The organism is Gluconobacter kondonii (assembly GCF_002723995.1).
GTDB classification, from domain to species: Bacteria; Pseudomonadota; Alphaproteobacteria; order Acetobacterales; family Acetobacteraceae; genus Gluconobacter; species Gluconobacter kondonii.
In genome coordinates this window covers 169,900-284,614 of record NZ_BEWP01000003.1, presented here as the reverse complement: position 1 = coordinate 284,614, position 114,715 = coordinate 169,900, and the positions used below count along the sequence as shown (strand labels likewise).

Genomic DNA, 114,715 nt, shown 5'->3' with positions numbered 1-114,715 from the left:
CCTGCTCTTCGACGGGCAGCGGGGACGTCTCGGGCTGCTTCAGCAGTTCGACGAGGCGCGCACCACGATCGAGCTGCTTGCGGGTTGCGGCATCCAGATCGGAAGCAAACTGCGAGAACGCAGCCATTTCACGATACTGCGCCAGCTCCAGCTTGATCTTGCCGGCAACCTGCTTCATCGCCTTGATCTGGGCTGCGGAACCCACGCGGGACACGGAGCCACCGACGTTCACGGCCGGACGGATGCCCTTGTAGAACAGGTCCGTCTCAAGGAAGATCTGACCGTCAGTGATGGAGATCACGTTGGTCGGGATGTAGGCAGCCGTATCACCAGCCTGCGTCTCGATAACCGGCAGGGCCGTCAGGGAGCCGCCGCCATTGGCGTCGGACATCTTGGCCGCACGCTCCAGAAGACGGGAGTGCAGGTAGAACACGTCACCCGGGAACGCTTCACGTGCCGGCGGACGACGCAGCAGCAGGGACATCTGACGGTAAGCCACAGCCTGCTTGGACAGATCGTCGTAGCAGACGAGAGCGTGCATGCCGTTGTCACGGAAGTACTCACCCATGGCGCAGGCCGTGTACGGTGCAAGATACTGCATCGGAGCCGCATCGGAGGCCGTAGCGGCCACAACGATTGAATATTCCATCGCGCCATGCTCGGTCAGCGTGCGGACCAGGTTGGCCACCGTGGAGCGCTTCTGGCCGATGGCGACGTAGATGCAGTACAGGGATTTCTTCGGATCACCTTCGGCATTGACCGGCTTCTGGGCGACAATGGTGTCGATCAGGATCGCGGTCTTGCCCGTCTGGCGGTCACCGATGATCAGCTCACGCTGGCCACGTCCGATGGGGACGAGCGCATCGATCGCCTTGATGCCGGTCTGCATCGGCTCGCTGACCGACTGGCGCGGCATGATGCCCGGAGCTTTCACTTCGGCGCGGCGGTATTCAACGTCTGTCAGCGGACCACGGCCGTCGATCGGGTTGCCCAGACCGTCAACCACGCGTCCGAGCAGGCCCTTGCCGACCGGAACTTCAACCACGGACTTCGTACGCAGGACTGTGTCGCCCTCGCGGATGCCATCGCCGTCGCCGAACAGAACCACACCGACATTGTCGGCTTCGAGGTTCAGGGCCATGCCCTTGAGGCCGGTTCCTTCGAACTCGACCATTTCACCGGCCATGACGTTGTTCAGGCCGTAGACGCGGGCGATGCCGTCACCGATGGACAGGACCGTGCCTGTCTCTGAAACGGTCTCGACCTGGTCGAAAGACGCGATCTGCTGCTTGAGGATGTCCGAAATCTCGGCGGGACGGATATCCATCACGCGGCTCCCTTCATGGCGTTCTGCAGGCGGGTCAGGCGCCCGGCGATCGAAGTGTCAAAGAGTGTGGAACCGATCCGTACGGTCATGCCACCAAGGAGGGCAGCGTCCGTATGTTCGGTCATGGACACGCGGCTGTAGCCGGCTTCGGCCAGTCGGGCCTGAAGCTGGCTGCGCTGCGTGTCGTTAAGAGGCTGTGCGGAGCGGACTTCGGCCACGACTTCGCCACGCAGGGCGGAATCAAGCGCCAGAACACCGTCCAGAATGGATGCAAGATCGGGCAGACGGCGATTATCGGCGATAACGCCGACAAACCGACGCAGGACGTCTCCAAAGCCGAGCTTCGACATCAGGACATTCGAAACCGTCTGACCCTGTCGGATGTCCAACCGGGCGTCAGCCAGGAATTTCCGCAGGTCGTCGCTTTCGGAAATGGCGGTACGCAGCGCCTTCACTTCACCCAGAACGTCGGGAAGAGTTCCCTGCTCCGAAGCAAGATCATAAAGCGCACGGGCGTAGCGCTGGGCCAAGCCCCCTGTCTGTCCAACCTGCGGCACCTGTGTCACCGTCACACGCGTGTTCCGTCTCACTAAATCCGCCGCAGAGTGCGGCCGGAACCGGCTTATCCGGTCCCTTGCATCAAAACTGTCCGGACCGGGCATAGACGTCCCTGCGCAGGATTCGTCTGAAACCCGGTCCTCCACTTGGCGCCGCCTCTAGCACGCTGTCCCAGCCCTGCGCAACCAAGAGGATCGCAAATAGGACCCTCAGACTGAAGGATCGTGACGCGGGTTTGCGTTTTATGCTGCCGAACTGGCATGACGGGCGTTTCACAGCGGCTTTCCGGCAGATTTTCTTCTGCCCCGTCACGCCCTCCCCAACAAAAAACATATGGAGATTCGATGTCTATCCAGAAGCGCCTTTTTCTCCTGCTCGGCGCCCTGTCCGTCCCCGTACTGGGTACAGCAGCTTATGCGACCCCCATCGAGGACAAACCCTCCTTCCCCACCATCTCCTACTGGGACAACTGGACCGATCCGCAGGGAACCACGCACCTGACCAAATGCAAGATGTCGACCTTCCATGAAGATTCTCTCACGCCCGATGGCGACAAAATCATGCTCAGCAGCCCCCATGACGGACCGGCAACCGTAACGCTGCGCGTTCAGCCTCCGCACTGGAAGGGAGGATGGAGCGAAAGTCATCGGGTGCAGTGGATCGTGCCGCTTTCGGGAATCTATTTCGTCAAGGCCATGGACGGGACCAGCGTCGAACTGAATCCGGGAGATATCCTGCTCAGCGAGGACGTGGCGCCGGTTGCTCACGGCTCAGACCCCAAGGGCCATCTGTCCGGAAATGTCGGCGATGCGGCCGTAGCACTTCAGGTTCTCCAGTTCGGAGACGCAACACCATCGCATACTCCCTGCCAATGGCAGTGAGAACAGGAACTGAATTTTCTGGAAATCTGGAGCGGGCGAAGGGAATCGAACCCTCCTAAGAAGCTTGGAAGGCTACTGCATTACCACTATGCTACGCCCGCTCGGATTGGGAGTGTCCTTACTCCACCTAGCGTCGAACCCGCAAGGGGGAAAATCCAAAATGGAAATTCCACAACAAAGATGTTTGGGGCACTTGACTTTTACTCCTGAACATTCTCTTTTGCGGCCACTGTCGCTGGCATGACGTTGCAAAACGCCCTGCTCGACGATAGGGGTGTAGCTCAATTGGCTAGAGCGCCGGTCTCCAAAACCGGAGGTTGAGAGTTCGAGACCCTCCGCCCCTGCCACTCCTTTTCGCCGGATGTCCTCCCCGACACCGGGAACGGGATTTTCACTTGATTCGAGGACGATGGTGTCGGTCAGTACCCGGAAAGACGAGTCGCGCAAACCAGCGCCTCAAAAGAGCGGATCCGGCTTCAATCTGGTCGCTTACGTCCGTGACGTCCGCGCCGAAGCCAAGCGTGTTACGTGGCCGACCCGTCGCAACACCCTGATCACGTCAGGTGCCGTGCTGGCCATGGTAACCGTGACCTGCATCTTCTTCTTCATCGTGGACCAGGTGATCGGCCTCGGCGTCCGCGGACTTTTTGGCGTCGGAGGCTAGGTTCGCACCATGGCGAAGCGTTGGTATGTTGTTCACGTCTATTCCGGATTCGAGAAAAAAATCGCGAGTCATATTCAGGAACAGGCGGCTCAGAAGGGCCTTTCGGACCATTTCGAACAGATCCTCGTTCCCTCCGAAGACGTGACGGAAATGCGCCGCGGCCGTAAGGTCAATGCAGAGCGCAAGTTTTTCCCGGGTTACGTTCTCGTCAAAATGGAACTGACGGACGAAGCCTGGCATCTCGTCAAAGATACTCCCAAGGTCACCGGCTTCCTCGGAACCCGCAACCGTCCGACCCCTATTACGGCTGCTGAAGCCGACCGGATCATGAAACAGGCTCAGGAAGGCGTCGAACGCCCCCGTTCCAGCCTGTCTTTCGAGATCGGCGAACAGATTCGTGTGGCCGATGGTCCGTTCACGTCTTTCAGTGGCATGATCGAAGACGTCGACGACGAGCGTCAGCGCCTCAAGGTCAGCGTTTCCATCTTCGGTCGCTCCACGCCTGTGGATCTCGACTTCACGCAGGTCGAGAAGCTTTGACGCTTTTCTTTCTGCCGGTTTTTCCAACAAAAAAGGCTCCCATTTCGGGAGCCTTTTTTTGTTTCTGCCTTCTGCTGAACCCCATCAGTTCGTGACGGGGGACGGAAGAAGACGGAGCTTTTCAGCAGCCTGGTCGGCAATCGCGGCAACTCCCTGACTCAGGGCTGCAGTCAGTTTCGTCGTGCTGGATACCACCGCATCCTGCGACTGCCAGACAACAGGCGATGTCAGCACAGGGCCAATCATCTTTTCTGCCGGGTGAACTGACAGCGTGCCCGTCACGAGCGCATGTCCTGCCGAATCGGCTTCGAAATTACGAACGGTCAGTTCGACATAAGCTAACGGTGTCGTGTTCACCGCATCATTCTCGGCAAAAACAGTCGTGCCCGGCAGACGCTGGGCCAGATCACTTGTCAGCGTCTGACCGACCATATCCGAAAGCGGCTCGCTCCAGCTTGTGCCGGTGGCAAGATGCGTCTGGTAATCCTCATTGGCTCGGACAATCGTGTCACGATCCAGCCGTGCGCTAACAACGGGCGTCCGGACCTCGACCACGACAGGGCCGCCCGCCTGCGCCACTCCCGGTACGGGTGCAAGCGTATACAGCGTCGGGTCGCTGCTGCAGGCTGCAAGAAAGCCACTCATCCCCAGAGCACCCATCAGGGATAGGAGACGAAAGCGGGGCGTCGAAGACTGTGTCATGGCTCAGTTCCTGCGGCCGGTAATGAGAGCAGAGGGGTGGTGATCCAGATAATCCGTGAGGAAACGCAGGGAACGTGACATCTGGGTCAGCTGGACGATCATGCCCTGAAGGCTGCGGTGGAAATCTGTATCACCGCCGTAAGCGCCCAGAACCGATTGCGCACTGTTCAGCGTGCTCTGAAGGCTCTTCATCAGTTCCGGCAGCTTCTGGTTAGCGGTTTTCGTCAGCTTGTTCAGGTTCTGAAGCGAATCGCGCAGGGCCGCGAGAGACTGCGTAACTTCAGGACTGTTCAAACGACCATCCGCATGCGCCAGAAGATCATTCACATGCCCACCGATTTCAGTCAGCGGCATTGCCGCAATCTTGTCAGTGATGGTGGAGACGGATTCCATAATCCCGTCCATGCCGCCAGCCTGACTAGGGAGAACAGCAACATCACCTTCATAAGTCAGAGTAGTGACAGGCGCGCTCTTGACGAATTGCAGGGCGATCATCGATTCGCCAGTCAGGAAGCTGGCGCTCTGAACCGAGGCGCGCATCCCTTCAGCCACGAAAGCCTGAAGATATTTCTCGACGGGCGCATCCTTGCTGTTCTCGATTCGCTCATCCCAGTTCGACAGCATACGCTCAGGCTCAAGCTCCATATCCACGCGGACACGGGGCAACTTCGTCGGGCCTTCGAGGCGGAGGCGAACATCCGTGACCGTACCAATCTGAAGACCGAACATCGTCACCTGACTGCCGTTCGTCAGACCTTTGACGGAGGAGTTGATGTAAGTCACGACCCGCAGACGCTTGTGATAGCGGGCGTTATCGGCATCGGCTTCGCTGGCATAGAGCTTGAAAACGGAATTGGCGGGGGCAGTGGGCAGGTCGATGGCAAGGCGCTGCTCGGGCAAGCCGAACGCAATCCCGCCAGAAAACAGGGCCTGAAGCGATTTGAGCTGCACTTTAAGCCCTCCCGCACCGAGACCGACCTGAACGCCAGAGACGTTCCAGAAACGGCTGTCCGTCCGTAGATAGTGATCATAGGGCGCTTTGACGAAGGCCTGAATCACGATTGGCCCTCTGCCACCCGGCGGCATCGTGTAACCGAGTACTTCACCCACCTGAAGATCGCGGAAGAAGACCGGCGACCCCGGACCAAGCGAACCCAGCGAGGGAGACACCAGCCAGAACGTCTCACCCGGCTGGTCCGAGCGAACGCCGGGCGGCGATTCCAGTCCTTTGAAGAACTTCTGGTAGTGGCCGTCATCCGTACCGGGATCCAGAGCGATATAGGCTCCGGAGAACAGCGTATCGAGGCCGGTAATGCTCGCGCCATTGATCCGCGGACGCACAACCCAGAAACGGGTGTGGTCGGTAAGGATATGAGCGCTGTTGGCATTCATCTGCACCGTCACGTCAACATGCTGCATGTCTTCGCTCAGAGTAATGTCCTGCACAGTGCCGAGCGTCACGGCCTTGTTCTTCACCTGAGTCTGACCGGGTGTGAGGCCATCCGCCGTTTCAAACGTGATGGTGATCTCGGGGCCGCGCGTGGCGAAATGCTCCCACGCCAACCACCCAGCGATGAGAATGGCCACCACCGGAATCAGCAGAATAAGAGAGAAGCGGGTGCGGCGCACCGGGGCTTCCTTGGGCGAGACCGGCTGCTCCCCCCGGTTGTTTCGGGAATCGCTCACGCGCGTTCAGGCTCCATGTCGTTTGAGTCAGAAGAAGGCGAAATCGCAGCAGACGCAGGCGGGAACTCTGCCTCAGCAGAACTATCTGCTACAGGATCCGCAACCGCATCGTTGAGACCGGCTGCATCCCACATGCCGCGGGGATCGAAAAGCTCTGCCGCGAAAATAGTCAGAATCACAACCAGAGCAAAGCACACCATCCCCGGATCGGCCGTGACATTGGCGAGAAAGCCAAAATGCACGACGGCGACGAGGATGGAAATCATGAAAACGTCGATCATCGACCAGCGACCGATGATGACGACGAGCCGGTACAGCTTCGAGAGATTCCGCAAATGCCAGCGGGAGCGGAACCGGGTGCCGATGATCATGATGGTCAGGGCGACGATCTTGAGGACCGGCACCGTGATACTGGCGAACAGCACCAGCAGCGATAACGGGACCATCCCCGCCTGCCACAACTCGATCACACCGCTAATAATGGTGCTGGGCGCGCCCTGCCCCACCTTGGTGTAGGTCATGACCGGCAGCAGATTGGCCGGCAGATAGAACACGACACCCGCCACCAGAAGGCAGGTGGCCGAAATGAGGCTCTGCGGCTTGCGGCGGCGCAGGATCTGTCCGCAGCGGGGGCAGTCGCCCATGTCCTGCTCCTGCGGCACGGTGTGATCAAACGCCAGAACCAGATCGCAGGCATGGCAGGAAAGCATGTTTTTAACAGGCGGGATAACGCCATTGCGGGCGTCCAGATGCGCGACACTCAGGAGGTTGCCCTGATGATCGTCCAGCGTGGGGCTGATATCGCGGCTGCGCCAGATCCGTTCGGCATCGAACGTCGAATCCACGGCGGCCATACTCAGCATCAGCCCCCCCAGAAGATAAACGCCGGGCTGAAGAATGACGAGCGCAAGATCAACGAGCTTGGTGTAGGCCACGAGCACGCCGAGAACATAGACTTCCACCATCGACCAGCCGCGCAGGCGGTCGTACCAGGTGAGCAGACGCGGGGTCCAGTCCGGCATTTGCGGGCGGGAGGCTCCATACAGGATGGCCGCCATCAGGGCGATAATGACTCCGGGCATCAGGACCGTCACCAGCGCAACAAGAACGCCGATTGCGCCATAACCCTGATGCCCGAGTTCGATCGGGCCGCTCATGAGAGAGACGGTATTTTCGCGCCCATAAACGTTCAGCGTCATAAGAGAGCTGATGAGAAGTGTTGCGTAGAGCGCGGCGGACGTGATGCAGAAAGCCGCCGGAGCGCCGATCAGCGATGTTTTACGACGGCGAGCGAGCTGACAGCCACACCGCAGACACTCCGCCAGATGGCCGGGCTTGAGGCGCGGAACATGCTGGAAAAGGCCGCAGGTCGGACATTCGCGCAGACCTTCCACCGCATGGATGGAGGCATGGGGCTCCTGACTGCGGGAAAAGCTGACGGCGTTGCGCCACAGCCGTTTATGGAAACGGTCAGACATCGGACTCCTAACCTAGCGCAGGGAGCCGTCTTTTGACAGTCCGCCCTCCTCCGGGTCGTCCTCTTCATCGGGATATCGACCTTCACCGTAGTCCCATCAGGAGTGGATTGCCCAGAGGACGCGGATTTTATCGGCAATGTTTTGAAAAAATGTGAAGATCCAAAATATGAGCCTCTGCCGTATCCAACAGACGGGACACGGAACATCATAGTCGGATTTTCAGAAAGACCTTGATGGTGCCGGTGAAGAGATTCGAACTCCCGACCCCATCATTACGAATGACGTGCTCTACCAGCTGAGCTACACCGGCGCACCCATCAAGGTGGGCGCGTTCTAACCGAGCCCTTGAGGGTTGGCAAGCCGGAAAATGCAAAAACCGGCCCGCATCTTCAGTAACCTCGTCCTGTGTCGATAACGCCGGTCATGGACTCGCCCGCTTCGTAGCGGCGCAGATTGGCCAGAACGACCTCGGCCGCGCTGTCCGACTGCGCGGCACTGGCGATATGGGGGGTCAGAAAAATGCGCGGATGATCCCAGAACGGATGTTCGGGCGGCAGCGGTTCGGGCGTGGCGACGTCGAGAACCGCCTGTGACAGTTGTCCGCTATCGAGCGCGGGGATCAGATCGTCCTGCACCAGATGACCGCCGCGACCGCAATTGATGAGGCACGCACCTTTCGGCAGTTTTTCAAACAGGTCACGGTTGAGGATGCCGCGTGTCGCTTCCGTGAGCGGGACGAGGCAGACCAGAATGTCGGTCTGCGCCAGAAAATCGCCCAGCTCCGCTTCTCCGGCAAAGGATGTCACGCCCGCGACTTCCCGGCGGCTGCGGCTCCAGCCCCGGCATTCATATCCGAGGGCGACGAGCTTCTCCAGAACCGGGCTGCCCAGTTCTCCCATCCCCATGACGCCAACGCGGTAGAGCCTCGCAGGCCGGTTGTGCGAACCGTTCCAGACATGTTCGCGTTGCTGGCGCGCGTAGCGGAACATGTCCCGATGGAAGGAAAATACCGCCCACAGAACATATTCAATCATGCCCTCAACCAGACTGTTCTCCACCATGCGGATGATCTGCACGCCGGGGGGAATATTGGCCAGATTAAGCTGATCAATCCCCGCGCCCAGCGAGAACAGAACTTCCAGATTGGGAAAAAGCGTGCCGAGATCGTCCGGCGTCTGCCAGGCCGCAAGATAGCGGACATCTTCTTTCGGGCCGGTTTCAGGCCAGACATGAAACGGAATGTCCGGCCGGGCATGAGCGAATTTCTCTCGCCAGACTGCGGCACGTTCGGGCGTATGATGAAAGACGAGCGACATTCTGGGTATTCTCCGGCGGGAAATGTTTCTGGAGATGCTCGCGCTGTGCGGAGCCTGGATCAAGCCCACACACCCATTTGTGTAGGTGCAGGAGCCTTGGCCCCTACACCCACTTTAATCGATCAGGCCGCATCCCAGGCAGCACGGGCGGCATCCACGCCCGCACCACGATTCAGCGTAACGCCCTCGCCGGCCAGAACAGAATCGAGCGCGGCCAGCGTAAGGAGCACTTTGTCCTTGCGCGCGTTGAGACCCATCGCCCCGATGCGCCAGATTTTCCCGGTCAGCGGGCCGAAGGACGAGACGATCTCGATCCCGAAATCGTCTCGCATCAGTTCGCGGATGCGGGCATTGTCCACGCCGTCCGGCACCCAGACGCCGGTGACATTGCTCATGCGGGTGGTATCGTCGCCATAGACCTTCAGCCCCATGGCCCGCAGCCCGGCAACCATGGCGCGCCCTGCCCTGACATGGCGCGCAACACGGGCCTCCACGCCCTCTTCCACGACCAGACGTGCCGTCTCGCGCGCGGCGTAGAGCATGGAGGTCGCTTCGGTATGATGGTTCATCCGGGCCGGAGACCAGTAATTCATCAGCATCGCCAAATCGAAATAGTTCGACTGGATGACCGGACCGCTCCCCTGTTCCTGACCGGTGGCAATCCCGGCTTCATCGTGACGGCGCTTAAGAATGGCGGCGACGGCACGATCCGACAGCGTGATCGGCGCGGAACCCGGAGGGCCGTTCAGGCATTTCTGAAGTCCTGCCGTGGCAACGTCGATGTTCCAGGCATCAGTCTCGAACGTCATGCCGCCAAGGGTCGCCGTGGCGTCCACATAAAACAGCAAGTCATGCTTGCGGCAGATCCGGCCGATTTCTTCGAGCGGCTGGGCGGTCGTGGTGGACGTGTCGCCATGCACACAGGCGACCAGACCGGGCTTGTGCTCAATGATGGCGGCTTCGATGCGGGCCGGATCGACGACCTCTCCCCACTCCACATCCACCGTACACGAGATACCGCCACAGCGATGAACGATTTCCGTCAACAGCAGGCCAAAACGACCAAAACGCGGAATGACGACCTTCATGCCCGGCGAGACCAGCGACACCAGAGCGGCTTCAATAGCCGACCGGGCCGAGCCGTTCACAAGCAGCGTCCAGTGGTTCTTCGTGCGGAAAACCTCGCGATACAGGGCCATGACCTCGTCCATATAAGCGGTCATTTCCGGGTCCATCTGGCCAATCACGTCATAGGACATGGCACGCAGGATGCGCGGATGGACGTTGGTCGGGCCTGCGCCCATCAGCAGACGGGACGGCGGATCAAGCTGTGCGTAAGTTGAGGGCTGGCTCATGACTGGAACTCCTTGACGAAGGCAAGCAGGGCGCGGTGGGCGAGCTCAACGTCTCCCACACGAACGGTTTCATCGGGATGATGGCTGAGGCCGCCTGGGCTGCGGATGAAGAGCATACCCATCGGGCACAGATCGACCATGGCCATGGCATCATGCCCAGCACCACTGAGAACGCGCTGCGCCGGACGGCCGGTCACGGTCGTCACGGCCCGCGCCAGACGATCCACCAGTTCGGACGCACAGGCAGCAGCAGGCAGGATCTGCGGCGTGTCGAACGTAATGCCAACACCCCGGCTGGCGACAATGGCGCGCAGATCCGTGCGAATGGCGTCCACCAACTCGTCCCGCGCCACGTCGGTTTCAGCCCGCATGTCCAGCGAGAAGCGGACTTCGCCCGGAATAACGTTCGAGGTATTTGGTACAACCTCGACCTGTCCAACCGTGGCAACCTGCGTGGCCCCGCCGGCCCCGCCATGGCGTTCAACGGCAAGAATCATTTCAGCCACCGCCGTCAGGGCGTCCTGACGCATGGTCATGGGCGTCGTGCCCGCATGGTCGGACTGGCCGGTGACGGTGACGCGCTGACGGGTCTGGGCGGCAATGGCGGTAACGACGCCGATTTCTCCGTCCACGCTTTCGATCGCCGGGCCCTGTTCGATATGAGGCTCGATATAAGCAATCAGTTCGCCCGGACGACGGGCGGCTTCGCTCAGGCGGGCGGGGTCGAGACCATAGCGGGTCATGGCTTCGGCCATGGTGACGCCGGACGCATCCGTCATGCCTTCGGGAATGGATTCAATCAGCCCGGCCATGGCACGGGAACAAATCATGGGCGCGGCAAAACGCGACCCCTCTTCATCTCCGAACCCCATGACCTCGATGGCGAATGGCAGGCGAGTGCCTTCTTCCTTCAGGGCGGAGACAAGCTCGATCCCCAGCATGACGCCCAGATTGCCATCAAACGCACCGCCATTGCGGACGGTATCAAGATGCGAACCGATCATCAGGGCCGGAGCGCCGGACACAAGACCCTCGTAACGACCAACAAGGCTCCCGGCGGCATCCAGACGGGTGCTGAGACCAGCCTCTTCCATCCATTCTGCGACCTGTGTGAGGGTGCGCTGATAGGCGGGGCCAAGCCAGAATCGGAACAGACTACCCGGCGTCTCGCTGAAGGGACCATCCGCGAGAATACGGCACCGCTCGACGGCGCGGGCTCCGTGGGCTGTCATGATGGCTCCTGTCTGGGATGATTGGTCAAGCAGGGGAACTTTGCGCTCATAACGGAATCAGATCAAGTTGACCCGCCAATAAATATAGTCCCACATATTGGCATGAAAGATCAGATACATCTCGATCCGTTCCATCTGCAATCCTTTCTCGCCGTCGCGGAGACGCTGCATTTCACGTCAGCCGCGCAGAGCCAGGGAGTGAGTCAGTCCACCATCAGCCAGCATGTCAGCAGGCTGGAGGAACAGCTTGGCACGCGCTTGCTGGCCCGCAGCACCAAAAGCGTGCGTCTGACCGCAGACGGCATGGCGCTGATCGGTCTGGCCCGACAGCTTCTGCAATGCGAGGACAGCATCCTGTCCCGCTTCCGGCAGGACGCGCCGCGCGGGACGATCCGGCTGGGCGTGACGGAAGACTTGCTCCTGACGCGCTTTCCCGAAATTCTCGGCACATTCCGCGCCTCCCACCCCTCCCTCCAGATCACGCTGACCGTGGGGCTGTCGGCGCATCTGGCAAACCTGCTGGAACAGGGGGAACTGGATGTCTGGTGCGGGATGCGACGCACAAGCGAGACGCGCGGCCAGAAACTCTGGACCGAGGACATGCGCTGGTACGCGCCCGCAGGCACCGAATTTCCGGCAGAACAGTCCATTCCGCTCGTCACATTTCCCGATGGCAGCGTAACACGCAGACTGGCGATCGAGACGCTTAACAAGAGCGGAAGGGCGTGGCATCTGGCCTTTACCAGCGGCAGTCTCGGGGCACTTCTGGCCGCTGTCCGCGCAGGATATGGCGTCACCCCTCAGCCTGCTTTTCTGCGAAACGTGGAGCATCTGCCGCATTGCGCGCCGGGCCTTCTGCCGGACATGCCTCAGGTGGAATTCATCGCCTCCACCCGCCATCAAACCGCGCAGGGCCCCGAAGACCTGCTGATCCGGACGCTGTGCGCGCATGTCCCGCGCCTTCAGCCCGAACTCATTCCTCTTTAAGGACAAGACCATGCTCACACCCAACGCTCTTGGCGGAATGGTGACGTCGCCGCACCATCTGGCCAGTCAGGCGGGGCTGGATGTCCTGCGCGACGGGGGTACGGCCATTGAGGCCGTCGTCGCCACGGCATCCACGCTGGCCGTGGTGTATCCGCACATGACGGGGCTGGGCGGCGATGCGTTCTGGCTGATCTGCCATCCGGACGGCCGTACCGTGGCCATTGACGCCTGCGGAGCGCTGGCGATGGGCGCCGAACACACAATCTATACCGAAGCCGGGCACACCGTCATTCCTTGGCGCGGCGGGCTTGCGGCCAATACGGTTGCGGGCACGGTCTCGGGCTGGGAAACCGCGCTGGAACTGAGCGCCGAACTGCGCGATCCCCTGCCACTGGACCGTCTGCTTCGCGACGCCATCCATTACGCCGAGCATGGCCGCGTGGTTTCCGAAAGCGAGGGCGCCCTGCTCGCACAGAAACAGCATGAACTGATGTCGGATCCGACACTGGCGCGGATCTGCTTCCCCGAAGGCAAACCCTGGACAGCAGGAAGCATCCGCAAATCCCCGGAACTGGCGCAAACGCTGCGGATGCTGAACCGGGACGGCTTGCGGAGCTTCTATAACGGCCCGCTCGCCCGCAGTCTGGCGGCGGATCTGGCGGCGGCGGGCAGCCCGGTCCGGTCGCTGGATCTTCTGGCCCATCGGGCGGAGGTCAAGGAACCGCTTCAGGCCCAGACGAGCGATGGCACTCTCTACAACACCGCGCCTCCCACACAGGGCGTGGCATCGCTTCTAATCCTTGCGCTCTCGGATCATCTGAGCCGCGACGACGGGCCGGAGAGCTTTTCGCACATCCACGGGCTGGTCGAGGCGACCAAACAGTCGTTTCTTTATCGCAACAGACACACGGATGGCAGCGAGCATTCCGAGGCACTGGCGCGGAGCCTCCTCGCCGACCCGGCACGGCTGGAGGCGATGACAGCCCGGATGTCCATGACTCATGCCATGCCTTGGACGGAACAGACGCAGTGGGGCGACACAACATGGATGGGCGCTATCGATCGCAATGGCGTGGCCGTCAGCATGATCCAGAGCCTGTATTTCGAATTTGGCTCCGGCGTGATGCTGCCGCAGAGCGGGCTGTTCTGGCAGAACCGGGGCTCGTCCTTCCGTCTGGCCCATTCGGGCTGGAACATCCTGCGCCCCGGCGCCAAACCGTTTCATACGCTCAATCCGGCTGCGGCCCGACTCCGCGACGGACGGACGATGGTGTACGGCACCATGGGCGGCGAGGGGCAACCCCAGACACAGGCCGCAGTCTTCAGCCGTCACGTCCGCCACGGCGTTCCCCTTCAGGAAGCCATCCGTCGTCCGCGCTGGCTGCTGGGACGAACATGGGGGGAAGAGAGCCTGTCGCTCAAGGTGGAGCCGGGCTTCAGCCCGGATGTGATGTCGCAGCTCGAAACAGCAGGGCATGTCGTCGAAGCGCTTGAACACCAGTCCATCATCATGGGTCACGCCGGTGCGCTGGTCCGTCATGAAAACGGACGGCTCGAAGGCGCAACTGACCCACGGAGCGACGGAGCCGTCGCAGCATGGTGAAGTCTTTTGCGGAAAGCCTGTTCGCACAGGTCGTTCTGGCGACCGTTCTGGGGCTTGGCGCCGGACTGTTCTTTCCTTTCCTTGCGGATGACGTGGGCTGGATGACAGCACTGTTCATGCGCCTCATCATCATGGCGGTTGGCCCACTGCTGTTCTGCATCGTAACGCTCGGCATTCTGGGCGCAGGCTCCCTCAAGACGATGGGGCGGCTTGGCGGATGCGCGATGCTCTATTTCGAACTCATGACCACAGTGGCGCTTGTCGTGGCGGTCATGGTGGCGATGGGGTTAGGAATCGGACAGGGCGTGGGCTTCGTCCCCACAGCGAGCGACGCGCGGATGATCGCCTCCTATGGCGGCCATGCCCAGAATTTGCGTGCGGAAGGCTTTAGCGGATTTCTGCTCTCGCTCGTCCCCCACACCCCGGCCGATGCGTTTGCGCAGGGCAATGTCCTTCAGATTCTGGTCTTCGCGATTCTTGTCGGATGCTGCCTGAGCGGCATGGGAGACCGGGGCCTGCCGCTGGTCCGACTGATCGAAAGCGTGTCCGACCTGTTTTCACGCATGATGGGCCTCATCATCCGCGTGGCTCCACTCGGCGTCTTCGGAGCAATGGTGACGACGACGGCACGATATGGCCTCGGAACGATCGGGCATCTGGCCGGATTTACAGTCCTGTATTTCCTGCTGGTCAGCGCATTTGTCGTCTGCGCGCTTGGCGGCGGCCTTCGGCTCGCAGGCGTAAACCCTTTGCGATTTGCAAGATATTTCCGTGAAGAGCTGCTGATCGTCGCCACCACCACGGCGTCCGATGCGGTTCTGCCCAGCCTTATGACCAAGCTCGAAAAGCTGGGCGTTGAGCGTCAGGTCGTCGGAATCGTTGTGCCTGCGGGCTATTCGCTCAATCTGGATGCGCTGTCGATCTATCTGGGTCTGGCCGTCATTTTTCTGGCCAATGCCACCGAGACGCATCTGACATTCTGGCAGATCGCAACCCTGCTGGTGACCGCCCTGATCACGTCCAAAGGCGCGCACGGCATTCCGGGTTTTGCAATCGTCGTTCTGGCGGCGACATTAGCCAGCGTTCCCTCCATTCCACCCGGAAGTCTGGTGATGCTTCTGGCCGTAGACTGGTTCGTAGGAATCGCCCGGGCTGTGGGTAATTTCGCCGGAAACTGCGTGGCACCGGTCCTGATCGCTGCGTGGGAAAAACGCCTCGACCACGCAAGAATGGCCGAAGCGCTGAAACAGCCCTGAGTCAGACCAGACGGGCTTCAGCCAGCCCGTCCGCTTCCAGCTTTTCCGCCAATGCGAAAAGCTGGTCTTCCCGCCCCGGACGCGCGATGAGCTGCGCGCCGAGCGGCAGACCCGGAACCTTCATCGGAACCGTCAGAACCGGGAATCCAACCAGCGTCAGCGGCTGCGTATACAACCCCAGATTGGCACGGGCGGAGACCATCTTCCCGCCGATTTCGATCTCTGGCTGATCGAAGCGCGGCGCTTCCCCGACAAGCGCCGGGGCCAGCAGGATGTCAGTCTTTGCAAATACCTCGTGCATCTGGTCCCGAAACCAGTGCCGCAGACGATGTGCCTGAAAAACGAGCGTGGAGGGCAGAAGCGCACCGGCCAGCAGGCGGTCACGCACGGCGGGATCATAGTCCGCGGCCCGTGTCCGCAGCCGCCCGACATGCTGCCCCGCCCCTTCAGACGCACTGATAACAAAAGCCGCCGCCCGCGCCCGCGCCACCTCCGGCAGTTCGACCACATCCGTCGCCCCCAACGCCATCGACAGCCTGTCGATAGCCGTCTGCATCGGAGGAGACATGTTTTCACTGAACCAACCGCCAAGCCGGGCAATCCGCAGGCTGCCCACCTCCACAGCCGGAAGCGCCTTGGCGCTGAGAGCCTCGAAACAGGCCTTCAGCCCAGCTGCACTGTCCGCAAACGGCCCGACCGTATCGAGACTCGGTACGAACGGGTAACTACCCTCGGTCGACAGAAGCCCCTGCGTCGCCCGCAGCCCCCAGATACCGCAGAGCGAGGACGGAACGCGGATCGAGCCATTCGTATCGGACCCCAGCCCGATGGAAAACATCCGCGCCGCCACACCCGCCGCCGACCCGCCCGAGGAGCCTCCCGCCAGGCGGTCCGGCGCATGGGGATTGCGGGTCTTGCCGTAATGCGCGTTGATCGTGGCGAACCCGTAGGCGAATTCGTCCATATTCGTCAGGGCAACGGGAATGGCCCCGGCCGCGATCATATGCGCGACCAGAACCGCATCCTGCGTGGCAGGCGGATCATTGGCGAGGACCTTGGACCCCGCCGTCGTAATCTCTCCGCGGACATCGAACAGATCCTTGATGCCGAAAGGCACACCCGCGAGCGGTCCGGGGTCCTGCCCCTGAAGCACCAGACGGTCCACCCGATCGGCCGCTTCCAGCGCACGCTGCATCAGAAGGCGCGTTACACAGCCATAGGCTCCGTCCCGGCTTTCGATATCGGCCAGAACCTTCAGCGCGAGTTCTCGGGCGGAAATCTCGCCCTTGCGAACGCTGGCGGCGAGCGTGACGGTGCGCTGCTGAAGGCCGCTCATGGCTCGTACCGGAATGCAGGTTCGAGGCGATCAGGCAGTTCCAATCCTTCGATCAGCGCCCCATAGCTGCGCAAAAGATCGAGATTGCTCCGCACGCCTGCATGAAATTCGACCGGAATGACCAGCCCGTTCGCGGTGGCGAGCACCGTGATTTCAGTGTCATGGGGATCTGTCATCGTACGAACTCCGGTTTTGCGAAGAAAATGGTCTTTGTCGATTGCATTACGGGCTTTCAGAGTGTGATGCGATAACGCCAGTCATTGAGAACCGTGATCAAAGTCTCGCTCCACGGAGTCCGTGCGGACCAGTCCAGTGCCTCACGCGCCGCCGCCGGATTACCCTGCATGGACGCCAGACCGGACGGCGAAGCAAGCGTCGGGTCTTCCCTGAGCGTCGCCGAAACGCCCGCAACGTTCAAAAGATCCTCCGCCATCGAACGGACGGTCCGCGTCACGCCGGAGCAGATGTTCAGGACGGTGCCATTGGGAAGCGGACGGGGCGCAACGAGCGCCGCGATATAGGCATCACATGCATCGCGCACATCAGTGACATCAAACCCGGCATCCAATTGGCGAACGGTAACGACCGGAGCCTGCCGGCCAGCCTCAATCCGCGCCACCTGCGCCGCAAGAAACGGCAGAATCGCCGCTTCATCCTGCGCCGTTCCGGCCTGCGTAAAGGAGCGCAGGCGCACGCCGTGCAACCCCTCCTGACTCAGATTGCCTATCGCCAAATCCGCCGCCGCCTTGCTGGACGCATAGGCATTGACCGGCGCAATAACGGCTGTTTCATCGAGCGGCTGCCCTGACGAGAAACTCGCGCCATAGATCTCGGCCGTAGAGACGAACACAAAACTGGCCTGTGGGGCATAAGCCTCAAAAGTCTCGGCGAGAATGAGCGTTCCGTCCAGATTGACAGTCCATGCCTCCTCAGCCTCGGCACGGGCAGCAGACGAGACGGCAGCCAGATGCAGACAGGCATCGGGCTTTTCGCTGCGGACAAAACGCTCGACGGCAGCCCGATCCCGGATATCCATCGAATCTTCCAGCAGCACATGCCCCGGCAGACGGGCCAGAAGCCGAGTCTTGAGATGCTGCCCGACAAATCCCTGCCCGCCCGTCAGCAGAATCCGCAACCCCATGTCAGGAGCCATGAGCGAACGAACGACCCGCAACAGCAAAGACAGAAACAGTCGACATGGGACGTTCTCCCGGCAGAATGGCCCAGACTGACCAAATGCCATCCAAGACCGGACTCTTTTCGGCCACATCCGCGAACAGGGCAAGACCGCATCGAATGCACGCCCCCTGTGGCGGACGATCCGTGTCCATCAAGCCTGTTTGATGCGCGACAATCCGTGCGTCTTAACAGGTTTTTTACCGCTATCGTGTTTGCTTGAGACCATACGGAACTGACGGATCTCAACTTCCCCATGCGGCATCCTTTTCGACATTCTGTGCGTACTCTGGGGCTGCTTGGCCTTTTGCCTGTCCTGTCAGCCTGCAATTCTCTCGCCCAGATGTCCGAAATCGGACGGCCACCCCGCATGACCTCCATCACCAATCCGACGTTGGCCGCCTCCTATCGTCCGGTCAGCATGCCAATGCCTCCCCTTCAGCCGCCTCCTGACGAAGCGGCCAGTCTATGGCGATCCGGAAGCAAGGCGTTTTTCAAAGACCAGCGGGCCTCTCAGGTCGGGGATCTCGTCACGATCATTGTGGACATCACCGACAACGCCGCTTTCAACAACGGGACAACGGCTGACAGGGCCGCTGACGAGAAGTTCGGCATTCCCAATCTGTTCGGCATCAAAGGCAAGATCATCAGTGCGATCACCGGTGCAGACAGCCTGAATACCGCCAGCAGCAGCGATTCCAGCGCAACAGGAAAAATCGCGCGCAACGAAACTATAACCCTGCGTTTGGCCGGAACCATCACTCAGGTCCTGCCCAACGGCAATTTTGTCGTGATGGGCAAACAGGAAGTCCGGGTCAACAGTGAACTGCGCGAACTGGGCGTGAGCGGTATTGTCCGCCCTCAGGACATCACGGCGGATAATACAGTCACGCATGACCGGATGGCCGAAGCACGGATCTCCTACGGTGGACGCGGAACCCTCACGCAGCTTCAGACACCGCGCTACGGACAGCAGTTCATGGACACGGTCCTGCCGTTCTGAACAAAAAAAAGCCGGGGAAACCCCGGCTTTTTTTAAGTCGAAAGACTGTCTTACTTCGCAGGACGCGAAAGCAGCAGAGACCAGAGTTCCGCCACATCACGAGCCGCTCCGTTACCGGAAACAGCTTCAAAAGTCTTGATGGCTTCGGCCTTCTGACCACCATCCATCTGCGCCATACCATATTCGACCTGAGCCAGATCGGGGTAACGCGGATTCTTCGTCAGGCCCGTCTTCATCAGGGCCAGACCAGCATCAACCTGCCCGTTCAGCACCTGATTATAGCCTGCGGTCAGAGCCGGACCTGCATTCGGTGCAGAAGCCGCCTGCGTCACAGCAGCAGCAAGCTGGCTGCGGTTAGTAGCAGCCTGCTGGGCAACGAACGCATGGAACTTCGCATCGGCCGCGGCGGTGGGGCCGTTACCAAGCGAGTGATTCGCATAGCCTTGATTCAACAGGTTCAACGCAAGCTGGGGCAGGCCCATCTGCACTGCACGCTCGGCCATGTCCTGATAATCAGACGGATCCTTCAGCACACCCGTCGCCAGACGCAGGCGCTCGACATAGAAAATGAGCGGCGGCGAAAGGTTCGGATTCGCGACCAGATCATGGATCAGCATCGACCAGTAATCAGGCTTCGAATAATACTTGGCCAGCAGAACATAAGCATGCGTCTTGGCGTCCGCATCCTTCAGGTTCGTATAGGCCGTGGCCAGCATCTGAAGCTGATTTTCGGCCGGAACCTTGCCAGCCTTGATCGTGGCGTCCACCTGCTCCTGCGCGGCCTTGGCCGTACCTTTCCAGTCCTGCTGCAGATAGTAGCACTGGATCAGCATGGTCTGCATGCGCGGGTCGGCGCCATATTCCTTCAGATAACGCTCGGTCGCCGGAATGGCGCGGGCGTACTGCTTGGCACTGTAGGCCATGGTGGCCTGTGCCATCAGCATCTGGCCCTTCGCGGCCTTCGGCGTACGCGAACTGTTGATCAGAACGTCATAGGCCTTGATCGCGGCGTCCGTGTTCCCGGACTGTGCGGCGATCGCGGCGCGCATCTGGGCCGTGGTGTAGGTTTCGTAATCGGTCTTGCCCTTGACCGCGTCTGCGGCATCGACGGCTTCCATGGCCTTGGCATAATTTTTGGATGCCAAAGCACTCTGGGCCTGCTGCAGATCCTTGCCAACAGCCTGACCGAGAACGTCATCGGCATGGGCGGAGCCAGCAAACGCGGCGATACCAAAGACACCGGCCAGCAGAAGATTACGGGCGCTCAGACGGCGGTAAAGGGACAAAGACACGAATTACTGTCCTTCCATGAACTGATCCAGACCAACAATTCCAAGCTTGGTCATACCAAGACGCTGTGCGTCTGCCATAACATGGGCCACGGTCTTGTAGTCCGCAAGACGATCCGGGTGGATATGCATTTCAGGCTGGTCCGGCATTGCGGCAGCGGCCTGAAAATGAGCCTGAAGAGACGCCTCGGACGTAATCGGCTCGTTGTTCCAGGAAATACTGTTGTCGTAGCCGATGCTGACGGTCACGAGTTTGGGTTGTTCGGTCGATGGGGGAGGATTGCCCTGAGGCAGATCGATCGCCACCGAGTGTGTCTGAAGCGGAATGGTGATGATCAGCATGATCAGCAGCACCAGCATCACGTCGATCAACGGCGTGGTGTTGATATCGACAATGCCTTCGTCTTCGTGCGTGCTGTCAGATCCGACGCTCATGCCCATGACGGCGGTTCTCCAAAAAGGTGACGTGAAAGCTTTGTCGAGCCGTTCTATCCAGAACGGCCCGACACGACCTCAGTTCGAGTGAGGCTGCTCGGTAATGAAGTCCACGTGGGCGATACCAGCTTCCTGGCAGGTCGCGACCACCTGGCCGACTGCCAGATACTTGGCAGCCTGATCACCGCGGATCTGGATCTGCGGCTGTGGCTTCTGCTTTGCCACCTCGACGAGACGGTTCAGCAGATCAGTGTGGTTCGCAACCGGCGTCGTGTCCCAGAACACCTGACCGTTTGAATTCACTGCCAGAACGATGTTGCCCTTCCTGGTCTGGGTAGGCGTATTCGCATCGACCGGCAGCTTGACCTTCACCGAGTGTGTGGCGACCGGGATGGTGATCAGAAAGATGATCAGCAGCACCAGCATGACGTCGACGAGGGGGGTGGTGTTGATTGCCGACACCACCTCGTCGTCACCGCCGCCTCCTCCGACGTTCATTCCCATAGGATCAGATCCGCTCGCTGGTGGTGATGGTGGTCGGAACGGCCATGCTGCCCTGTTCCGGGCTGACGCCGTGACGGAAGCCGCCGATCAGGACGGACTGGATGTCGGCCGCGAAGTTGCGAACGCGATCCATGGCACCCTTGTTGCGACGAACGAGCAGGTTGTAACCCAGCACGGCCGGAACAGCGGTAGCAAGACCGATAGCCGTCATGATGAGAGACTCACCAACCGGGCCTGCAACCTTGTCGATGGACGCCTGACCGGAGATACCGATGGCCGTCAGGGCGTGATAGATACCCCAGACCGTACCGAACAGACCGACGAACGGCGACGTGGAACCCACCGTACCAAGGAAGGCGAGGCCGCCCTGCATACGGGTGTTGATGGTGTCGACCGAGCGCGAGATGGACATTTCGGTCCAGGACGGCAGGTCGATCGAGTCACGCATGGAGCCTTCGTGGTGCTCGGCGGCAACGATGCCCGTTTCTGCGATGTAGCGGAACGGAGAAGACGCCTTCAGGGCAGCAGCACCCTGCTGAACGGACGGCTTGGTCCAGAACTCGCGGGCAGCTTCCTTGGATGCCGCGAACAGACGGCCCTGCTCCAGGAATTTCATGACCATGATGATCCAGGTGCCAGCGGACATGATCACCATGATGATCAGAACGCCACGGGCAATCGCATCACCATTGGCCCACAGAGCGCCGAGGCCATACGGGTTACCCTGCGGAGCAGGAGCTTCCGGCGTCGCGGTTGCGCTCTCGCCCGGCGTTGCAGCCGCTGCGGGAGACTGGTCGGCAGGAGCCGTTGCCGGAGCGGCACTGTCAGCCGGAGCAGCAGCAGGAGCAGCCGGAGCGCCCGGATCGTTCGGAGCGGCTGCAGCAGGAGCGCCAGCCGGATCGGCGGACGTCGTCGGGGTTGCCGGGTTGGAAGAGGGGTCAACCGGAGCGGCTGCAGGAGCGCTCTGGTCGGCAGGAGCCGGCTGGGCGAAAGCGACGGCCGGTGCAACTGCACCGGAAGCCAGGGCCAGCGTCAGGGCCAGCGCGCTGGCCCTGACGGCACGCGCCTTCGTCGGAACGGCAAGGGCAGGAAGGCGGAACAGTCTGGTCATGAACTCCATATCCTCGTTATCGATGCCCGTTTTCGGAGCTTTAATGGGGTGTCGGCCATATGGAGACCGGCCCTTTTCTGAGCTCCGTCAGGCTTTGAAATCCTGACGGAGCAATTCTGTTTGACGGCAGTCGAAAGAATCAGTCGTCGCCCATCGTAAAGTCGATGTGCAGAACGTGGTGATGCTCTGTTACCGGAGCGCCGTTGACAACAGCGGGCTGGTAACGGGCACGACGAAGGAAGTCGAGCGCACTTTCCACGAACTCATGACCACCGCTTGAACTTACAATGGTACAGTTTGCCGTCTTGCCTGTCGGAAGAATATCACACGAAGCCGTCACATGACCCTCGCGGTTTTCTTCCATAGCTTCATCCGGATAAACTGCCTGTGCGCCATTGATCGGTCGTGCACCAGCCGAGTGATCAGGGACTGCGTCAGCCGGCGGACCCTGCGGCGGAGCCGGAACGGGCTCTGGCGACGGAGTCGGGCTGGGCGGCACCGGATGCGGCGGCTTGGCGTGCGTAACACGCTGGATCGCCTTGGGCGGCGGCGGCACGGAGATCTTGGGCGGCGGAATATACGGCGGCGGCGGCTGCTCCATCTGCGGCGGCGGCGGCGGCGGTGGCGGCGGCGGTGGCTTGGGCTGTTCCTTGATCACTTCCGTCTTAATAGGCGGCTTTTCCTGGACCAGCTTGCTCACAGCACCACTCATAAGCGCATAGATCACAGCGCCCATAGCCAGCACGGCCACGACGATCGCGACAATGTAGTCTGTCGGCTTGCGCTGCTGTGCGGCGTAGCTCTTCATGTCGAAACCTTCTTACCCCTCACTGACACCGGCATTCATTCACATCTGCCGGGTGCGGTGTCCCGATTTCTGTGTTGCCATCAGGCTTTCCCACTGCAACCGCATAACAAATACGTCATATGCCGTGGGAACATACCCGATATGCTGATTGGGCAGCCTAACCCCTATGCTGTCAAGCCGGTGATTGCTCTTATCGAAACGATTTTTTCATATTGTGGACATATTCTACGCTTTGCGCCCTATCCGGACAAATAAAAATATCGTCCCAAATCCCGGAAACGTAATTTCGCTATGTCGCGTTATGACAGATTCAAGAAAAAAGCGCCGGAACAGTTTCTCTGTTCCGGCGCCTGAGCGAATCCGTTTGAAAGCCGACAGGGCTTAAACGTAACAGGACTTACTGGGCCGAGGCGCTGGCCTCCGATCGGGTCGCCCCGACGCTCTGCGCCAGGGAGGCCGACATGAAGTCGTCCAGCGCACCATCGAGCACCGCGCCCGGATTTCCCTTCTCCACACCCGTCCGCAGGTCCTTGACCAACTGATACGGCGCGAGGACGTAGGACCGGATCTGGTGTCCCCAGCCGATATCGGTCTTGGAAGCTTCCGTCTGGGCGGCAGCAGCTTCGCGCTTCTGTAATTCCGCTTCGTACATCCGGGCCCGCAGCATTTCCATCGCCTTGGCGCGGTTGCGGTGCTGCGAACGGTCGGTCTGACAGGCCACCACGATCCCGGTCGGGATATGGGTGATCCGGATGGCCGAATCCGTCTTGTTGACGTGCTGTCCACCTGCGCCCGAGGCCCGGAACGTATCGACGCGCAGATCCGAATCGTTGATCTCGATTTCGATCGAATCATCCACGACCGGATAGACCCACACAGACGCGAACGACGTCTGACGACGGGCCGCCGCATCGAACGGCGAGATCCGGACCAGACGATGCACGCCAGCCTCGGTCTTGAGCCAGCCATAGGCGTTCGCACCGCTCACCTGAATGGTCGCGGACTTGATGCCAGCCTGTTCGCCTTCGCTGCCTTCGATGAACGTGACCTTGTAGCCATGCTGTTCGGCCCAGCGCGTGTACATGCGCAGGAGCATCTCGGCCCAGTCCTGAGCTTCCGTACCGCCAGCGCCCGCATTCACCTCGACGTAACAGTCATTGCTGTCCGCCTCACCCGAGAGCAGGCTTTCGATTTCGCGCTTGCGGACGTCTTCGGCAATGGCGCGCAGGGTCTGAACGGCATCCTGAACGAGGCTGTCATCCCCTTCCATTTCCGCCAGTTCGACCAGTTCGAGCGTGCCTTCGACCTCGGCCTCGATCTGCTGGACGCCTTCGATCTGGTTGGCGAGCGTCGTGCGCTCGCGCATCAGCTTCTGGGCGGCTTCTGCGTCGTTCCATAGGTCAGGGTCTTCAACGCGGTGGTTCAGTTCCGCGAGGCGTGTTGTTGCGACATCCCAGTCAAAGATGCCTCCTCAGCAGTGCCACCGACTGCTTGATCTGGACGGAAAGGGCCTCGGTTTCGGCCGACATAGTGTCCTCCACTCATAAGGGGGGTCTGTTCTGGTGGTCTTAGTATAGGCCGCCCACGCCAATGTCACCATCGGACGGAGCAGGTTTCTGGGCCTGTCCCGGCGCTGCGGACGACCCGGTTCCGGGCGTGCCGCCTCCGGGCTGGTCCGGCATCTGGGCCATGCCGCTTTCGGAATCCGAAATCACGCTGTCCGCGCCCGTATCGGCGGCGGTCAGGGCCTCGGTTCCCGCGCCGAAGCCATGCAGCTCAACGGACGCACCCGGAACCTGATCGGTCTTGAAGCCATCGACAGCCGAAATGCGTCCCGTGTCGTAGCTGGCCAGCGTAATACCGTCTGGCACGCGGAAGTCGAGCTTCGGACGGCTGGCCAGAGCGACCTTCATGATCTTGTTCCAGATCGGCCCGGCAATGCGGCCACCATCCGAATTGCGGCCCAGCGTCTGGGGTGTATCGAAACCGACCCAGACCACCGTGACGATATCGGGGGAGTACCCGGCAAACCACGCGTCATGGAAGTCCTGACTGGTGCCGGTCTTGCCCGCGATAGGACGATCGATACCAACACCCGCCATACGGCCAGTGCCCCGGGCGATCACGTCCTGCATCATCTTCACGATCTGGAACGTGCTCTGCTCGCTGGCCAGCGTCGGGCGGGTATCGGTCAGGGACGGGACAGACACGCTGCCGGGTACGGGCGTGGCCGGAACCGGGGCAACCGGCGCGGCGGGCGGTGTCGTGCCATCGGCCGGTGTTCCGTCCGTGGGAGCAGGCTGTTCGCTGGGCGGAGCCTGCATGGCAGTGCCGAGCTTCAGCCCCCCTGCCTGCCACAGCACGCTCCCGGAGCGGTCCTGAATGTCGTCCACGAGGGTCGGCGTGACGATATGCCCGCCATTGGCGATCGTGGCGTAAGCAGCGGCCTCGCGCATGACGGTGGTTTCGACGGCACCCAGCGCCGCGGGCAAAACATGCGGCATCTGCGCGACAAGCCCGGCGCGGATGGCCGTATCCGCGACCGCTTTCATACCGAGATGGGCAGCGACACGAATCGTGACGAGGTTGCGACTTTCGCGCAGCGCGTCGTGCAGCGTCGTCGGGCCCCAGTTGTCATGTTCGTAGTTCTGCGGATGCCAGTCGCCATAGGAAATGGGCGAATCGTCGAAACGCTCGGACGGGGAAATCCCCTGTTCCATCGCGGCCAGATAGACGAAAGGCTTGAACGACGACCCCGGCTGACGCAGCGCCTGCGTAGCCCGGTTGAACTGGCTTTCATGGAACGACCAGCCGCCGACCATCGCCAGAACGCGACCCGTATGCACATCCAGCGTCACGGCCGCCCCTTCGACCTGCGGGATCTGGCGCAGGGCCGCCGAACCGCCTTCCTGCGGTTCGATCATGATGACATCCCCGGCACGCAGCGGATGCGCCCGCCGCGCCCAGCCGATGTCGGTCGCAAGAAGCGCGCCTTTGCGGGGGCTGCCTTCCTCGATCCAGCCGACATGCGTGCCACCCGGCAGCACAACCGCCAGACGCCACTCGCGCAGCATCCCGCCGGGCGGCGTGACATGATCGAGCGCGCTTTCCCAGCTATCGTCCTGAATGTCCGACAGGGTCCGCAACGGCCCCCGCCAGCCACTATGGGCGCGGTCGTAATTCATCAGCCCTTCATGCAGCAGACGCGTTTCGGTGGTCTGAAGGTTCTGGTCCAAACTGGTGTGGACCTCCAGACCGCCCTGCGCCGCACGGTCCTGACCATACTGGGCGATGAGCTGACGGCGGACTTCCTCGCCGAACCACTCGGAATCCGGCAAAGGCCCAAAACGCTGCTTCTGCTGGGGGACCAGCGGCTCCTGCTTTTCCTGATCGGCCTGCTCACGGGTCAGAACGCCAGCCTCAACCATCAGGTCCAGCACAAGGTTGCGGCGACCCATCGCGGCCTGCGGATGCAGGAACGGATTGTAGTTCGTGGGCGACTTGGGAAGGGCTGCCAGCGAGGCGGCTTCGGCATCATCAAGCTGGTCGAGCGGCTTGTTGAAATAGCTCTGCGCGGCCGCGGCGACACCATAAGCGCCGTTCCCGAGATAGATGCCATTCAGGTAGATTTCGAGAATCTTGTCCTTGGACAGCACCTGCTCCATTTTCATGGCAAGCAGGGCTTCCTTGATCTTGCGATCGAGGCTCACGACGTTGCTGTTGAGCAGCATGACCTTCGCCACCTGCTGGGTGATGGTCGAAGCACCCAGCGGACGGCGGCCATGACGCGCAAAAATATCCGTCAGGCCCGCACGGCCGATCGCCATGAAATCCACGCCGCCATGCGTATAGAAATTATGGTCTTCCGTCGCGATGAAAGCATTCTTCACACGCTCGGGGATGGCGTTGATCGGCACAAAGATCCGGCGTTCGTTCGCCAGCTCGGCCATCAGACGATCATCGGCAGCATAGATGCGGCTGACGGTCGGCGGCTGATAGGCGCGCAGGCTGTCCACGCTGGGCAGATCCGCCACCAGCTTGGCGTAGGTCGTCCAGCCGAGAACGCCCGCCCCGGCCATACCCACAAGCCCCACACCGGCGATAATCGCCAGGGACTGCCGGTAGCGGCGGAAACGGGGAGGGCGTGGTGGCGTGGCGCCCGGACCTTGAGGGTTACGGGAGCGGAAAGAGCGTCGCGTCATACCACCTGCATAGCATTATTCCGCCCCTTCCGTCGCCCCGTCTAAAAAGGTCATTTCATGAAAGAGGCGTAACCCCGGGACCATCCTCCCGAAACGTTCAGCAGCCTTCAGCCAAGCAGACGACCAACCATCCGCGCGGTGTAGTCCACAACAGGCACGATCCGCCCGTAATTCAGACGGGTCGGGCCGATCACGCCAATCGCACCCACGATTTTCTGGGCTTCGTTGCGGGCAGGCGCCACGATCATGGACACGCCCGACATGCCGAACATCCCGCTTTCACGCCCGATATAGATCCGCACCCCTTCGGACGCATCGGCCAGTTGCAGCAGTTGAAGCATAGTCTCCTGCGTCTCCAGATGGTCGAACAACATACGGATCGTCGTCAGGCGCTCGATTTCCGTGATGTCGGCCAGCAGCTTCCCCTGCCCTTTCACGAACAGCGTCCCCCCGTCGGCGTCCCAGGTCGCAAGACCGCTTTCGATCACACTGGCCGTCAGGGCATCGAGTTCATGGCGGCTGGCATCCATTTCGCTCCGGACCCGCTCACGCAACGTGCCGAGTGTCAGGTCTCCAAGACGGGCGTTCAGGTAGTTCCCGGCTTCGACGAGAGCGGAAGGCGGCACGCCGGGCGGGGTCTCGATGATGCGGTTCTCCACCTGCCCGTCCGAGCCCACCAGAATGACCAGAACCCGCCCCGGACCAAGTGCTACGAACTCGATATGCTTGAGCGCGGCATCCGATTTCGGCGCGAGCACCAGTCCCGCAGCGGAAGACAGACCCGACAGCAGGGACGATGCTTCGGACAGAATATCCTGATAGGACCGCCCGTGAATATCGAGCCGGCTGTCAATACTGGCGCGGTCTTCTTCTGTAAGGGAGCCAAACTGGAGCAGGCCATCCACAAACAGACGCACACCCTTTTCGGTCGGCAGACGCCCGGCCGAGACATGCGGGCTAAACAGCAGCCCGGCCCGCGCCAGATCTGCCATGACATTGCGGATCGTGGCCGGAGACAGCGCTGGTTGCAGGCGCTGGGCCAGCGTCTGGCTGCCGATAGGCTCACCCGTTTCGACATATTCCTCGACGATTTCACGCAAAATCGCGGCTTCACGATCTCCCAGACCGTGCGGCATCGGGATGGAAGGGCGGAACAGGGGAGGCTGTGGTCGCATCATGGTAAACCCACTGTCGGGGCTGGATGGGTCTGCGTCAAACGCGCTAGAGGCGGGACATATTCTTCCACAGGATCTTTTTTGACATGACTGACACCGCACGCAAGCGTCCCTCCGGGCGTGCGCCGGACGAAAACCGCATTGTTTCAATCGAAACGGGCTTTGCCCGCCATGCCGAAGGCTCCGCGCTCATCCGCGTGGGCGGCACGGAAGTCCTGTGCACGGCCACGGTCGAGGAGCGTGTTCCGGCGTTCCTGCGCAACAGGGGACAGGGCTGGATCACGGCCGAATACGGAATGCTCCCCCGGGCGACCCACAATCGCGGCCAGCGCGAGGCGGCCAAAGGCAAACAGTCCGGCCGCACGCAGGAAATCCAGCGGCTGATCGCCCGGTCGCTCCGGGCCTGTGTGGATCTGAAAAAACTGGGAGAGCGGACCATCACGCTCGACTGCGACGTCCTGAACGCGGATGGCGGTACGCGCTGCGCCTCCATCACGGGCGCCTGGGTGGCACTGGCGATCGCGCTGAAGACAATCAAGCGCTCACAGGCCCTCACGGCTCAGGTCGCAGCAGTCTCGTGCGGGCTGACGGATGCCGGAGCCGTTCTGGATCTGGACTATATTGAAGACAGCAGCGCGCAGGCCGATACGAATTTCGTCCTGACAGCGGATGGTGGCATCATCGAAATTCAGGGGACCGCCGAGGACAAGCCATTTCAGGAGAGCGAATTTTTTGAACTCCTCCGACTGGCGAAGCTCGGCACGAACCGACTGTTCGACGCCCAGAATCACGTCCTGGAGACTGCATGATGCGGACACTGTCCCGAGGCTCAAAAATCGTTCTGGCCAGCCATAATGCCGGCAAGCTGCGCGAATTTTCCACCCTGCTGGCCGAGAGCGGGATCACCGTCATCTCGGCCGCCGAACTGAACCTCCCGGAACCCGAAGAGACGGAAGAGACCTTCACCGGCAACGCCGCCATCAAGGCTCTGGCCGCGGCCCGAGCATCAGGGCTGCCCGCGCTGGCCGATGATTCCGGTTTCTGCGTCGCGGCGCTGGACAATCGTCCCGGCGTCTATTCCGCGCGCTGGGGCGGCCCGACCAAAGACATGCAGATCGCAATGGACCGCGTGCATCAGGAAATGGGCGACAGCGCCGATCACCGGGCCTTTTTCGTCGCGGCCCTGTGTCTGGCATGGCCGGATGGCGAAACGCGGACCGTACAGGGCAAATGTCACGGCACGGTCGTCTGGCCCCCACGGGGCGATCATGGACACGGTTATGATCCGATGTTCGTGCCGGAAGGCGGAAACCGGACCTTTGCGGAAATGACGGAGACGGAGAAAAATGCCATCAGTCATCGCGGCCGGGCGCTGGAGCAATTCCTGAAGAATTTCATCGCCTAATGACTGGAAAAAACCCGGCCTTTCCAAAAGAAAATTCCGGGTTTTCATTCCTTTCAAAAACAGTTCTTTGAAAACAGAAACATAGAATTATTTATTACATGGAAATAAAAAATTACCCCAATTTTTTTGATCCATGTTACCCTGACCGGACCTGAAACAAAAAAGGGATCGTCATGGGGAATGTGACAGCACTGTTTGCGGATGCATTTATATTTGTCCTCGTTCCGTGGGGACTGTGGCAACTGCTCAGGCGTTCCATTCCCATTGCCATCCTGCCCATTCTGGTGGGCATTGTTCTGGCGGTCCTGCATTTTCCAGCGTCAAAAGTCGGTATTCCCTCGCTTTACGGCGATTATATCGGCTGGCTGGCCGTTCTGGTTCTGGCGTTCACCGCCGGACTGGAGATGTGGCAGAACCCGACCCATTCTCCCGAAGCCGAAAACCTCCCCTCCCCGACGCTGGGTCGCCTGCTGGGCGGAGCGCTCGTGGCGCTGGGCGTTCCGTTCGTCATCGGGACCATTCTGGTCAAACTGTTCTTCCTGCCACTGCATGGCTGGCAGGCCCCGCATGGCAATAGCTGGATCGGCGCCATGTCGATCGGGCTGTGCATTTCCGTCAGTGCGCTGCCAGTCCTGATCGGGATCGTGCGCGAACTGGAGCCCGTATATCGCCCCGTCGGACAGCTTGCCCTCAAACTCGCGGTCGTGGACGATGCGGCCCTCTGGATCGGACTGGCCATCCTCCAGTTCGCGGCACGCGGAACCGAGGCGCTGCATGGCTGGACCGGATTTGAAGGACTGGCCGTCCTGCTTCTGGTCGGCATGGCGCTCCTGAGCAGTTGGGCCACGCGGAACCTGAAAAACCCGCCGATCTGGATCATCTGGGCCGCTGTTCCAGCCTATCTGGCCGCAGGATCATGGGCGAGCCACGAACTGGGGCTGCACGAACTGATCGGCGCCTATTTCGCAGGTGCGCTCATGCCGCCACGCTGGGTCCGTCGGCTGCCGGTCGAGGCGGTGGGGACATTCTCGCTGATCTGGCTGGCCCCGATGTTCTTTGGCCATAGCGGATTGCGGATCGACGGCGACGCCCTGACATGGCCATCCGTTCTGGCCTCCCTGCTGCTGGTTGTCATTGCGATCGTCACGAAGATCCTTGCTGTCTGGATTTTCCCGCCCGCTCCGGGCCTGACGAACCGTCAGGCGCTGGGCATCGGCTCCCTGTTGCAGTGCAAGGGACTGATGGAAATTGTGGCGGCGACCATCCTGCACGCGCATGGCATGATTTCGGAATTTGCCTTCGCCTCACTGATGGTTTTGGCCGTTATTTCCACGACGCTGACCGGACCGATGTTCCGGCTCGTCTCGGGACGTTCGCGCCCCGAGATCGTAGCATAATCAGTCCTTCGAACGGACGGGGCCGTGGCTGACAAGCCCGCCCCGCTGCCAGACCTGATCAATCTGGTCCACGGCGGCGATGTTTTCATCCGCATTGCCGTCCACAACCAGAAGATCCGCCCGGCGGCCCGGAGCAATCACGCCCCGGTCTGACAGATGCAGCAGCGCCGCGGCATTGCCCGTGGCCAGACTGATGGCCTGCACGGGCGACAGCCCGGCCTGCACCGTCAGATACAACTCACGATGCTCGGCAAAGCCAGGAATACGGGTTGGTGCGGCCCCGGAATCCGTCCCAAAACCAACCTTCACCCCCGCCCGATACAGAACGGCGAGGTTCTTCTGATTCACCGACAGCGCGTAATGCGAGGCCTTGGTCAGAGGCTTGGCCAGTATCTCCGCGCGCCATTTCGGGTCCGTGAACTGGCGGCGCAGGGCCGGGTCCATACCCGCCAGAACGAACGGATTGGAGAGCAGCTCCGGCTGTTCGGCATAGAGATAATTCGCCTCGTCCAGATCCAGCGTCGCAATATACCATGTGCCCTGACGGAGCATCGCCGCGATCAGATCATGATCCACCGGCTGGTCCCGCACGCCATGCGCAAGAATATCGGCTTTTGCAGCCACGATGGCCTTGGCGACGGCGAGATCGTGGATATGGACCGCAACCCGCGTGTCATGCCGATGCGCTTCGTCGATGACGGCCTCATAGATGGCGGGCGGCAGCATGGGATAGGTCTTGCCGTCCGGGACGTCATTGCGGAAGTCGTCCACCCAGAGCTTCACCAGATCCGTGTGTTCCGCAATCATCTGGTCCACGTCCTTGCGCGCCTCTTCCGGCGTCGTCGGACGGAAGACCTGATCGGGACCAACGCCCTTGACCATGGCGGCTGGCGGCACACCATCCGGCGCACCAATCCCCTGATCCACGCCATACAGATCCGCCCCCGGATTGCGGCCCTCATGCTGTTCCTGACGCAGCGTATCGAACAGCGGAGAACGGTTCAGGCCCAGCGCCGTGACAGTCAGGACGCCATAATCGGAATACTGCTTCATGGCGGCGAGAATATTGGCGCGGGTATAGTTGTCGCGGCTGGCCCCCGTACCTTTCACGAGGCCGACATGAACATGGTCGCTGATGAGAGCGGGCATCAGCGTCTTGCCCGTCAGATCCACATGCCGCGCATCGGCGGGAGCCGGGATGCCGACCGAAAGAATCACACCATTGTCGATGACCACCGTGGCGTCCGGCTGCGCCGAGGCTCCGGTTCCATCAATCAGCCGCGCATGCTCGAACGCGACCGGTTCAGCCAGCGCATTTCCGACACTGAAAGCGGCAGGCGTTGCGAGCAGCAGGGCGGTGAAGACGAAACGGATGGTCATGCGGCGGTCTCCTGTATAGCTCCCGCCGAGCTTCTTTATCGGGCATCCTGTGATCCGGGCGGAAACGTGCATGAAGGACGAAACGCCCCCAGACCGGGAAAGATGCCGACTTTCCCGTCCGGCCTCAGCCCTCCAGCGACTGAAGCTCGAACAGGCGGCGGTAGATCCCGCCCTCGCGCGTGATCAGTTCGGCGTGCGTTCCGTCTTCTTTCAGCGCGCCCTGACTGAACACGAGAATGCGGTCCAGTTCCATAACGGTCGAAAGACGATGCGCCACGACGATGACGGTCCGGTTCTGCATCAGGCGACGCATCGCGTCCTGCACAAGGGATTCGGACTCGGAATCGAGACTGGATGTCGCTTCGTCGAAAATCAGAATGGGCGCATCGGCCAGAAAGGCGCGGGCGATGGCAACACGCTGGCGCTCACCGCCCGAAAGCTTCACGCCGCGCTCTCCGACCATGGTTTCGTAACCCTCGGGCAGCCGCTCGATGAACGGCGCTGCGTTGGCCAGACGGGCGGCGTCTTCGATCTCGGCGCGGCTCGCATCGGGGCGCGCATAGGCGATGTTTTCCGCAAGCGTGCGATGAAACAGCACCGGTTCCTGCGGAACGATGGCGATATGCGAACGCAGGGAATCCTGCGTCACATGCGCGATATCCTGCCCGTCCACCACAATCCGCCCGCCATTCACGTCATAAAGGCGCTGAAGCAGCTTGGTCAGGGTCGTCTTACCCGATCCGCTCGGCCCGACAAGCGCCACGCGGGAGCCCGGCGCGATGTCAATGCTCAGGTCGTGGTAAAGCGGTTTAGCCTGCCCCGGATACTGGAAGTCCACATGCTCGAAGTGGATCGCCCCTGTTGTGAAACGGGCCGTCTGGGCATCGTTTGCATCCTGAATGGCGGGATCGCGGCGGAAAATCGCCACGAGTTCCTCCATTTCATTGACCGAACGCTGCACCTGACTGACCTGCTGCCCCAGATCGCGCAGATACCCCTGCACGAGGAACATCATGGTCAGAACATAAGCCACATCCCCCGGACCAGCGTTCCCTCCCCACCACAGCCAGACAGCCAGCCCGATCAGCAGCATCCGCATGGCAAGCGAGGCCAGAGCCTGAAGATTGGCGCTATTCGTGCCCCGGACCCATGTCGTCAGTGTGCGCTGACGCCAGCCCCGGATGATGCTGTCGAGCCGGTCGTCCTCGCGGTTTTCCGCACCGAATGCCTTAACGACCGGATTGCAGGTCACGGCATCCGCCATGGCCGCACCCATTTTCGTGTCCCATTCATTGGACGCGCGGGCGGTCGGCGCGACATAGCGCAAGGTCAGCAGGATGGAGAGCATAGCGAACAGCACCACCGAAACCGCCAGAACCGACCCCATCAGCGGCGAGCGGACCATAAGAACCGCCGTCGTCCCACCCAGAACCAGCACTTCCGGCGCGATCAGAAGCAGGAGCGTATCGTCCAGCGTATCAATCGCCCAGATCCCACGCGTCAGCTTGCGGACGGTCGAACCCGCGAAGTTGTTGGCATGCCAATCCGTCGAGAACCGCTGCACCCGATCGAACGCCTGATTGGCAACGCGGTGCATGATGGCAAGCGTGAGATGCGAAATCCCGATGAAGGAGGAGCGGCGGCCGAACAGCCCCACCAGCCCCAGCACGATCAGCCCCGCGACCATCAGTCCCGCATCATCGCGCAGATGCAGCAGTTCCGAAGTTTTCTCCACAGCCGGGCCAGCGGCATGGCGGGAAATATCCTCCACCAGACGGCCTGCGAGAACCGGCGTGCAGACATCGGCCAGCGTGGCGAGGGCAACGCCGCCGAGGGTCTTGGCCAGCAGAAGAGGATGATCACACCAGCGGCTACAGACGAAAGACAGGACGTCCGTGAAGGACACTTCCTGCTTGCGGCCCTCCTGTTGCTGGCGACTCATGGGAAGAGGGGTATCGGAAACGGTATCAGGCACAGGGCGCTCCGCCGTCTGCCGGTCTGCGATGTCATGCAGAACCGGCCACGGTGTAATGGCATGGGGTGTGATGGCATGGAGTTTTCAGAACTTTGCCGTATCTTGCTGTGTGTCTGGACCAGACGCAACACACCCCCGGCAACACACCCTCTTGGAGTGCCCGTCATGACCGATGCCCCCGCAACCGCCAAGCGGGCCATGAGCAAGGCGGCCGCCAAAGCCTTCATCACGGCACTGGCCGAAGCCAATCCCGATGCGGAAAGCGAACTGGTGTTCCGCAATCCGTTCGAACTTCTGGTAAGCGTCGTGCTCTCAGCACAAGCGACGGACAAATCCGTCAACAAAGCGACCAAAGGCCTGTTCGAGGAAGCCCCCGACCCAACCTCCATGGCAGCCATCGGCGAAGAGGGCATTGCGCGACACATCCGCACCATCGGCCTGTGGCGGGCGAAAGCGCATAACGTGGACCTGCTCTGCCATCAGTTGCTGGAGCGTCACGGCGGACAGGTCCCCTCCGACCGTGCTTCGCTCGAAGCGCTGGCCGGTGTGGGGCGCAAGACGGCGAATGTCGTGATGAATGTCGCATTCGGCGCGGATACGATGGCAGTCGATACCCACATCTTCCGCATCGGTAACCGCACCGGTCTGGCCCCCGGCAAAACCGTGCGACAGGTCGAGGACGGGCTGGTCGCCCGTATCCCGAAAGACATGCTCCGCCCGGCGCATCACTGGCTGATCCTGCACGGGCGCTATGTCTGCAAGGCCCGCGCGCCCGAATGCTGGCGCTGCCCAGCCACAACATGGTGCCTGTATCCGGACAAACGCATGGCGGCCCCGCCCGCACGGAAAACAGCCACAGCCTGAAAATTCAGGCCTTACTCGGACTGAGCCAGCGGCAGGTTCGGCATGCCGTGCCAACCCACGGGCGGCACCCAGAGTCGGTTTCCACGCCAGCTCCGATCCGAAACAATCGTGAGGGCACGTCCGGCCAACACGGCATAAGCCCCGTCGCGCCAGACCGAAAACCGGTCAATAAACGGCACATCCGCACAGCCTTTGCGAGCGGGAGAGGCGCTGATGAACAGGCTCACCCCGTCACATTGCTGCACCGTCGGGAGATGAGCACCGTCCGATAAATCATGCGGACGCAGCAGCACAGTCTGCGCGCCAATGCTGATCCGGCACAGACCCGCCAGACAGTCCGGCGGCAGCGGCGCCACCGGAAGCGCCAGAGCCTGTTTCCAGTCTTCCAGCGTGCGCCGTTCCAGACCGGAATGCGGACCAACCAGAAACACATCCGAGCGATGCACCGCCATCAGCCCCGCATCCGCCGACACGAAAATATCAGGCTTCGGGGCCAGCCAGATCGACGCCACCCCGATCACCACCGGGAGCAGACCGGCAAGAGCAATCCGGCCTTTCCACAGACACAGGAAGCAGAGCCCAAGCATCACAAGCAGCAGCCCCCAGCCCGGCATGGCCGGAACAGGCTGATGCGCCATCGGAAACGCCGCCACCCGCTCCGCCAGCGCCTGTACGATGCGGATGCCCACACCCATGAGTTTCAGAAACGGCGCTTCGGCATGAAACGGCATGGCAACAAGCGCCAGAAGCCCAACCGGCATGATCCAGACAGCCGCCAGCGGCACGGCCGCAAGATTGGCCAGCACAAACCACGGCTGAAACGCCCCGAAATGCGCCATGCTGACGGGCAACGTCGCCAACCCGGCGAGAAGGCTCGTCAGCGTCAGGGCCGCGCCATAAGACGCGGCAACCCGATACCACTGCCCTTCCCCGCGCAGACGCATGAGCGGTTCGCGCAGTGCGCCATAGCCCGCAATCAGCCCCATCACGGCGGCGAAAGACATCTGGAACGACACATCCACAACCGAAACCGGCGAAACCAGCAGGATCAGCAGCGCCACGATGGACAAAGACCGCATGGACAGAACGCGCCGCCCGGTCACGATGGCCAGCGTCACGAGGCTCGCCATGCCCAGCGCCCGCAGGCTGGGTAGATGCGCGCCCGTCAACAGCACATAGCCCGCCCCGGCCAGCAGCCCGCAAACGGCGGCGATCTGCCGACAGGGCAAGCGCAGAGCAACATATTCAATCGATGCCAGACCACAGCGCAACGTCACGATCACAGCCGCCATCACAAGCCCCAGATGCAGCCCTGCAACGGCCAGAAGATGCGCCAGCCCGGATGCGGAAAATGCTTCCCGCGTCTGCTGGTCAATGCCCCCGGCTTCACCGGCCAGAAGCGTGGCCGCAATGGCTGCGGTCTGGTCAGGCAGCACAGCCGCAGTGCGGAACGCAACAGACTCGCGCAAACTCTCGATCCATGAAACCCGGACCGCTGCGCCTGAAAGACTAACCGGCCCCAGCGCATAACCGCTTCCCGCCAGTCCCGAAAACCATGCCTCGCGCTGAAGATCGCGTCCGCCGGGCCATGACGGCGGTGGCGGCGGTCGCAACATAGCACGCAGGCTGATCGTGCTTCCCGGCTCGGGCAACAGATCGTCATCGTCCCGCAGGCGAATATGCAACGTGCGCCGTAACGGTGCCATTCCGGCATCGACGGGCGTGTCGAACACGGCATCGGCCAGAGTGATGCGATGCCCATCATCTTCGTCATCATTCCGGGGCGGCAGGATTTCCAGCGACTGTACGCGGCCCGTCAGAACGGTGGCATGGGTCGGCAACACCGGCATGGGCGGCTGCATCCGGGCCTGAAAAACCAGATCACCAAAACCGGTTGCAAAAGCAAGCAGCGTAAACCCCAGCAAACGCGGAAACAGCCGCTGCCAGCCCCACCGGAGACACGCCGCCCCTGACAGACCCATCAGAAGGGTGCCAAACACAACAGATACTATGGAAGGCTCAAACGGCAGGGCGAGATAGAACACGGCCCCGAGCCCGACCGCGACCGGAAGCCAGCAGATCATCTGACGGCGCGGATCGAGGTCCGGGACGGAAAGGGGTTCTGTCTTCACAAACAGAACCGTAACGGATTTTTCCGCAGGACGCGCCTCCCCGATTAAGGTCAGCACCTCCTGCGGCCCAATCTATTGAGGAAGATGCAGTACCTGTTTCAGACCCGCAGCATCCCGCTCAAGCTCGAACCCGGCACTTCCCGGCTGAAACAACCTTGCGGTCGCAAGATTGCCGGTCACGACAGGGTCGAATCCGGCCGCCTTCACCAGCATCGTCACCTGCGACACGGCCTGCGCATCATCCCCCGCCACCGGAACCGCCAGAAGCGGCGAAGCGCGATGCGCCTCGGAACGCAGCGTGGTCATGTCGATGGAATTAAACGCCCGCACCACATGCGCCGAAGGGAAGTAACGCTGTGTCGTCACCCCTGCCCCGTCCCGCTGCGCCGTATCCGCAATCGCCCCATCCCGCCAGGGATAGGGATTGGACGGATCAAGCACGACCTTGTCCAACAACGTCCGGCTGAGCTGCGGGCCGAGCTGCGGAATAGCGCCATAGGGGACGGCCAGCACCACCACATCGCCATAAGCCGCCGCCTGCGCCGGGGTTCCGGCCGTGGCGAGCGGGCCCAGAGAGGTGGCCAGAGACTGCGCCTCGCTCAGGGAGCGCGACGACACCATGACGGGATAACCCGCATGAACCCAGAGCTCCGCTAGCGTCGTACCGACATGACCTGTGCCGATAATGCCGATCCGCATTTTCTGGCTCGTCGCCTCGACCGCACTGGCGCTGCTGACCGTGGCCAGCCCCGCGAGCGCTGCAAGGAACGGACGGCGCCTGAGAGGAAAACCCGTCATGATGGGTGCCATTCCCGGGCGAGAACACCTGCGGCACCCTGAACCGGATCGGTTTTCGGGAAGGGCAGGCCGTGAATACGGGCACTCTGCTCCGCCGTGGGGGCGGCGCGAAGGATGTCGAAAGACTGGTTGGGCGGATAGGCGCCGATAACGGTGAACTCCGTATCCGATCCGAGATTGCAGTGCCCCGTTCCGGCCGGAAGCACGGCAATATCGCCACCGCGCACCTCGACCGTCCGGGCGTTCGGCCCTCCCAGCATCAGGCGTGCGGAACCATTGGAAAAGCCGAGAACTTCATGGCCAAGGCTGTGATAGTGATGAAACGGATAGACACCGTTGCGCCACTGCGGCGGCCAGCCGTTCCGGCTGAACAGGTCTTCATACACCGTCTCGCGATCCGGCCCGGCTTCGAGCGCATTGCGATAGACGATGACAGGAAGTTCCGGATTGTTCGGAACCCAGTCATTGGCGCGCAGCGTAAAGACATCCACACGGGAGGTCGTGGCGCTGGCGTGATGGATCTTCCCCTCTCCGAAGGTCAGACCCAGCCCTGCCAGCAGGGCATTAAAATCGCGTCTGTTCATTGGAAAGGCACCACCCGGACTATTGAACGTCACAATAGGCCGCTTCGGGAGGCCGCTGGAAATCACACACGCTTGAAGAACCTTAGCTTTTTGTAAAGCGCAGGCTCGTGACGGAGCGCCGCACCCCCGCTGGCGCAGGCGGATGGAAGCGCGGGTCAGAGCATGATATGACGGCGGCATGACCATCCGTACGCGATTTGCCCCCTCCCCGACGGGTCTGCTGCATGTCGGCAACGCCCGCGCCGCCCTGTTCAATTTCCTCTTTGCCCGTCATCACGGCGGCGAATTCCTCCTGAGGATCGAGGATACCGACAAGGAACGCTCCACCCAAAAAGCCGTGGACGTAATCTTTGACGGTCTGGCCTGGATGGGAATCGAGGCGGATGCGGAACCGGTTTTCCAGTCCGCGCGGCAGGATCGCCATACGGAAGTGGCGCTTGAGCTTCTGGAAAAGGGTCAGGCCTACAAGTGCTTCTGCACCCCCGAAGAACTGACCGCCATGCGTGAGAAGGCCATGGCCGAGAAGCGCCCGCCCCGTTACGATGGCACCTGGCGGGACCGCGATCCGTCCGAAGCACCCGCCGGTGCGCCCTATGTCGTGCGTCTGAAGGCCCCGCGTGACGGCGAGACGATCATCAAGGATCTGGTGCAGGGCGAAGTCCGGGTCGCAAATTCCGAAATGGACGACCTGATCCTGCTGCGCTCGGACGGCACACCGACCTATCTGCATGCCGTGGTCGTCGACGATCACGATATGGACATCACCCATGTCATGCGCGGTGACGACCATCTGACAAACACATTCCGTCAGGCCATGATCTACCGCGCCATGGGCTGGAACCTGCCGCATTTCGCGCATCTGCCGCTGATCCACGGGCCGGACGGCGCCAAGCTGTCCAAGCGACATGGCGCACAGTCGGTCGTGGATTTCCGCGAGGAAGGCTATCTGCCGGAAGCCCTGTGCAACTACCTGCTGCGTCTGGGCTGGGGTCATGGCGATGCCGAAGTCCTGTCCCGCGAAGAGCAGATCAAGCTGTTCGATCTGGATGGCGTTGGCCGCTCCCCGTCCCGCATGGATTACGTCAAGCTGGCGCATCTGAACGGAATCTGGATGCGTGTGGCTGACGATGCACGTCTGACGGATGACGTTATGCAGCGCCTTGCAGGCCGCGAGGGCGTTGTGACGGATGACAAGACCCGCGCGCGCATCCTTGCGATGATGCCAGGCCTCAAGGAGCGTGCAAAGACGCTCGTAGAACTGGCGGACAATGCTGCTTTCGCAGGCTTCACCCTGCCCCTGACCTTCACGCCCAAGGCCGAGAAGCTGCTAGGCGAGGACGGACGCACCGTTCTGCAGGGCGTCGGCAAGGATTTGGCCGCGCTTGCGGACTTCACGCCCGAAACCGTCGACGCAACGCTGCGCGCCTATGCTGAAAAACACGAGATCAAGCTCGGCTCCGTGGCCCAGCCGCTGCGCGCGGCCATGACGGGCTCCACGACGTCTCCGGGCATTGATCTGACGCTCGCTGCGCTGGGACAGGACGAAGTTCTGGCCCGCATTGCAGCCGTTCTCGCCTCTGCGTCCAACGATGGCTGAGCGGCCCTCCGTCCCCCGGCATCTCCTGGGAATCGAGGGGCTGTCGGCCGAACAGCTCGTGCCGTTCCTCGATCTGGCGGAGAGCTATGCGCTGCTGAGCCGTTCGCGCTCCGCGCCGCGTGATGCGCTGCGGGGGCGGACGGTCATCAACCTGTTCTACGAAGACAGCACCCGCACCCGCACGAGTTTCGAACTTGCGGGCAAGCGGCTTGGAGCGGACGTCATCAACATGTCCGTCGCCACAAGTTCGGTGAACAAGGGCGAGACGCTTCTGGATACGGCGGCGACGCTGAACGCCATGCGCTGTGACCTGCTGGTCATCCGGCACGCACAGTCCGGCGCCCCGGCTCTGCTGTCGCAGAAAGTCGAGGCCAGCGTCGTCAATGCCGGCGACGGCACGCATGAACATCCGACACAGGCGCTGCTAGATGCCCTGACCATCCGCCGGCATTTCGGCCACCTTGAGGGCCTCACGGTCGCCATCTGCGGCGATGTCGGGCACAGCCGGGTAGCGCGCTCCAACATCCATCTGCTGACGGCATTCGGAAACCGGGTGCGGCTGGTCGGCCCGCCGACGCTGCTGCCGAGGGCCATGGCTGAGCTCGGCAATGTCGAGCTATATTCGGACATGGACAAGGCGCTGGATGGCGCGGATGTCGTCATGTCCCTGCGCCTTCAGAAGGAGCGCATGGGGGCAGGTCTGGTGCCGAGCGCGCGGGAATATTTCCATTTCTTTGGGCTGGACCGCCGTCGTCTTGCACTGGCCAAACCCGGCGCGCTGGTTATGCATCCGGGACCGATGAACCGTGGCGTCGAAATCGCCTCGGACGTGGCGGATTCGGATCAGAGCGTGATTTCCGAACAGGTTGAAATGGGCGTGGCTGTGCGGATGGCGGTTCTGGACCGTCTGTCCCGGGCACGGATGCCGGTATGACTGATATCGTTTTTGAAAATGTCCGACTGATCGATCCGGCTTCGGGCCGGGACGAAATCGGACGACTTGTGGTACATCAGGGCAAGATCGTCGCCTGCGAAGACGGGTCGGTCCCTGAAGGCGCGCGGGTGATTGATGGCGCCGGAGCCGTGCTGTGTCCCGGTCTGGTGGACATGCGCGTGGCCCTCGGAGAGCCAGGTTCGGAATACCGCGAGAGCGTGTCTTCCGGGGCACGGGCTGCCGTCGCGGGTGGCATTACCACCATGGCGGTCCTGCCCAACACCTCCCCCCCGATCGACAATCCGGCCCTCGTGCATCTGCTGCGGGTCCGGGGCGAAGAGACGGGCATGGTCTCGATCCATCCTTACGGCGCGCTGACGCGCGGCTGCGAGGGCGGCGAAATGGCCGAACTCGGGCTGCTCCGCAACGCCGGAGCCGTGGCGTTCACGGATGGAACCCGCGCAATTTCGGACGCCAAGCAGATGCGCAACCTGCTGTCCTATTCGCGCTTCCTCGACGCCATCGTGGTGCAGCATCCGGAAGATCCGTCTTTGGCCAAAGGGGCCTGTGCCACGGCCGGAGCACGCGCGGTGCGGATGGGCCTGCCGCAGGTTCCGGCGGAAGCCGAGGCCATCATGATCGCCCGCGATCTGCGTCTGGCAGCCATGACAGGCGCGCGGCTACATTTCGCCCATGTCTCGACGGCAGAGGGGCTGGACCTGATCCGCGCGGCCAAAAGCCGGGGCGTGCGCGTGACCTGCGATACGGCGCCGCCCTATTTCGCCATGACCGAAGACGATATCGGCGACTTCCGCACCTACGCGAAACTCTCCCCCCCCCTGCGCAACGACGCCGACCGGCAGGCCGTCTGTGCCGCGCTGGCAGACGGAACAATTGACGCTGTAGCCTCCGACCATGCGCCGGCGGACGCGGATGACAAGCGGCTGCCCTTCGCACAGGCCCGCGCTGGCGGCACCGGACTGGTCACGCTGCTGGGCGTCACGCTCGGCGCGGGACTGCCGCTCGTAGATGCGTTGCGTCTCCTGACCTCCGCTCCGGCCGCCCTGCTGGGCCTTGAGGCCGGAACGCTGGCAGTCGGGAGCCATGCCGATCTGTGCCTGTTTGATCCGGAAGGCTCATGGACAGTGGTGGCCGGAGACCTGCCGGGACGCGCGCAGAACACGCCCTTTGACGGTCGGGATCTGAAAGGCCGTGTCCTGCGGACATTCAAGCGCGGCGTGGAAGTTTTCACGGCTGACGGGCTGGCGGAGACACGCGCGTGAGCGGTTTTCAAGCCCAACTCATCCTGCTGTTTCTCGTGTCTTACGTCATCGGAAGCATTCCGTTCGGGCTGCTGCTGACGGCACTTTCCGGCGGCGGCGACATCCGCAAGATCGGTTCGGGCAATATCGGCGCAACCAATGTCCTGCGTACGGGACGACGCGGTCTGGCTGCGGCCACGCTGCTGCTGGATGCGCTCAAAGGAGTTGCGGCGGTCCTGATCGCACGGTTTTTCTTTCCGGGCGCTAGCGACATGACCATGGCCGTGGCGACCGTCGCTGTCGTTATCGGGCACTGCTTTCCGGTCTGGCTCGGCTTCAAGGGGGGCAAGGGCGTTGCGACGGGTCTCGGGACGATCTGGGTTCTGTCCTGGCCAGTGGGGCTGGCCTGCTGCGTGGTGTGGCTGTTGGTCGCACGTCTGAGCCGGATTTCCTCGGCAGGCGCGCTGGCAGCGTTCCTGCTCGCACCGGTACTAATGGTGCTGCTGTCCGGACGCGCGCTGCACTCCCCCATCCCCGTGGCGACGCTCCTCGTCTCGGTGCTGATCTGGGCCCGGCACTGGAGCAATATTGCACGCCTTCTGACGGGACAGGAGCCGCGCGTGAACGTGGATCAGGCGCCCCGTTCCTAAAATTTTAAGCGCCTATTAAGGAATCTGTCTTAAGGAGAAAGACCTTATGACAGATTCCGCAGCCGCCTCTCCCGTCATCTCTGCCGCAGACCGAATCGACATGCTGCGTCTGTCGCAGACGACGGGCGTCGGTCCGATCAACTTTGCGCGACTGATGACCCAGTATGGTAGCGCGGGAGCCGCTCTGGCAGCACTGCCCGGACGCATGCGCAAAGCAGGGCGGCGGGACGACCCTGTCATTCCGTCCGTTTCGCGCATGACGGACGAACTGGAACGTCTTGAAAAACTGGGCGGAAAGCTGCTGATTCGGGGAGATTCGGACTATCCGCTACTCCTGTCCCATGTGCCGGATGCGCCACCGGTACTGTTCGCGCTCGGGGATGTCCGGAAGCTGTCGATGCGGTCTGTAGGGGTGGTAGGTGCGCGCAATGCCTCGGCTGCGGGAATCCGGATTGCAGAGAGCCTTTCGGCCGAAATGGCCCATGCCGGAATCTGCGTGGTTTCCGGGCTGGCGCGGGGTATCGACTCGGCAGCGCACGCCGCCGCACTGTATCCCGGCCTGACGATCGGTGCGATCGCCGGAGGGCTGGATCATGCCTATCCGCCGGAGAATGCATCCCTTCAGCAGCAGATTGCTGAAAAAGGTTGTCTGGTGACGGAAGCATTGCTCGAAACCGCCCCGCAGGCCCGCCATTTCCCGCGACGCAACCGCCTGATCGCCGGGATTTCGTCGGGATGTTTGATCATTGAGGCAGCGCTGGACTCTGGTACGATGATCACGGCGGATCTCGCCCAGTCCTACAACCGCGAGCTTCTGGTCGTGCCAGGTTCGCCGCTCGATCCGCGGTCACGGGGCGGCAATCATCTGCTGAAAACCGGTCAGGCGACCCTGACAGAAAATATCGCCGATATTCTTCAGGCCCTGCCGACGGAGCTTCCAGAACGCGAACCCGCGCCGTGGCAGCGTCCAGCGCGCCACAACCCGCCTTTGACCGGCTTTTCCGAACCTTCGCTCGCATGGGGCGACCTCCCCGACACCGGCTGGATCGACCCCGATCTGGTACAGCAAAGCGTGCGGTCTCTTCTCTCCGTGACGCCTGTAGCAGTTGACGATGTGGTGCGCCGCTGCCAGTTCTCCGTGTCGGCAGTGCTTGCGACGCTGGCCGAGCTTGAGCTTGGCGGGGTCGTGGAGTTTGTGCCCGGCGGACGCGTGGCGTTGCTGCCGAACTGAAGTGACGCGGAATACCGGAGTGGCGATGACGGACGTTGTGGTGGTCGAGAGCCCGGCAAAGGCCAAGACGATCAACAAGTATCTGGGAAGCGGATATACCGTGCTCGCTTCATTCGGACATGTGCGGGATCTGCCGCCCAAAGACGGGAGCGTGCGCCCGGACGAGAACTTTGCCATGAGCTGGCAGACGGATGAACGCGGCGCAAAGCAGATTTCTGCCATCACGAAGGCGCTGAAGGGGGCGAAAAACCTCTATCTCGCCACTGACCCGGATCGCGAAGGCGAAGCGATTTCGTGGCATGTCCGCAGCGTTCTGGAAGAAAAAAAGCTTCTGAAGGACGTGGACGTCCATCGCGTCACCTTCAACGAAATCACCAAATCGGCCGTTACGGCGGCGATGGCGGCCCCGCGCGAGCTGGACCGCCCGCTGATCGACGCCTATCTGGCCCGACGCGCACTAGACTATCTGGTGGGCTTTACGCTCTCCCCCGTCCTGTGGCGCAAGCTGCCGGGCAGCCGGAGTGCCGGGCGCGTGCAGTCCGTCGCACTACGTCTGATCTGTGAGCGCGAAGCCGAAATCGAGGTTTTCCGCCCGAAAGAATACTGGACCGTTACCGGCGGCTTCACGACACCCGGCAAGGCTGCGTTTCAGGCCCGCCTGACGCATCTGAAGGGCGAAAAGCTCGACCAGTTCGACCTGAACAACGAACAACTGGCGTTCGGAGCGCGCGATACAGTCCTCGGCGGCCAGTTCACGGTCCGCTCTGTCGAGCGCAAGCGTACCAAGCGCAATCCGCCGCCACCGTTCACGACATCAACCCTCCAGCAGGAGGCGTCCCGCAAGCTCGGCATGAGCGCGCAGACGACGATGCGTACGGCGCAGCAGCTTTATGAAGGCGTGGATCTGCGCGGCGAAACCACCGGCCTGATCACCTATATGCGAACCGACGGTGTGACGATGGCAAAGGAAGCCATCGGGTCCATCCGCGGGCATATCGGCAAAGCATTCGGCGACGACTATGTGCCGGATTTCCCGCGCGCCTATTCCACCAAGGCCAAGAACGCACAGGAGGCCCATGAGGCCATCCGCCCGACGGACGTCTTCCTGACGCCCCAGCAGGTCGGCCATGCGCTGACACCCGACCAGAAGAAGCTGTACGAACTGATCTGGAAGCGCTCCGTCGCCTCGCAGATGCAGTCGGCGGAACTGGATCAGGTCGCGGTGACACTCGCCGATGCCAGCGGCCAGACGCTTCTGCGCGCCACAGGCTCGACCATCGCATTCGACGGCTTCCTCAAGCTCTATATCGAAGGCCGGGACGACACCAAGGCCGAAGACGAAGACGGCAAACTTCTGCCGCCGATGAAGGAAGGCGACCGCCTGACGACCGGCGCCGTGGAGGCCGAACAGCATTTCACCCAGCCGCCCCCGCGCTATTCGGAAGCCTCGCTCGTCAAGAAAATGGAAGAGATCGGCATTGGCCGCCCCTCGACCTATGCCTCCATTCTGGGCGTGCTGCGGGACCGCAATTACGTGCGACTGGATGCACGGCGCTTCATCCCCGAGGACCGTGGACGGCTGGTCACGGCGTTCCTGACGTCCTTCTTCGAGCGCTATGTAGATTCGGGCTTCACGGCCTCGCTTGAAGAACAGCTCGACGATATTTCGGGCGGCCGCGCGGACTGGCATGATGTCATGGCCGCGTTCTGGCATGATTTCTCGGCGGCTGTGGCACAGACCAAGGATCTGAAAATCTCGGACGTCATCGACGCTCTGGACGAAGACCTCGCGCCGCATTTCTTCCCGCCCCGCCCTGATGGCAGCGATCCGCGCGTCTGCACGTCCTGCGGAACCGGGCGGCTGGGCCTGCGGCTGGGCAAGTTCGGCGCCTTCATCGGCTGCTCGAACTATCCGACCTGCCAGTTCACACGCCGTCTGGTGGCCGAAGAAGGCGATACCGAAGGGCTGAACGACGGTCCGAAAGTTCTGGGTCAGGACCCGGATACCGGCGAGGACATCTCGATCCGTCGCGGGCCGTACGGGCTGTATATCCAGCGCGGCGAACCCAATCCCGAGGACAAGAAAGCCAAACCCAAGCGGACGACCATTCCCAAGGGAGTCGACGGCAACACCATGACCATGGAACAGGCGCTAGGGCTGCTGTCCCTGCCGCGTCTGGTCGGGATTCACCCTGAAACAGGCGAGAAGATCGAGGCCGGTCTGGGACGGTTCGGGCCGTATGTGAAGATGGGCGCGATCTACGGCACGCTCGACAAAGACGACGATGTTCTGACGGTCGGACTGAACCGGGCTGTGGATTCGCTGGCGAAAAAGCTGGCGTCCATCCGCAATCTGGGTCCGCATCCCAAGGACGGCGAACCAGTTATGATCCGCAAGGGGCGGTTCGGTCCTTATGCCCAGCATGGTCAGCTGATCGCCAACCTGCCCAAGGGGCAGGACATGGACGAGGTTACGCTCGATGAGGCGGTGGCGCTTCTGGCGGAAAAGGGCAAGCCCCTGAAAGGTGGCGCAAAAAAAACTTCCGCGAAAAAAGCGGCTCCAAAGACCACAAAGGCCAAGAAAACCGTTGCCTCTGCGGAAGGGGATGAGGCCGCTCCGAAGACGGTAACGAAGCGTATCCCGGCCAAATCCGCGACAAAGACGAAAACCACAACGCCGCGGAAGCGTAAGACTGTCTCCGACACGTCGTCGGAAGACTGAAAACAGATCGGGTCGGCAGTGTTGCCAGATGGCACTGCCGACCCCAGATTTGATCTGGCAAGTCTTTACCGTGGCTGAAGTTTGTGGCGTGGTCGCGTTACGGGAGCAGCCGTTTTTTGCCCTCCCGTCTCCAAGGACCCCGTCTTGCGTCATGTCGCCCGCCCTGTGACCTTTTTCATGCCGCACAGCCGCAAGGCGGCATGTCGTGTGGCGCTGTGTCTGACGGTCTGCATCATGGTTCTCGGAGTTCAGAATAGCGCCGTAGAAGCCCAGACACCGACCGGCCCCGCCTCGGCTCCCGCCACGCCCACGGCCGCTCCGCCCCCGCCCACATCTCCCGTTTTTTCGGCACCCATCACGCGGGATGTTCTGGTCGCCGCGCTCGGTTTTCTGGAGCCGCGAACGCTGGAGGCCCATTCCGCGCGAGATTTCTGCGTCTGGGGACTGGACGGTCTGACGGCCATCGACCCGACCCTATCCGTCACGGTCACGCCCTCGGCCGCAACACCTGCCTCTGCCGTGGTCCATACGCCCGGAACGGCCGTCGCGGCTGAAAAACCTGCCGATGCGCCGTCCCCCGCGACACTGAGCGTCCTTCAGGGCCAGACCGTCCTGTTCAGCCGGGTTCTGCCCTCGGCGGACAGCCATACCGCATGGGCGGATCTGGTCACGGCGGCTATGCAGGCGGCCTGGCAGCATTCCTCCACCTTGCGGGATGCCGGATCAGACGCGCTGTTGCAGGGATTTTTTGACGAACTGTTCAATCATCTCGACCCGTATTCCCGCTATCTCGGCCCCTCTCCCGCCACGTCGGACCGGACGCGGCGCACGGGCAGCACCGGCACAGTGGGGCTGAGCCTCGGGCAGAGCGGACGGAACATCGTAATTACAGCCGTCAACGCCAATGGTCCCGCATGGGAAGCAGGCATCGATACGGGCGAGCATCTGGTGTCCGTCAATGGACGCTCCACGCACGGTCAGGATGCCGCAACCGTTCAGGAGTGGCTGGAAGGCGACGAACACAGCGCCGTTACGCTGGGAATCGCCGCGAAGGGACACCGGCCCACGACCTTCAAACTGCAACGGGTTCAGGTTCCGCCCGAAACCGTGTTTGCATCCACCGATGGTCCCTTCACCGTTCTGCGCGTCACGTCCTTCTCGACCCAGACAGCCGAGGAAATCAGCCAGTATATCGATCAGGTCGTGGACGAACCGACCCCGGACGCCCCTGCCTCGCCTCCGGGGAAAGGCAAGGCTGCGGGCATCATTCTCGATCTGCGCGGCGACCGCGGAGGCGTCCTGCAACAGGCTGTGACGACTGCGGCCCTCCTGCTCGATCATGGCGTCGCCGTAACCACGCAGGGCCGGAATCCTCTGGCCAACCATATCTGGGCCGTTCAGGGCGGGGACATGACCAACGGAACCCCTGTGGTGGTTCTCGTGGACGGACGGACAGCGAGTGCTGCCGAAATTCTGGCGTCCGCGTTGGCCGATCACCGGCGCGCCGTCGTGATCGGGAGCGAAACGCTGGGCAAGGGGCTGGTTCAGGTGATCGGGCAGATGCCCAATGGCGGCGAACTGTTCGTGACGTGGAGTCGCAATCAGGCCCCACTAGGCTGGCCGATTCAGGGGCTGGGCGTCATGCCGCAGATCTGCACGTCGCTTGGAGCGGACACGCTTCAAGCACAGCTTTCCGCCCTGAAAGCAGGAAGCAGCCTTCAGGGCGAGGCCGTGCAGACCGCCCGGGCCGCCCGCTATCCGGTCCCGGTCGCGAAAATTCTCGAGATCCGCAAGCACTGTCCGGCCGCCATCGGCTCGGATGCCGACATGGACGCAGCAAAGGCGCTGCTGTCCTCCCCTGCCGCCTATAAGGCGGCTCTGGAGTCTGTTCCCGACGAGAACAGCGCGCCTCTCCACTAACCTTGCAGGACGAACGGAAACGGTTATGGGCGCACGATTGAAAACAGGACTGTGGGTACGGGCTGTCCTGCGCCGTATTTCCTCGGACGGAACCTCGGCCATGGTTCTAAAAAAGGGCGATGAGGATGCCGGTGCGGTCCTGATCGTCCTGACAGACCGCTCGGGCGGGACTGGTGTTCTGCGGGAGGACGGATCGGGCTGGACCCGCGTGGATGCTACGGATGCCGCCACTGTAGACGCCTATCTGGAACGGCAGAAACAGTATGATCCCGATCTGTGGATCGTTGAGCTTGAGATGCGCGACGTCTCGCTGCCCATCGAGCGGACCCTCGGGTCACGCAGGCTCGATCTGGACGAAGAGGCGTAAACTGTGGGAGTGAAGACACAGCACATGGCGAACCTGCCATAAAGAAAACTGCATGATGCGGCATTATGCTGTGTGATGCGTTGCCATCGTCCGAGCTTTCGGCAAGAACACACACGGTAAGGTTGGCAGATTTGGCTGGTTGGAGAAAAATGGACATGACGCACCGATCCGTTGTCAGGACCTGGCTAACCCGTGCCGGGTTCACTGCAGGCGTTTCGATGCTCGTCATGGGTGCTGCAACCGCACAGCCCGTCAAAGGACTGTATGTTGCAGGTGAAAGCGGCGCGAGCTTCAATCAGGACCAGACAGTCCGTCTGTCGCCTGTCTTCCCGAGCGGGCGTGACCACTATCAGGCGGGCGTGACCGGAATCGGCAGTCTGGGCTATGGCCTCGGAAACGGATTCCGTGTGGAGGTCGAAGGCAACTACCGCAACAACCGTCTGCAGCAGTTCCGCTCCAGCACATTCCCGTCTTCTGTCGGCGGACGTCAGCAGGGCTATGGCGTCATGGCCAATGCGTTGTTCGACATGGATATCGGCAAGTCCTGGGTCTTCCCGTATTTCGGCGCGGGTATCGGCTATGGCTGGCAGGCGATGAACGCCTATGTTCATGCCCCGAACGGCGCCTTTGATCAGCATGTCGGCGGCACGGCCGGAAACTTTGCCTATCAGGGTATTTTCGGCCTGTCTTTCCCCGTCCCTTGGGTCGTGGGTCTGTCGGCCACGGCGGAATACCGATTCTACACGCTGATGGGGCCGAACGGACATCATGCCACGGCCACCGGAATCTATGGCGGCTGGGACAAGACGAAGGAATTCGGCGTATCCAGCGGCAACCGCGACACCCGCACGGACTTCAACCATTCGCTGATGCTGGGTCTGCGCTACGAGTTCAACCCAGCTCCGCCGCCGCCGAAGCCAGTTGAAGCGCCAATGCCGATCCCGGGCCCTGCACCGACCCGGACCTATCTGGTGTTCTTCGATTGGGATTCGGCCACGCTGAGCGCACGAGCCAAGGCCGTGGTCGCGGCAGCAGCGCGCAACTCCACGTCCGTTCAGGTCACGCATATCGAGGTCAGCGGTTATACCGACAGTTCGGCAGCGCATCCGGGCCAGCGTGGCGAAGCCTACAACATGGCGCTGTCCCAGCGTCGTGCGAGTGCCGTCAAAGAAGAGCTGGTGCGGGATGGCGTAGCGGCGGGAATGATCGCGACACAGGGTTTCGGCGAGAGCCATCCGCTGGTGGTGACGGCCGCCAATACACGCGAGCCGCAGAACCGGCGCGTGGAAATCGACTTCAAGTAACACCTGCGAGCAGGCTCTCCTTTCCGGTCAACCGGCGGTTTCCTTTGGGGAGCCGCCGGTTTTTTTTGTGTCTGTCAGGCACAAAAAAGGGCGGAGAGAAGCCTCTCCGCCCTGTCCATGACTGGAATGGGTCTTATTTCTTGCGGCGCGTCGTGTGACGGACGGGAGCCTTCTTGGCCGTAGCCTTGGTCGGTGTGGGAGCAACGACTGCGGGCGGCTTTGCGACGACCACACCGGTTGCATCGACCGTGGCGTGAATCGTCAGATGCTCGCGCTTCTGACCGTTCCCTGGGATCAGCTCGGCCGTGAACGAATCCGTTCCGGCATAGGCCGTAGCGGGCGTGTAATCGACATAGGTCTTGCCGTCATAATTGTAGAGGAAGGCCTTACCGTGTGACGGCGGAGGATTGACGCCGAAGGACGCATAATTGCCTCCCAGCGGCTGCTGGATGGCGATGGAGCACAGGCCGTCATCGCTGCGGACCGTCATGTCCACGCTCATCGTGCCATCGGCAGCCTTCTTGACGGAAGAGACGTGACAGACGGCGGATGTCCGCTGGTAGCCGAAAGGATTCGGAGCCACGGAACGCTGGACGATCGGCTGCTGGGCACAGCCGGAGAGAAGCAGGGACACGGCCAGTGCCGAACCCAGGGTAATGGCAGAACCTCGCAGACGCACGGTCAACTCCAACGCATCGTGACAGGACAGGCCGCGTTTCCGCAGCAGACAGACGTTCGCATGTAGAGCAGGACGGCACGGGGCGAAAGGCTGCATCCGGATGCTCTGGCCATTTTGACGGTATTTTGTGCCACAGGGCCGATAAATTGCCCCTGAAGGCCGCCACGCCCCTTTTCTGCCATGAAATCATGTTTCAGATGAAGGGCTTGCCGCACGTTCCTCAGACGCAGAATCAGCTTTCGCCGGGGGTCGACCGCGGGTAGTCTGTTCCAGTGGTTGTGGCCGGTCGATCCGGTCTTGTGGAGTCTGTCAATGCCGTCGATCTTCCGTCGTTCCGTCAAGGGCCTGCTTGCTGTGGGCCTTTCCTGCGCTACGCTTGCTGCCGTTCATCCCCTGTCCGCCCGCGCTGCGGACTGCGGCAACTCGCCTGCCCATGAGGCTTTCGATGTGGCCGGCCTGAAATCCGAACTGATGGTGACGGCGCTGTCGTGCAAGGCGCAGGACCGCTACAATGCCTTCGTCAACAAGTTCCGCCCTGCGCTGCTGAATGCGGACGAGCGCCTGAACAGCTATTTCCGCACGACCTATGGCCGTCGCGCGCAGGTCGAGCATGACGACTACATCACGCAGCTTGCCGACATCCAGTCGCTCGGTGGACTGAAATCCGGCACGGTGTTCTGCCAGCAGCGCGAAGCAATGTTCGACGAGATCAACGCTCTCGAAAGCTCTGCCGATCTGGCCCATTACGCCGAAGCCAAGGACGTGGCCCAGCCTGCTTCCTATGAGAGCTGCGAAGCCCCAGCGACCGTGGACCGCCACTCCCGCAAGGGCGTGACGAAAAAGGCCGCAACACGCCGCACGAACCGCGCCTGAGGCCCTGTTCTGAAGCCGCCGGTCGCCCTGCCTCGAAGCGTTTGCTTGACGTTCCTTAGCGGGGCGGCGACAACGCAGACATGAGCGATCTGTTCGAGTCAGGCAAGACAGGCAAACCCAAGGCCGGAACATCCCGCAAGGGGCCGGTCGATACGGAATATGGTGCCCACGACATCGAGGTGCTGGAAGGGCTTGAGCCCGTCCGGCGCCGTCCGGGCATGTATATCGGCGGAACGGATGATACCGCGTATCATCATCTCGCCTCCGAAATCCTCGACAACGCGATGGACGAAGCGGTGGCAGGTCATGCCACCACCATCGACGTGCGGCTGGAAGGCCCGCGCACGCTCATGGTGCGCGACAACGGCCGTGGCATTCCGACCGACCCTCATCCGAAATTTCCCGACAAATCCGCGCTTGAAGTGATTTTCACCACGCTTCATGCGGGCGGAAAATTCTCGGGCAAGGCCTATGACACGTCCGGCGGCCTGCATGGCGTGGGCAGTTCGGTCGTCAATGCGCTCTCCGAGAAACTGGAAGTCGAGGTCGCGCGGGACAGGACGCTGTACCGGCAGGATTTCGCGCGCGGTGTCTCGCTGGCGCCACTGGCGGAAGTCGGCAACGCGCCCAACCGGCGCGGCACAACCGTGCGCTTTACGCCCGATCCGGAAATCTTCGGCAACCATCATTTCTCCCCTGCCCGGCTCTATCGGATGTGCTGCTCCAAAGCGGCGCTGTTCCGGGGAGTGACGATCCAGTGGAAATGCGACGCATCCCTCATCAAAGCGGGCGACGAGACGCCGGTTGAAGCCACCATCCAATTCCCCAACGGGCTGGAAGATGCGCTTTCAGCGGAACTCGGGCCTGATCCGGATCTGCTGACACCGCTCTGGGCGGGAGATGTGGACTTGCCGATTGCAGCCGATGGGCGCACGGGCGGGCGCGTAGAATGGGCCGTGGCGTTCCTTGAGAGCGGGACGGCGACGCTGTCCTCGTTCTGCAACACGATTCCCACACCTCAGGGCGGCACGCATGAAGCTGGATTCCGGGCCGCGCTGGTCAAGGGCCTGCGCGCCTGGGGCGATCAGCGCAAGGTCAAGCGGGCCGCTGCGATTTCGGCTGAAGACGTTCTCGGGTCCGTGGCCGCCAAGCTTTCCGTCTTCATCCGTGATCCGCAGTTTCAGGGTCAAACCAAGGATAAACTGACCTCGCAGGAGGCCTCACGGCTGGTCGAGGGGGCGCTGCGCGACCGCGTGGACCACTGGCTCGGCGGTAATCCGCAACAGGCGGACAGTTTGCTGGCCTTCATGGTGGAGCGCGCGGAAGAGCGTCTGCGCCGCCGCGAAGTCAAGGACACGGCCCGCAAAAGCGCCACACGCAAGCTGCGCCTTCCGGGCAAGCTGACAGACTGCACGCGCGAAAATGCCGCCGAGACCGAACTGTTCCTCGTGGAGGGCGAATCGGCTGGCGGCTCCGCTCGGCAGGCGCGTGACCGCGAGACACAGGCCGTGCTGCCGCTGCGAGGTAAGATCCTCAACGTGGCCTCCGCCACGACCGACAAACTGCGGGCCAATCAGGAACTTCGGGATCTGACAGAAGCTCTAGGCTGCGGCATTGGAGCGTCATTCGATATCAGCCGTCTGCGCTATGGGCGCGTCATCATCATGACGGATGCCGACGTGGACGGGGCGCATATCGCCTCGCTTCTGATGACGTTCTTCTATCGCGAAATGCCGGAACTGATCCGTCAGGGCCATCTGCATCTGGCGCAGCCACCGCTCTATCGCATCACGCATGGACCCAAGACGGTCTATGCCATGAACGATCAGGACCGCGTCCGACGGATCAAAACCGATTTCAAGGCCAATGCGAAGGTCGAGGTCTCCCGGTTCAAGGGGCTGGGCGAAATGCCGGTGAAGGATCTCAAGGAAACCACCATGGACCCGGCCCGGCGGACGCTTCTGCGCGTCATCACCCCGCCCGAGGATCGTCTGGTAACCAGCGAGCGTGTGGAAAGCCTGATGGGCCGCAAGCCGGAACTGCGGTTCCGTTTCATTCAGGAGCATGCCCGTTCCGTTGACGAACTCGACGTCTGAGCGTGTCGTCACAGGTCAGCTCCACGGAATCGAATAGCCAGCTCAAGGCGGTCGGATGTCTGATCGGGGGAATTTCCTCCTTTCAGATCGGCGCGACTCTGGCGAAGGGACTGTTTCCGCTGTTTGGCCCGACCGGCATGGTGGGACTGCGCGTCTGTTTGGCAGCGGTCATCCTGTTGTGCATCTGGCGGCCGACGCCGGGCACGCTGACGGTCGAGCGGCTGAAGTTGCTGCTGCCTTATGGCGCGTCTGTCGCGATCATGAATTTCTGCTTTTACGTGGCGCTGGTCCGGCTGCCGCTGGGCGTGGTCGTCGCTCTTGAGTTCACCGGCCCCCTGACGCTGGCGCTGGTCGGCTCCCGGCGCTGGCTGGATCTGTGCTGGGCGGGGCTTGTGGTCGCCGGGCTGTTCCTGCTGCTGCGCCCCGAAGGACCGACAGTGGGTCTGGCGTCGCTCAATCTGTTCGGTGTGGCAGCGGCCCTTCTGAGTGGGTGTGGATGGGTTGTCTATATTCTGACCGGCACCCGGATGGGCAAGATGTTCCCCGCGCCTGTGGCCACAACACTGGGCATGAGCACGGCGGCCATCCTGCTACTGCCCTGTCTGATCCCGACGATTCCGACGGTCCTGACCCATCCCTGGCAGGGCGGGGCGGCGCTGAGCGTAGCGGTCCTCTCTTCGGCGGTGCCGTATATTCTGGACATGATGGCGATGCGCACCCTCAGCCCGCGCGATCTGGGGATCCTGCTGAGCATGGAGCCGATGCTGGGCGCTCTGTCAGGATTCGTGTTCCTGCATGAGGCCCTGTCCGCAATGCGCTGGATGGGCGTATTGTGTATTGCTGCTGCCTCGGCAGGGAATGTGCTGACCGGACGGCAGAAGTCCCTGCACTGACGCAACGCGGGCCCTATAATCAGCTGAAAACAGACAGAAATATAGGGTCGGGACGTATTCCGCTCTCTTGACCGGCAGGGGATGTCGGCGCCAGATGCGGGCGTCATGTCCTGCCTCTTTTCCCCTTCGAACCGACGGTCCGGTTTGCCTGCGCTCGCAGTCATCGCCGTGGTTCTTCTGGGATTTCTGGGGCAGCTCGTTCTTCAGGGATGTTCCTATCCCGAAGAAAGTCCCCGGGCGACGATCGAGCGCCTGACGGGCATCGACATTGCACCGTCCCCCATGGTGATGGCGGAACACATGTCCGGGCCGATGCCCGGCATGGCCGCCGGACATCAACATCATCACCATTCGCATGACGGCACCTGCCCGCTCTGTCCGCTGTTACAACTTCTGGCGGTCATTCTGGCCAGTCTGCCTGTGCTGCCGACCTGTGGGACCCTGGGACGCCAGATCCGCCAAACGCCCGGTGCGCCGCGTGCGCCGCCCGCGATCTGGCGACTGCTTCCCCCTTCCCGAGGACCACCTCGCCTCGTCTGACCCCCATTGTGGTCATGGCGGAGGAAGGAACTGCCTGCGGTCTGTCTTTTTCGGGACAGCCTGCGGAGGCGTGATCCGCCGTGACTGGATTTCAGATCAGTCGAGGATGTGGATCATGCTTCCCCATTACAGGACCCGCACGGACGCAGGTTATGCGCGCCCGTGCCTGACGGCGCTTTTCTTTACCCTGAGCGCCTTTTCAGGAGCATCCGCACAGGATGTCCTCTCTCAGCCGGACTCCGTCGAGTCTGCCAAAGCCGAGCAGTTGAACGTCATCGGCATACGCCAGCCCCAGACGACCAGCGCGGATACAGCGCATCTTCTGGACCATGCGCTCGGTTACAGCACCTATTCCGCAGGCGGCGTCTCCGCCCTGCCCGTCCTGAACGGTATGGCAGACGACCGGGTGGCGACGCTCGTGGATGGGATGCGGATTGATGCTGCCTGTCCGAACCATATGAATCCCGCCATGTCCTATGTCGATCCCGACAGCGTTTCGCGCGCCGTGGCAATTGCGGGGATCACGCCCGTGAGTCTGGGCGGAGACAGCATCGGCGGGACCGTCGAGATCGAGCGCAAAGACCCGCTCTTTGCCAAAACGGGCAATATCCTCGTGACGGGGCATGTACGGGGTGATTATCGCAGCAATGGCGGCGGTTCGGGGGCCTCGGGGTCTTTGACGGTCGCCAATGACATGTTCAGCCTGCGCTATACGGCCTCCTATTCCCATGCCAGCGACTATCAGGCCGGTGGGAACGGGCAGCGCGTGCGGTCCACCGAGTATCTGAGCTTCAACCATGCCGTGACGCTGGGCGTGAAGAAGGCCAATCATCTTCTGGCCCTGACCTTCGGTCAGCAGGACATTCCCTATGAGGGATTTCCCAACCAGTACATGGACATGACCAATAACCGCTCCACCTTCGTGAACGGCAAGTACAAAGGCGACTTCAACTGGGGCACACTCGATGTGCGCGGCTCCTGGCAGCGGGTGACGCATGTCATGGACATGCTTTCGGACAAGGGCGGCCACAGCGCGACCACGGGCATGCCGATGAACACGGATGCGCGGACGGCGACCTATGCGATCAAGGCGACCATTCCGCTCGGGCTGAAGCACACGCTCAAGCTGGGCAGCTCTTTCGACCATAACGGACTGAACGACTGGTGGCCGCCGCTTCAGGGCAGCATGATGATGGGGCCGGGCACCTATCACAACATCAATAACGGTCATCGGGACCGGCTGGGACATTTCGCGGAATGGGACGCACAGTGGCTGCCCCGCTTTTCCACGCAGCTTGGATTTCGCAACGATCTGGTGATGATGAATACGGGCAAGGTCGCGCCCTATTCCTGGACCGGGATGATGTCCATGGCCGATGCGATGGCGGCGGAGCAGTTCAATCAGGCGTCACGCGGGCGCACGGACGTCAATTTCGACGTGACCGCGACGGGCCGCTGGAAGCCACTGGACAGCCTGTCCATCGAAGGGGGTTATGCCCGCAAGACGCGCTCGCCAAACCTCTATGAGCGTTATGCCTGGGGCATGGGGAGCATGGCGACGCGGATGATCGGCTGGTTTGGCGATGGCAACGGTTATGTGGGAAACCTGAACCTGTCTCCCGAGGTCGCCAATACGGCCAGTGTCACGGTGGACTGGCATGATCCGAATCCGAACCAGCGCTGGGATCTGAAGATCCAGCCGTTTTATACCTATACGCACAATTACATTAACGTCCGACGGTTGAGCAGCTTCTCGAACGGACTGTCGATGCTGGGTTTCGTCAATCACAACGCCCAGAGCTATGGCATCAACGCCTCAGGCTCAGTGCGTCTGTGGGACAGGACGGCTTATGGACGGGGCGAGCTGGTCGGGAACATCAACTGGGTGCGCGGTGTGGATCTGGTCACGCATTCGGGGCTGTATCACCAGATGCCGGCGAACGGCCTGATCGGGCTACACGAGACCTATGAGAACTGGACAGGTCGCGTCGAGGTGACGCTCGTGAAATCCAAGGACACCGTGGACTGGCTGCGCAACGAACCCCGCACGCCCGGCTATGCGCTGCTGGGGCTTGGGGGGAGCTATCGCTGGCGGTATTTCACGCTCAATGCCGAACTCGCGAACGTGCTGAATCAGCGATATTACCTGCCGCTAGGCGGCCTCTCACTGGGGGATTACGACGCTACGGGTGTTCTGGGGCCGTTGCCGGGAATGGGGCGGTCTTTCAACATGAACCTGACCGCCGCATTCTAAGGAGAGTCGGGCCGCAGCAGAACCTGGAGTATCAGACGCTCTCGGCAACCCAGTTCCGGGTCTTTGTCGCAAGACCAATGCCCGGATTGAAGCAGTTGCACGGATCGAGGCTGCGGTAATGGGCGACCATCTCGTCCGGCGCCTTGTAGAGATGCCCGACATTGTGTTCCGCCGGATAGCGCGCACCACGGGCGTCCAGTCCGGGGAGCATATCGTGCTCCACCTGCATGGCGTTGTAGCCCTTTTTGATCACGTAATCCTGGTGCATCACATGGCAGAAGAAATGACCGTAATAGAGTTTGACGATGATCTTGTCTTCGATCTCCTTCGGCAGGACCTCAAACCATTCACGATCATTGCGGCGCAGGGCGACATCGAGCGCCACAATGTCTTCGGCGGTTTTCGTGTGGATTGCGCGGTACCGCACGGCAGCACCGGCTGCGGCAAAGCGGTGCAGGAAGGCAAGCTTGCCTTCTTCGGGCGTACATTCAAAGAAAGCCCCGCCCGTGCTTGAGGCCCACTGTTCCAGATAGGTCCGAACAGGCGCGGTCATGGGAGCCGAGACCTTGAGCATCAGGTGATGCTCGAAACGGTCACGGTACTCGCACATACGCTTAGGAAGCTGTTTGGGCAGGAAGCGGCTGAGGGCCTGCATCGCCAGATCGCTGAAATGATCGGACAGGAACGGCAGTTTCTGCGCGAAAACGTCGAAGCGGGACTTCATGGAGAAGAATTTCGGCAGGTATTTCGTGCCGAAATAACGGATGACCGCAAACGTGTCCTTGCCGTATTTCTCGGCAATATCGAACGCATCGCGGTGCAGATACTCACCGGCGATCGGCAGTTCGTCAAAATGGGTCAGGGCGTAACGGCGGAGGTCTTCGAGATCGGACGTGCTGTTCGTCCCGATATAGAAGACAGCCGGATTTTTGTTCGCCTCAAACGTATCCAGACGCACGGCGAACACGACCAGCTTGCCCGCACATCCCGCGGCTTCATACCAGCGGTTGGGATCGGCATTGAAGCGGGCGGGCGTGTCGGCGTCCACGTCCCGGACATGGGTGGCGTAATTTTCGTCGTGACCGCGTCCGGCGTTCCAGTCGATGGCGGCTTCGGGAAGCTGCCCGGCCTGCACGGCGGCGAGGATTTCCTCGGGGTTGCCCTCCAGACGGATGCCCAGATGGTTGACGAGATGCAGTTTGCCGTCCGCGCCCATCTGGCCGAACAGCGCCATTTCGGTGAAGGCGGGGCCGCGCTGGACCAGCGCACCGCCGGAATTGTTGCTGACACCACCCAGAACTGATGCGCCGATACAGGACGATCCGATCACGGAATGCGGTTCGCGGCCGATGGCGGCAAGCTTGTCTTCCAGATCGTGCAGGGTGGAGCCGGGCAGACACACGACTTGCCGCCCCTCGCCGATCAGGTAGATGCCGTCCAGACGGTTTGTGCTGATGATGACCACGCCACGGTCATAGTCGTTGCCGTCAGGAGTGGAGCCGCCCGTCAGGCCCGTATTGGCGGCCTGCATGATGATGATCCGGCCGGACTCAGCGCAGAGCTTCGCGGCACGCCACAATTCGACAAGACTGCCCGGCTGAAGCACCGCCACCACGTCCCCCATGCCGAAACGGAACCCCTTGCGGAAGCGATAGGTCGCCGAAGGTGTCGTCAGGACATGCCGCGCTCCGAGAATGGCGCGGAGAGAGTGGATGAGCGAGGCATCGCTGACTTCTGAGCTGGCCTCGGAACTGCCTTGTAGTGACGCTGACATTCTCTTGTCTTTCCTGCCGGCAACGTGATCGCCGCTGGTCCTAACATGGGGCTGCAAGAAACCACTCTTCAACCCTGCGTGTTATTTTACGCGCCCAAAGAGACGTTCAAGTTCCCGTCGTGTCAATCGGAGCCATGTCGGCCGTCCATGCGAGCAGGTATTAGCCCGCGGTGTCCGTTCCATCTCTCGCAGCAGAGCATCCATTTCTTCGGGCTTTAGCCGACGACCTGCACGAATACTGCCATGACAGGCCATCCGAGCGAGAATGGCGTCCAGATGATGCGCGAAACTTCCCGTATTAGCGGCGTCCAGATCCGGATCGCCAGCCAGTTCGTCGGCAACGTCCTTCAGGAGACCCTGAATGTCCTTCGCGCCCAAAAGGGCTGGAACCGAGCGCAGCAGAACACTGCCGGTACCGAAGGACTCAAGGTCGATCCCGAGTTTGGCGAGATCCTCCGCCCGCGCCATGAGAGCCTCAGCCTCACGGCGGGGCAGGTCCACCACTTCGGGCAGGAGCAGTGCCTGGGCGCGCAGGGTGCCGCCGCTCGCATATTGTTCGCGCAGACGCTCATGGGTCAGGCGCTCATGGGCCGCATGCTGGTCCACGAGGATCAGGTCGCCATCGGGTGCAAGCGCGAGGATATAGGTGTCGAAAACCTGCGCAATGGACGCGCCGAGCGGAAATGCCGGATCGAGCGCCTCGGGCTGCTGAGGGGCGCGGGCGGCGGGAGCGAAAGCCGGGTCCGTTTCCGCGAAGCCCTGACGGGAGGCGGCTTGCGGGGTTTGGGGCGCTGAGGCCGTGGGCTGAGTGGTCTGTAACGGGAGCGACGTCACCGTCTCGCGCGGTTCGGGCGGACGAGGCGGATAGACGATGGAAGAGCGCGGGGCGAAACTCGCATGAATGCCGCCTCCGCCCTTCGAGCCATGCCCGAGCGCCCTGCCCAGACCGCCGATGACGAGGGAGCGGATTTCGGCTTCATCGGCGAAACGCAGTTCCGTCTTGGCGGGATGGACGTTCACGTCCAGCCGTTCCAGCGGCACTTTAAGATGCAGCGCCATGACCGGGAAGCGCCCGCGCTCAATGACAGGACGATAGGCCACGCGAATGGCGGTCCGGAGCATCGGGTCCGTCACCGGGCGGTTGTTGACCAGAATGAACTGCCCCGATCCGGTGGCGCGGGTACGGGCCGGACCACAGGCGAACCCCGACAGGCGCACGGCCCCGCGCTGCTCATCCAGCGGGATCAGCGTATCAGGCGTGGTGTCGAGAATGGAGGCCGCACGACTGATCGGACTCTGTTCGGGCAGGTCGAACAGGACCTTGTCGTCCAGCAGGACACGCATGGCGCAATGGGGCGCGGACAGGGCCAGCCGCCGCATGACGGACTCGGCATGACCGCTCTCGACGCGCGCGCTCTTAAGAAACTTGCGTCGCGCCGGGGTGGCGAAGAACAGGTCTGTCACAACGATGCGCGTGCCGACCGGGCCGGAAGCAGGCTGTGGCGGGGTGATGACGCCGCCATCCACGCGGATGCACCAGGCGGTGTCGGCATCGGGCGTGCGGGACGTGATGGAGAGCCGCGCGCTGGCGCCGATGGAGGGCAGCGCCTCTCCCCGGAACCCGAGCGTCCGGATCTGGACGAGATGATCGTCCTGAAGTTTGGAGGTGCAATGCCGCTCGACCGCCAGTTCCAGTTCGACCGGGCTCATGCCGCAGCCATTATCCGTGACGTCGATCCGGTCCGTCCCACCAGCGCGCAGTGCGACCACAATGCGGGTTGCACCAGCATCGATAGCGTTTTCGACCAGTTCCTTCAGCGCGGCGGCAGGACGTTCGATGACCTCGCCCGCCGCGATCAGGTCAATGACGTGGCCGGACAGACGACGGATTGTGGGACGGCTTGGGGGGTGGGGAAAGGACGGGGCCTCGGTCACGATGCCTCCTCATCGTCCGGGCAGGAGCCGGACGGCAGACAGGGCCGTTCCTTCTGCTCCGTCAGGGAGCGGAAGGAACGGGCATACTCAGAGAACGCCGAGAAAGGCTTTCTTCTTACGGACCGTCGGGGTGGCGCCGGTTGCGGGGTTGCGGCCCAGAGCAGAGTTCTCGCGGATGCGACGGTTTTCGCCGTCACCATCGACGACGGACCCGGCATTGCCGCCTTTCCAGAACATCAGATTGTCCACAAAACCGGCATCGGCCGCGCCGAGTTCGGCGTTGTTGGGCGCATTGGCAGACTTGTCCACCTGTCCGACCAGTGCGGTCTGGCCGGTGCTGCCTTTACCGGAGTCCGGGTGCAGGGCCGTGTCAGGCGAGAGCGTTTCGAGCGCCTGCATGCGCGGGCTTTCGTCCGGGCGATGGGCATCCGCCGCACCGGGGAGCTGCATCTGCTCGGAAGGCGGCATGGAGAGCGGGGCGCGGGTTGTGACGGTGTACTCGTCGGGCATGGCCCGTTCGAGGCCGATCGCGCGGGAGACATCGGCGCCCGAGCAGCCCGAAAGCAGCAGGCCGACGGAAGCCATGGCACCCATCTGGACACTGAGACGGGCAACGAAAAGACGGTTACGACGCATGGAGGGCCCCTGGGACGCGATCATGATTGGAACACTCCTACAGTCCGCGCGGCGCGGGAGCAAGGCCGGAGCGGAGCGTGGAAACAAGTTCCGCCAGCGTATCACTTCGCGTTCGATGCTCTGGCGGCCTGACGTTCGGCAAGAAGGGAGTCGATCAGCCAGACAATGACGCCACAGACGATCCCGGAATCCGCAACGTTGAAGACATACCAAGACCAGCCGAACGCATGGGCATGCAGGAAATCCACGACCGCGCCATAGCGCAGGCGGTCGATGACATTGCCGATGGCGCCCCCGGCGATCGCACCACAGGACGCCGCCACCAGCGTGCGCTTCGTCCGCGTCAGGGTCCAGACCAGAAGCCCTACCGCCATCAGCGAGACCGCGCAGAAAATCCACGGCCCCCGGCTGCCGAGGCCGCCGAACATGCCGAAGGTCACGGCGTGGTTCCAGACCATCGTGAAGTTCAGGAACGGCAGGATCTCGACCGAGCCACGATCCGGCAGGTGATAGACATACAGGATCCAGTCCTTGCTGGCCTGATCCAGAACGAGAACCAGAACCAGCAGGGCGAAGCCCAGAACCATCCGCCCCGTGCGGCTCATGCCGTCATGCCACAGGGACATTAGGCGCTTACCACATCGATGCAGCGGCGGCATAGCGCGGGATGTTCGGCGTCTTCCCCGACTTCCGGCAAGACTTTCCAGCAGCGGGCGCATTTATGGCCCGGCGCACGCTCGACCTGCGGGCCGCCATGGGCCGTGTCGCCCGGCAGCAGCTCGGTTTCGGCATGGGACGTGATGAGAAGTTCGGCCCAGTCGAGCCCCCCCAGAATTCCGGCTTCTTCCTGCGACAGCGGCAGCGTGACGCTGGCTTCGAGCGAGGAGCCGATCGTGCCGTCACGGCGGGCCGTTTCCAGCTCGGTCGTAACAAGGCGGCGATAGGCGCGGATGTCTTCCCAGCGGTTGCCGAGTTCCGGGTCGTTCCATTCAACCTCCGGCTCGAAGAACTGCGCGAGATGCACGCTGTCTTCCTCGCCGAAGCGAGCCTGCCAGGCTTCTTCTGCCGTGAAGACGAGAACAGGGGCCAGCCAGGTGCAGAGCGCACGGTGCAGGACGTCCAGAACCGTGCGGGCCGCCCGGCGCGTTGGATCGGATGTGGCGTCGCAATAGATCGCGTCCTTACGAATGTCGAAATAGAACGCCGAGAGGTCGGTGGTGCAGAACCCGTGCAGCGCCGGATAGACGCCAACCCACTGATGCGTTTCGACCGCGCTGGAGATCAGGCCGCGCAGTTCGGACAGGCGGTGCAGGATATACTGCTCCAGCGGCGGCAGATCGGCGTAAGAAACAGCCTCTTCAGGCGTGAAGCCATCGAGCGCACCAAGGAGCCAGCGCAGCGTGTTGCGCAGACGGCGGTAAAGCTCGCCCTGCTGCTTGAGGATTTCCTGCCCGATACGAAGGTCTTCATTCGTGTCGGAGTTCAGGACCCACAGACGCAGGATGTCCGCACCCAGACTGTCGGTCACGTCAGACGGGGCCACGACATTGCCCAGCGACTTGGACATCTTGCGGCCCTGCTCGTCCATGACAAAGCCGTTGGTCACGAGGGCCTTGTAGGGCGCGACGCCCATCGTGCCGACGCTTTCCAGCAGGGAGGACTGGAACCATCCGCGATGCTGATCCGAGCCTTCAAGATAGACATCGGCGGGGAAGTTCAGCCCCTCCTGCCCCAGATCGAAGCGATGGGACGAGCCGCTTTCGAACCAGACATCCACGATGTCGAAGACCTGTTCGTAATCGGCGGGATTGCGGTCAGCGCCGAGGAACACGGCCGGGTCGGCTTCATACCAGACATCGGCCCCCTTCTCACGAAAGGCATCGACGATGCGCTGCATGACGGCGGCATCGCGCAGGACCTCGCCGGTGCGCTTCTCAACGAAGACTGCGATCGGCACGCCCCAGGCACGCTGGCGAGAGATGCACCAGTCCGGACGCTGTTCGATCATCGACGTGAGACGACGGCGGGCCGCTTCGGGGACGAAGGTAACGTTGTCCAGCGCGCTGAGGGATTTTTCGCGCAGCTTCGTCTCGCCATCCATCGCGATGAACCATTGCGGCGTGGCGCGGAAAATGATCGGGGCTCTGGAGCGCCAGGAATGCGGGTAGGAATGGCGGACCGAGCCGCGGGCCATAAGACCGGTGGCGGGTGCGTCGTCATGTTCGGCGGACTGGCGGGCTTCCGTCAGCAGGTCGCAGACCGGATCGGCGGCCTTGAAGACGTGAATGCCGGCCAGATGCGGAACCCACGGCGCGTAACGACCGTCGTCTTCCACCAGTTCGGGGACTTCGATGCCGTACTGGCGGCAGAGTGCAAAGTCGTCCTGACCGTGCGACGGCGCCATGTGGACGAGGCCCGTACCGGCATCGGTCGTGACGAACTCGCCCGGCAGCATCGGCACGTCATATTCATACCCACGGCCACGCAGCGGATGGGCGCAGACCGCGCCTTCGAGGGCGGTGCCCGGAAGGGTGTAGAGCGTGTGATGGGCTGTGATGCCCGCTTCCGTACAGAAAGACTCAACACGGTCTTCGGCCACCAGCAGCTTTGCGCCCTGCGGAACGATACTATTTTCGTTTGTCTCGTCGATCCGCAGGACGACATAGGTGATGTCCGGGCCATAGGCGAGCGCGCGGTTGGCCGGGATGGTCCAGGGCGTGGTCGTCCAGATGACAGCGGACACGCCTGCGAGGGCATGGGCGGGGGTCGGGTCTTTGATAACCGGGAAGGCCACGAAAATCGTGGTGGAGTCGACGTCGTGATATTCGATTTCGGCTTCGGCCAGGGCAGTTTTCTCGACCGGGCTCCACATGACAGGGCGCAGACCGCGATAGAGGCTGCCATTGAGCAGAAACTTGCCGATCTCGTTGACGATCTTGGCTTCGGAGCTGAAGTCCATCGTCACGTAGCGGTTGGCCCATTCGGCCTGTACGCCGATGCGTTTGAAGTCTTCAGCCTGTTTCTGGACCCATTCGGCAGCGTACTGGCGACACTCGGCACGGAACTGGAGCAGAGGCACCTGATCCTTGTCCTTGCCAGCCTTGCGGTACTGTTCCTCGATCCGCCATTCGATCGGCAGGCCATGACAGTCCCAGCCCGGAAGATAGCGGACCTCGTAGCCCGACATGCGATGGGCGCGGTTGACCACGTCCTTCATCACCTTGTTCAGGGCATGTCCGATATGAATGTGACCGTTGGCGTAAGGAGGGCCGTCGTGAAGCGTGAAAACGGGACGTCCCTTCCCGGCTTCGCGGATCCTGTCGTCCAGACCCATCGCGGCCCAGCGGGCGAGCGTCTCGGGCTCGCGCTTGGGCAGGCCGCCGCGCATCGGAAAGCCGGTGCGGGGCAGGAACACAGTGTCGCGGTAGCGGTCCTGCTGTTCCTTGAATGCGGCGACGGAAGGATCGGGAGTCTTATCGGACATGGGGGACGGGCCAGTTTCGGTCATTCACACTAAGGGGGACCATATGGAGATCGGGAGCCAATCCGGTCAAGTCCAGGGTTGAGGACGGCAGCAATGCAAGGGCGCCTCAAAGCGGGTTGCCGGGACAGCGGGACTGGCGGATGATGCGAGATATGGCGCTTTTTTCAGAAGGCAGATCCGTGCGGTCACATCGTCTTTTCCAGTCTGTTGCAGGGCTTATGCTGGTTTTCTGCGCGGGAGCCTTCGCGCAGGCGCCCCGCTGTCCGGCGGCGGCAAGCGTGCCGGACAAGGCCCGGATGGGGCAGATGTTCAGGACGGCTCCGGACCGGGGCTTTTTGTGGAAAGTGACGAAGGACGGGCATTCGTCCTGGCTGTACGGGACGCTGCATGTCGCAAAGCAGGACTGGCTGATGCCCGGTCCGCTGACGCGGGCTGCGATCTTGCACAGTAACGAAGTGGCGCTGGAGCTTGATCTTAACGCCCCCGAGACTGCGACCAGCCTGCGCCAACCCGAAGATGCGGCGCGCTGGGCACATCTCGTGCAGTCTGGACGCAAGGCGAAGGTGGATGCGCTCATGGATCAGCAATGTGTGCCGAGTGCGGCGTTCGCGCATGTGGCTGTGGGCGTCGAAGCAGCGGGCGTCGAGGCGCTTTCAGCGCGCGGGGATGGATATTATCCGGATTATGCTGTGGATGCCGTGCTTCAGGGCATGGCGGGCAGTCTGAAAAAACCGCTGATCGGGCTGGAGACGGTGCAGATGCAGCGTGACCTGCTGATCGGGCCGGAGCAGGCGGATGAGGATGCGTTCATCGACGACATCGTCAAGGGCGTGTCATCGGGCAAGACACAGGCCGAAAACCGGCGACTTGCGGAAATGTGGGCGTCCAGTGACGTGAAGCGGCTGGATGCGTACCGGGACTGGTGTGACTGTCTGAACACTGCGCAGGAACGGCGCTTCATGTCGCGCCTTCTGGACGATCGGAATGTCGGCATGGCTGCAAAAATTGCCAAGATCCATGAAAACGGAACCTCGCTGTTCGTGGCGGTGGGCTCTCTTCATATGGCAGGGCCGAAAGGACTGCCCGCTCTTCTGCGGGAGGACGGGTTCACGGTCCAGCAGATCGTGCCGGCACTCTGATGAAGCGGATCGTTCGGAAATTTCTGGGGCGCAAATCCCGTCCCCGTCGTCCTGAGGCCCCTGCCCTGCCGCCGGAGATCGAGGAGATCCGGCAGGGGGCGCTGAAAGGTCAGCACCTTCAGATCGTGCAGTGGGGGCAGGTGCTGCTGGACAGCGTGCATGTTCCGCGCGATCCGACTGGTGCGCTGGAGTGGTTTACAATCGCAGCCAGTGCCGGGTTCGGGCCGGGGCACAACATGCGCGGCCGGTGTTTCCAGTTCGGCTGGGGCTGCGAGAAGGATCTGCAACAGGCGGCGCAATGTTACGCCGCCGCTGCTGCTGCGGGCGACGAATGGGGCCGGTATAATCTGGGCATCCTCACCATGCGCGGGATCGGCATGGAGGCGGATCTGGCGCGGGCGCTCGATCTGTTCCGCACGGCCGCCGGTCACGGTCATGCGAAGTCCATGAACCTCTATGCGCGGTTTCTGGAAGAGGGCTGGGTTGTGCCGCAGGACCGGGCAGCGGCGCTGGGCTGGTACCGGAAGTCAGCCGAGGGCGGCGATTACCGGGGGCAGCATAATTATGCGACGGCGCTCGTGGATGCCGGGAAGGTCGAAGAGGCGCTGGGCTGGTGGCGTCAGGCTGTTGTGGATGCGACGTCCGACATCCTGCTGGCGATGGACCAGAAGCTCACGGCGCTGGGGCCGCAAGGCGATGCGGACCTGCTGGAGCGGGTCCGCGAGCGCCTGAGGGAGATGGGAATTTCTCCTTCAGGCGAAGCCGTTTCGGCTCAGTAATTCGCCGAAAGATTGAAGAGGAAAGAGCGGCCGACGGACGGGGTGGCGCGGTCGCTGAACAGGTTGCTGTAGTTCAGGCGGTTATCGAGGTTGTAGCCGTTCATGGCCACGCGCCAATGCTTGCCGAAATTGTGCGAGACGACGGCATCCCACTCCATGGTCGCAGGCACACGGCCCGTATTGGCGGCGTTCAGATAGACGCCATCGCGCCATGTCAGGCCACCGCCGAACGTGACGTTCCACGGGCGATTGGGCGCGATCGTATAGGTGGACCAGATCGTGGCCGAGTTTTTCGGGGCATACTGAATGCGCTTGCCGAGATCGGCCGCCGTCTGGGACCAGACGGTCGTGGCGTCGTAATAAGCGTAGGTGCCGATCATCGTCCAGTTCTTCAGGATCTCACCCGAAACGCTGAGTTCGACGCCCTGGTTCCGCTGACGGTCACTGGAAGACGACACATCTCCGGTCGAAGGATCGGTCATGAGGGCATTGCCCTTCTCCAGACGGAACACGGAGGCCGTAAAGCCCATCCGACCGTGGAAGGCGTTATACTTCGCGCCCAGTTCGTAAAGACTGCTGCGCTCGGGGCTGAAACCCTGCGTGGATGATTTCAGGGGTTCGGAGCTGTTCGTCACATACAGGCCGAGCGGCGTGGTGGACTGCGCCCAGTTGAAATAGACCATGGCATTGCTGGTCGGCGTATACATCAGGCTGACGGTCGGATTGAACGTGTCCTGCGTCTGTCCGTAAGACACGCCGGCACCGGCCGTGCCCCCATTAGCGGAATAATGACTGTCCCAGTGATCCCAACGAAAGCCGCCACGGATCGAGAACCAGGGTACCAGCCACATCTGTTCAGAGAAGAACGCACCAACATCGGTGGCATCGCCCGTCTTGTACATGGCATGACCAACACCGGATATGTTTACGAGATTACCACTATACTGGCCAAGCGTCCCGAGCAGAAGACCGGGCTGGGTGGCGGATGGGTGCAGCAGGCTCGTCGTGTCTGCTTTCGTGCCGTTCTGGCCGTTAAAATTATAGGCATAGTTCGTGCGACGATCATAAACGTGCGAGATATCGACACCGGCGATCATCTGGTGACGAATGCTGCCAGTCGAGAATTTCGCAATGCCCGAGAACACGTCCTGCACGGACCAGTCGTTCTGCTGATAGGGCTCCGGACCGCCAAGATGACCACGACGATTGATGGTCGCCGCTTCAGGATCAGTGAAATAATTAGCGGCGCAGGTCGTATCACAGCCTGGCTGTGACGCGGAGAAGTACCGACTGTACATGCCACCGCGAGCATCGTTGTAGAACGTGATGTTCTTGTTCAGGTCGAATTTCAGGCGTGCCGTCAGCATGTCCACATTCGATGCATCCTGATCATACGTTGTGCCGTACCAGTTATTGCGGTTCAGACCATACTCCGTGAGTGGCTTCGCAATGCTTGTCCCCGGCTTGGTGACGACCGGCACACCATAATCCGGCACACGGTTATCCGTCTGGTGGAAATATTCCAGCGTGAAGGTCGTGCGTTTGCCCAGACCGAAAGCGATGGACGGGGCAATCCCCCAGCGATGGGAGAAAACATTATCCCGGCCGACGGTATTGTTCTCATTGCCCATGCCGGTGATGCGGATGGCCGTGGAATCCCCGATCTGCTTGTTGAAATCGAGCGTGCCCCGGTAGTAGTCCGCCGAGCCTCCCGAGAAGCTGCCGCCATAGCTGTCGCCGAGATGGGCGACCTTGGTAGTGATGTTAATGGCGCCGCCCGTGGTGCCATTACCGAAGACCTCGGAAGACGGCCCCTTGATGACCGAGACATGATCGTAATCGAAGCTGTCGCGGGTATAGACGCCGAAATCGCGCAGGCCGTTTTCGTAGATGTCGTTCTGGGCCTGAAAGCCGCGGATGAGGAACTGGTCGCCCGCCATGCCGCCCTCGCCCTCACCGACGGAGGCTGTGATGCCCGGCACGTTGCGCAGGGCTTCGTCGAGGGATTTGACGTTCTGCTGCTGCATCAGAAGCTGGGGGACGATGTTGATCGTCTGCGGGGTGTGCAGCGCGTCTTCCGGCATCCGGCTCAGACCCATGGTCTCGTGCAGGATGTTCATGGGCGAGCCCAGAACCTGAAGATGTTCGTCCTCACCGGGGGCGGCGCTGATGCTGTTATCCGCCGTTTTCGGAGCGGGTGTTACGCTCTTCGGGACTGCTGGCTTGGCGGCCTGCGGCGGGAGTACGGTATTTTTGGAAACGGGCTGACGGCGGCCCTTGTGATGATGCCGGGCATCAGTCTGCTGGGCATGGGCTGCGCTACAGACAAGCGTCAGACCAGCGGCCAGAGAGAGCGGGCCCAGAGGAGGGCGAGGTAGTCTGGACGACATCGGATCACAATCCTGCAAACGAAAACTGGTGCTGCCCTTAAAGATTTATTGAGAATTATTCTCAATACAGATTTTGTAAAAATGAGAAGGATTCTCATTCTCTCTTTAGAGAAGTGGCCAAAATGACACACAATGTCATACAGCATAAAAAAAGCCCTTCTCCGAAAACGAAGAAGGGCCGTGATCCAGCAAAGCTCAGGTGATTGAGGAGAAGACTCAGTGGGCCAGAATAGCGCGGGCCTGCGCGGCATCAGCGGCAATCTGGGCTTTGAGTTCGTCGAGACCGGAGAACCGCTTTTCCTCACGCAGCAGCGCGATCAGGGCAACGCTGAGGGTCTGGTCGTACAGATCTTCGTTGAAGTCGAAGAGATGGACTTCAAGACGGCTTTCCCGACCGTCATTGATCGTGGGACGACGGCCGATATTAGCGACACCAGGAACGATACGGCCATCGGGCAGTGTAACGCGAACGGTATAGACACCGCGCGCGGGTTCGAGATGTTGAGTCAGGGGAATATTGGCCGTTGGAAAGCCGAGAAGACGCCCGCGCTGGTCTCCGTGCATGACGGGACCGGTGATGCTCCACGGACGACCGAGTTCCTCGGCGGCGCGCTCGGGATAACCTTCCTGCAACAGGCGACGGATGCGGCTGGAGGAGATCGGGCCGCCCTCATCGACAAGCTGCGGCACGATGGTCAGGCCGATTCCGTGTGGCGCGAGAAGCGCCTCAAGACGGTCGATATTGCCGTGACGACGGTGGCCGAAGGCGAAATCCGCGCCACAGGCGACATGCGCCACCCTCAGGCCGCTCACGAGAACATCATTCACGAACTGCTCGTCGCTCAGACGGGAGAATTCCGCATCGAATGGGATCTGAAAGACATGTTCAACGCCCTGCCCGCCGAGGGCTGCGGCGCGAACATCCGGCAGCATCAGGCGGAACGGCGGGTCCTGCGGGCGGAACAGCGTGCGGGGATGCGGGTCGAACGTAACGACTGACAGCGGATGATCGGGACGAGCCATCCGCAATGTATCGAGCAGGTGGACATGACCGCGATGCACGCCGTCGAAATTGCCAAGCGCTGCCACCGTATTACGAGCGGAGGCAGGGATATGGCGCCAGTCCGTGTGCAGGATCATGCGACGGGCAGACCGAACTGACTGGAAACGGCGTTCAGGTCGGGAGCCTGCGCGACACCCGGATGCGGAATGGTGCCGTCCTGTTCCCGAACGAGTTGGCAGACGCTCATGGCCGCCGTCCGGGCGGCATCCAGTTCAGCGCCGATATCGGACAGGAACAAGATTTCGTCTGCGGGCAGGCCGACGGCGGCGGTGATCTTTTCGTAGGATTCGGCGTCTTTTTTTCCACCGGTCGAAAGATCGAAGAAGTCTTCGAACAGGGGCGTCAGATCGCCTTGTGCCGTATGGCCGTAGAGCAGTTTCTGCGACGGGATGGAGCCGGATGAGTAGACGGCCAAACGCAGGCCGCCTTTCGACCATGCCTTCAGGGCGGGCGGGACGTCCGGGTACAGATCGGCCTGAAGGGTGCCGTCCTCGAATCCCTGACGCCAGGTCAGGCCCTGAAGCGTCTTGAGGGGGGCTGCCTTCACATCCGCTTTCATCCAGTCCTGACAGACTTTCAGCGGGTCCTGTCCTGGATATTCCACAACGATATCCGCCCGCGCCGCCACGACCGTCGGGTTCGTGTGGTCCTGCAGCAGGGCCGGCAGGGCTTTTGCGGCATAGGGGAACATGACGTCCCGCACGAAAGAGATCGGCAGGGTTGTGCCCTCGATATCAAGCAGGACGAGACGGATCATGGGAGACTTTCAGGGAACTTCAGCGGGGAAGCGGTTGGCGATGTCATCGCCGGTATATTGCGCGATCCAGCCGGTCGTGTCGGTGAAGACGCGCAGGGCCACCACGTCTGGATTCGGCCCGGCGTCAAACCAGTGCGGGATGCCTGCCGGAACGGAGATCAGGTCCCCTTGGGTGCACAGGACGGAATAGACGCGCCCGCGGATATGCAGGACGAACGCGCCCTGCCCGTGCACGAAGAAGCGAACTTCGTCTTCGCTGTGGGTGTGTTCGGAGAGGAATTTTTTCCGGAGTTCCGGAAGGTTTGGCGTGGAGGCGTTGATCCGCACCACGTCCGCACTGCCTGCGCCCGTCTCGCCCATCAGCGTGTCGAGATAGGGGCGATAAGCCTCCAGAACCTCTTCCGCCGGAGCGTCAGGGGCTGGTGTGACGGGCGCCGACCAGCGGTCGAAGCGGATATTGTGCGGGCGCAGGGTTTCCGCGATTTCGCCGGGCGTGGTGACGTCCAGCAGGATCGTGTCGGGGGCATCGTCGCGATAGACGGTCAGGCGGCTCATGGTCAGGCTTTCTTCTGCAGACGGGCGAGTTCGCAAGCCAGCAGGAACTCCAGCCCTTCAAGGCGGGCCAGAGCCGTGAACATGTCCTTGCCCCAGACATAGACGCCGTGGCCACGGATCAGATAGCCAAGGCGCATGTCCCCAAGCTTTGGCGCAACAACCGTGGCCAGCCGGGCGATGTCCTGATCGTTGTGAAATAGGGGCAGCTCAAGACTTGTGTCGTGGGTCGTCTGGCCCTCGAAGACCTTCAGGACTTCGTAGCCTGCCAGCGTGATCGCGTCGGACGGTTCATCCATCGAGAGGATGGTCGCGGCGACGGAATGGCCATGCAGGACGGCCCCGATCGCAGGGTCATGGGCGTAAAGCTGCGTGTGCAGCAGCGTTTCCGCACTCGCACGATTGGCGGGATCGACCGGCACGCCGTCCGGCGTGATCTCAATGACGTCGCTGCCCGTCAGGAAGCCTTTGTGGCCGCCGGAGCGCGTAATGGCGATCCGACCATCCGGCAGACGGCATGACAGATTTCCCGCTGTGGCCGGAACCCAGCCGCGCTGGTCCATCCGCTGGCCAGCCTGCACGATCTGGCGGCTGGCGTTGCCCCAGTCTACATCAACCTTGAGGTTCTGCATCAGACCTGATTGCGGTGCGTATCGCTGTTGGTCGTCTGGCTGTAGCCGGGGTTCTGGTTCGGCGGCGAAATATGACCCGGAGCCTGTGGAGCATCCGTCGCGGTCATGGATTCATCGTCTGCCATGTTCTTCTTGAAGGACTTGATACCCTTCGCAAAGTCTCCCATCAGGCCGCTGATCTTGCCACCGCCGCCAAACACGACGAGCAGGACGACCGCCAGGATCAGCCAGTGAACGGGGCTCATGCTACCCATAGTGTGTTACTCCGAAAAGCGAGGGCATCCACCCGAGGCCTCATCATGTGGCAAGGCTTGAACGATTGTGCAAGCATTCCTCTCAGGAAGCGTCGTCACTGTCATGCGATGAAATGAAGCCGTAGGTCGGGTAAGCGCGCTTTCCCAGACCATGAACCGGCGCCCACCAGACCCGCACCAGCGTCCAGTCATTACTGGCCGACACATCCGTCACGGGCACGGCATGATCGATGCGGCCCGGTTCCCAGTTGGCGTGATCGACGAGGATCGTGCGGTCTGAAACCTGTCGGCGCACGATGGAAACATGGCCGCTGGGAACCCGGGACGTGGCGCGGAAAACCAGCACTTCTCCGGGGCGGGGCGTATGGGTATGGGCATAGCGCCCGCTGGACTGCCCCCACCATGAAGCCGCGCTTCCGCTCAGTTTCAGGCCGGTGCGTTCACGGGCATAGGGCGCGCATTGCAACGGGCCGTTGAAGCTGGCGCGGCTGTATTCGTAGCGGTTGCCACAGGCCGCGAGCATCACGAGAAGACCGAGCGGCAGGAAGCGGGATGTCATGCTCACAGACTCCGAAAAGCGATGATGCGGTCTTCCGCCTCTTCGGGGTCCATGTCGAGCACGCTCTGCGCGACATCGCGGGAGAAGCCGTTCCGGGCAAAGATTCCAAGGGTCTTGAGAGAATCGTCGTCTTCGCGATCGGGTCGCTGGAACGGGCCGAGACGACGCTTGCGGGCCAGAACGAGGGCGGCAGCGAGTTCGGCTTCCCGTGCACTGCTGTCCGAGCGTTCGCCCAGCGAGTCGTTGAGGGCGTCGCGGACCGTCTCCTGATCGACACCCTTGTTGGCGAGATGCGCTTCCACCGCACGGCGGGAGCGACCGGTGCGGGTCAGACTGGTGGCACGGCTGCGGGCAAACCCTGCGTCATCCACGGCGCCCAGATCGGTCATGGACGCGACGATTCCGTCGATGGCAGGGCGCAGGGCGGCAATGGCAGCTTCAATATCTTCGTTCGGCAGACCGGCATGCGACGCACGCACGCCCCAGCGGCGCAGACGACGGTCCAGCATCTGACGCAGGCCCTGTTCGGTCGTGGCGAAGCGGGCGAGATGCGCCAGCGCGGCCTCACGCAGAGACGCGGCATCCGGAACGGGGGGCGGGGCGGGATTGTCCTCCATGATGGGACAATTATGCCGGGTGAAAGGCATTTACGGCAAGTCGGTCTGGAGCCATCATTCCCTCCATGAGCGATTCACTTTTTGCCCGTCTTGAAGCGGCCGTCTCCGCCCTCCCTGCCCGCTTTCCCGGCCCCGGCGGGGCTGTGGCCGTTCTGAAGGACGGCGAGGTTCTGATCCGGCATGGCTGGGGCTATGCGAATGTAGAGCGCCGCATTCCGTTCACGCCCTCCACGTTATTTCGCATGTGCTCCATCACCAAGCAGTTCACCTGTGGGACGCTGCTGGATCTGTATGACGATCCGTCCGAGCTGGACGCGGATGTGGATGCGCGCCTGCCACAACTCGACGAGCCTTCGCCGGGAATGCTGCATCTAGCGCACAACCAGTCGGGGCTTAGGGATTACTGGGCCGTAGCAATGCTGCATGGCGCGCCCATCGAAGGGAATTTCGGAGACCGCGAGGCACGGCGCGTCATTGAAGGAACCCGGACGCTCCAGTTCCAGCCCGGCACGTCCTATTCCTATGTGAACCAGAATTTCCGGCTGATGTCCGACATTCTTCAGGACCGGACGGAGCGCAGCTTCGCCGAGCTGCTCCAGACATCGATTTTCAATCCGGTTGGCATGGAACGCGCCATTCTGGCCGCTGATACGCGCGCCATGCCGGATGGAACAGTCGGCTATGAAGGCACCGTGGAGAGCGGCTTCCGTCCAGCGGTCAACAATGTCATCTGGACGGGGGATGCCGGACTTGGGGCGTCTCTGGACGACATGATCGCCTGGGAGCGGTTTATTGATGCCACACGCGATGCGCCGGACAGTCTGTACCGGCGTCTGACCGCGCCTGTGGCGTTCAGCGACGGTCAGGCCGCGCCTTATGGATTCGGCCTGCAACGCAGCACGATGTTCGGACGGGACGTCACGATGCATGGTGGCGCTCTGCGGGGCTGGCGCTCCCATCGGCTGCATGTCGCGTCCGAGCGCCTGTCGGTCGTGGTGATGTTCAATCACATGAGCGCTGCACAGGTTGCAGTGGCGCAGATTCTAGCCGCGGCGCTTGGTGTGCCATACGAGCCGGACCGCAGCACACAGCCTCCGACCGCGCTGTATGGGACCTATCTGGAGCGGGAAACGGGGCTATCGGCCCGAATCGAACCCGCACCCGGTGGAGCAACACTGCGCTATCTGATGGTGCCGGAGCTTCTGGAAGGGGTTTCGGCAGCGCGGGCCGAAGCTGGATCGGTTGTGGTGAAGGCACAGGAGACTACGGAAGGGCCGGAAGTCGTGGTGGAGCGTCCGGGCGAAAACCGGACGAGCATCCTTACCCGCTGCGACGAAACGCCCGGCGAGGATATTGCTGAACTGGCTGGCGTCTATCGCTGCGAGGAGCTGGACGAAGCCGAAGTCACCATCACACTGGCGGGTGGCGTGGTTTATGGCGGTTTCTCGGGAATTCTGGGCGATGGACGAATGGAAATGCTCCAGCGTCTGGCAAAGGATGTGTGGGTTCTGCCCTGCCCGCGCGCACTCGATCATACGGCTCCCGGAGACTGGACACTGGCGTTCGAACGACAGAGCGGGAGCGTGACGGCGGTACGGGTCGGGTGCTGGCTGGCGCGGGATCTGTTGTATCAGCGGGTCTGATCTGCCGGGTTAACCGCGACATTCCAGCACGCCGGGGTTTGACGGAACCCCGTTCTGCCCTTCACTATGCGCTGGCGGAATTTGAAGCCCTGCTCCGGGCAACCGGAGCAGGGTTTTGCGATTCCGCATGAACCGTTTCGTTTTCAACCAGATATTCAGAGATCCATCATGATCCCCGCGCTGATGCCGAACTACAAACGTGCCGACCTCGCTTTCGAGCAGGGCGAAGGCGTCTGGCTGACGGCGACGAACGGACGACGATATCTGGATTTCGGGGCCGGAATTGCCGTGACCTCGCTGGGACATGCCCATCCGAAACTGGTGAAGACCATTGCGGAACAGGCCGCGAAGGTCATGCATGTCTCGAACCTGTACCGGGTTCCGCAGGCCGAAAAACTGGCAGAACTTCTGGTGCAGAACACGTTCGCGGATTCCGTGCTGTTCTGCAATTCGGGCGCCGAGGCCAATGAAGGCATGGTCAAGATGATCCGCCGCGCCCAGTTCGAGAACGGGCACCCGGAACGGACCAGCATCCTGTGCTTCGACGGGGCCTTCCATGGCCGGACGCTCGCCATGATCTCCGCGACGGGCAACCCCGCTTATCAGAAAGGCTTTGGCCCTGTGGTGGAGGGGTTCGACCATGCACCGTTCAACAACACCAACACACTGCGTGAGGCCATTACGTCGCACACGGCAGGCATTATCGTCGAGCCCGTTCAGGGTGAGAGCGGCATCAAGCCTGCGACCCGCGAGTTCATGGAAGGGCTGCGCGCCGTCTGTGATGAATACGGGCTGTATCTGGGCTTTGATGAAGTCCAGACCGGCGTCGGGCGCACGGGTAAGCTGTTCGCGCATGAATGGTATGGCATTCGTCCGGACGTGATTTCCGTGGCCAAGGGCATTGGCGGCGGTTTCCCGCTCGGTGCCGTTCTTGCGACGGAAGAACTGGCGCGACACCTGACACCGGGCTCCCACGGGACGACCTTTGGCGGCAATCCGCTGGCCTGTGCGGCCGGTGTGACCGTTCTGGAAGAAATCCTGAGCCCCGGTTTTCTGGAGCATGTCCGCACGGTCGGGGAGGCTTTCGGCAAGATGCTGGAAGACGTTGTCAGCCGCTCGGAAGGCGTTTTCGACAATGTCCGCGGTCTTGGATTGATGCGAGGCCTGCACTGTGTGCCGCCTGTGGGCGACGTCATGCAGGCCGTTCTGGATCAGGGACTCCTGACAGTAGGCGCGGGGGACAATGTGCTGCGTCTTGTTCCGCCGCTGATCGTCACGGAAGCCGAATGCCGTGAGGCCTGCGAGCAGCTGGTGAAGGCTGCCCTGTCCCTGAAAGCCTCTGCCACGCAGGAGAAAGCATCGTGAGCGCGACAACAGCCCCCCGGCACTTTCTGGATCTGCGCGATTTCAGCCCCGAAACCATCCGGCAGATCATCGACCTTTCCGCGAAGGTCAAGGCCATGCAGAACGGGCGCCGTCAGCCTCTGCATCCGGATCGCCCGCTGGAAGGCCGTACCCTCGGCCTGATCCTCGCCCAGCCTTCGACGCGCACCCGCGTGTCGTTCGAGGTCGGGATGGGGCAGCTAGGTGGGTCCGTTTCGGTGCTTTCACCGGGCGACATGCAGCTTGGCCGTGGCGAGACGGTGGCCGACACGGCCCGCGTCCTGTCGCGTTTTCTGGACGTGATCGTGCTGCGGACCGGGAATGACGCCAATCTGCGCGAACTCGCGCAGTGGAGCTCGGTTCCGGTCATCAACGGCCTGACGCCTGTTTCCCATCCGATCCAGATTCTGGCAGATGTCCTGACATTCGAGGAACATCGCGGGCCGATCCGCGGCAAGACGCTGGCCTGGATCGGGGACGGCAACAATGTTGCCACGTCTCTGATGGAGGGCGCGGCCCTGCTGGGCTTCAATGTCCGTCTGGCAACACCGGAAGAATTCGCGCCCAATCCGGACGCCGTAGCGTGGGCACGCGCCCATGGTGCGACGATCGAGGTCTTCCGCGATCCGGCGGAAGCCGTCGCGGGCGCGGATGCCGTGCTGACGGATACATGGGTCAGCATGGGCGACAAGGACCGTGAAACCCGCCTCAAGGTGTTCCAACCCTATCAGGTCGATACGGCGTTGATGGCAAAAGCTGCGCCCGATGCCCTGTTCCTGCACTGCCTGCCTGCCCATATCGGGGAAGAAGTGACGCCGGAGGTCTTTGAGGGCCCGGCGTCCGTTGTCTTCGATGAGGCGGAAAACCGCCTGCACACGCAGAAGGGCCTGCTACTCTGGGCCCTTGGGAAAGAAAACAGTTGATGGATACACCACCCTTCCTCGACACAAACCGGCCTGACGTTCCAAACATGGTCGTCTCGGGCGGTGTCACGCCCTTCTATCTGGAACGCTCCCCGGTGCGGGGGCGTCTGGTGCGGCTTGGGCCTCTGGCGGATGCCATCCTGTCACGACACGACAATCCGGATGCCGTCTCGCAGCTTGGGGGAGAGGCGCTGGCCCTCGTGGCGGCCATGGTGTCGGCGCTGAAGTTCAAGGGGGCCTTTTCCCTCCAGATCAAGGGCGACGGTCCAGTTTCGATGCTCGTGGCCGATGCGACGGACAGCGGGGATCTGCGGTTCTTCGCGCGTCTGCGCGAGGATACGGACCGGGAAACGCTGCCTGAGACGGCCAAGGGCCTTCTGGGGGACGGCTATATGGCGTTCACCATCGATCAGGGGCCGGACATGGACCGGCATCAGGGCATCGTGGATCTAACCGGCACGACGCTGGCGGACATGGCCGTGAACTATTTCCAGACCAGCGAGCAGCATGACTGCTGGATCCGGCTGTTCTGTGCGAAATCGGCGGATGGATGGAAGGCTGGAGCGCTTGTTCTGGAGCGGATCGCGGCAGAAGGCGGTATTGAGGCGTCCGAACAGGATGAAGACGCCTGGGAAACCGCCTGTACGCTGGCTGCAACGGTGACGGAGCAGGAAATCCTTGACCCGGACCTGTCCAACAAGCGCCTGATCCAGCGGCTTTTCGGCACGCTAGACGTCCGTGTCGGGACGCCACGCGCGCTGGCTTATGGCTGCCGATGCAACCGGGCAAGGCTGGCGTCCGTTCTGGAGACATTCCCGGAGGACGACCTCGACCATATGGTCGAAAATGGCGCCATCACGATGAACTGTGAATTCTGCAATGTCGGTTTCCGCTTTACGCGCGGGGAACTGGGAGAACGGACTGCATGACTCTGCCCCTGCTTGATGGCGTGAAGCTCGATGGCTTTCCGGTCGAGCAGCTTTATCCCGGCTGGAGTCCGAGCAGTCGGGATGTTGTGGCGGATGATTTCAGCGTTGTGGTCTTCAAGGAAGACGCGACCGGAAAGCAGGCCTGCTGGTGGCTTGAAGGGGACGATTACCGCGCAAGCCATATCCTGACGCTCGATGAATCCGTCCGGAAGCGTCTTCTGGTGGCAATGGACGGAGTATTCTGGCCGCTGGCGACTGGAGTTTTAGGCGCTCCTCTCCCTCCACAGGTTGGGCCTTCCTGCGAAACTTTACCTGAAATCGCCGTCAATGAACTTTCTGGCTCTTGGATTGGAGGGTTTGCGCCGCACACGCTGCTGCTGCCGTCGGGTCATGCCGATAGTGGCGAAGCCTTACCCTGTCCGAACGGGCGCCAGATTGGCGAAAACCGGATCACAGCCTTGCTGGCGGCCCAGCGGGGCCATGGTCCGCTGATCGTCTCGTCCCCCTTCACGGCGCTCCCGCTCCTGGCCCAGATTACCTTTCAGATGGGCTCATCCAGCGTAAGCCGCTTTCAGGACGCCGATACGGTCTTTTACCTGATCTGGAATGAGGCCCTGCCGACGCTGCGCCCGTCTTTTTACTATCCCGATGCTCCGATGCTGATCAGTGACGATCCAGCCGCCGCAATGATTCCGGGGCTGATTCTGGGTTGGTATGCTCGGCACCCCGAACATGCGTCCCTGATCCAGGAAGCCCGCCCGTTCAGAGCAGAAGATTTCGGCGTCGGGCAGGCTTCTGGTTTTCGCCCGAATATTCCAGATGAAGCCTCACAATCATCTGCCGTCACATCGGTGTCCTCTTTCATCCCGGCAGAGCAACCGCCTCCCATTTCCCACCCTCCAGTATCTGGACAGAGACTGAAAAGCCGGATCAAGTCCCTTTTCAGTCGTCGGTAACGTCTTCAGGAGACAGAATATGCGCATACGCTACTGGACCGGTCTGGGGGCTCTGATGCTGTCTCTGGGCATGGCTGCCTGTTCGGACGGGACTTCGGACGAAACATTTCCTCCCATTGATTACAGCTACCTTTCCCAAATTCATCTGAACGTGGCTTCGATCAACATCCAGGACGAAGCGCCTGCCGCGCCGGATTCGCTGTCGGCCAAAGCCCCCATCGCGCCGGATCAGGCTCTTAAAAACATGGCAGCGCAACGCCTGATCGCCAGCGGAACCTCGGGCAAGGCGGACTTCATCATCAAGCAGGCCTATCTGAACCGCGCGGGCGATAACGCGCTGACGGGCGCCATGGATGTGCAGTTGAATGTCGCAGATGCCAACAACCAGCATACCGGATTCGTTCATGCTCGCATTACGCGCAAGCTGGACGCCGGAGACCGCGACCCGACATCCCGCAGGGAACTCTACACCTTCACCAACCAGATGATGCAGGACATGAATGTAGAACTGGAATTCCAGATCCGCAAAAAGCTCCTGTCCTGGATGACGGATGCCGCCGGAACGCCAATCGTCAATGGAGGCGTACAGCAGCAGACACTGGGCGTTCCGGGCGCACAGCCGGTGACTGCATCCACAACGCCTACGCTAACCTCACCGGACACGGCCTCTTCTGCTCCTGCAAAAACCGCAACGCCCATTGTTGCAGCCCCCAGTGCTCCGGACGCCATTTTCCCGACGGGTGCGGAAACCGACACCACAACCACTCCCGCCACCGTTCAGCGTTCACCCCAGCCCGGAACCCTGCAACTTCCTTCGACGGGCAGTTCCGGAAACCACTGAATTTTCCTATCTGGTTCAGAACTCTCGTCATGTTGTGATGAGCGACCTTCTGGCGGATTTCGTCCGCCTTCGTTAGGAAATGGGTTTTGTAAATCACCCATTTCTAGAACTTCTGTGCCCCTGGTTCTATCCCCGGAGAAAGCTGTGCCCCCCATGGAACCGACACTGAACAATCCATTCCGCCGCAGTGTCGTAAAAGGACTTCTGGGAACCACGTCATTTTGGATGGCGTCAGGAAACGCCCGTTGGGCAGAGGCTCTGGCTGCTGAAGCGGCCCAGCCCTATCAACCGGCTTTTTTCAATGCAGCGGAATACCAGTTTCTCGAATCCGCCTGCGAACGTCTGTTTCCCGCTGACCATAATGGCCCGGGCGCAAAGGCACTCGGTGTTGCGGAATTTCTGGACCGGCAGATGCAGACCCCATACGCACGGGGCGAAAACTGGTACATGTCCGGCCCGTTCGAGCAGGGGCCAGCCAATCTGGGTTACCAACTGCCTTTCGTCCCCAAAGACCTGTACCGCAAAGGAATTGCAGGGGTGGAGCACTACGCTCGCCAGCAATACGGGAAGGGATTTTCAGCTCTGTCCGCTTTGCAGCAGGACGAAATCCTGACAGCTCTTGAGGGTGGCTCCGTACAGCTTGGCGACATTCCGGGACGAGTCTTTTTCGAGCAGCTTCGGACCAACACACTAGAAGGAGCTTTTGCCGATCCGCTTTACGGCGGCAACCGGGGCCTTGGGGGCTGGATCATGCTGGGCTTTCCCGGCGCACGGGCGGACTTCATGGACTGGGTCAATCAGGAAGGGGCGTCCTATCCCATTGGCCCGGTTTCCATTTCCGGGGAGACCGCCTGATGGTCAAACATATCGATGCGATCATTGTAGGAGCAGGCTGGGCCGGCTCAATCATGGCCAAGGAGCTGACCGAAGCCGGTCTGTCGGTCGTCATGCTGGAGCGGGGGTCGGAGAGAACGACACCTGTCGAAGGGGCCTATCCGGAATCCATTGACGAACTGCGCGGAGCCATCCGCAAGCGGCTTTTCCAGAACCTGTCCCAGTCGACCCTGACGATCCGCAATACCATGGACCAGACAGCCTTGCCGTACCGGCAACTCGCGGCATTTTTGCCCGGCGAAGGCGTCGGCGGTGCGGGTCTGCACTGGTCTGGCGTCCATTTCCGCGTTGCTCCGGAAGACCTGAGGCTCCGCAGCGCCGTGATCGAACGGTATGGCGAGAAATTCATTCCCGAAGGTATGAACCTTCAGGATTATGGCGTCAGCTACGACGAGCTCGAACCTTTTTTCGACAAAGCAGAAAAGGTTTTCGGGACATCAGGAGAAGCCTACAAGGTTCAGGGAAAAATTGTCGGAGACGGGAATGTTTTTTCTCCGGATCGTTCCGATAATTTTCCACTTCCAGCCATGGAAGATACCTTTTCAGCATCAGTTTTCCGGGATGCCGCGAAAAATGCCGGGTATCACCCCTATTCTCTTCCCGCAGCCAATGCGTCGCGGCAATATACCAACACTTACGGCTGCCAGATGGGGCCGTGTAATTTTTGTGGTTATTGCAGCGGGTATGACTGCTACCTGTATTCAAAAGCATCACCCAACGTGAACATTTTGCCTGTCCTGCGGCAGGATCCGAGATTTTCCCTTATCCCGAACGCCCATGTTCTGCGCGTCGATCTCGACAGCACGAAAACAAAAGCGACTGGCGTCACATATCTGGACACGAAAACCCGGAAAGAAACCTCGCTCTCGGCGGATCTGGTTATTCTGGGGGCGTTCCAATTCCACAATGTTCATCTGATGCTCATGTCCGGAATCGGAAAACCCTACGATCCCATCAGCAACACCGGAACAGTCGGACGCAATTTCGTCTACCAGACGATCACGTCCTCACGCGTCTGGTTACCGCCTTCCACCTATACGAACCAGTTTGTCGGAGCGGGCGGAGCCGGAGTTGCCATTGACGATTTCAACAGCATGAATTTCGATCACGGACCGCTCGGTTTTGTGGGGGGATCGCCTGTCTGGGTCAATCAGGCGGGTGTAAAGCCGATTGCCGCCGCACTCGGCGCCGGAGGGGGAGGCACGCCACGCTGGGGTTCGGCCTACAAGGACTCCCTCGTCAATACTTACAAACATTCGCTCGGTATCGACGCCCATGGCAGCAACATGGCGTATCGGGATGTCTATCTGGATCTCGACCCAACGTGGAAGGATGCTTACGGACAGCCGTTGCTTCGCATGACCTTCACATGGAAGGACAATGACATCCGCATGAATCAGTATGTGGTGAGCAAGATCGAACCCATCGCCCGCGCTATGGGGGCAACGAAAATGAATCTGGTTCATCTCAACGCGGGTCAACCCTTCGACACGCGCACTTACCAGACCACCCATCTGGGAGGGGGGGCTATTATGGGAGAAAATCCCCAGACCAGTGCGATCAACCGCTATCTTCAGAGCTGGGATGTGTCCAACGTCTTCGTCATCGGGTCGAATGCGTTTCCGCAGGGCATGGGATATAATCCAACGGGAATGGTGGCTGCGCTCGCTTACTGGGCCGCGCACCATATTCGAACGACATATCTCAAATCCCCTGGCCCGCTGGTGAAAGCATGAAGAAACCTCTCTTCATCGCCTGTATTCTCGGAGCCGGACTTACGGGATCTGCAATCGCGCAAGATACTGACACAGCCACCTTGGAAAAAGGACGCTATCTGGCAGCTGCCTCCGACTGCGCGGCCTGCCATTCCGTTCACGGGAAACCGGAATATTCTGGAGGAGTATCATTTTCTCTTCCTATGGGGAAAATCTACTCCACCAATATCACCCCCGACCCCGAACACGGGATCGGACGCTATACGGAAGCACAGTTCAGCCGTGCCGTACGGGAAGGCATTCGCCGGGATGGCTCAACCCTTTATCCCGCCATGCCATTTCCCTCATATGCCCGGATGACAGACAGCGATATTCACGCATTATTTGTCTATTTCAGGAAAGGCGTTCCAGCGGCTTCCGTTGCAACGCCGGACAACGAGATTAAGTGGCCACTGTCCATGCGTTGGCCACTCACGTTCTGGCGCTGGATTTTTGCGCCCACGCCTCATAAAGCCATCACCCGCACCGCCGGAGAATTTACCGATCCCCAACTGGCACGGGGCGCCTATCTCGTGGAAGGGCCTGCCCATTGCGGAGCCTGTCATTCTCCACGCGCCATCACCATGCAGGAAAAATCCCTGACGGCCGATGGCGGCCGTCTTTATCTGTCTGGTGGAGCCGTGGTGGATGGCTGGACGCCTCCGTCCCTGCGTCAGGAAAACCGGACCGGTTTGGGCCGCTGGCGCGAAGAGGATATCGTAGCGTTCCTCAAGACTGGCCGCGCCGAGACCGGAAGCGTCTTCGGTTCCATGACGTCTGCCGTTCTGCATGGCACACAGAAACTGACTGATGAGGATTTGCGGGCGATCGCGCATTATCTCAAAAGCCTTCAAACAGCCGACCAGTCCCAGACACCCTGGACATACGATCCCACCATTACGGACCAGCTTCACAAAGCGGATCTTTCATCGCAGGGCGCGCGCGTCTATATTGATCGCTGCGCCGCCTGCCATCGTACGGACGGCAAGGGATATCCTGCCGTCTTTCCGCCACTGGCGGGCAATCCCGTCGTGATGCAGACCGACCCGGTGTCACTCGTTCATATCGTTCAGGCTGGCGCGACCCTTCCTGCCATGACTGCCGCTCCCTCCTCCTTCACGATGCCTGCGTTTAACCACAAGCTGACCGATCAGCAGATTGCCGATGTCGTGACATTCATCCGGCATGCATGGGGAAACAACGCCTCCCCTGTTTCGGCAGAAGAGGTGGAACAGTTCAGCAAAAGCATGCCACCTTCCGATATGGCGGATGACACACCTGCGCTGAACTGAGCCTGTCAGGGCAGGAAACGGTACAGGACACAGCCCTGATATCCTGTGCCACCACTGGACGATGCGCCGTCGGTCGTCGCTGAATAGGAGCCACCACCGCCCGCGCCATATCGTGTGGCGTTCCGGCCGCCCTGATTGCCGCAACGCCCTGCACCACCCCACGGGCCATCACCTCCATAGCCTGAGAACGTGTAGGCGTTACACTGTCCATCACCACCGGACGTTCCGCTCTGGTTCCAGACGGTACCGCCAGAAGCATTTCCACCGACACCGCCTGCAGACCCCGTCGTGGAATAGAACGTGCCACCCTGTCCGCCTTCGGCCTGCAGGAGTGTCTGCCCGAGATAGCTGACAAGAGACGTACCACCCGTCTGTTCGGACCCGCCGCCATTCCCGACCGTAATCGCCAGTCCGCTGCCCTGCGTTGGACTGACGGTATAAATGCCCCAGGCATCCCCGCCACCGCCGCCGCCGGCACCAGAAAACGAACTGGCAGTCGTCGTGGCCTGCGAGGCCGCGCCACCCCCACCGGCACCGATAACGCGCAATTCCACTCTGGATGCCCAGGCCGGGATGGAAACCGAGCCATTTCCGGTCACGAGTGTCATGGGTTCGGTCGACGCCTTCAGCAGAGCCTGCGTCGCCAGCTCAGGAATGGTCGGCCAGAACACCTGTCCTGGTTGAGCTGTTACTCCCGCCAGAGTAGACGCTCCCTGCGGCACCGTAATCGTATAAAGCGCTACAACACACCCACCCGTCGGAGCAACAGGAGGGTTAGTTGCCGCGACAAAGGTCATAGTGCCCGTCCGACGCACAGGAAGCGCGCTGCCGTTGTTCTCAATACCAGCCTGTGTCTGGGAGGGATTGCTGGCATTGAAGAACGGAAGCACCGTCAGGTCAGCATCCTGTTCGGAACAGAGAGCATAAATCGTATAGGTATTGCCGGAGCCTGGCAGAGTAATGGTCTGCGAGGCCGTGCTGATATACTGGCATGTGAGAGCGGTCGTATCCGCTGCCAGACCTCCACCATTGCCACCAATGGTGGAAGCATCCATAACGCCGGGAGCAACAATCGACCCTGCCTCAATCGTCAGATTCAGGCTGTTATAAGCCGCCGAACATCCCAGTCCCGAGGCCGCCATGACATTAGGTCCGTAAAGCATGGACGCCAGATTACCGAATGCCGCCTTGGTATAGCGCCCTGCCCGCAGCAGATCCGTATCGAGCGGGATTGATCCCGCATAAACGATGGCCCGATCCATTAATTTTTCACCTTGATCCAGCCGGTAACGCCCATGGCTGCTGTCTGATCGACAACACGGCAGACTGTCGCCAGATCTGCGGCTTTTCCCAACTGTGTTTCCACAAAAAACTGACCACCCTGAAGGCTGCCGTAGCGCAGGGCCTGCGCACCATAACCGTGCCCCCCGCCCATGGCAGGAACCGATGCACAGGCAAGCGCATGACAGTCGGACGCATTGAGGGTTTCGATAATTACCGGATGCACACCCGTCACCGCGACAAGCGCATTCGTTACAGCCTGACGGGTGTTGCGTTCGGCAAACAGTGCCGCACGGATGCGTTTGCGATACACGACATCCGGCTCGGATGCCTGACGAACCAGTCCCCCATCCCCGAAATAATCTTCGGCAGCCATATCAAGAAAAGCGCCGCTCATCGTCGCAAGACGCATTTGCAGGGAACATTCCTGCATCAGTTGCCAGATTCCGGCCAGAACCGCACCAAAGCCACGCAGAATTGCGGCCAATACCGGTGCAGATTCCGCTTCCAACCCCTGGGGCGCCGGCGGAAACCACCCTGTCGGTAAAAGGCGCCGGAACCGACCTGCAAAATCCTCTACCGAGCCAGGCGCTGGCCCCGTATCCAGCAGAACGCTGCCATCAGAAGCCCGGAGGATATCTTTATCTTCATCATAGAGAACCGCCATCCCATCACCCTCCGACCTGGTCTGGAGCCATCAGCGGAATACGATAATCTGCACCGTTGACGTTGATATGCAGAAAACCCCCATTGGCAACAGTGGGCATTGTCCCCCCTGTTCCCGTCACCGGAGACGTAATCTGCAACTCCCCGCCGCTCGCTGGAAAAAGCCCCAGATTTCCCGATCCACCCGTCCCTTCCTGCACATACAGACCGGCCGCCTGTGTCCCGGCACCGGCCTGAACCTGAAGCGCGTTGGTCGGGCTTGGCATGCTGGCGACAGAAAACAGCGTCTCACCTTCAATATTACCAAATAGGATCCCGTTATCCGTAAATTCCTGACGCATGCCGTTAGTGCGTTCCGTCACGGTAGAACGAACAAATGCACCAACATTGGACCCGGCCACACCGGAAACGGTCTCAGGAGTATGCCACTCCACAGCCTGATTACGCGCAAGGGAAACAGCCGAGGCATATCCGGAATCCTTGCCATTCGTTCCGGTCAGGGACTGGGCCCCAAACACAATGCCCGTTTGCCATGAATTCGGATTGGAAACGAACACCATACCCGCCGCAGCATCGGAAGTCCCCGATGTCTGGCCCCCACCCGCACCAAGCTGGATCCCATATACGCCCCCGCCGACATTCGGCGCATAAGGTGTCGACTGTCCCACTGCAAGGCCACCAAAATTGACAGCCTCAAGCTCCATTCCGAAAGTTGGTTGATAATCCACTCCGGCCAGACGCCACGCTTCGCCATAATAGGCATAAGCGGTCGTGGTTGTCGGACTGGACGTATCATCGGAAATTCCCCAGGACGCCACCCCGATCGAACTCGGCTGAAAACCCAGCAACGCCTTACCGCTCACGGCATCGGATGTGCGCGACCCCGCAACAAACGCACTGTTGCCAAACTGCGCGAGCGACGCACACTGAGCATCCTGCAACGCCCAGGGACCGATGGATGTTGCCCCCATGGTTTCCGAAAGCCAGTCATTCTGAGACGAACTGGCCCTGTCGCTCAGAGTAGGATTGTCGGCTGCAACACCTACCAGAAGCCGGTCCGCAAACCGTTTTACCTGTGCGCCTTTGTCAGAGTAGAACTGCCCACTTGCCGCAACACTGACGGGTGCCTCGATAATCTGGGAGACCGTCGCCGTAACGGTTCGTGTACCGCTGGAATCTGCCAGTACGACAACCTCTTCTCCCGTCAGGGAGTCGAGTTTGGGATATGTATTAAATACAGCCATAAAAAGTCCTCATCCGTCCCAAGAATTCAGAATTCACCCCCTCAACCCTGAGTGACATTGATCTGAATATTCCCAACCATGAGTGCCTGGTTGCCATTTGCAGGAATATCGATCTGCCCGCCATTCAGTCGGACATTCAGAACAGACGTCACGGTAACGCCCGCACCGGCATAAGCCAGATAGGACAGGCGGCTGTACGGATAACCATCACCCACTGTCGTGGACGCAATATCCTTGGACACGGCCGACTGGATGGCGCTCACGGCCTGCTGAATCGGAACAGACGAAGGCACAATGACATCCATGGATACATTCAGCGTCAGATCCTGAGGCGCCTGCACAGCAAAACCGACCCCAAGAGCCCGCACAGAATCAATGGCATCATAGACATTCGATAAAATCTGGTCCGACGGAACGCCGCTTCCATCATTCACTACAGCCGTAAAATAACCACTTCGCGCATTCCCCGCCGTATCCAGACCATCCCGCAGCGAATAACTCAGATCCGTCTGGACATTGGCAATGGCATTACCCACCGCAGCCCTGCTGGCCGAGGCTTTTGCAGCCAGCCAAAGCGGAAAGCGTGTCCTCAGCTGGCTATCCGTTTCTTGATCGGAACCATTAAGGAAAGGCGCACCATTCGTCACCGTATCCAGTCCCGCCACGGCCGTTCCCATCAGACAGATCGCACCAACCGAAACATTTCCGACCGATCCGACCACCTGACAAGACACAGGAACCGATAACGTCGCAACGCCCGCCGCCCGCACATATCCTCCCGCAGAGGCAGACCATGTTGGCAAATTCTGATCCTGTGTCACCGCAAAGGAGATCCCCCCGACTGTCCGCACGATCACTCCTGGAGGAACAACTGCCGACTGCTCGCTGGCCAGAAAAGAAGTAAACGTCACAACACCTGTCGCTGCCGTGCCGGGCAATCGACTCATGCCAAAATCATAGACAAAACTGTCACAGTCCGACCCCGTTGACGTCGATAGGCGGGTCCGTAACAGTGATTGCAACACCAGATACTGCAACCACAAACCAACACCGCCAACACTTTCCATCAGGGCCCGAACGGGAGAACCGATAGAAACGTCCAGCAACTGCGAACAGGATGCCTGCGCCGTTGTCACCGCAGTGGAAACGGTCGTGGAAAAGGAACGTAAAGAGAGAGACATCGCATCCTCTTGGAGCGGTTCAATACTGTGCCGCTCTCATTATTTCAGTAGGAAAAAGACAGGCTCTGCTGCTGGCCGGACCCGGCATCCACATAGGAAACATCACATCTGCAAATGCCCAGCCCCTCATCCGTCACGGTGACAGTCACGGCCTCTGAAGCGTCCACATTGGCATCTTGCTGAACCTGCGCACGTATGACCGATTCCATGGCTTCCGGAGCAATGAGCTGTCCCACCATGAGCGGAAGCCCCACTCCATAATCGGGCTGCCAGACATAATTTCCCGCAACCGTCAGCAGACGCCTCAGCAATCCCTGCCTCGTAAGCTCCGATCCCGAAACTGTCTGAAGCCCTCCGGCGGACAGAACCAGATCATTCCCAAAAACATGCGAAAGAGCGATCATCCAAGCGGCCCTCCCGTTTTCTGGCTTCCTGCCAGATGAATATGTTCATTCAGAGAATGCTGATCAGTGCGAATATCCCCTCCGGAAAGAGTCAGTCCGGCAGATGTCAGCGTCATATCCGTTCCACCAACAGAAAGACTTATCGCCCCGTTCTTAATAAGGAGAGACGCATTTCCCGCACCCGCCGCCACACCATCCGGACCAATATGTAACCACCCCGCACCGGAAGACGATGCCCCAACACCTCCGGAAGCAGACAATGGCGGAAGACCGCACCCGCCTTTGACAAGAAATTCGCCAGGTTGTGCAACCTTACCGGTCAGCGGAGACACGGGCGCCATGACCACAGTGTCATACACACTTCCCGTCACGACCAGATGCTCTCCGTCTCCCTCAACCGGTTGCAAAACAACATGCGTTCCCGGAGAAGACGGACGTGCAATCCGAAGATCCCCCGCATGCACACCGCACGCATCCGGGATCCAGCCTGTTTCTATGTCTTCAGGCTGAATGCGGACTTTGACGGCATGATTGACCGGATCAACGGCAGACACGATTCCAAACATCGTATGCGCCGTCCGACCTTGCAGAGCAGCCGCATCAAAACGGGCGTCATTCATGCCTCACCTCCCCGATCTCTTAGAACGACATGCTGCACAAATCCCTGCTCCACGGAAAAGCGTGAGAGAACCTGATCGATCCCCAGGGTTTTCTCACCATTTCCTACCGCCACGGTCATGAAATCCCGTGGCGAAACTCCGATAATTCCCGGAATTTTAATTCGGACCGATAACGCGTGAGCAGCAATGCGAGCATGTTTACCTCGTGCCAGCCGCTGCAAGTCTTCCAGCCGGCGTCCAGGAACACGGAATGTATGGATGGTAGAATTTCCCGAAGGTGCGTCCTGAGAAAAAGAAACACCATCGTAATAGACGTGAGTCGTACTTCTCTGCCGGGAATCCCACGAAGCCATATGAACGACCACACCCGCCAGCAACTGCAAATCGCGCGCAATTCCGGTTTCAAGAACCGCCTGACGCATATCCGTCACCTGTGCATCAGCATCCGAAGCAGACCCCAGCGGCTGACAGACAAGAGATGTTCCGTCGGCATAAAGATCACAGAACGCATCCCTTGCAATCGTAAACGCCAGATCCGCCGCAGTCTGAAAACGGTGCTGCCCCATAAGAGCACCCCGTTTGTGCTCGATCTGCCAAAACTGACCCGCCATCAGCGCCGCCTGATCCGAGGGCAACGTAATCTGCGCCTCAAGCCCCGCCGCCTGCGCCATGATTTCCATAAGTTCCTGCTGGGTATGGTTGAGCCACGCATCCTGAACGCGCAGATCCATTAATGCTGCCAGCGCATCGCGACATTCCATCTCCAGAATGGCATGCTCAGCCACATAATCGATGTGATCAAGACGCCCCTGAAACAGCGTCGTCCAGGCCGCCGCAATATTCTGGGTATCCCGCATCTGAAGCGTCACCCATTTCCGCGCCGGCTGCTCCGCCTCAAACCACGGCGTTGCCGCTCCCTGCTTTCTGACGGCCAGACGAAGGGTAGCAACATCGCAGGCCTCATACCGGCTGGCATCGATTTCAAACTGTACAAGCGCCAGAACAGGATCGACCTGCCCGTCAAAAAGAACCTGAATCTCCAGGTTTCTGACACTCATTCCAATGCTCCATCAGGCAGACCGGACACCAGATCAAGCTCAACCGACGGAACCTTCAAAACAACAGTTTCAGAAATCCTTCCCAGATCCGGATCGGCCATCCCATTAACCTGCGCAATTCTCCACCATTGGGACGCATCTCCGAGTTCACGCGCCGCCACATGAAACAAGGAAATATCCGCAGCACTAACAATAATATCCTGCATCATTCCCTCATGCGAAAACGGACGGCAAAGCCGTCTCCTGCCCCTGAGCCACCGCAATATTCGCCGCAGACCGGTTGACCAGCCCCCCTGCATCAGCCGCCGCACTCAGAAGTGCCGCATTCTGACCCAGAGTATTCAGCGAAACACTGTTAACCGGCTGGATAGCCTCAACATTCTGTCCCGCCCCGGCAATAATGGACTGCAAACCGCTTCCCGCACTTTCCAGCCCTCCCGCCACAGACGCCAGTGCGGAGGGAACCGTCGCGAGATTCATCCCGCTCTGCGCCACGCCATTGACCGTCCCCAGTGCATCCGTAACTTTCGAGGCAAAACCGCCTGCCCCGACCAAACTGGCCAGCGGCATCACCTGTCCGACAACCGAAGACACCTGCCCCGCCGCCGTAAAGACGCCTTCGGAAACATCCAAAACAACCCCGGAAAAGCTGTCGAGAGCACTCCCGACATCATCTCCCAGCAAACCTGACAGAGTCGACACACTTTGGACGGACGCCGTTTCCTGAGGCCTCTCAAGCACCAGCTTATAGGAACAGACCGCCCCCTTCGCCTGATAGACGTAAGTAAACTGCGCAATCCACACCTGCACAGAAAGACCCGCCGCCGAGAACGCAACCTGCTGTCCCGCCATACGCATGCGCTCGACTGCCTGCGCGCGCATCTGCGCATCAGGACCGAGAAAACGTCCCTGCAGTTCCAGCCGTCCCGGATCATTGCCCAGCGCATCCACAACCCGCCCACCACCAGGCAAACGATGCACAACCAGCATCTGACGACCGCCAACCTGAAGCGTGTCCGGAACCTCAATTCCCGTCAGAACCAGATTTCCCAGTATAACCGGCGACGACGCCCCCAAACGCCCCACAGCGCCAATGGCATTTTCTATGTCAGAAAGGCCAATACCCATCAGGGAACATCTCCTCTGTCAGAAAAATCCGATACTGCGACCGGGATACTGAGGCTGCATGATCTCATCCACACCTCCGCCAGAACGACGTGCCGCCAGACGGGCATCACGATGACCCAGCAGAAAATCCCCGCTCCTCACCTCATGCTCCAGACGATCATTCACAATTTCAGTATCGTGATATGGTCGAGCCCCTGAAAAAACATGCTGCGACTTCTGTTCCCGCCCGATCGTTCCGTACATCCCCTCCCCCGCAAGGAGAGGCCGAGCTTGCGGCACAAACAAGGAGTTTCCAGACCGCCGCATCATCTCAAGAACAACGGACGATGCAGCACTCCCAACACGCCTCGCAGACTTTGAAGGGAATATTCTTTCGAGCAACCCCGATTGTCTTTCCGGAGAGACAGTTCTTCGGAAAAAAAAGTTGATACGTTTCTTATTGGAAACTATTTTATCTTGTTTGACACGCAGCTGCGACATCTGCCGCGGAGAATTCGGAAAGGTAGATACCCTTTTAATCCGCCCCTTGTTCCCAGCAAGAGCAACAACAGATCTGACAGAAAAAGAGGGCAGCATCGATACCTCATCCCCTTTTCGCCTTGAAAAGTGCGCCTCATTTCGCAACCCAGTCGGCTTCCCTGCGCCGGGCACGCTCCGAGTACTGGATGTTTCCCGCGTTCCAGAATACGCCATCCTGACCGCAATCTCCGGATGATTTCTGGCATGAACCGTCTTCGCCCAGCCCGATTTCCGCAAACGAGGCACCCCCGAAACCAGCGCTCCCCTTCGCAACAACCCTCTGACATACTGACCGGAAAATGTCCTGACCGAGAGAATATTCCGCCAGATGTTCTCCCGCATCATATCTCTCCCTGATACCGCATCATTTCCCAGTCAAAACAGTGTCCTTCCCGCTCACCGGTAATGACACACGCGGCCAAACGCCGCGCCCCTGACCACCCTCGCAAAACATCCCACGGCACCCCGTGATCCAGCAGATAAAGCATCTCCTGAAACCCGGAGTGCCGACTTAGTTTTTTGCGATGTCCCGGATATCATCATCCGCATCACGCTCAAACAACGGTGTCAGCGCAGCAATCCCGGATTTTCCGACACGCCGCGCAAGATCACGGATCTCGTCCTTGCTCTGCGGCATCTGAACCGGCACACCATCAATCGCCGTCACGGAACAGATCATTTCCGCATAGCCCAACCACGCAGACGCCGAAGCCCCATTGATCGCACTTCCCGCCGCTTCGATCAGATCCAGCATGTCCGCCGGATCAATCTCGCGCAACGTCAGACGACGCTTATCTGACAGAACAATTTCCTGCGGAAAATCACTCACGAAATCTTCGTCCTCGTAGAAGCAAAGAACTGAACCGTCTGATGGATCATATGATCCGCCTGCCAGGGATCACTTTTCAGCTGCATGGACACATTGTTGAACTCCCATGTGCTCGTCGAACCATCCGGCTCCGTAACGTACTGGTAGATCGTCCCGCTTCCGACCGATCCCGCATTCCAGTAGGCTGCTTCCACAGCTGCCACCAGATTGTCCAGCGCCGCATTGGCGCGGGCGATCTGAAACGCTCCCCGCCAGCCATTCGGAACATTGAATTCCAGCGGAACACCATTCAACGGATTGGCACGCAGAGCGTGCGTTTCCTGAGCGGCGCTGAAAGACGTCACATCCCTCAGATCAACCCGCTGACCATTCCACAGAACCGTAATCCGGCAATCCCGGCCAATGCTGTATGGATTTGCCATTTAGCCGACACTCCCCGACGCAGACGACACAGTGACAGACGCGCCGCCCTGCAAATTGACAATGAATTTCTCGTTGATGCCCTGATATCGAACAGCCACATCCGCCTGCACATAGCCCAGCGCCGTACGGGACTGCGGATTATTGCTCGAATCACAGACCACGCTATAGGGCAGTTCACTATTCTGAACGCCCAGAATACCCTGAGACAGCAGAGACGACAGAAACCCCAGAAGCGTCGAGCGAATATCACTGAACAGCGTGTCGTTAATGACCTCGCCGACATAACCGCCCATGCCGCCCGCAAGCGAAGACGCAATATAGTTCGTCAGACGCGTGTAATTGTCGCCATTCATGGTACTCTTGCTGGACGAATTATGCCCACACCGTACAGCCCAGTAACTTCCGCCCGGCGCCGGATTGCAGATCACATCAATTCCAGCCGTAAACAGCACGGACAGTTCCGCCGTGGAATACGTGGCACTGCTTCCCGTCAGACCTGCCTTCTGGCTTCCCACAATCCCCGACAGCGCCTTGTTCAGACTGGACTGTTCAGGTGAAAGCGCGGCCAGTCTGCCACCCGCAAATGCCTGCGGACTCACGAGAATCACACCGTTGCTGTCATCATCCCACCACAGCCAGTCCCCGAACATGAGCTTGACCGACGCCGCATCCAGACCACTCGATGCCTTAACCGCAATCGCATTCGTCACCGTATCCGCAGCTGGGCCCACGGCGATCATATAGACCCCCTCGGACGTCCCAAAAGCCGCCTGCGCTGTATAGGACGTACTGTCCGACACACCATGCAGCAACCCGACGGCACATCCCTGCCCACGCAGCGCATACATACCCGTCCGGACCGTGCTGTCCTGCCCCAGGAACTGCGCCGTGGTCGGAACGCCACCATCCGTGCCGCCTGAGAGCGTCACACTCGCAGCCGCCACAGCCGGAACCGTTTCCGGCAACACGACTTTCACGAGCGCACTCAGATCCTGCGCCACAGCAGCGGCAATCCCGGACCAGTTTGCACCGGCATAAGTCCTTGAACCCAGCTCGGCATGTGTCACCGCAAGTGCATAACCGGACCCCGTAGCCGTTACTGCGGCAACAATGCCATTACCCGCACTGCCAGTGCAGACAGCCTGAACTGTCACTCCATCAAGCTCACCGGAAGCAGCCACATCCGTTCCGTCCGTCACCCGGACAACCACGAACGTCGACGCTCCCTGCAGCACAGCAATATTGACCGCCAGACCCGCATCCGTCGTCTTGTTCTGCTTACCGCCGAACGCCGCGACATAATCGCTCATGCCCCCGATCGGCAGCGGCATTCCCACCGGCCCCCAGCCAGCGGTTCCCACAATCCCCAACACCGAAGACGATACGCCCGAGAGGGCCAGCGTCTGCGGCTGGGCAATCTGCACATAAAGATTTGGCACGGTCAGTGCCGTGGTATTCAGCGTTCCCGCCTGATAGACCAGAGACATCCCCGGATCGCTCTCCAAAATGCAGAAAGCGGGCACCTCCATGAAGGCCACCCGCTTTCCTAATGAAATTTCAGCTTTTATGACCCAGCTTCTGCGTCAGCTGCCGAGCGCAACCACCGTTCCGAAACGGTCAACACTCAACCCCGGATAAGCCGAGGCCACCGCCTGCGCTGCAATCACAGCCTGCATGGCCTCCAGAGCCGCCGTCACCGTCTGATTCGCCGCCCCGGGAGCCAGCACTCCGAATGCTGCCGAAAGCTCCTCCCCTGCGGACAGGTTTCCAATCCCGCACAGCATTTCGGACGCCCACTGCACCTGCAGGGTATCGAATACCAGCTCATAGAAATAATCCCGCCGATACAACGCCTCATTCTGCATCGTGTCGACATCTTCCACACTCTGAAAGCGAAGTTGAGCCTCCCGCCCGTCCAGAGTGCTGATCCAGCTCTGCCCCGCCAGCGCGGTATCCAGAACAGATGCGAGCGTCTCGCGCGCCGTCGCATCCGCCGTCCAGATCGAAACCCGATAGAGCTGCGCCTGCCGACGCGTCACCCGCACCGACTGGCCATAGCCACCGGCATGACCATTCAGAACCCGCCCCGGCACACTGACAACCGCACCATTCGCCACACCACCAGTCAACGCCGCCGCCAAAGCCGCGGCAACTGTCTTAGACGTGTCCTGCGCCGTCACCGCATAAGCTGCAGACGGTTCGCCTCCCTGTGGGATATCATCCAGCCAGACCGCCACCACTCCCGCCGGCGTCGCAGTACCGGAAAAAACGATCTCAACCGCCCCATCCGTCACAACAACTCCGACCGTAGGCTCAACCTTCTGCTGCACCCGCCAGGGCCGCCCCAGTGGTTCCGCCCATTCCGGCATTTTCCGCGGCGCCATCGTAACGGTCACGAAATCGATATTGTTGCGAATATTCTGGGCCGTAAAAAGATCGCTCGGCAAAAGCCATCCCCGACGCAACACGACCTGCCGCCCCGTCACCGAAACGCCCGATAACCCATCCGGATAAAGAACCTGCGCACAGTTATAAGTAAGCGCCAGCCCGACTTTGGAGGCATCCGTCATTCTTCTCCCTCCTCAGACCTGCTGAAACGACATGGTACACCGGATACCGAACCCGGATATTTCCACCGCATTGACCGTATAAGTCGTCCCAAGATCGGTCGTAACAGTCATATACGGCGTCAGCACAACTCCCGGCAGAAGCGGAAGATACATCACGGACTGACCCGGCCGTGTCGCCCCCGGAACACCACTTCCCGAAGATTCCCCCTTCGCCCGCATGATAATAGCCGCCGGACAGTCCGATACGAGCGTCTGCACCACTCCCGTAACACCGCTCACCGACACGGTCCGGCTACACACCACACAGAGCGGCGGCCGCAGAGGCTCTACGGATGCTACGAAATACGTCCGACCACTCGCAGCAAGAATATCGCCCACCTGCGTATCATCCCGGCGATCCGTCAGCACATATTCCGTCGGAATCCCCCATCCAATCGGACGCTCAAACGAAAACCCGGCATCTACGTCGAAAGCCAGCATCGGCTGTGCATAAAGCACACTCATCGGCGACAGACCGCTCGAAGGACGATACTGCTCGCCAGAAGCCCCCAGAACCTGCGCCGCCTTGGTATATCCTCTGGAAAGTCGGGCTGCGATCATTGCCTGCTGCACACCGCTCTCCTCAAACCACGATCGCCCGGCCGTCCTGCAGTTCCAGTCCACCCGTCACACCCAGAAACGCACACAAACGACGACGCCACAGCGTAAACAGCATCATCCGGTCCTGCACTTCGCGACCATTATGATACCAACTGGCCGCCCGTGCCGTATCCAGATTGTCCGACGACGCCGTGATTGCGGTTTCGAGCGGATAAAGCTGCGACAGATAAAGCCGGATCTGCTGCAACTCTGCCACAGACAGATAATTCATCCGCCATTCCAGCGCGCCTTCCACCTGAAAAAAGCGCCAGGATTCCTGGTTTCCTTCCCGCGATCCGATCGCGGGATATCCACAGAACCGCCGGATATCCATTTTCTCTCCTTCCGAGAGAATATCCGTCGATAAACCAACCGTTCCGGACATGTCATTCCTCCCGCAAGAAAGGCCCCCGTCTCAAAGACGGGGGCCGGAAATAGGTCAGAACGTCAGACCAAGCGCATCCGTACCAAGGCTCTCAATCACGACACCCCGCTTGAGATAGCTGTTCGTCGCCGTCGGAATGACCGTCATGTCCGCCGTCACGTCGGTCGGCAGAGCAAAACCACCAATCCAGTACCAGGACTGCGCAATGATCTGCCGCAGTCGATCCAGCGGCTCACGCGTCACCATCGCCACGCTGTCCACCATCTCGATCAGCGCCCGCTCGGCATCCGGAATATCGGAATGACCCGTCAGCGCACAGTCACCTTCGATCAGAGCCCCCTGCCCCAGCAGAAGCGCACGATGAATGGAACCCGCACCAAGCGACGCCTGCTGCGGCGCTTCCGTCGTCGGAATGAACCGCACACCCAGAAGCTCAATAACCTGACCGGAACGATATTCTTCCGAACCATAAGCACCACGATACAGATGCTTGAAATCCGGATCACGGAAGAGCGACAGAAGCTGCAGATCATCCAGATAACAGTGATACGCACCATTAATCATCGGCACGTTGTTGCGCCGCAGCGTCGCCACACCCGCCAGAACCTGCTGAATGCCCAGCGTATCCGCCAGACCGTTCGCACTCGCCGTCTGCAACGCTGCAGTGGTCAGACGACCATTCGGACGGATTACCATTGGCGCCGTGGACGCCACAACCGCCTGACCTTCCGTCCCATCCGCAACAGAAACGGATGCCGAGAACGTCATCTGCCCCGAAACACCGCCCGGCGCCGTAGACACATTCGTCCCATCCGCCGCTACGCTGACAAGCGTATAAACATCACTGCCCACCGTCACGGTCATGCCATGTGTCGCACTGAGCGCCGTGACCTGACCATTGACGATCACAGACTGGAAACCCCGGATGTCATCAACCGAAATGGTATTTCCCGCGCTCCCGAGCGTCGCCGTCACGCGCGTATTACCCCCCAGATAGCCGCCCACACCATTCTGCGCGCCACCAAACAACGTATTGCGCGCCAGACGATCCAGAGACTGCATCGCCTGCACACCGTTGGTGTTGGCGTTGGCCAGAAACTGCGACGCGATCCCCACGCCACTGGTCACCATATTCAGATCAATCGTATCGCCATACTGGTTGATCGACAGCGTGTACTGTTCAACAGCCCAGCCAGAAGGGCTCAGACCATTATCGAAATTGGTATTCCCCGTCGGATTAAGTGGCGTCGTCACAGGCGCCTTGAGGCTCTTACGTGTTTTTGTCAGCGTCTCACCAATGGCGTTCGGGAACACTTCGCGATCGGAAACCTGACGGAAACCCAGACGGGATTTCAGACCATTCTCGAATTCGCGGGCCAGAAAACCCTGCTGAATGGCGGCCTGAAGCTGAACAGGAAAATTATCAATGCTCATGTGTTTTTTCCATAAATGTGTTGTCTGAACCCGGCCTGCCATCAGACCCGGTCAAATATCGCTCCGAAACTCACTTCTGAGCCAGAAACTGCCATTTGCGCGTTTCGTAATCCGCCTCGCTGACGGCCCGCGCATTGAACGGTTCAACCCCGTCCGGACGAGGCGCCGCCTGCCCGACCGTCGTTCCGCTCGAATATCCAGGCCGCAGCACCTCACCAAACAGATAAGCCCGCTCCTGACGGGCCTGCTGCAAAGCCTCGGACACACCAACCACCGAGCCGTCTTCGCCCCGCTCGATCCCGTTGAGATCAATCAGCCGCACAACATCATCAGGATTATGTGCACCATTGCGGATCGCTTCCGCCCTGAGCGCCGACACAATAACCTCGCGGTTACTCTCCTCCCGCATCCGGGCCAGCGCTTCTTCATGATTGCGCTGAAGCGTCTCCTGCCGCGTCACAACATCCGTCATTTCCTGACGGACCGCCTCAACCTCGCTCCGCGCGTCATTCAGCGCCTGACGCAGAGCATCCACATCCTCAATGGTGTCATCAGTTCCGGACATCATTCCCCCGTCAACACTCATGCTTGTTCAGAAGCACACCACTGCTCCAGCATTTTCCATTCCGTATTCGGATCAGAATTTCCCGATGCCATTGCAAACATCCGAACCGCGGTCTCGCGGCTCAGAATTCCATTGGAAACCGCCACCACCAGCCCCTGCACCAGCGACAGCAGTTCCGGGTCCGTGGACGGAAACCACGCCGGCCACCGCAAACTCATACGGCAATACGGCAGGTCCTTAACCAGCTCGCCTCCAAGCCGCAGCCCGTTTTCCAAAACACAGGAAAAGCGACACGCCATCCGGTAAATCGACAGCAGCGCACCTTCCCCATAGGAATGCCGCAGTCGATCCACCAGCCAGATCAGCGGCTGACACATCATCTCCATGGCCTTGCCGGACTGCGCGCCGCCAACCCGGTCACCATGCGCACGGTTTCCGTGAAGCTGCTCCAACACCACCAACCGCAGTTCCCGATAATGATCGAGCACTGCACCCGCAGCATTACCGTTGATCTCCAGAAGCTTCGCATCTCCCTCAGGCGGAAGCGTCAGCGCCGAAGCCGCACCACCCTGATGCGCCACCCCATCGGAAAAACCACCCGTTTTCAGGACCAGCGTCGGATCGGAGCCATATTTCAGCCCCCGCCCTGCTTGAGACAGCAGATAATCCGCTTCGATCACCGTATCGATGGCCCGCTCGAACGTGCATTCGCCCTCCGGATCACGCCCACAGGGCCCACCCAGATTGCGCGTCCACACGATGGGCACGAACCCCAGCCCATGTCGAACGGAACGGCTCTCATCCCGAACCCCGCCATCCATTCCCACCAGCCACGGCACAGACACGGCACAATCGACCGGCGTCCAGACCCGCTGCCACCAGAACTGCGCACCCAGAAGTTCATCCGCAATCGGATAACCCTGCGCCGCCAGATCCCGCCCCCGGACCAGAAACCTTTCTTCGACCCGCAACAGTTCACCCGTCGCATCATCCCAGAATGGCGTCAGATACGCCGTTTCCAGAACAGACAGCTTCGGAACCCCCGCCGACACCTCGAACAGGATCGCAACCGACCCGACAGACCCCAATCGCGCCGCTTCCATCAGAAGCGACGCCAGTCTGGTCTGCGAAGCAAACGTGCTCATGGCATGCGCCACTCGCGCATCGTCCGTCACCAGACCCGGCCAGTGCGTATCCCCAAAAAGGAGCGAAACCGCCTCATCCACAACCGTCCGACACAGATTGGTCCGGACCGAAGGACGGCGACTGGATAACGGGATATATTCGCCCGCTCCCGACTTCTCCATCGAGAACGGATGCGGCAGCGCATCATACTGCGTCCCATCCAGAACACGCTTGAGCGCCAGCAGCCGCGCCGTCCGCGCGGACGCACCCGCAGGAACAGCATAACGCTGTTGCAGGGACAACCAGTCCATGTGTTCTCCATTGTTTCAGGCCACTCGCCGACCTGAAACGGTCGGCTCAGCGCGCCAGCGAAAATCCAGACGAGCTCCAGCCCGTCATGCCGCCGTTTCCGGCAAGCATCAGTTCACTCAGCCCCCAGACCATCGCATCCGCCCGGTCCGGAGACCGTGGCCCGCGATATCCACTGACCGAGAAATGACAGAGTTGATCCTCAAGCACCGTCAACCGGCCATGATGAACAACCCTGCCAACCTCGTAGAGCGCCGCAACCGGCTCAGCACGTGCCGCCTTGCCCCGCGCCGCCGTCACCAGCTTGACGGAAGCATGCGCCCGCACACTCCGGATCGTGCCCTCTACCAGAGCCCCCCCGAAGTTCCGCTCCGCAACAATGCGTTCAGCACCCCAGTCATCAAATGCCCGCAAGGCCCGGGCAGCCCAGCCCGCCGGACTATCCCGGGCAGACAGATCTTCCAGAACATGCCCCACACCAGCCGCATCAACGCCACAGACCACAATTCCGATCTCGTCGGACCTGTAGTCTTCCGGCCCCGCCGCCCCAGAAGGATCAACAGACACCAGAATACGCCGCATCCGAGCTGCCACATCCGCCCGGCTCTGCGCCGTAATCGCCGCCTCACGCCGGAACATCTCCAGCCGCCACAGCGCACCCTCAACAACCGATTGATATTCACCATACAGAAACCGCCGTTTTTCCCGCTCGGGAAGCGCTTCCAGACTGGCAAGATAATCCGCGCTCAGATTGTCCCGGTTCGCCTGCGGATTCAGGATCATCGTCGCATAAAGCGACCGATCCCCCACTGGCTCCCCCGACTTGGGCTCGATCCCGCTTTCGAAAAGCGCATAAAGCCAATGCCCCATCGTCGGCGGATTGGCATCGATATATTCCTTGACCGCAAGATCCGTCTTCTGCGCCAGACGCGTCAGAAGCATATTCCGCGCGCCATAACTGATCTGACTGGCCTCGTTCAGATAAACAGTCGCAAACTCCAGACCCAGAATCTTCTCGGTCCGCTGCTCGTCATCCAGCCCCCCGAAAAAGATCGTCGATCCATTCGGGAACGTCACAACACAATCCTGCCGGTCCAGCTTCCACCCGACCTGCGGAAAACACATCCGCATGACTTTCGGAAACGTATCCCGCAAAACCGACGCCTTCAGCGCCGTCAGACGATGACGAAAAATGCCATGTCGACTTTCCGGAGCCTTCAGCGCCCGTATCACAACGGCCCGAACCAGAACAAAGGTCTTCCCAGACCGCGCCCCACCCCTCAGAAGAATATGCCTTGCCGGCCCGCCCAGCAGCCGCACCGCATCACGCTGCGAGTCATTCAGTCTAAAGGGCGCTGTCATCACTGCTGATATTGATCGAGATTACCCCCGAACGTCCATCAGCCTCCATACCAGCCCTGAAACGGGACGGACGATGCGCCCGAAGCAGAAACGCCATTAAACCGTCACTGTAACGCTTCCGAACAATCGGATTTCCCGTATCCGGATCGCAGACGACACGTCCCGCATACGTAATGGGTTCATCATATCCCTCTACGGCTCTCCGCCGTGCTTCCGCCTCCAAAGCATCCGCAGCTTCCTCCAGAGCATCCTCCCAGCGGGACGAAAAATCCTGATCCGTCTCTTTCCAGAGATACAGCGTACTCCGCCGAACCTCTGCAACACGTCCGGCTTCCGAAATATTTCCACTCACAGACAGATGCTCGAGAAACCTCTTTTTCCGTTCTTCTGACTGCTCCCGCCGCAAGAAACATTTGCCGGATATTTCTTCACCCATCTGCTTTAACCTTCTTCCCCAGATCGACCTGAGAACCGACCATCAGCCCGCTCTCAGCGCAGCCTCCCTGCGGCTCATCATCATGCCCCCCTCCAGCCAGACAGCCCGAACCGGCTTCTGCCGCAGGCGCAAGCCGCTCTGACACGTTCCTTTCCTTGCCTGAGTCTCCACATTGCGCTGCACCTGCTCCCGCTCAGCCCGCACAGCCACACGTGCCAAGGTTTCCGGCGCAACCCGCCCGATCACCCGAACCGACAAAACCGAACGCTGACAGGGAATGGACCTGCATCTCACATCCAAACGTGAAAGACCCGCATCCACCAGTTCATGCCATTCCAAAACGACATCAGCCCGATGAACAGGCTCCCCTTCATACACAAGGGGACACCCCGCAAGTGAACCTGATTTATTTTGGAGGACAATAAACGTCTGACGACCAGACAGCACAACACTACCAGAAGAAATGTCACATTTTTCCATTGATCAGGAAACTTCCAAAATAAAAGCCGACCCTCTTTCCAGAAGATCGGCTTTGGATATTTATGTATAATTCTTCAGTGTGCATTTGTTATATCAAAACCGCGCTCACATATCAATAGGTAATTTATCGTTAACATATTTTTTCTTATGCTTCTTTTTAGAAATCACCTCATAAACATGCGCAAGCTGCTCCAGAAGCAACGCACACTGAGCCGACACCTTCATGCGCGCACGCCCTTCCGACAAAGCCGGATAAAGATGTCGCGCCATGGCGGAAAACGACATATCACGCGCCAGAAGCATCTCAAAACGCACATGCGCGCAAAGGCCAAGCATATCGCGAATCTGCGTCATCCGCGCAGAACACTGCCCCCGTCCGATCATCCATGTATGAATGTCGCCCCGCTCCCTCACACGACCATCAGACTGCGGATTTTCCATCACCCCAAGAGACGCAAAGACATATTCACGATACCAGCGATCCGCCGCTGCCAGTTCCTCATCTCCGATATCGCCTGCGTCATACATGGACTGCACAGCATTCACGACCCGAAACGTCTTGCCATCCTCATGGATCTCGGAATGCTGATATCTTTCCGCAGTCGGCTTAACCATGGCTTCAGATCCTGCATACGCATCTACCAAAGACACTTCCTGCACCATTCCGAACATCAATTGATCTCCATCCCGACATCACGACCGCCCATTGGCTGCAGTCCCGGAAAAACCGGCACCAGATCCGCGCCCCACAACGCATTCCAGCTGACAGGATGCCCCGCAGGAAGAGCCTCGGCCGTCTCCCTGTCCGTCGTCATACGAGCGCGCAAGGAAGACGTTTTGAATGTTTTTTGATCGGAACGACGACGCCCCTTGCGGGCATTCCCACGCTCAGGTAGCCAACCATCAGACGCAAGCATAGCAGCGAGAGCGTTTGCGGATACACGACGCGGTACGGAACCTGATTTGACCTGTTTCATCTCAACATCTTCCCCAAATACGAAAGTATCATTATTTTTTTTGGCAAAATGCCACAGAGTACGATAAAAAAAACTTCTTCTGGATTTGGCATAAAGCCATTGCTAAAAAGGCCTTATGGCCAAACACAAGCGCCCTGACTCTCTGACCACACTCCAACGAGCCATAGGAACTCGCATTTCCTGGGCTCGTGAACTCGTCATGCCCAACCAGAGCGAATGCGCCCGCCTACTAGGCGTGGATGCTTCCACGCTGAACAAGATCGAACGCGGTGATCGCGCACCAAGCGTCTTTCTCATCGCGGCGCTCTCGAACCGGCTGCGCGTATCGACCGATTTTCTTCTAAAAGGCGTCCTGAACGGTCGTACCGACGAAGAACTGGCCCTACGGCTGGCTGCTCTGCACCCAGAGTTGGTGCTCCAGCGGCAAGACATGGCTCCGAACACGGACAGAAACACGCCTTCCGACACACCTGATCCGCCCAAGAGACCAGATGAGGAGATCCATTAGTGACCGTTTCACTGGTTTCCATACGCATTCAGGTGCCCCCCATTCGATACAACACGATAAATTCGCTTTATCGATGGAATGAACAAATCAGAAACGTCCCCGGTCATCAGATTGTATGAATTCATGACCGGCTCCCTCCCTTCCCCGTCAATCGCCCCCATGGCAACTACCGATTAACGATAAATTAATGGCACTGTGCCACTGGGTCAAGAAACAAATATGGCTTGGAGCCATTATGGCGGGTCTGAACTGCCCTCTTTTTCCTGCATTGCAGCCATAATTGAAGAAAGAAAACATGTTCTCTCTCCCATCATTTCTTCGCGAAACTGATGGGAAGAGTTTCATATTTCAGCTTTTTTCAGACGTCAGATTTCTACAGAATCTAATTTTGTTTATTTTTAATTAACAAATTGCGACATTCTGTATCCAGCCTCTACCTGAGATACACTCGAAACAAGGACGGCGATTTCATCAACCAAATACCACGTCCTGTTAACAGCATCGCTTACTGAAGCGTCACGCCACTCAAAGTACTCGCCCTCTCCGGCGAGTTACTCATGAATGACATCCAGATCCCCAAATCGGGTATATTCCCCTTCGAAATATAGCTGGATCATCCCTGTAGGCCCATGACGCTGCTTCTCAAGAATCAGCTCGGCCTTATTGTGTACCAGCGCCATCTTGCGCTGCCATTCTTCTGTCGCAACCTGAAATTTGTCATTGCTGTCATAAGCGCTGTCTTTAGGCTGACGCTGCTGCAGGTAATATTCATCGCGATATACGAACATGACCGCATCCGCATCCTGCTCGATTGAGCCCGATTCGCGTAGATCCGACAACATGGGCCGTTTATCTTCACGCGATTCAACCTGACGCGACAACTGGGACAGCGCAATCACGGGCACAGAAAGCTCTTTCGCAATTGCCTTAAGTCCCTGCGTAATCATTGAAATTTCCAGAACACGACTGTCAGGCTTGGTCCCGATCGCAGGCCGCATCAGCTGAAGATAATCCACAACAACAAGACTCAAGCCCTGCGTCCGAGCCAACCGCCGGCAGCGCGTTCGCATGGCGGAGAGAGAAATCGCTGGCGTATCGTCAATATAGAGCGGCAGCCGCTGAAGTTCCCGCGCCACACGGACAAAGCGGTCAAACTCCTTTTGCCCGATGTCACCGCGACGGATCTTTTCACCCGAAACCTCAGCTTCACCCGACAGAATACGAGTCGCCAACTGCTCAGACGACATTTCCAGCGAGAAAATAGCGACCGACCCTTTGGGCTTTTCCCCACTATCCTCAGCATCCCGCAGAATCGAGCGCGCCGCCGAAAACGCAATCTTGGTCGCAAGCGCCGTCTTGCCCATTGCAGGACGACCGGCAAGAATAATCAGATCGGAAGGATGCAAACCACCGGTCCGCTTGTCGAAATCCCGCAGACCCGACGTCAGACCCACGACATCGCCGGTCCTCTGATAAGCCTTGGTCGCAACCTTAACCGCTTCCGTCAGAGCATTGGTGAAAGAAACGAAACCGCCTTCCTGACCCCGCTCCGTCGCCAACTTGAACAGCGCCTCTTCGGACGCCGCGATCTGATCCGACCCGTCCAGATCCGGCCGCGCCCCGAAAGCGTTGTTAACGACCGTCTCACCAATATCGATCAGCTGCCGCCGCACCCAGGCATCATGGATCACCCGCCCATAATCACCTGCGTTGACGATCCCCACCATCGCCGTCAACAGCTTGGCCAGATACGCAGGCCCACCCGCCGCATCCAGAACACCCGTATGTTCGAATTCTGCCCGCATGGTCACGGGATCAGCCAACTGCCCCCGCTCAATCCGCCGGGCAATCGCTTCATAGATCCGACCATTCAGAGGATCGGAAAAATGAGCAGGCTCCAGAAAGTCCGAAACCCGCTCATATGCCTTGTTGTTCGTCAGAATGGCGCCCAGCAGCGCCTGTTCGGCAGCAACACTGGACGGAGGGCTACGCCTCAACAGAAGGCCCAGATCTCCATCGTTCGAGGAAGCATCAGAAGCGGACGGAGAGGAATGCGATTCGATCATGTTCACGCGTCCTTCTAACATCCCACTCCGTCACCAGAAACGGATTAACTGGCGATCCAGCCATCCTCTGCCAGAACCACACCCGCCAGATAAAGACTGCCACAAATCAACACCCGGGCCGGAGTACCCCCTTCGGCAACCAAACGCTCCAAAGCCGCCCTGACAGTTGGACCGGCAATCGCCCGCCCACCAGAAGCGGCAATGATTTCCTCAACCGGCATCGCAAGATGCTGCCCCGGCTCAGACACCGCCTGAACCGAAGCAACCCGTTCGATAATCGGCTTCAGGAACCCGGAGGCATCTTTGGTCTGCTTCACACCCGCAATCACATGTACCGGCCGATCTTTCCAACCTTCCAGCACCGCCCCCAGAACCTGTCCGGCATCGGGATTGTGCCCGCCATCAAGATACAAATCCCACCCCTCAGGCAGCATCCGGGCCAACGTGCCGTCCAACTTCTGCAACCGTGCAGGCCAGAACGTCCGAGCAATCCCCTGATAGGCCGTAAGCGGGAGCTTCAACCCTGACACACGCAAAGCCGCCACGGCCAGCGCTGCATTCCCGGCCTGATGCTGGCCTTTCAACGCAGGCAACGGCAGCGAAAGAACACCGTCTGCATCCCGGTAATCCAGACCATCCACCCGCTCGGTGACAAAAACATCCTGTCCCACCACCCGAAGCGACGCACCCAGTTCCGCAGCCCGGCGCCGAATAACATCCAGAGCGTCCGGCGCCTGAGCAGCCGAAACAACCGGAACTCCAACCTTGATGATTCCGGCCTTTTCCCCGGCAATCGCCGCGACGGTGCTGCCCAGAAACGCTTCATGATCCAGACTGACAGGCGTAATCACGCAAACAGCAGGCTTCGGCACCACATTGGTCGCATCCAGCCGCCCCCCAAGCCCGACTTCCAGAACCACCAGATCTGCCGGCACCTGCGAAAACAGCAAGAACCCCGCAGCCGTCAGAACCTCGAAAACCGTAATCGGAGCACCAGCATTGACCTGCTCGACTTTCTCAAGCGCAGCAACCAGCACATCCTCATCCACAAGCCGCCCCGCTAACCGGAACCGCTCGGTCACGCTCACCAGATGCGGACTGCTCATGACATGCACCCGCAGCCCAGCCGCTTCGGCAATCGCCCGCAGATTGGCGCAGGTACTCCCCTTGCCGTTCGTACCCGCCACATGAATGACAGGCGGCAGATGACGCTCGGGGTGGCCCAGCTTCGCCAGCAGCACTTCAAGCCGCCCCAGCGAAAGATCAATCAGCGCCGGATAAAGCTCCTGAAGGCGCGCAAGCACCGCCCCAGGCCGCCCCTGATATTCACCGGGCAGCCGAACCGGCACCCCAAGCTCCGCAGTCATCAGGCCGCCGTGTCAGAAACGGTTTTCTGGCGCGTCATCATACCCAGAATCCGCCCTAGCAGTTCCGGCAACTCAGACCGCTTGGCCACAATATCGACCATCCCATGCTCACGCAGATACTCCGACCGCTGGAAGCCTTCCGGCAGCTTCTCACGAACGGTGTCCTGAATGACACGCGGCCCCGCAAACGCGATCAGCGCATTAGGCTCGGCAATATGCACATCCCCCAGCATCGCAAAGGAGGCCGAGACACCGCCCGTCGTCGGATTCGTAAAGACAACAACGTAAGGCAGACCCGCTTCCTGCAACATCTGCACACCGATCGTCGTACGCGGCATCTGCATCAGGCTGACAACACCTTCCTGCATCCGCGCCCCACCCGACGCCGTGTAAACCACCAGCGGCGCCTTCTGCAGAACGGCCAAACGACAGGCTGCCACAAATGCCTCGCCAAGAGCAGCTCCCATGGTCCCAAGCAGGAACTCAGGCGCCATGACCGCAACCACAGCCTTCTGTCCCTTGATCAGACCATGCGCAACCACCAGCGCATCATCAAGATGAGACTTGTTCCGCGCATCCTTCAGACGATCCGTATAACGCTTGGAATCCTTGAAACCCAACGGATCGACCGGCATCTTCGGCAACTCAATGGAGGTGTATTCCCCACCATCGAACGTCCAGCCCAGACGCTCCTTCGCCGTCGCACGCATATGGTGGCCACAATGCGGACAGACCTTCTCGGACCGCTCCAACTCCTTGGTGAGCATCATCTGCCCGCAGGATTCACAATTGGTCCAAAGATTGTCCGGCACATCCCGCTGAAGCAGGCCACGCAGCTTGGGTCGGACGTAGTCGGTCATCCAGCTCATGTTGTCTCATTACTCTTCTGGCCGCCTTCAGAACAAAGGACGGAGTAGGGGTAAAGCCCGGCGAAGGGCCACATTCTCTGGGCGCGTTTTAACGCCAGGATACCGATTATGCCAGCCCAACCATCCGCAGCTCCAGCTTATCTCTCCCATCCGCATCACAAAACATGTCATCCTCCCTGATACGAACCACGATATCACGCGTTGTGTCACAGAACCGGCAGGCCTCCCGACAGAGATCAGCCAAAACAAACCCAGCTCCCAACCGGAGAAAACCATGTCCGACAGCTTCAACACCCTCCGCTTTCCCAACCCCCAGGGCCTCAAGCCCGGCTGGTTCATTGGCTTCGGCGCTGTCCTGATCGTCCTCGGCATTCTGGCCGCCCTCGACACCATCGCCACCACCCTCGCCAGCATGGTGGTCCTCGGCGTCCTGATGATCGTGGGCGGCGTCGCACAGGTCATGCAGAGCTTCGCCCATCGCGGCCTTCCCGTCCCGAACCAGTGGCTATCCGGATTGATCGGTGGCCTCTACATCCTCGGCGGCATCCTTCTGATTGAGGAACCTGCAACCGGCTCGATCTTCATCACAGCCATTCTCGCAGGCTGCCTGATCTTCGCAGGCCTCGCCCGAACCTTCTGGGCTGGCGGACACCGCACCAACAAGAGCTGGATCATGCTGGCCCTCAGCGGCCTCCTCACACTCGTCGTGGGTATCCTGCTTTACATGACACTGCCCTGGTCCGGCCTCTGGCTGATCGGCATGTTCATCGCCGTAGAACTGCTGATGGCAGGCTTCGCAACGATGATGTTCGGATTTTCCCTGCGCAACAACACCTGATCAAACGCGTTCCGACAGGCCCAGCCTGCCGGAACGCCAAACATCAGGCCCGAAAATTAAGCCCGAACAGCCGCAGCCAATTCCTCAAGCTGCGCCAGGACAGCCGGAACGGTCCGCCCCGTCGCACGCCCATCTTCGAGCGTCCCCGCCATGGTCTTGATCAGGGCAGAGGCCACAACCGCCGCATCCCCGATCCGTGACGCCGTCCGCGCCTGCTCAGGCGTGGAAATCCCAAACCCGACCGCCACAGGCAAACTGGTCGCTTCCCGGATACGCGGCAGCGCTTTCTCCAAATCCGCAGCACTCGCACTGCTCGTCCCGGTAATCCCGGTAATGCTCACATAATAAACAAACCCGGTCGCATCCCGCAGCACATGGAACAAACGGGAGTTCGACGTCGTCGGCGCCACCAGAGAAATGATGTCCAGCCCGGCTTCCCGCGCATGAGCATCCAGCAGATCCGCCTCCTCAGTCGGCATGTCGACGACAATAATCCCGTCCACACCTGCCTGCGCCGCATCGAAACAGAATTCCGCCGGGCCATAACTATCGATCGGATTCAGATACCCCATCAGCACGATCGGCGTCTCACTGTCCATCTCACGGAACGCCCGGACCATCTGAAGCACCAGCCCCAGCGTCGCCCCCGCCTTCAGTCCACGCAGAGCAGCCGCCTGAATCGTCGGCCCATCCGCAGACGGATCGGAAAACGGCACCCCGATTTCGATCAGATCCGCCCCAGCCGCCGGCATCGCCCGCAGCAGCTCCAGCGAGGTGTCATAATCCGGATCACAAGCCTGAAGATACGGAATCAGCGCCCCGCGCCCTTCCTGTTTCAGAGCGGCAAAACGTGTCTGGATCCGGCTCACAGCTTCACTCCCAGATGATGCGCCACAGTAAAGATATCCTTATCCCCACGACCCGAAACATTCAGAACGATGATCTGGTCCTTCGCCATCGTGGGCGCAATTTTCATGACATGCGCCAATCCATGCGCACATTCGAGCGCCGGAATGATACCTTCCGTCCGCGTACAGACCTGAAACGCCTCAAGCGCCTCCTCATCCGTCACACCGACATACTCGGCCCGGCCGATATCATTCAGCCAGGAATGCTCTGGCCCAATCCCCGGATAATCCAGCCCCGCACTGAGCGAATGCGCTTCCTCGATCTGGCCGTGTTTGTCCTGAAGCAGATAGGTCCGGTTGCCATGCAGCACACCCGGTCGCCCACGGGAAATGGACGCCGCCGTCTTCCCGGAATCCAGCCCATGCCCCGCCGCCTCGACACCAATCAGCTTCACATCCGCATCGTCCAGAAACGGATGGAAAATCCCCATTGCATTCGAACCGCCACCAATGGCCGCCACAATCACATCCGGCAGACGCCCCTCGGCCTGAGTAATCTGCTCCTTGGTCTCAACCCCGATCACGGACTGGAAGTCCCGCACCATCTCCGGATACGGATGCGGCCCGGCCACCGTACCCACGAGGAAATACGTATCCGCGATATTGGCCACCCAGTCGCGCATGGCCTCGTTCATCGCGTCCTTGAGCGTGCCCGCCCCAGCCGTCACAGGCTTCACCTCAGCACCCAGCAGATGCATGCGGAACACATTGGGCTTCTGCCGCTCAACGTCCGTCGCACCCATGTAAATGGTGCATTTCAAACCAAACAGCGCACAGACCGTCGCCGTCGCCACACCATGCTGCCCCGCACCCGTCTCTGCAACGATCCGGGTCTTGCCCATGCGCCGAGCCACGAGAATCTGCCCCATGACGTTGTTGAGCTTGTGCGACCCTGTATGGTTCAGCTCTTCGCGCTTGAAGTAGACCTTCGCCCCCCCAAGCTCTTCCGTCAGATGCCGGGCAAACCACAACGGGCTCGGACGACCGACATAATCCTTCAGATAATAGTCCAGCTCTTCGCGGAACGCGGGGTCAGCCTGCGAAGCGCGATAGGCCTCGTCCAGCTCGAACAGTAGCGGCATCAGCGTTTCCGCAACAAAGCGGCCACCAAAAATCCCGAACCGGCCCCGTTCGTCAGGGCCAGAACGAAGCGAATTGGCCAGAGAGGAAGATAGGGGGGAAGATGTGTTCGTCATACCGCACTCGGTTCCGCTTCAGGGCTTCAATGCGATACCAAGAGCAGCCCCCGCCGTCCATCCATCTCGCCGTTTTCAGGCCTCTCCCGCAGCAATTCCCGTCCCATACATCTTGCGATCCCGCGTCAGGCAGGACATGAGGGAGCCTCACAGCCTTTCCATTGCCCTCAAGGATCCGCCTGATGTTCCTCGTGCGCCCCGCAGGCGCTCCGGCCCGGGAAACCGGACCGGACGTCGATATCTCCAAAGCGGTCTGGCTCGACCTCATCAACCCGACTCTCGACGAGGTCGCCCGCGCAGAAAAGGCCCTCAACACCCATATTCCCCGCCGGAATGAACTGGAAGAAATCGAAAGCTCCTCCCGCCATCACGAACAGGATGGCACCCTCTATCTTTCGACCCCGCTTGTCCGGCGCGAAGAAAATACAGCCTTTTCCCTGCCCATTGGCTTCGTCCTGACAGACAGCCACCTCATCACAGTGCGCTATACTGACTATTACGGCTTCGATATCGTTGGACGCCGTCAGGCTGAGCGTGATCCGGCCAAAGGCAGCCCTTCCGCCAATGAAATCCTCGTCGAGATCATCGAAGAAGTCATCAATCGCCTCGCCGACATTCTGGAAGGCCTCGGCCGGGACCTCGACGCCATCTCCAAACGCGTTTTCAGTACCGGCAGCCCCCGCGATCCCGCCAGAGCCGCCGAAATGCTGCGCGAAACCCTCCGTCGCCTCGGCCACAGCGGCGACCTCGCCTCCATGATCCGCGACAGCCTGCTCGGCCTCGACCGCGTCCTGATCTATATCGGCGACCGAACCGAGAAAGAACCACAGGCCCTCAAAACCCGCATCAAGATCGCCGGGCGAGACATCGCATCCCTCAACGACTTCGACACCCAGACCGTCAACAAGGTCCAGTTTCTGCTGGACGCCACGCTCGGCTTCATCAGCATCGAACAGAATGACGGCATGAAGGTCCTGACCGTCGTCAGCGCCATCGGCATCCTGCCAACCCTCATCGCAGGTATCTACGGCATGAACTTCCACGACATGCCTGAGCTGTCATGGAAATACGGTTATCCTTACAGCCTGATCCTGATGATCCTGTCCGTTATCCTGCCGCTGTTCTGGTTCTGGAGGCGCGGCTGGTTCGGCGCCCGTTAAGACGCTTCCTCAACCCGCAGCCCCGGCCCCACCGGGAGCTCCGACAGAACCGACCGCTGATACGCCACCGGAAACTGCCGAAGCTGCTTTTCCCACAGGTCAGGATCACCATTGCCATTCTTCGGCAGAACGACACTGTCCACCCCACACCGACGCAGAAACGCTGCCTGATCCGGCAGGATATGCCCCTCCGCACGAATTTCGCCAGAGAACCGCAAATATTCCCGCAATTCCCGAGCCTGCGTGAACCCGCGCCCATCTCTGAAAATCGGAAACCGCAGCACCACAAGATCCAGCCGGTTCAGATAAGGCCGCAGAAGCGCCGGATCGTCCGCACTCTCCAGCAAGACAGCCCGCGCATCATCCCGTTCCGCCAGTTCCTCAACCGTCACCAGCACATCATGAACCTGCGCGGTCCGCTCACCGAATTCAAACAGCTTCATACGCCGCCTCCCTGAAAGGCTCATGCCCCAGACGCGTCAGAGTCTCAAGGAACGTCTC

At 60.7% G+C, this 114,715-nt stretch carries 108 protein-coding genes and 3 tRNA genes (2 of these 111 running past the window's edge); 40 read left to right on the top strand and 71 right to left on the bottom strand.

Features of this window, described 5'->3' with window-relative positions:
• Both atpA and atpH read right to left on the bottom strand, forming a co-directional pair.
• On the bottom strand, positions 1-1,327 hold the 5' portion of the coding sequence (gene atpA / locus GKO01_RS05380; RefSeq protein ID WP_062028188.1) for a F0F1 ATP synthase subunit alpha. It extends 209 nt beyond the left edge of the window; 1,327 of the gene's 1,536 nt are visible here — the first part of the coding sequence; it begins with the start codon at positions 1,325-1,327; its stop codon lies off the left edge, out of view.
• Positions 1,327-1,899 (bottom strand): ATP synthase F1 subunit delta, encoded by a 573-nt coding sequence (gene atpH, locus GKO01_RS05375; protein ID WP_099286090.1) that lies wholly within the window; start codon positions 1,897-1,899, stop codon positions 1,327-1,329. Before atpH ends, atpA begins: the two co-directional genes overlap by 1 nt.
• Positions 1,900-2,229: 330 nt before the next feature.
• Between atpH and GKO01_RS05365 the strand changes: the two genes are divergently transcribed.
• A complete protein-coding gene (locus GKO01_RS05365) occupies positions 2,230-2,766 on the top strand; it encodes a cupin domain-containing protein (RefSeq protein WP_099286088.1) in 537 nt (178 codons plus the stop codon).
• A 27-nt stretch (positions 2,767-2,793) separates the two neighbouring features.
• Here the strand turns inward: GKO01_RS05365 and GKO01_RS05360 are convergent.
• Positions 2,794-2,867 (bottom strand) — tRNA-Gly (locus GKO01_RS05360).
• A gap of 169 nt (positions 2,868-3,036) precedes the next feature.
• Between GKO01_RS05360 and GKO01_RS05355 the strand changes: the two genes are divergently transcribed.
• The 3 genes from GKO01_RS05355 (at position 3,037) to nusG (ending at position 3,970) form a co-directional block, all read left to right on the top strand.
• Positions 3,037-3,113, top strand: a tRNA-Trp gene (locus GKO01_RS05355).
• A gap of 62 nt (positions 3,114-3,175) precedes the next feature.
• Entirely contained in the window at positions 3,176-3,430 is a 255-nt protein-coding gene (gene secE, locus GKO01_RS16075; protein ID WP_228121365.1) for a preprotein translocase subunit SecE, read from the top strand.
• A gap of 9 nt (positions 3,431-3,439) precedes the next feature.
• A complete protein-coding gene (gene nusG / locus GKO01_RS05345) occupies positions 3,440-3,970 on the top strand; it encodes a transcription termination/antitermination protein NusG (protein ID WP_099286087.1) in 531 nt (176 codons plus the stop codon).
• An 84-nt stretch (positions 3,971-4,054) separates the two neighbouring features.
• On the opposite strand, the gene GKO01_RS05340 is transcribed toward nusG, so the two are convergent.
• From GKO01_RS05340 to GKO01_RS05310, 7 genes are all read right to left on the bottom strand, one after another.
• Positions 4,055-4,672: a PqiC family protein gene (locus GKO01_RS05340; RefSeq protein ID WP_099286086.1), complete on the bottom strand. Its 618-nt coding sequence runs from the start codon at positions 4,670-4,672 to the stop codon at positions 4,055-4,057.
• 3 nt (positions 4,673-4,675) lie between these two features.
• On the bottom strand, positions 4,676-6,358 hold the full coding sequence (locus GKO01_RS05335) for a PqiB family protein (protein ID WP_099286085.1): 1,683 nt from the start codon (positions 6,356-6,358) through the stop codon (positions 4,676-4,678).
• Entirely contained in the window at positions 6,355-7,836 is a 1,482-nt protein-coding gene (locus tag GKO01_RS05330) for a paraquat-inducible protein A (RefSeq protein WP_099286084.1), read from the bottom strand. Before GKO01_RS05330 ends, GKO01_RS05335 begins: the two co-directional genes overlap by 4 nt.
• Positions 7,837-8,070: 234 nt before the next feature.
• Positions 8,071-8,146, bottom strand: a tRNA-Thr gene (locus GKO01_RS05325).
• Between the two features lie 79 nt (positions 8,147-8,225).
• Positions 8,226-9,152, bottom strand: coding sequence for a 2-hydroxyacid dehydrogenase (locus GKO01_RS05320; RefSeq protein ID WP_099286083.1), 927 nt, complete (start codon positions 9,150-9,152; stop codon positions 8,226-8,228).
• A gap of 122 nt (positions 9,153-9,274) precedes the next feature.
• Positions 9,275-10,507, bottom strand: a complete 1,233-nt coding sequence (locus GKO01_RS05315; protein ID WP_099286082.1) for a pyridoxal-phosphate-dependent aminotransferase family protein — start codon at positions 10,505-10,507, stop codon at positions 9,275-9,277.
• Positions 10,504-11,739 (bottom strand): allantoate amidohydrolase, encoded by a 1,236-nt coding sequence (locus tag GKO01_RS05310; protein ID WP_099286081.1) that lies wholly within the window; start codon positions 11,737-11,739, stop codon positions 10,504-10,506. Before GKO01_RS05310 ends, GKO01_RS05315 begins: the two co-directional genes overlap by 4 nt.
• A 102-nt stretch (positions 11,740-11,841) precedes the next feature.
• On the opposite strand from GKO01_RS05310, the gene GKO01_RS05305 reads away from it, so the two are divergent.
• Genes GKO01_RS05305 through GKO01_RS05295 form a run of 3 tightly spaced genes read left to right on the top strand, consistent with a single transcriptional unit; the run spans position 11,842 to position 15,585 of the window.
• Positions 11,842-12,726: a LysR family transcriptional regulator gene (locus GKO01_RS05305; protein ID WP_099286080.1), complete on the top strand. Its 885-nt coding sequence runs from the start codon at positions 11,842-11,844 to the stop codon at positions 12,724-12,726.
• A gap of 10 nt (positions 12,727-12,736) precedes the next feature.
• Complete coding sequence (locus GKO01_RS05300; RefSeq protein WP_174694239.1) at positions 12,737-14,329, top strand: gamma-glutamyltransferase family protein; 1,593 nt, start codon at positions 12,737-12,739, stop codon at positions 14,327-14,329.
• Complete coding sequence (locus GKO01_RS05295) at positions 14,323-15,585, top strand: cation:dicarboxylate symporter family transporter (protein ID WP_099286079.1); 1,263 nt, start codon at positions 14,323-14,325, stop codon at positions 15,583-15,585. The genes GKO01_RS05300 and GKO01_RS05295 overlap by 7 nt, the downstream gene beginning before the upstream one ends.
• Before the next feature lies 1 nt (position 15,586).
• On the opposite strand, the gene GKO01_RS05290 is transcribed toward GKO01_RS05295, so the two are convergent.
• Genes GKO01_RS05290 through GKO01_RS05280 form a run of 3 tightly spaced genes read right to left on the bottom strand, consistent with a single transcriptional unit; the run spans position 15,587 to position 18,164 of the window.
• Entirely contained in the window at positions 15,587-16,921 is a 1,335-nt protein-coding gene (locus GKO01_RS05290; protein ID WP_099286078.1) for an AtzE family amidohydrolase, read from the bottom strand.
• A complete protein-coding gene (locus tag GKO01_RS05285) occupies positions 16,918-17,097 on the bottom strand; it encodes a DUF4089 domain-containing protein (protein WP_077804017.1) in 180 nt (59 codons plus the stop codon). Before GKO01_RS05285 ends, GKO01_RS05290 begins: the two co-directional genes overlap by 4 nt.
• 56 nt (positions 17,098-17,153) lie before the next feature.
• Positions 17,154-18,164, bottom strand: a complete 1,011-nt coding sequence (locus GKO01_RS05280; RefSeq protein ID WP_244901338.1) for an NAD-dependent epimerase/dehydratase family protein — start codon at positions 18,162-18,164, stop codon at positions 17,154-17,156.
• A gap of 189 nt (positions 18,165-18,353) precedes the next feature.
• Here GKO01_RS05280 and flgH point away from each other — a divergent pair, with 189 nt between their 5' ends.
• On the top strand, positions 18,354-19,100 hold the full coding sequence (gene flgH / locus GKO01_RS05270; protein ID WP_099286076.1) for a flagellar basal body L-ring protein FlgH: 747 nt from the start codon (positions 18,354-18,356) through the stop codon (positions 19,098-19,100).
• Between the two features lie 50 nt (positions 19,101-19,150).
• On the opposite strand, the gene GKO01_RS05265 is transcribed toward flgH, so the two are convergent.
• The 8 genes from GKO01_RS05265 to hrcA all read right to left on the bottom strand — a co-directional run bounded on the left by GKO01_RS05265 (position 19,151) and on the right by hrcA (position 28,627).
• Positions 19,151-20,392 (bottom strand): tetratricopeptide repeat protein, encoded by a 1,242-nt coding sequence (locus GKO01_RS05265; protein WP_099286075.1) that lies wholly within the window; start codon positions 20,390-20,392, stop codon positions 19,151-19,153.
• Between the two features lie 3 nt (positions 20,393-20,395).
• Positions 20,396-20,830, bottom strand: a complete 435-nt coding sequence (locus GKO01_RS05260; RefSeq protein WP_099286074.1) for an ExbD/TolR family protein — start codon at positions 20,828-20,830, stop codon at positions 20,396-20,398.
• Positions 20,831-20,902: 72 nt separating this feature from the next.
• The gene (locus GKO01_RS05255; RefSeq protein WP_062028222.1) at positions 20,903-21,328 is read right to left on the bottom strand and encodes an ExbD/TolR family protein; all 426 of its coding nucleotides are present in this window, start codon (positions 21,326-21,328) and stop codon (positions 20,903-20,905) included.
• Positions 21,329-21,332: 4 nt separating this feature from the next.
• Positions 21,333-22,439, bottom strand: coding sequence for a MotA/TolQ/ExbB proton channel family protein (locus tag GKO01_RS05250; RefSeq protein ID WP_099286134.1), 1,107 nt, complete (start codon positions 22,437-22,439; stop codon positions 21,333-21,335).
• A 139-nt stretch (positions 22,440-22,578) separates the two neighbouring features.
• Positions 22,579-23,247: an energy transducer TonB gene (locus GKO01_RS05245; protein WP_099286073.1), complete on the bottom strand. Its 669-nt coding sequence runs from the start codon at positions 23,245-23,247 to the stop codon at positions 22,579-22,581.
• 397 nt (positions 23,248-23,644) lie between these two features.
• Positions 23,645-24,776 (bottom strand): peptide chain release factor 2 gene (gene prfB, locus GKO01_RS05240; RefSeq protein ID WP_099286072.1). Its coding sequence is split into 2 segments (ribosomal slippage): positions 23,645-24,706 and positions 24,708-24,776, totalling 1,131 coding nucleotides; the frame shifts between segments, so codons are not numbered across the junction.
• Positions 24,777-24,815: 39 nt separating this feature from the next.
• The gene (locus tag GKO01_RS05235; RefSeq protein WP_099286071.1) at positions 24,816-27,449 is read right to left on the bottom strand and encodes a penicillin-binding protein 1A; all 2,634 of its coding nucleotides are present in this window, start codon (positions 27,447-27,449) and stop codon (positions 24,816-24,818) included.
• Positions 27,450-27,556: 107 nt separating this feature from the next.
• Positions 27,557-28,627, bottom strand: coding sequence for a heat-inducible transcriptional repressor HrcA (gene hrcA, locus GKO01_RS05230; protein ID WP_099286070.1), 1,071 nt, complete (start codon positions 28,625-28,627; stop codon positions 27,557-27,559).
• Positions 28,628-28,710: 83 nt separating this feature from the next.
• Here hrcA and rph point away from each other — a divergent pair, with 83 nt between their 5' ends.
• From rph to GKO01_RS05215, 3 genes are all read left to right on the top strand, one after another.
• On the top strand, positions 28,711-29,433 hold the full coding sequence (gene rph / locus GKO01_RS05225) for a ribonuclease PH (RefSeq protein ID WP_099286069.1): 723 nt from the start codon (positions 28,711-28,713) through the stop codon (positions 29,431-29,433).
• A complete protein-coding gene (gene rdgB / locus GKO01_RS05220) occupies positions 29,433-30,029 on the top strand; it encodes an RdgB/HAM1 family non-canonical purine NTP pyrophosphatase (RefSeq protein WP_099286133.1) in 597 nt (198 codons plus the stop codon). The genes rph and rdgB overlap by 1 nt, the downstream gene beginning before the upstream one ends.
• 173 nt (positions 30,030-30,202) lie before the next feature.
• Positions 30,203-31,426: a cation:proton antiporter gene (locus GKO01_RS05215; protein ID WP_099286068.1), complete on the top strand. Its 1,224-nt coding sequence runs from the start codon at positions 30,203-30,205 to the stop codon at positions 31,424-31,426.
• On the opposite strand, the gene GKO01_RS05210 is transcribed toward GKO01_RS05215, so the two are convergent.
• Together GKO01_RS05210 and GKO01_RS05205 are read right to left on the bottom strand one after the other, a co-directional pair.
• On the bottom strand, positions 31,427-32,806 hold the full coding sequence (locus tag GKO01_RS05210) for an amidohydrolase family protein (protein ID WP_099286067.1): 1,380 nt from the start codon (positions 32,804-32,806) through the stop codon (positions 31,427-31,429).
• A 124-nt stretch (positions 32,807-32,930) separates the two neighbouring features.
• A complete protein-coding gene (locus GKO01_RS05205) occupies positions 32,931-34,748 on the bottom strand; it encodes an ABC transporter ATP-binding protein (RefSeq protein ID WP_099286132.1) in 1,818 nt (605 codons plus the stop codon).
• 198 nt (positions 34,749-34,946) lie between these two features.
• Here GKO01_RS05205 and nth point away from each other — a divergent pair, with 198 nt between their 5' ends.
• Positions 34,947-35,645, top strand: coding sequence for an endonuclease III (nth, locus tag GKO01_RS05200; RefSeq protein WP_174694238.1), 699 nt, complete (start codon positions 34,947-34,949; stop codon positions 35,643-35,645).
• A gap of 11 nt (positions 35,646-35,656) precedes the next feature.
• Here the strand turns inward: nth and GKO01_RS05195 are convergent, their stop codons facing one another.
• Genes GKO01_RS05195 through GKO01_RS05185 form a run of 3 tightly spaced genes read right to left on the bottom strand, consistent with a single transcriptional unit; the run spans position 35,657 to position 39,159 of the window.
• Positions 35,657-37,834: a ComEC/Rec2 family competence protein gene (locus tag GKO01_RS05195; RefSeq protein ID WP_244901337.1), complete on the bottom strand. Its 2,178-nt coding sequence runs from the start codon at positions 37,832-37,834 to the stop codon at positions 35,657-35,659.
• A gap of 15 nt (positions 37,835-37,849) precedes the next feature.
• Positions 37,850-38,575 carry an NADPH-dependent F420 reductase gene (locus tag GKO01_RS05190; protein WP_099286129.1) on the bottom strand — a complete coding sequence of 242 codons (726 nt, stop codon included), beginning with the start codon at positions 38,573-38,575 and terminating at the stop codon, positions 37,850-37,852.
• Positions 38,572-39,159 carry a cupin gene (locus GKO01_RS05185; protein ID WP_099286130.1) on the bottom strand — a complete coding sequence of 196 codons (588 nt, stop codon included), beginning with the start codon at positions 39,157-39,159 and terminating at the stop codon, positions 38,572-38,574. The genes GKO01_RS05190 and GKO01_RS05185 overlap by 4 nt, the downstream gene beginning before the upstream one ends.
• A gap of 178 nt (positions 39,160-39,337) precedes the next feature.
• Between GKO01_RS05185 and gltX the strand changes: the two genes are divergently transcribed.
• The 9 genes from gltX (at position 39,338) to GKO01_RS05140 (ending at position 51,146) form a co-directional block, all read left to right on the top strand.
• Complete coding sequence (gene gltX / locus GKO01_RS05180; RefSeq protein ID WP_099286065.1) at positions 39,338-40,756, top strand: glutamate--tRNA ligase; 1,419 nt, start codon at positions 39,338-39,340, stop codon at positions 40,754-40,756.
• The gene (locus tag GKO01_RS05175) at positions 40,749-41,690 is read left to right on the top strand and encodes an aspartate carbamoyltransferase catalytic subunit (protein ID WP_099286128.1); all 942 of its coding nucleotides are present in this window, start codon (positions 40,749-40,751) and stop codon (positions 41,688-41,690) included. The genes gltX and GKO01_RS05175 overlap by 8 nt, the downstream gene beginning before the upstream one ends.
• Positions 41,687-42,973, top strand: coding sequence for a dihydroorotase (locus GKO01_RS05170; protein ID WP_099286064.1), 1,287 nt, complete (start codon positions 41,687-41,689; stop codon positions 42,971-42,973). Before GKO01_RS05175 ends, GKO01_RS05170 begins: the two co-directional genes overlap by 4 nt.
• Positions 42,970-43,602 (top strand): glycerol-3-phosphate 1-O-acyltransferase PlsY, encoded by a 633-nt coding sequence (gene plsY, locus GKO01_RS05165; RefSeq protein WP_099286063.1) that lies wholly within the window; start codon positions 42,970-42,972, stop codon positions 43,600-43,602. Before GKO01_RS05170 ends, plsY begins: the two co-directional genes overlap by 4 nt.
• 46 nt (positions 43,603-43,648) lie before the next feature.
• Positions 43,649-44,833 carry a DNA-processing protein DprA gene (gene dprA, locus GKO01_RS05160; RefSeq protein WP_099286062.1) on the top strand — a complete coding sequence of 395 codons (1,185 nt, stop codon included), beginning with the start codon at positions 43,649-43,651 and terminating at the stop codon, positions 44,831-44,833.
• A 25-nt stretch (positions 44,834-44,858) separates the two neighbouring features.
• Positions 44,859-47,555, top strand: a complete 2,697-nt coding sequence (gene topA, locus GKO01_RS05155; protein ID WP_099286061.1) for a type I DNA topoisomerase — start codon at positions 44,859-44,861, stop codon at positions 47,553-47,555.
• Between the two features lie 144 nt (positions 47,556-47,699).
• Positions 47,700-49,475: a S41 family peptidase gene (locus tag GKO01_RS05150; protein WP_244901336.1), complete on the top strand. Its 1,776-nt coding sequence runs from the start codon at positions 47,700-47,702 to the stop codon at positions 49,473-49,475.
• Between the two features lie 25 nt (positions 49,476-49,500).
• A complete protein-coding gene (locus tag GKO01_RS05145) occupies positions 49,501-49,842 on the top strand; it encodes a DUF1491 family protein (protein ID WP_099286060.1) in 342 nt (113 codons plus the stop codon).
• Between the two features lie 155 nt (positions 49,843-49,997).
• Positions 49,998-51,146 carry an OmpA family protein gene (locus GKO01_RS05140; RefSeq protein ID WP_099286059.1) on the top strand — a complete coding sequence of 383 codons (1,149 nt, stop codon included), beginning with the start codon at positions 49,998-50,000 and terminating at the stop codon, positions 51,144-51,146.
• Between the two features lie 133 nt (positions 51,147-51,279).
• Here GKO01_RS05140 and GKO01_RS05135 read toward each other — a convergent pair whose 3' ends face one another.
• Positions 51,280-51,921 (bottom strand): Ig-like domain-containing protein, encoded by a 642-nt coding sequence (locus GKO01_RS05135; protein WP_244901335.1) that lies wholly within the window; start codon positions 51,919-51,921, stop codon positions 51,280-51,282.
• Between the two features lie 216 nt (positions 51,922-52,137).
• Between GKO01_RS05135 and GKO01_RS05130 the strand changes: the two genes are divergently transcribed.
• The 5 genes from GKO01_RS05130 (at position 52,138) to GKO01_RS05110 (ending at position 58,481) form a co-directional block, all read left to right on the top strand.
• The gene (locus GKO01_RS05130) at positions 52,138-52,698 is read left to right on the top strand and encodes a hypothetical protein (protein ID WP_099286058.1); all 561 of its coding nucleotides are present in this window, start codon (positions 52,138-52,140) and stop codon (positions 52,696-52,698) included.
• A gap of 80 nt (positions 52,699-52,778) precedes the next feature.
• Positions 52,779-54,794 (top strand): DNA topoisomerase IV subunit B, encoded by a 2,016-nt coding sequence (parE, locus tag GKO01_RS05125; protein WP_099286057.1) that lies wholly within the window; start codon positions 52,779-52,781, stop codon positions 54,792-54,794.
• 2 nt (positions 54,795-54,796) lie between these two features.
• Positions 54,797-55,687 carry an EamA family transporter gene (locus GKO01_RS05120; RefSeq protein WP_099286056.1) on the top strand — a complete coding sequence of 297 codons (891 nt, stop codon included), beginning with the start codon at positions 54,797-54,799 and terminating at the stop codon, positions 55,685-55,687.
• Positions 55,688-55,768: 81 nt separating this feature from the next.
• Complete coding sequence (locus GKO01_RS05115; RefSeq protein WP_301272620.1) at positions 55,769-56,227, top strand: DUF2946 family protein; 459 nt, start codon at positions 55,769-55,771, stop codon at positions 56,225-56,227.
• Positions 56,228-56,342: 115 nt separating this feature from the next.
• Positions 56,343-58,481, top strand: a complete 2,139-nt coding sequence (locus tag GKO01_RS05110) for a TonB-dependent receptor (RefSeq protein ID WP_099286125.1) — start codon at positions 56,343-56,345, stop codon at positions 58,479-58,481.
• 31 nt (positions 58,482-58,512) lie between these two features.
• On the opposite strand, the gene dld is transcribed toward GKO01_RS05110, so the two are convergent.
• From dld to ileS, 5 genes are all read right to left on the bottom strand, one after another.
• Entirely contained in the window at positions 58,513-60,255 is a 1,743-nt protein-coding gene (dld, locus tag GKO01_RS05105; RefSeq protein WP_099286055.1) for a D-lactate dehydrogenase, read from the bottom strand.
• A gap of 81 nt (positions 60,256-60,336) precedes the next feature.
• Positions 60,337-62,190 carry a DNA mismatch repair endonuclease MutL gene (gene mutL, locus GKO01_RS05100; RefSeq protein WP_099286054.1) on the bottom strand — a complete coding sequence of 618 codons (1,854 nt, stop codon included), beginning with the start codon at positions 62,188-62,190 and terminating at the stop codon, positions 60,337-60,339.
• Positions 62,191-62,277: 87 nt separating this feature from the next.
• Complete coding sequence (locus GKO01_RS05095) at positions 62,278-62,850, bottom strand: DUF3035 domain-containing protein (RefSeq protein ID WP_062030712.1); 573 nt, start codon at positions 62,848-62,850, stop codon at positions 62,278-62,280.
• Positions 62,851-62,927: 77 nt separating this feature from the next.
• Positions 62,928-63,452 (bottom strand): signal peptidase II, encoded by a 525-nt coding sequence (gene lspA / locus GKO01_RS05090; protein ID WP_099286053.1) that lies wholly within the window; start codon positions 63,450-63,452, stop codon positions 62,928-62,930.
• Entirely contained in the window at positions 63,452-66,310 is a 2,859-nt protein-coding gene (ileS, locus tag GKO01_RS05085; RefSeq protein ID WP_099286052.1) for an isoleucine--tRNA ligase, read from the bottom strand. The genes lspA and ileS overlap by 1 nt, the downstream gene beginning before the upstream one ends.
• Positions 66,311-66,489: 179 nt before the next feature.
• Between ileS and GKO01_RS05080 the strand changes: the two genes are divergently transcribed.
• Entirely contained in the window at positions 66,490-67,449 is a 960-nt protein-coding gene (locus GKO01_RS05080) for a TraB/GumN family protein (RefSeq protein WP_244901334.1), read from the top strand.
• Positions 67,449-68,228, top strand: a complete 780-nt coding sequence (locus GKO01_RS05075; protein ID WP_099286050.1) for a tetratricopeptide repeat protein — start codon at positions 67,449-67,451, stop codon at positions 68,226-68,228. The genes GKO01_RS05080 and GKO01_RS05075 overlap by 1 nt, the downstream gene beginning before the upstream one ends.
• Here GKO01_RS05075 and GKO01_RS05070 read toward each other — a convergent pair.
• The 8 genes from GKO01_RS05070 to GKO01_RS05035 form a co-directional block, all read right to left on the bottom strand.
• Entirely contained in the window at positions 68,222-70,618 is a 2,397-nt protein-coding gene (locus GKO01_RS05070) for a TonB-dependent receptor (protein WP_099286049.1), read from the bottom strand. The two genes, GKO01_RS05075 and GKO01_RS05070, sit on opposite strands and share 7 nt — an antisense overlap.
• 216 nt (positions 70,619-70,834) lie before the next feature.
• Entirely contained in the window at positions 70,835-71,758 is a 924-nt protein-coding gene (locus GKO01_RS05065) for a bifunctional riboflavin kinase/FAD synthetase (RefSeq protein WP_099286048.1), read from the bottom strand.
• Positions 71,755-72,438: an acireductone synthase gene (mtnC, locus tag GKO01_RS05060; RefSeq protein ID WP_099286047.1), complete on the bottom strand. Its 684-nt coding sequence runs from the start codon at positions 72,436-72,438 to the stop codon at positions 71,755-71,757. The genes GKO01_RS05065 and mtnC overlap by 4 nt, the downstream gene beginning before the upstream one ends.
• Before the next feature lie 9 nt (positions 72,439-72,447).
• Positions 72,448-72,993, bottom strand: a complete 546-nt coding sequence (locus GKO01_RS05055) for a 1,2-dihydroxy-3-keto-5-methylthiopentene dioxygenase (protein ID WP_099286046.1) — start codon at positions 72,991-72,993, stop codon at positions 72,448-72,450.
• Positions 72,994-72,995: 2 nt separating this feature from the next.
• Complete coding sequence (locus GKO01_RS05050) at positions 72,996-73,622, bottom strand: methylthioribulose 1-phosphate dehydratase (protein WP_099286045.1); 627 nt, start codon at positions 73,620-73,622, stop codon at positions 72,996-72,998.
• Positions 73,622-73,876 (bottom strand): twin-arginine translocase TatA/TatE family subunit, encoded by a 255-nt coding sequence (locus GKO01_RS05045; RefSeq protein ID WP_099286044.1) that lies wholly within the window; start codon positions 73,874-73,876, stop codon positions 73,622-73,624. Before GKO01_RS05045 ends, GKO01_RS05050 begins: the two co-directional genes overlap by 1 nt.
• Before the next feature lie 82 nt (positions 73,877-73,958).
• Positions 73,959-74,435 (bottom strand): CHAP domain-containing protein, encoded by a 477-nt coding sequence (locus tag GKO01_RS05040; protein ID WP_099286043.1) that lies wholly within the window; start codon positions 74,433-74,435, stop codon positions 73,959-73,961.
• Between the two features lie 2 nt (positions 74,436-74,437).
• Positions 74,438-75,052, bottom strand: a complete 615-nt coding sequence (locus GKO01_RS05035) for a regulatory protein RecX (RefSeq protein WP_099286124.1) — start codon at positions 75,050-75,052, stop codon at positions 74,438-74,440.
• Positions 75,053-75,117: 65 nt separating this feature from the next.
• On the opposite strand from GKO01_RS05035, the gene GKO01_RS05030 reads away from it, so the two are divergent.
• The 9 genes from GKO01_RS05030 (at position 75,118) to GKO01_RS04990 (ending at position 85,667) form a co-directional block, all read left to right on the top strand.
• On the top strand, positions 75,118-76,695 hold the full coding sequence (locus GKO01_RS05030) for a D-aminopeptidase (protein ID WP_099286042.1): 1,578 nt from the start codon (positions 75,118-75,120) through the stop codon (positions 76,693-76,695).
• 168 nt (positions 76,696-76,863) lie between these two features.
• A complete protein-coding gene (locus tag GKO01_RS05025) occupies positions 76,864-78,060 on the top strand; it encodes an aspartate aminotransferase family protein (protein ID WP_167383432.1) in 1,197 nt (398 codons plus the stop codon).
• Positions 78,057-79,001, top strand: coding sequence for an ornithine carbamoyltransferase (gene argF / locus GKO01_RS05020; RefSeq protein WP_244901333.1), 945 nt, complete (start codon positions 78,057-78,059; stop codon positions 78,999-79,001). Before GKO01_RS05025 ends, argF begins: the two co-directional genes overlap by 4 nt.
• The gene (hslO, locus tag GKO01_RS05015; RefSeq protein ID WP_174694237.1) at positions 79,001-79,930 is read left to right on the top strand and encodes an Hsp33 family molecular chaperone HslO; all 930 of its coding nucleotides are present in this window, start codon (positions 79,001-79,003) and stop codon (positions 79,928-79,930) included. The genes argF and hslO overlap by 1 nt, the downstream gene beginning before the upstream one ends.
• Positions 79,927-80,886, top strand: coding sequence for a hypothetical protein (locus GKO01_RS05010; protein ID WP_099286039.1), 960 nt, complete (start codon positions 79,927-79,929; stop codon positions 80,884-80,886). The genes hslO and GKO01_RS05010 overlap by 4 nt, the downstream gene beginning before the upstream one ends.
• A gap of 19 nt (positions 80,887-80,905) precedes the next feature.
• A complete protein-coding gene (locus GKO01_RS05005) occupies positions 80,906-81,727 on the top strand; it encodes a hypothetical protein (protein ID WP_099286038.1) in 822 nt (273 codons plus the stop codon).
• A 144-nt stretch (positions 81,728-81,871) separates the two neighbouring features.
• Entirely contained in the window at positions 81,872-82,582 is a 711-nt protein-coding gene (locus GKO01_RS05000; RefSeq protein ID WP_244901332.1) for a gluconate 2-dehydrogenase subunit 3 family protein, read from the top strand.
• On the top strand, positions 82,582-84,357 hold the full coding sequence (locus GKO01_RS04995) for a GMC family oxidoreductase (protein WP_373319091.1): 1,776 nt from the start codon (positions 82,582-82,584) through the stop codon (positions 84,355-84,357). The genes GKO01_RS05000 and GKO01_RS04995 overlap by 1 nt, the downstream gene beginning before the upstream one ends.
• Positions 84,354-85,667, top strand: a complete 1,314-nt coding sequence (locus tag GKO01_RS04990; RefSeq protein ID WP_099286035.1) for a cytochrome c — start codon at positions 84,354-84,356, stop codon at positions 85,665-85,667. The genes GKO01_RS04995 and GKO01_RS04990 overlap by 4 nt, the downstream gene beginning before the upstream one ends.
• A gap of 5 nt (positions 85,668-85,672) precedes the next feature.
• On the opposite strand, the gene GKO01_RS04985 is transcribed toward GKO01_RS04990, so the two are convergent.
• The 24 genes from GKO01_RS04985 to GKO01_RS04870 form a co-directional block, all read right to left on the bottom strand.
• Positions 85,673-86,929, bottom strand: a complete 1,257-nt coding sequence (locus tag GKO01_RS04985; protein WP_099286034.1) for a glycine-rich domain-containing protein — start codon at positions 86,927-86,929, stop codon at positions 85,673-85,675.
• Positions 86,929-87,615 (bottom strand): hypothetical protein, encoded by a 687-nt coding sequence (locus GKO01_RS04980; RefSeq protein ID WP_099286033.1) that lies wholly within the window; start codon positions 87,613-87,615, stop codon positions 86,929-86,931. The genes GKO01_RS04985 and GKO01_RS04980 overlap by 1 nt, the downstream gene beginning before the upstream one ends.
• Positions 87,616-87,619: 4 nt before the next feature.
• A complete protein-coding gene (locus GKO01_RS04975) occupies positions 87,620-88,858 on the bottom strand; it encodes a hypothetical protein (RefSeq protein ID WP_099286032.1) in 1,239 nt (412 codons plus the stop codon).
• 41 nt (positions 88,859-88,899) lie between these two features.
• Positions 88,900-90,039 carry a baseplate J/gp47 family protein gene (locus GKO01_RS04970; protein WP_099286031.1) on the bottom strand — a complete coding sequence of 380 codons (1,140 nt, stop codon included), beginning with the start codon at positions 90,037-90,039 and terminating at the stop codon, positions 88,900-88,902.
• Positions 90,040-90,083: 44 nt separating this feature from the next.
• The gene (locus tag GKO01_RS04965; RefSeq protein ID WP_099286030.1) at positions 90,084-90,443 is read right to left on the bottom strand and encodes a phage tail protein; all 360 of its coding nucleotides are present in this window, start codon (positions 90,441-90,443) and stop codon (positions 90,084-90,086) included.
• Positions 90,440-91,063, bottom strand: a complete 624-nt coding sequence (locus GKO01_RS04960) for a phage baseplate assembly protein V (RefSeq protein WP_099286029.1) — start codon at positions 91,061-91,063, stop codon at positions 90,440-90,442. Before GKO01_RS04960 ends, GKO01_RS04965 begins: the two co-directional genes overlap by 4 nt.
• On the bottom strand, positions 91,060-92,121 hold the full coding sequence (locus tag GKO01_RS04955; protein ID WP_099286028.1) for a hypothetical protein: 1,062 nt from the start codon (positions 92,119-92,121) through the stop codon (positions 91,060-91,062). The genes GKO01_RS04960 and GKO01_RS04955 overlap by 4 nt, the downstream gene beginning before the upstream one ends.
• Entirely contained in the window at positions 92,118-92,330 is a 213-nt protein-coding gene (locus tag GKO01_RS04950; RefSeq protein ID WP_174694236.1) for a hypothetical protein, read from the bottom strand. The genes GKO01_RS04955 and GKO01_RS04950 overlap by 4 nt, the downstream gene beginning before the upstream one ends.
• A 4-nt stretch (positions 92,331-92,334) precedes the next feature.
• The gene (locus tag GKO01_RS04945) at positions 92,335-93,249 is read right to left on the bottom strand and encodes a hypothetical protein (RefSeq protein ID WP_099286027.1); all 915 of its coding nucleotides are present in this window, start codon (positions 93,247-93,249) and stop codon (positions 92,335-92,337) included.
• Positions 93,250-93,267: 18 nt separating this feature from the next.
• Positions 93,268-93,825 (bottom strand): hypothetical protein, encoded by a 558-nt coding sequence (locus GKO01_RS15755; protein ID WP_145994734.1) that lies wholly within the window; start codon positions 93,823-93,825, stop codon positions 93,268-93,270.
• A 454-nt stretch (positions 93,826-94,279) separates the two neighbouring features.
• Complete coding sequence (locus GKO01_RS04935; RefSeq protein ID WP_099286025.1) at positions 94,280-94,597, bottom strand: hypothetical protein; 318 nt, start codon at positions 94,595-94,597, stop codon at positions 94,280-94,282.
• Entirely contained in the window at positions 94,594-95,019 is a 426-nt protein-coding gene (locus tag GKO01_RS04930) for a hypothetical protein (protein ID WP_099286024.1), read from the bottom strand. The genes GKO01_RS04935 and GKO01_RS04930 overlap by 4 nt, the downstream gene beginning before the upstream one ends.
• A complete protein-coding gene (locus tag GKO01_RS04925; protein WP_099286121.1) occupies positions 95,020-96,507 on the bottom strand; it encodes a phage tail sheath protein in 1,488 nt (495 codons plus the stop codon). It abuts the gene before it with no gap.
• A gap of 96 nt (positions 96,508-96,603) precedes the next feature.
• Positions 96,604-97,590: a hypothetical protein gene (locus tag GKO01_RS04920; RefSeq protein WP_099286023.1), complete on the bottom strand. Its 987-nt coding sequence runs from the start codon at positions 97,588-97,590 to the stop codon at positions 96,604-96,606.
• Positions 97,591-97,602: 12 nt separating this feature from the next.
• Entirely contained in the window at positions 97,603-98,202 is a 600-nt protein-coding gene (locus GKO01_RS04915; protein WP_174694235.1) for a hypothetical protein, read from the bottom strand.
• Between the two features lie 10 nt (positions 98,203-98,212).
• The gene (locus GKO01_RS04910; protein ID WP_099286022.1) at positions 98,213-98,614 is read right to left on the bottom strand and encodes a hypothetical protein; all 402 of its coding nucleotides are present in this window, start codon (positions 98,612-98,614) and stop codon (positions 98,213-98,215) included.
• 54 nt (positions 98,615-98,668) lie between these two features.
• On the bottom strand, positions 98,669-100,048 hold the full coding sequence (locus GKO01_RS04905; RefSeq protein WP_099286021.1) for a DUF4043 domain-containing protein: 1,380 nt from the start codon (positions 100,046-100,048) through the stop codon (positions 98,669-98,671).
• 70 nt (positions 100,049-100,118) lie between these two features.
• Entirely contained in the window at positions 100,119-100,634 is a 516-nt protein-coding gene (locus GKO01_RS04900; RefSeq protein WP_244901331.1) for a phage scaffolding protein, read from the bottom strand.
• Complete coding sequence (locus tag GKO01_RS04895) at positions 100,631-102,049, bottom strand: phage portal protein (protein ID WP_099286020.1); 1,419 nt, start codon at positions 102,047-102,049, stop codon at positions 100,631-100,633. The genes GKO01_RS04900 and GKO01_RS04895 overlap by 4 nt, the downstream gene beginning before the upstream one ends.
• Before the next feature lie 46 nt (positions 102,050-102,095).
• Positions 102,096-103,409, bottom strand: coding sequence for a phage terminase large subunit (locus tag GKO01_RS04890; RefSeq protein WP_174694234.1), 1,314 nt, complete (start codon positions 103,407-103,409; stop codon positions 102,096-102,098).
• A complete protein-coding gene (locus GKO01_RS04885; protein ID WP_244901330.1) occupies positions 103,393-103,761 on the bottom strand; it encodes a hypothetical protein in 369 nt (122 codons plus the stop codon). The genes GKO01_RS04890 and GKO01_RS04885 overlap by 17 nt, the downstream gene beginning before the upstream one ends.
• A gap of 76 nt (positions 103,762-103,837) precedes the next feature.
• Entirely contained in the window at positions 103,838-103,990 is a 153-nt protein-coding gene (locus GKO01_RS15920; protein ID WP_167383431.1) for a hypothetical protein, read from the bottom strand.
• Positions 103,991-104,430: 440 nt separating this feature from the next.
• Positions 104,431-104,940, bottom strand: a complete 510-nt coding sequence (locus GKO01_RS04875) for a hypothetical protein (RefSeq protein WP_244901329.1) — start codon at positions 104,938-104,940, stop codon at positions 104,431-104,433.
• A gap of 56 nt (positions 104,941-104,996) precedes the next feature.
• A complete protein-coding gene (locus tag GKO01_RS04870) occupies positions 104,997-105,302 on the bottom strand; it encodes a transcriptional regulator (RefSeq protein WP_099286016.1) in 306 nt (101 codons plus the stop codon).
• A 199-nt stretch (positions 105,303-105,501) separates the two neighbouring features.
• On the opposite strand from GKO01_RS04870, the gene GKO01_RS04865 reads away from it, so the two are divergent.
• Positions 105,502-105,810, top strand: a complete 309-nt coding sequence (locus GKO01_RS04865) for a helix-turn-helix domain-containing protein (RefSeq protein ID WP_241009526.1) — start codon at positions 105,502-105,504, stop codon at positions 105,808-105,810.
• Positions 105,811-106,361: 551 nt separating this feature from the next.
• Here GKO01_RS04865 and GKO01_RS04860 read toward each other — a convergent pair.
• Genes GKO01_RS04860 through accD form a run of 3 tightly spaced genes read right to left on the bottom strand, consistent with a single transcriptional unit; the run spans position 106,362 to position 110,112 of the window.
• Positions 106,362-107,876, bottom strand: a complete 1,515-nt coding sequence (locus GKO01_RS04860; RefSeq protein WP_099286014.1) for a replicative DNA helicase — start codon at positions 107,874-107,876, stop codon at positions 106,362-106,364.
• Between the two features lie 44 nt (positions 107,877-107,920).
• Entirely contained in the window at positions 107,921-109,243 is a 1,323-nt protein-coding gene (locus GKO01_RS04855; RefSeq protein ID WP_099286013.1) for a bifunctional folylpolyglutamate synthase/dihydrofolate synthase, read from the bottom strand.
• A complete protein-coding gene (accD, locus tag GKO01_RS04850) occupies positions 109,243-110,112 on the bottom strand; it encodes an acetyl-CoA carboxylase, carboxyltransferase subunit beta (RefSeq protein ID WP_099286012.1) in 870 nt (289 codons plus the stop codon). The genes GKO01_RS04855 and accD overlap by 1 nt, the downstream gene beginning before the upstream one ends.
• Positions 110,113-110,386: 274 nt before the next feature.
• Here accD and GKO01_RS04845 point away from each other — a divergent pair, with 274 nt between their 5' ends.
• Positions 110,387-110,950 (top strand): HdeD family acid-resistance protein, encoded by a 564-nt coding sequence (locus GKO01_RS04845; RefSeq protein ID WP_099286011.1) that lies wholly within the window; start codon positions 110,387-110,389, stop codon positions 110,948-110,950.
• A 56-nt stretch (positions 110,951-111,006) separates the two neighbouring features.
• On the opposite strand, the gene trpA is transcribed toward GKO01_RS04845, so the two are convergent.
• Together trpA and trpB are read right to left on the bottom strand one after the other, a co-directional pair.
• Positions 111,007-111,819, bottom strand: coding sequence for a tryptophan synthase subunit alpha (gene trpA / locus GKO01_RS04840; RefSeq protein ID WP_099286010.1), 813 nt, complete (start codon positions 111,817-111,819; stop codon positions 111,007-111,009).
• On the bottom strand, positions 111,816-113,054 hold the full coding sequence (trpB, locus tag GKO01_RS04835) for a tryptophan synthase subunit beta (RefSeq protein WP_099286009.1): 1,239 nt from the start codon (positions 113,052-113,054) through the stop codon (positions 111,816-111,818). The genes trpA and trpB overlap by 4 nt, the downstream gene beginning before the upstream one ends.
• 182 nt (positions 113,055-113,236) lie before the next feature.
• Here trpB and corA point away from each other — a divergent pair, with 182 nt between their 5' ends.
• On the top strand, positions 113,237-114,214 hold the full coding sequence (gene corA, locus GKO01_RS04830) for a magnesium/cobalt transporter CorA (protein WP_099286008.1): 978 nt from the start codon (positions 113,237-113,239) through the stop codon (positions 114,212-114,214).
• Here the strand turns inward: corA and GKO01_RS04825 are convergent.
• Positions 114,211-114,657 (bottom strand): DUF934 domain-containing protein, encoded by a 447-nt coding sequence (locus GKO01_RS04825; RefSeq protein WP_099286007.1) that lies wholly within the window; start codon positions 114,655-114,657, stop codon positions 114,211-114,213. The two genes, corA and GKO01_RS04825, sit on opposite strands and share 4 nt — an antisense overlap.
• Positions 114,644-114,715, bottom strand: the end of a protein-coding gene (locus GKO01_RS04820) for a nitrite/sulfite reductase (protein WP_099286006.1). The gene runs 1,602 nt beyond the window's last position; only the last 72 of its 1,674 coding nucleotides appear in the window; its start codon lies beyond the right edge, outside the window; its stop codon occupies positions 114,644-114,646. The genes GKO01_RS04825 and GKO01_RS04820 overlap by 14 nt, the downstream gene beginning before the upstream one ends.

What these genes read in the sequence shown, in the direction of transcription:
- GKO01_RS05245 (WP_099286073.1), bottom strand. Translation starts at nt 23,247, where the DNA reads ATGAAGAGCTACGCCGCACAGCAGCGCAAGCCGACAGACTACATTGTC.
- GKO01_RS04865 (WP_241009526.1), top strand. Translation starts at nt 105,502, where the DNA reads ATGCCCAACCAGAGCGAATGCGCCCGCCTACTAGGCGTGGATGCTTCC.
- GKO01_RS04875 (WP_244901329.1), bottom strand. Translation starts at nt 104,940, where the DNA reads ATGGTTAAGCCGACTGCGGAAAGATATCAGCATTCCGAGATCCATGAG.
- GKO01_RS05320 (WP_099286083.1), bottom strand. Translation starts at nt 9,152, where the DNA reads ATGTCGCTCGTCTTTCATCATACGCCCGAACGTGCCGCAGTCTGGCGA.
- GKO01_RS04960 (WP_099286029.1), bottom strand. Translation starts at nt 91,063, where the DNA reads ATGAATGACGCCCGTTTTGATGCGGCTGCTCTGCAAGGTCGGACGGCG.
- GKO01_RS04975 (WP_099286032.1), bottom strand. Translation starts at nt 88,858, where the DNA reads ATGGCTGTATTTAATACATATCCCAAACTCGACTCCCTGACGGGAGAA.
- GKO01_RS05205 (WP_099286132.1), bottom strand. Translation starts at nt 34,748, where the DNA reads ATGAGTCGCCAGCAACAGGAGGGCCGCAAGCAGGAAGTGTCCTTCACG.
- GKO01_RS05040 (WP_099286043.1), bottom strand. Translation starts at nt 74,435, where the DNA reads ATGACATCCCGCTTCCTGCCGCTCGGTCTTCTCGTGATGCTCGCGGCC.
- GKO01_RS04955 (WP_099286028.1), bottom strand. Translation starts at nt 92,121, where the DNA reads ATGAGTGTCAGAAACCTGGAGATTCAGGTTCTTTTTGACGGGCAGGTC.
- GKO01_RS05070 (WP_099286049.1), bottom strand. Translation starts at nt 70,618, where the DNA reads ATGTCGTCCAGACTACCTCGCCCTCCTCTGGGCCCGCTCTCTCTGGCC.
- GKO01_RS05145 (WP_099286060.1), top strand. Translation starts at nt 49,501, where the DNA reads ATGGGCGCACGATTGAAAACAGGACTGTGGGTACGGGCTGTCCTGCGC.
- nth (WP_174694238.1), top strand. Translation starts at nt 34,947, where the DNA reads ATGACCGATGCCCCCGCAACCGCCAAGCGGGCCATGAGCAAGGCGGCC.
- GKO01_RS04920 (WP_099286023.1), bottom strand. Translation starts at nt 97,590, where the DNA reads ATGACGGATGCCTCCAAAGTCGGGCTGGCGCTTACTTATAACTGTGCG.
- topA (WP_099286061.1), top strand. Translation starts at nt 44,859, where the DNA reads ATGACGGACGTTGTGGTGGTCGAGAGCCCGGCAAAGGCCAAGACGATC.
- GKO01_RS04950 (WP_174694236.1), bottom strand. Translation starts at nt 92,330, where the DNA reads ATGATGCAGGATATTATTGTTAGTGCTGCGGATATTTCCTTGTTTCAT.
- GKO01_RS05110 (WP_099286125.1), top strand. Translation starts at nt 56,343, where the DNA reads ATGCTTCCCCATTACAGGACCCGCACGGACGCAGGTTATGCGCGCCCG.
- GKO01_RS05280 (WP_244901338.1), bottom strand. Translation starts at nt 18,164, where the DNA reads ATGGCATTTGGTCAGTCTGGGCCATTCTGCCGGGAGAACGTCCCATGT.
- dprA (WP_099286062.1), top strand. Translation starts at nt 43,649, where the DNA reads ATGACAGATTCCGCAGCCGCCTCTCCCGTCATCTCTGCCGCAGACCGA.
- GKO01_RS04980 (WP_099286033.1), bottom strand. Translation starts at nt 87,615, where the DNA reads ATGGCGGTTCTCTATGATGAAGATAAAGATATCCTCCGGGCTTCTGAT.
- GKO01_RS05025 (WP_167383432.1), top strand. Translation starts at nt 76,864, where the DNA reads ATGATCCCCGCGCTGATGCCGAACTACAAACGTGCCGACCTCGCTTTC.
- GKO01_RS04900 (WP_244901331.1), bottom strand. Translation starts at nt 100,634, where the DNA reads ATGAGTGTTGACGGGGGAATGATGTCCGGAACTGATGACACCATTGAG.
- GKO01_RS04870 (WP_099286016.1), bottom strand. Translation starts at nt 105,302, where the DNA reads ATGAAACAGGTCAAATCAGGTTCCGTACCGCGTCGTGTATCCGCAAAC.
- GKO01_RS05310 (WP_099286081.1), bottom strand. Translation starts at nt 11,739, where the DNA reads ATGACAGCCCACGGAGCCCGCGCCGTCGAGCGGTGCCGTATTCTCGCG.
- rdgB (WP_099286133.1), top strand. Translation starts at nt 29,433, where the DNA reads ATGCGGACACTGTCCCGAGGCTCAAAAATCGTTCTGGCCAGCCATAAT.
- GKO01_RS04860 (WP_099286014.1), bottom strand. Translation starts at nt 107,876, where the DNA reads ATGATCGAATCGCATTCCTCTCCGTCCGCTTCTGATGCTTCCTCGAAC.
- GKO01_RS05030 (WP_099286042.1), top strand. Translation starts at nt 75,118, where the DNA reads ATGAGCGATTCACTTTTTGCCCGTCTTGAAGCGGCCGTCTCCGCCCTC.
- GKO01_RS04965 (WP_099286030.1), bottom strand. Translation starts at nt 90,443, where the DNA reads ATGATCGCTCTTTCGCATGTTTTTGGGAATGATCTGGTTCTGTCCGCC.
- GKO01_RS05365 (WP_099286088.1), top strand. Translation starts at nt 2,230, where the DNA reads ATGTCTATCCAGAAGCGCCTTTTTCTCCTGCTCGGCGCCCTGTCCGTC.
- GKO01_RS05075 (WP_099286050.1), top strand. Translation starts at nt 67,449, where the DNA reads ATGAAGCGGATCGTTCGGAAATTTCTGGGGCGCAAATCCCGTCCCCGT.
- GKO01_RS05115 (WP_301272620.1), top strand. Translation starts at nt 55,769, where the DNA reads ATGTCGGCGCCAGATGCGGGCGTCATGTCCTGCCTCTTTTCCCCTTCG.
- GKO01_RS05295 (WP_099286079.1), top strand. Translation starts at nt 14,323, where the DNA reads ATGGTGAAGTCTTTTGCGGAAAGCCTGTTCGCACAGGTCGTTCTGGCG.
- GKO01_RS04995 (WP_373319091.1), top strand. Translation starts at nt 82,582, where the DNA reads ATGGTCAAACATATCGATGCGATCATTGTAGGAGCAGGCTGGGCCGGC.
- GKO01_RS05190 (WP_099286129.1), bottom strand. Translation starts at nt 38,575, where the DNA reads ATGACGGGTTTTCCTCTCAGGCGCCGTCCGTTCCTTGCAGCGCTCGCG.
- GKO01_RS04985 (WP_099286034.1), bottom strand. Translation starts at nt 86,929, where the DNA reads ATGGATCGGGCCATCGTTTATGCGGGATCAATCCCGCTCGATACGGAT.
- mtnC (WP_099286047.1), bottom strand. Translation starts at nt 72,438, where the DNA reads ATGATCCGTCTCGTCCTGCTTGATATCGAGGGCACAACCCTGCCGATC.
- GKO01_RS05050 (WP_099286045.1), bottom strand. Translation starts at nt 73,622, where the DNA reads ATGCAGAACCTCAAGGTTGATGTAGACTGGGGCAACGCCAGCCGCCAG.
- GKO01_RS05140 (WP_099286059.1), top strand. Translation starts at nt 49,998, where the DNA reads ATGACGCACCGATCCGTTGTCAGGACCTGGCTAACCCGTGCCGGGTTC.
- GKO01_RS05095 (WP_062030712.1), bottom strand. Translation starts at nt 62,850, where the DNA reads ATGATCGCGTCCCAGGGGCCCTCCATGCGTCGTAACCGTCTTTTCGTT.
- hrcA (WP_099286070.1), bottom strand. Translation starts at nt 28,627, where the DNA reads ATGATGCGACCACAGCCTCCCCTGTTCCGCCCTTCCATCCCGATGCCG.
- GKO01_RS04905 (WP_099286021.1), bottom strand. Translation starts at nt 100,048, where the DNA reads ATGAGCATTGATAATTTTCCTGTTCAGCTTCAGGCCGCCATTCAGCAG.
- flgH (WP_099286076.1), top strand. Translation starts at nt 18,354, where the DNA reads ATGCGGCATCCTTTTCGACATTCTGTGCGTACTCTGGGGCTGCTTGGC.
- dld (WP_099286055.1), bottom strand. Translation starts at nt 60,255, where the DNA reads ATGTCAGCGTCACTACAAGGCAGTTCCGAGGCCAGCTCAGAAGTCAGC.
- GKO01_RS05235 (WP_099286071.1), bottom strand. Translation starts at nt 27,449, where the DNA reads ATGACGCGACGCTCTTTCCGCTCCCGTAACCCTCAAGGTCCGGGCGCC.
- GKO01_RS05045 (WP_099286044.1), bottom strand. Translation starts at nt 73,876, where the DNA reads ATGGGTAGCATGAGCCCCGTTCACTGGCTGATCCTGGCGGTCGTCCTG.
- GKO01_RS04855 (WP_099286013.1), bottom strand. Translation starts at nt 109,243, where the DNA reads ATGACTGCGGAGCTTGGGGTGCCGGTTCGGCTGCCCGGTGAATATCAG.
- GKO01_RS05035 (WP_099286124.1), bottom strand. Translation starts at nt 75,052, where the DNA reads ATGGAGGACAATCCCGCCCCGCCCCCCGTTCCGGATGCCGCGTCTCTG.
- hslO (WP_174694237.1), top strand. Translation starts at nt 79,001, where the DNA reads ATGGATACACCACCCTTCCTCGACACAAACCGGCCTGACGTTCCAAAC.
- GKO01_RS05175 (WP_099286128.1), top strand. Translation starts at nt 40,749, where the DNA reads ATGGCTGAGCGGCCCTCCGTCCCCCGGCATCTCCTGGGAATCGAGGGG.
- GKO01_RS04945 (WP_099286027.1), bottom strand. Translation starts at nt 93,249, where the DNA reads ATGGGTATTGGCCTTTCTGACATAGAAAATGCCATTGGCGCTGTGGGG.
- gltX (WP_099286065.1), top strand. Translation starts at nt 39,338, where the DNA reads ATGACCATCCGTACGCGATTTGCCCCCTCCCCGACGGGTCTGCTGCAT.
- GKO01_RS04925 (WP_099286121.1), bottom strand. Translation starts at nt 96,507, where the DNA reads ATGTCTCTGGTCTATCAGGCGGGAACGCTGAATACCACGGCACTGACC.
- secE (WP_228121365.1), top strand. Translation starts at nt 3,176, where the DNA reads ATGGTGTCGGTCAGTACCCGGAAAGACGAGTCGCGCAAACCAGCGCCT.
- parE (WP_099286057.1), top strand. Translation starts at nt 52,779, where the DNA reads ATGAGCGATCTGTTCGAGTCAGGCAAGACAGGCAAACCCAAGGCCGGA.
- GKO01_RS04930 (WP_099286024.1), bottom strand. Translation starts at nt 95,019, where the DNA reads ATGGCAAATCCATACAGCATTGGCCGGGATTGCCGGATTACGGTTCTG.
- lspA (WP_099286053.1), bottom strand. Translation starts at nt 63,452, where the DNA reads ATGTCCCTGTGGCATGACGGCATGAGCCGCACGGGGCGGATGGTTCTG.
- GKO01_RS05290 (WP_099286078.1), bottom strand. Translation starts at nt 16,921, where the DNA reads ATGAGCGGCCTTCAGCAGCGCACCGTCACGCTCGCCGCCAGCGTTCGC.
- GKO01_RS04910 (WP_099286022.1), bottom strand. Translation starts at nt 98,614, where the DNA reads ATGTCCGGAACGGTTGGTTTATCGACGGATATTCTCTCGGAAGGAGAG.
- GKO01_RS05315 (WP_099286082.1), bottom strand. Translation starts at nt 10,507, where the DNA reads ATGAGCCAGCCCTCAACTTACGCACAGCTTGATCCGCCGTCCCGTCTG.
- GKO01_RS04970 (WP_099286031.1), bottom strand. Translation starts at nt 90,039, where the DNA reads ATGTCTCTCTCTTTACGTTCCTTTTCCACGACCGTTTCCACTGCGGTG.
- GKO01_RS05135 (WP_244901335.1), bottom strand. Translation starts at nt 51,921, where the DNA reads ATGCAGCCTTTCGCCCCGTGCCGTCCTGCTCTACATGCGAACGTCTGT.
- GKO01_RS05055 (WP_099286046.1), bottom strand. Translation starts at nt 72,993, where the DNA reads ATGAGCCGCCTGACCGTCTATCGCGACGATGCCCCCGACACGATCCTG.
- GKO01_RS05215 (WP_099286068.1), top strand. Translation starts at nt 30,203, where the DNA reads ATGGGGAATGTGACAGCACTGTTTGCGGATGCATTTATATTTGTCCTC.
- GKO01_RS05170 (WP_099286064.1), top strand. Translation starts at nt 41,687, where the DNA reads ATGACTGATATCGTTTTTGAAAATGTCCGACTGATCGATCCGGCTTCG.
- GKO01_RS05255 (WP_062028222.1), bottom strand. Translation starts at nt 21,328, where the DNA reads ATGGGAATGAACGTCGGAGGAGGCGGCGGTGACGACGAGGTGGTGTCG.
- GKO01_RS04845 (WP_099286011.1), top strand. Translation starts at nt 110,387, where the DNA reads ATGTCCGACAGCTTCAACACCCTCCGCTTTCCCAACCCCCAGGGCCTC.
- ileS (WP_099286052.1), bottom strand. Translation starts at nt 66,310, where the DNA reads ATGTCCGATAAGACTCCCGATCCTTCCGTCGCCGCATTCAAGGAACAG.
- GKO01_RS05130 (WP_099286058.1), top strand. Translation starts at nt 52,138, where the DNA reads ATGCCGTCGATCTTCCGTCGTTCCGTCAAGGGCCTGCTTGCTGTGGGC.
- GKO01_RS05065 (WP_099286048.1), bottom strand. Translation starts at nt 71,758, where the DNA reads ATGATCCTGCACACGGACTGGCGCCATATCCCTGCCTCCGCTCGTAAT.
- GKO01_RS15755 (WP_145994734.1), bottom strand. Translation starts at nt 93,825, where the DNA reads ATGCTGCCCTCTTTTTCTGTCAGATCTGTTGTTGCTCTTGCTGGGAAC.
- GKO01_RS05210 (WP_099286067.1), bottom strand. Translation starts at nt 32,806, where the DNA reads ATGACCATCCGTTTCGTCTTCACCGCCCTGCTGCTCGCAACGCCTGCC.
- GKO01_RS05305 (WP_099286080.1), top strand. Translation starts at nt 11,842, where the DNA reads ATGAAAGATCAGATACATCTCGATCCGTTCCATCTGCAATCCTTTCTC.
- GKO01_RS05185 (WP_099286130.1), bottom strand. Translation starts at nt 39,159, where the DNA reads ATGAACAGACGCGATTTTAATGCCCTGCTGGCAGGGCTGGGTCTGACC.
- rph (WP_099286069.1), top strand. Translation starts at nt 28,711, where the DNA reads ATGACTGACACCGCACGCAAGCGTCCCTCCGGGCGTGCGCCGGACGAA.
- trpB (WP_099286009.1), bottom strand. Translation starts at nt 113,054, where the DNA reads ATGACGAACACATCTTCCCCCCTATCTTCCTCTCTGGCCAATTCGCTT.
- GKO01_RS05285 (WP_077804017.1), bottom strand. Translation starts at nt 17,097, where the DNA reads ATGACAGATCCCCATGACACTGAAATCACGGTGCTCGCCACCGCGAAC.
- GKO01_RS04895 (WP_099286020.1), bottom strand. Translation starts at nt 102,049, where the DNA reads ATGGACTGGTTGTCCCTGCAACAGCGTTATGCTGTTCCTGCGGGTGCG.
- accD (WP_099286012.1), bottom strand. Translation starts at nt 110,112, where the DNA reads ATGAGCTGGATGACCGACTACGTCCGACCCAAGCTGCGTGGCCTGCTT.
- GKO01_RS05330 (WP_099286084.1), bottom strand. Translation starts at nt 7,836, where the DNA reads ATGTCTGACCGTTTCCATAAACGGCTGTGGCGCAACGCCGTCAGCTTT.
- GKO01_RS05010 (WP_099286039.1), top strand. Translation starts at nt 79,927, where the DNA reads ATGACTCTGCCCCTGCTTGATGGCGTGAAGCTCGATGGCTTTCCGGTC.
- GKO01_RS05005 (WP_099286038.1), top strand. Translation starts at nt 80,906, where the DNA reads ATGCGCATACGCTACTGGACCGGTCTGGGGGCTCTGATGCTGTCTCTG.
- GKO01_RS05300 (WP_174694239.1), top strand. Translation starts at nt 12,737, where the DNA reads ATGCTCACACCCAACGCTCTTGGCGGAATGGTGACGTCGCCGCACCAT.
- GKO01_RS04990 (WP_099286035.1), top strand. Translation starts at nt 84,354, where the DNA reads ATGAAGAAACCTCTCTTCATCGCCTGTATTCTCGGAGCCGGACTTACG.
- corA (WP_099286008.1), top strand. Translation starts at nt 113,237, where the DNA reads ATGTTCCTCGTGCGCCCCGCAGGCGCTCCGGCCCGGGAAACCGGACCG.
- GKO01_RS05260 (WP_099286074.1), bottom strand. Translation starts at nt 20,830, where the DNA reads ATGGGCATGAGCGTCGGATCTGACAGCACGCACGAAGACGAAGGCATT.
- GKO01_RS05250 (WP_099286134.1), bottom strand. Translation starts at nt 22,439, where the DNA reads ATGACCAGACTGTTCCGCCTTCCTGCCCTTGCCGTTCCGACGAAGGCG.
- GKO01_RS04890 (WP_174694234.1), bottom strand. Translation starts at nt 103,409, where the DNA reads ATGACAGCGCCCTTTAGACTGAATGACTCGCAGCGTGATGCGGTGCGG.
- nusG (WP_099286087.1), top strand. Translation starts at nt 3,440, where the DNA reads ATGGCGAAGCGTTGGTATGTTGTTCACGTCTATTCCGGATTCGAGAAA.
- GKO01_RS05340 (WP_099286086.1), bottom strand. Translation starts at nt 4,672, where the DNA reads ATGACACAGTCTTCGACGCCCCGCTTTCGTCTCCTATCCCTGATGGGT.
- GKO01_RS04825 (WP_099286007.1), bottom strand. Translation starts at nt 114,657, where the DNA reads ATGAAGCTGTTTGAATTCGGTGAGCGGACCGCGCAGGTTCATGATGTG.